Genomic DNA, 112,116 nt, shown 5'->3' with positions numbered 1-112,116 from the left:
GAAGAACAGCGACGGGTCACTGATGCGCCGCAGCACATAGTCGATCGGCGCCAGGGTCGTCAGGGCTTTGCGACGTTCAGCCGTGAACTGCTGCAAATGCCCGTCGGCGATCTTCAGGTGCGCTGCGGTGTACTTCTCCAACGGGGCGTCAGGCGAGTTGTAGTGAAAGTGCGCAAGCCACAACGGCTGATCCCCGTCAGTGATGTCGAGCACCTGGTACTCCTGAAAGTAGTCCTGGCGTTTTTTGGTCTTGATTCGGCCTTGTTCGTTGCGCACGATCCTTACCTGATTGTTGTCCAGCAACCACTGCAAATAGGCCTGTCGCGGCGGGCGCTCCTTAAGCAACTGGGTGCGGGTACTGATGCCTTGGGCGCGTAACCGGGCGGCGGCGCTCTTGAGTTCCGAGCTCAGGTTGCCCACAGGCAGCCGTATTCCACCTGACGCGCGCATGCGTGCCAGTACGTGGTCGACTTTGGTTGCTGTTTGTTCCAGTCGTTGGGCCTGGAGATCGAACAAGTCCTGCATGTCCGCCGGGATACGGTCGGGTTTGGCGGCGTCTTTTCAGGTCCGATCAATAAAGCCCTGGACGTCTTCATTCAGGGTCAGGGCATTGTCAATGATGTCGATATCGTCCAGTTCCGACACCGCAGAAGGACCTTGGCGGGTGGGGAGCATTTCCTCGAGGAGTGGCTCGCTGGATGTCGAGGGTTTAGCGGGCGCGGGATCGCGGGGGCGGCTCTTGGTGACTTTGCCAACAGGCCGTGAGGGGCCCGCCACCGCGGGCTTCGACGGGACCGGTACGGCGCTCGTCCCGCTCTCGGGCAACAGCGCACTCAGTTGTTCCTGGGCCAACTGCCGGAACTCGCCGATCAAGGTACTGACCCGCTCAAGCTCCGTCGGCTCAACCTTGCCGGGGTACTCTTCAGGAAGGTCCTTGAGACGTTGAACGGTGTCGACGTAGACATCGATGAGCCGGCTCAGGGTGTCGATGCGAAGGGCGCTCGCCTCATCGCGATCCGGCGTTCTGAGCAAGGCCGTATGCCGATGAGCGGCGGTCGCGGCCTCGATGATCAACGCACCCACCGCTTTACGGGCCGGTTCAGCGTTCTCGGTGGCACTGCCACGCATGCACATCTCATGTGACATGCCGATCTCATTGGATTTCAAGTCCCACTGGGTGAACACAGGCAGCAGTTCTCGCAAACTGTGTGCGGTGGTCATGCCTGCACCGCCAACCGCTTCGATTCTTTCCAGCGACGCTTGGGAAATGTGCAGGCGAGCGATGATCTCCTGACTCAATGCCAACGCTTGCCTGACACCCTGAACGTGAGCGTGCAACGCCGCGCTTGAGTCGATGGCAGTGTCTTGCGTCAGTCTGTGGGTGAGTGTTGCGTAGGCATTGCGCTTGAGTACGAACCAGAGGGCGAGGTTCTTTTGCAGCTCGATGGTCATGCGCTGTAAATCGTTGAAATAGCCTTCACTGCCACCGTTGATGCGCCATTGCTCCAGGTTTTTCAGGGCCTGATCGTAGTCATCAATCAGCTTTTGCACCTTTGCAAGGTAGCGCTCTGCCGCCTCTTCACGCGCTTGCTCGGTGGCACCTTCCATCTCTTCCTGGGCCTCTTTCAGCGCGGCATTGTTGGGCGCTTCCTGGCGTTTGAAGTTCTCCAGCTCGACAGACAGTTGTTTCTTCTGCTGTTCCTTGGCTTTGCGCTGTGCCTTGAGCTGGCTTCGCAGGCTGGTACCTCCCGCACCGGCGCGCAAGCGCAAACGGGTGTCGACGAACCACCGACCTTGGGGGGTATGGCCCAGCAGGGGTCCGGCTTTGGAGGGGGGGTGTGGATCAACGATCTGGATCTGCCCGTCTTCATTTTCTAGCACGCAGTACCAGCGTTCGCCGACCTGTGCATAGGTCTTTCGATCCAGGCGATACAGCTCGGCGGTGTCACGCACTAGGGTCTCCACGGCTGGGGCGGTGATATCGGGGGCCGGCACACTCAAGGCGCTCAGAAAAGCCAGCAGCGCCGAGGGCGAGCGATGGGGCACTGAGCCGCTGGCTGCCAGTGAGGAGTAATGGCTGGAGGCAAGTTCACCGGTCATGGGGGTGGCAATCAGTGTGACCGCGGGGGGGGGGCGGGTTTGACTGCCGGCGTGGCGGTGGTCCCGGGCAACCTGTCGTGCGCACTTAACACCGCCGATGCGGTGCGGGGGCCGGTTTTGCGCCGTGTGGCGGCGTGATGGGCCAGGATCATCCCCAGGTTCAGCAGCATATCGGCGACTGCGCTCCATTGAGCCTGCGCATCACCGCGCTGATGGGCGTCCAGTACTTGCTCGATTTCACTGATGCTTTGCCAGACCCAAACCGCCGCCCCCGCCGGGCCGCTGAGAAAATTCGCGGCAACATTGAACAATGCCCAGCCGCTGTCTCGCAGCAAGGCCCAGCGTCGTTGTGCATTGGACAACGACTGGCGGTCGGAGAGTTCGGCCATGGCCAGGGCATGGGTCTTGAACAGGACCGGGAAGATGTCGCCGGTCAACTCTGTTGACGCGAGTTCGACCGGCCCGGTCCAGTCCACGGATGTCCAGGGTTCGGCGAGCAACTGTGCCGCCAGCCATGGACTGGGCAGGCCGACGGGGAAGGTGTACTGGGCGTATTTGAAACTGATGTCCGAGTCCGGCAGCCATGCCAGCACCGAATCCCTCAATTCACCCGGCTGATGCAGGGCATACAGCAGGTTTTGCGTTGACGGGAACTGCAGTAACGGCTGTTCGAACAGCGGGCGATAGAGCAGGCAAGGCCCGCCTGCCGGTTCGCGCGGGGCGATGATGAACATATTGGCGACGGTGTCGCCGTGGGTTTGCCCGGGCTGGATAAACGTCAGGGGACGGGTGACCACCGGCTGCGGGTGACCGGGGGTCGGTTTGAGCCATTCGCGCACGTAGCGGCAACCCAGCTCATCGATGCCACCGATGCGACGGATCTTGCACTCCAGCGCAATCAGCGGCAGCAGGGCACGCAGTTGGTTGAGGTAAAAATGCTGCTGCAAGGTCGCCTGCTGTGGATCATCGATCAGTTTGTCTTTGATCAATCGGGGATACGCCTCGCCGACGTCAACCGCGCTCGCCATTTTCGTCAGGTACGCGACGTTCAGCCAATCAGGCAGCGGCTGCGTCGGCTTGAACCTGAGGGTTGCCTGATACGGTGCGCTGTTGTGCACGGCGTACTCGCCCAGTGTTTCAGTGTGGACGTCGAGCGGGTTGGGCAGCGTCAAGCCACCGGATTCGAAACTGTTGGTGACGGTGATCTCGAGGCTGTCCAGCGGCAGCCCGGCGGCGGGTTGATCGACAATGATCGCGTCACGCAGGCGGCCCTGGGCATAGGTCGTCAGGGGCAGAATCCGGAACAGCTTTTTGTCGTTCTGTTTGTACAGTTTGCCCAGCGCGTTGACGGATTGACTGTACAGATTCAGGTCGGCAACCGAAGCACCGAACAGCCAATCGGGTATGGCGTCATCAAGGCCAATGAGCGCCTTTTTCTCCGCAGCACTGGCGTGTTCAACCAGCGGGTTTGAATCGATGTGCTCGGGCGTTTCGCTCGCGAGGCTTTCCTCGGTGATTGCGCCAATGGCCGTGAGCTGGCTGGCGATCAACGCCCAGGCCATGTGATCGAAAAAATTGCCCTCGGGCTCGAACAACTGCCACTTCAGGTTGCGCCCGGCCGGTTGCGGCGCGATGCGACCCGGTAGCGAAGCCCCCAACTGTGCCAGGGAGTCGAACGTTTCATACCCGTGTTCAACGGTGTACATCATCACCAGCTCACGCTGTTTATAGCGCCCAGTGATCACGCAGGCGCCGACCAGTATCAAATGTTGGGTGGTGCCTTGGGCGTCGACCGAGTCAATGTCGATCAGGCTCACCTGGACAGTCGAAAGCGTTGCATCGTGGGCCTGACGCTTGTTTTTGTCCGGGTGGCGCGAGACGGCCCGCGCCACCAGGCACTGCTCGTGATCCCAACCGTTGGCGTGTTGCACGTCGAGGGTTTTGCGCAAGGCATCGGACAGTTCCAGCCAGTGCGGCGCCTGGTGCCCGGTGGTGTTCCAATAGGCCAGTTGGCGCTCGCCGAAGGCAACGAAGAGCAGTGGAGCGTAGTCATTGAGCACCCCGGCAATGGCCTCGATGCCGATGTCCAGGTGCACCACGGGCGAGGCGGGCGGGTTCAATGTCAGGAAGTGCTCGCCTTCGAGGTAGTTGGCAGTGGTCGAGTTGAAGAACTGGCGAACCAGTGCCTGGGTCAGTGATTCAAACTGGGTCGGCATGGCCACGAGCGTGTCGTCGATGACCTGCCATTGGGGGGTGCCAATCAGGGTCTGGCCGGGGTCGATATCCCGTTCGGGATACAGTACCTCCAGCGCCTGGCGCAGCAGTTGAGCGGCGACCTCATCGACGGTGGGTCCCCGGCTGGTCTGATGCACGACCTGGCTTTTTTTCAGCAAGGCGGGGGTGTCGGTGTTTGCAGAATGTTCAGTCATCGTCATTGTCCTTTTTGACGTTGGGGGGAGGACGAGAAGAACAGCGCGCGCGCCAGTTGCGGGCTGATCTCGCTGCGATAGATGGCGATCACCTGGGCGCTGCTGGCCGTGCGCACGTCAAATGCGCCGGCCAGCAGGCGCTGATCGCGGCGTTTCAAGTGGGCGGCGGTAAACGCGTCCGCCGGTGTGTCAGGGCCGGCGTAATGGAAATGGGCGTACCACAATGTATTCCCGGTGCTGCGCTCGCGAATCTCGTACTCCTGCAAGTAGTCCTTGCGCGGACCTTTGAGTCGGCGTCGAGCGCCCCCCGGCGCAATGTCGATTTCATTTTTGCTTGATAGCCATTCAACGCGGGCGGCGGTGGGGGGTTGTTGTTTGATCATCTCGACCCGTAGCCGATAACCCTCGGCGTTCAGTCGATCGCGTGCCTGGTTGAGTTCCGCGATCTCGGGCGCAGGCTCGCGGGTCGTGTTGGCGCTGATCCGGGCCTGCTCCAGATGCCTGGCACATTCGTCGAGTTGGTCGGCTTTGTGTTGGAACAGCTCCTCGATTTCCACCGGGATACGCCCTGGTTTTTTCGCGCTCGCTTCGGTTTGCCGAATGAAGGTATCCACGCCATCCAACAGTGTCCGGCCTTGGGCGATCTGCGCCTGGAGGTCGGGTACTGGTGTGGTGGGGCGACGACGCCTGGGTTGTACCCGCTCCACCCAGACCCCGGGTGTTTTTTCGTGAAAGGTGGCAATCACGTCGCCGGTCATGGGGGCTCTCACGTCCAGCAAGGTCGGTTGTCCCGGCGCCGAGGGACGGACCTCGCCAACCACCGTGCCCCTGAAGCGTGTCTTGATGACCCGTTTGCGCGATACCGGCGCGGGTCTTGAAGGGCCGGGCCGGGGCTCCAGCGGCAGTTGCTCGCGGAGCAACTGCGCCAGATAACCCTCGGTGGCCTGGTGGAACTCGCTGACCCGCGTCCTGAGATGGTTGAACGGTTGCTCCAGCACCGCCTCCTTGTGCTTGAGGGCGAAGTCTTCGAGGGCCTGGTCGACGGCGGCAAACTGCTCCAGCATCCCGCTGAGGCCCTCGGTACGTTCGCCCGCCACCCAGGCAGTTTCTTGCAGCATCAATTCCTGCGAGGTCTGGATCACCAGATTGGTGGTATCGAGCAGGCGTTCGAATGACTGTTGAGCCTCGATCAGCGCGGCGCTGGTGGCCTCTTTCAGGCAGACTTCGCGGGCCAGCGAGACCTGAAGCGCCTTGAGATCGTTAACGCTGAACCTGGGTAATTTTGCCTGATAGGTACTGGTGACTTCGGCAGCGCTTCGACCCAGTCGACTCAACTCCTGGAAGCGAGAGTGAGCAAACTCGATTTTGCCGATCATCTCCTCGCTCAGGTCGATCATTTTCCGGTAGGTTGCGCGCTCGGCAGCACCCCCTATCGTTTCTTCAGCCTCAAGCAACACCAGGGTTTCCCTCAAAGTCTGAGAGAAGGTGGGATTACGCTGATCAAGCCATGTCTGGTTAAAAAACAGCTGAGTGCCGAGCATCTCGACCATGGCAGTTCGGTAGTTGGGCACCGCGTCGAGCAGGTTCAGCGATTTCAGCTGTTCGATAGGGGGGGCGTACTCCTGGGTGCGACGCTCGAGCTTCTCGAGAAACTGCGTTTGCGCCGCCAGCAGGGCGTCACCGCTGAGCGATTTCATCGCTTTGTGCGCATCCGTCAGTTCGACACGTGCCAGTTCGCGTTCGTTATCAAATTCGCCCAGTTGTTTTTTGAGCTCGGTGACGCGCGCTCGGTTTTGCTGTTTCAGTGCCTTGCGCCGACTCGACAAACCACCGCCGCGCAGGCGCAAGCGGGTGTCGATGAACCACTCGCCACGCGCATTGCGGATCAACGCAGGACCGCTGCGCATCGGATTCTGCCGAGAGTCGATTATCGATACCTCACCCTGGCCCTCGACGGCCACTTCGAACCAGCGTTCACTCACAAGTGCGTAGTACGTGTTCTCGTGATGGTAGAGGCCGCGAAGCGCAGCGTTGTCACCGCTGGACAGGATGAGTTGCGCGGGGCGGGTGATTGCGAAGCGATCCAGGGTACTGGCCAGATTCAGGGCGGTGTCGGTCGCAACCGATGTGCGGTGTTGTGCAGGATGTTCGCCGATCACATCAGGCTGTTGAACAATGGTCTTCGGGGTGACTGCGGGGTTTTCCGGGCTCTCGGTTACTTCGGTTATCGGCGCCTTTTCCTCGACTCTGCGGGCCGTCGGTTTGCGTGTGCTGGCGTGGTGGGCGAGGACCATGGCCAGGGTCAGCAATAGGTCGGTCATGGCGGTTTTTTGTTGTGCGCGGTCGCCTGTATCTGCGGCGTCCAGGGTTTGTTGGACGTCATCCAGCACTTGCCAGATCCAGGCGGCCGTCCCGACAGTTCGGCCAAAAAAGGGCAGTGCCGCGTTGAGGATCAACCAGGCTGCATGTTTGAAGGTGCCCCAGCGATTTTGCGCGTTGGATACCGATTGTCGCTGCGCCAGCTCGACCAGCGCGTTGACGTTGGCCTTGTACAGCGTGGCCAGGGAATCGCTGGCGAGGACCTCAGAGCCCAGGGTAAGCGTACCGCCCATCTGCAAGGGGGTCAGAGGGTCGGCCAGCAGTTGTGACAGGGTCCAGACCGTCGGCCGGTCACCGGTGAATACGTAGTTGGTGTAATTGGCGCGTACGCCGTCCGGCAGCCAGGCGAGCACGTCTCGGCGCAGTGTCGGGGAATGCTTGATGGCATATATCAGGTTGGCCGGCGTCGGGTGTTGGCTCAGGGGCCGATCGAGCATGGGGCGGTACAGCAGGCATGGCCCCTTATCCATCTGCCGAGGGCCGATCACGAACATGTTGGTCACTTTGTCGGTCGAGTCTCCCGTGCGCCAACCGGGCTTGAAGGCCAGTGGGCGAATGACGATCTCCTGGCCCTCGACCCAGCGATTGGCCTCAAGTACCTGGACCACGGCGGCGACATAGCGGTAACCCAACTCGTCAATACCAGCCTGCGCGCGAATCTTTTGCTGCAAGGCCAGCAGTGGCAGTTCGACGCGAAGGTGACTGGTGAACAGGTTCTGTCGCCGCACGCTGTCCAGCGGATCGTCAAGTAATGTGTTTTTGATCAGTGCCGGGTAGGTCTTGCCGATGTCGACGCTGACGATCAGCGCCTCCAGGTAACTCACCGTCATCCAATCCGGTAGTGCAGTGGCGCTGGTACTGCGCACGGACTTATTGCCCAACGGCAGCGCAATCAGATTTTGCAGCGCCAGGTCGACCAGGCTCAGGGTGGTGCGCTCAGGTCCCACCAGCGGCGTAAAGCTGCCCCAGACCACCACGCTGTCGACCACGATTTCGATGTCTGCCAGGTTCAGCTTGGCGGCATCGGCATGCTGTTTGAGCATGGCCTCGCGCAGCTTTTCCAGGGCGAACTCGCGAATCGGCTTGATGCCGTCCTGAAAAGATTTCCCGGCGTTCTGTTCCTGAATCGTCGCCAGGTCCATCAGGTGGCGACTGTAAGCGCTGAGGTCGCTGGATGACGCGTTGGCCATCCACCCCGGCAAGGCCTGTTCGACTTGTTTGAAGCGCGAGGAAGATTGCTCGCCCGTGGGGTCGAGTTCGTTCGTCGTGCGGCTGATGTGGGGGGCCAGGTCGGGATTGTCCGCTTCAGTGTCGTTCGCCAAATCGCCAATCGCGTCGGCTTGCAGGGCAATCAGGTTGCAGGCCAGATGATCGAAGTAATTGCCTTCGGGCTCGACCAGGCGCCACCGCACGGCCTTGCCCGGTGTCGACTCATCGACGTAGGTCTTCAAGGACTCGCCCAGTTCCTGCAAGGAATTGTACGTCTGGAATCCACGGGTGAGGGTGTGACAGATGATCAAGGTACGCGTACCCACGGTGCCGATCAGCACTGCCATATCGAGGATGTGAAAGTGGGTCGACACCCCCTCGTTCAGCTCATCCAGGTCGATCAGGCAGGCACGTGACTGATAGCGGTCGTTCAGTGTGCGGGTGTTCTTCTGCGGGTCGGCGAACAGGTTGCGGGCCATGGCACAGAGGTCGGTGCTCCAGTTCGGGTGGGAATCGATGTTCCAGAGCTCGCGCAGGGATTTGGACAAGCCTTGCCAGCGCGGCGCCGAGGCGCGGGTGAACTGGTTCCAGTAATCGACCTGCTGTTCTTGAAACGCGACGAACAGCAACGGCGCCAGTTCGTTCAGCAGTTGCCCGATGGCCTCTATGTTGACGGGCAGTTGCGCCGGCGTTTGCTCCTGAGGGTGCAGGGTGAGGAAGTGCTCGCCATCGAGGTAGACCACCGGCGAACCGGCTACGCTGTGGCGCACCAGGGCATCGGTCAGTGATTCGAAACGCCGCGGCCCGGGGACGGCGACATGATCGTGCACGGTCCAGGTTGGCGTTACCACCATCGCCAGCCGTGGGTCGATAGACAGTTGCGGGTACAGGGTTTTCAAGGCGGGTTGCAGGGCGTGGGTGGCGACTTCCCGGATCGAGGGGCCGGCCACCAATTGGGTGAGCAGGGCATCTTGATGGGGTGGAAGGCCTGATACAGCAGGGGGGCTGGAAGCTTCAGTCATGGTCACGTCCTTGTGGGGCAGCAGGCACCCTGGAAGGTGGGGTGCGCGATCCATTGCAAGGTAGTGACGGGCAGGGTGGCATTGGCGGTAAAGAAATATCGCGGGCAAAAAAAGACCTGCGCAAGCGCAGGTCTGGCAGCGGCAGGAGCGAGGCGATTGTCAGGTGCCGGACTTGATCTTGGTCCAGGCCCTGGTCCGCGCTCGTTCGGCATCGCGCGGCAATGGTTGCAGGGTGTAGAGCGTGCCCATCGCCGTTTCGGTCGGGTACAGATTCGGGTTGTTGCGAATCGCCGGGTCGACCAGTCCCGTGGCGTCCTTGTTCGGGTTCGGGTAACCGACGAAGTCACTGACGGGTGCGATCACTTGAGGTTGCAGCAGGTAGTTGATGAAGGTGTAGGCGTCTTGCGGGTTCTTCGCGCCGTTGGGAATGGCGAGCATGTCGAACCAGATCGGCGCACCTTCCTTGGGCAGGCGCATGTCGACGACTACGCCGTTCCTGGCTTCCTTGGCGCGGTTGGCGGCCTGGGAGAAGCTGCCGGAGTAACCGACGGCGACGCAGATGTCGCCGTTGGCAATGTCGGCCATGTACTTGGACGAGTGGAAGTAGGTGACGTACGGACGAATCTTCATCAGCAGCGCTTCAGCCTTGGCGTAATCCGCAGGCTTTTTGCTGTTGGGGTCCAGGCCGAGATGTTGCAGGGCCAGCGGCAGGATCTCCGACGGCGAGTCGAGCAGGGCGACGCCACACTGCTTGAGCTTGCTGATGTTCTCTTCCTTGAAGATCAGGTCCCAGCTGTCGACCGGCGCGTTGTCGCCAAGCGCTGCCTTGATTTTGTCCGGGTTGAACCCGATCAGAATGGTGCCGTACATGTACGGCACGGCGAATCGGTTGCCCGGGTCGTTGGCTTCGATCAGCTTCATCAGCGTGGGATCGAGGTGGTGCCAGTTCGGCAGTTGGCTGCGGTCCAGCGGCTGGAATACGCCGGCCTCGATTTGTTTGGCGAGGAACACGTTGGACGGTACCACTACGTCGTAACCGGAGTTGCCCGTCAGCAGCTTGGCTTCCAGGGCTTCGTTGGTGTCGAAGATGTCGTAGATCAGTCGGGTCTGAGTGTTCTGCGCCTTGAAGTCTTCCAAGGCTTTTGGGGTGATGTAGTCGAACCAGTTGTAGACGCGCAACGTGCGCTCTTGCGCATGCACGGCACCGCTGAGCAACAGTGCACCCAGGGCGGGCACGATAAAACGCTTGAACCTTCTCATTGTCGTACTTCCTCTTCAAGCGCGTTCAAAACCTTCAAGCACGTTCACGGCATTGATGCCGATTTCTTCGACCGCGTAGCCGCCTTCCATGACGAACAGCGTCGGCACGCCGAGCTTCGCGATGCGTTTGCCCATGGCCAGGTAATCCGGGCTGTCGAGCTTGAACTCAGAGATAGGATCGTCCTTGAAGGTGTCGACACCCAGGGATACCACGACGATGTCGGCGCCGTAGTGTTCGATCTCTTTGCAGGCCTGTTCCAGCGCCGCGCTCCAGGTGTCCCAGCCGCTGCCGGCCGGCAATGGATAGTTGAAGTTGAAGCCTTCTCCGGCGCCTTCGCCCCGCTCATCTTCGTAGCCAAGGAAGAACGGAAACTCGGCTTGCGGATGACCGTGGATCGAGGTGAACAGCACGTCGCTGCGTGAGTAGAAAATCGATTGGGTGCCATTGCCGTGGTGGTAATCGACGTCGAGGATCGCGACCTTTTTGTGGCCTTGGTCGAGGAATGCCTGGGCGGCGATGGCGGCGTTGTTGAGGTAGCAGTAGCCGCCCATCAAGTCGCCAGCGGCGTGGTGCCCCGGTGGCCGGCACAGGGCAAAGGCGCTGTGGGCACCGGCCTGGATCGCCGCCTGCGCGGTCAAGGCCACTTGTGCCGCGCTGTAGGCTGCTTGCCAGGTGCCGGCGGTGATTGGTGCGCCGCCGTCAAAGCTGTAGTAGCCGAGCTGGCCGTGCAGGCTGGTGGGCTTGATGGCACGCAGGGTGCGGGCGGGCCAGGTGTAGGGCAGCAGATCGCCGTCGGTATTGAATTCGGTCCAGCGCGCCCAGGCGCCTTTGAAGAAGTCCAGGTAGTCGCGGCTGTGGATGCGGGCGATGGGGTCGAGACCGAAATCCTTCGGCGCTTCGACAGGGCCCAGATGCTGCTTTTGCACCCTTGTAAGCACGTGGTCGGCACGGGACGGCATTTCGAAGCAGGGCTTGAGTTGCCCGTCGATCAGTTCACAACGGCCGTGGTGCAGGTGGTGATCGTCCGAGTAGATGGTCAGCATGTTGTTGTTCTCCGCAGGGCTGATTCGGTTGAACTCAGTCTTGCGGTACGCGGGGTTTCAGCAAACGGCAGGAAAGGCCAAAAGGGGATAGATACGGCCAAAAAAAATGACCGTAATTCGCCCCTTGGCAGGGGGGCACTGCTGTGGCCGTCATCGCGAGCAGATCGGCCACTAACGCCCTCAGGGGCGGAACTGGCTCGGCGCCACCCCACTCCAGCGCACAAACGCATGGCGGAAACTGGCGGTTTCGCTGAAACCCAGTGCCTCGGCGATTTGATAGATCGGCAATTGATCCTCGCAAAGCATTAGCTTGGCCTGTTCAAAGCGCAATTCATCGAGCAGTTCTTGATAGCTGGATCCCAGGTCCTTGAGGTGTCGGCGCAAGGTGCGCGCCGAGCAGTTCATCTGTACGGCCAGGCCCTCGAGCCCCGGCGCGGCGTTCAATTGGGAGCTGAGCAAGTGCCGGATGCGCCCCAGCCATGCCTGGCGGCCGGTGAATTCGAGGTTCTGCTTGCGGCAGCGTTCGGCCATGGCCTGGTGGGTGATGACATCGGCCAGCGGCAGCGGTTGCTCTAGCCAGCGCCTGTCGAAGGCAAAGGCGGTGTCGCGTGCGCCAAAATGCAGAGGGCAGTTGAAGTGTTCGGCGTAGCTGGCTTCATAATCGGGCGCTGCATGCGCGAAGCGGGCCCCCCGCAACGGCAGCGAGTGGCCCAGCAGGTCATCGCAGATGACTTTCAGCGAGACCAGGCAGAACTCGGCATTGAATACCGCCATCGCCGGGCTTTCACGGTAATCGGCCGCGACGAACCAGATGTGCTCGCCGTCGTCTTCCAGGCTCAGCTCGAAAAGTGTTCCCAGCAGCGCCGGGTAGCGTATCGCCAGGCGTAATGCGTCACCGAAGGTGGCACTGGTGAGCAGCGCATAACCGAGCATGCCGTAGCAGGAGACGTGCATCCGCCGGCCCAGCTCCAGACCGATATCACGCTTGAGTGCGACGGCATTGGCACAGACCTGCATCTCTTGATGGGTGGTGATGCGCGTGTCGGCGCGGTTCAGATCCGCGGCACGGATACCGCTTCCGGCCAACAAGGCGTCTCTGGAAAGGCCCTCGGCCTGGAAGGTGTTGAGTACCAGCGAGACGGCGTTGAGCGTGGTGAGGTGTGAGTGGAGCATGGGCAATACCCGTCATGGTTTGATCGGGATGGAGCAAGTAGCGTGCCGTGATTCAGCACGTTCACCGTGTCGAGGGCGCTGAACGCTGGCAGGTGCCACTCCACACGGGTGTGTTGGTTCACCTTCGGCAAGTTCAGAGCCACTCCATAATAAAGCGGCTGTGTTAGAGGCCTGTGCGCATTCAGGGTATTACAGATATTTAAAGACTGGCTACTGTCAGAAGTTACAGGTGCTGGGGGAATAGATGGCCGCTCGTCGTATTACTTGAAATTAAAGTAACTTGCCGTCAGAGAGGGGCTATTTGTTTGACCGTCTATTTTCTCAAGTCTAGATTCAGCCTGTCATTAACTGGAATACTCGACAATAACAGGGGTGGCTCATGGTCAAGTCAAAAGTGCTGGATAAAAAACAACAGGAAGCGCGGCTGCACACTGCACAGAAAGCAGTGAAGGGCGAGATGAAGGTTAATAAGAACGGACACCCCGAAACTTATCCAGCGTTTCGTGTGAGTCGGGAGGGATTGTTTATCACCGCGTTCTTTGGCTCGGGTAACGGCGATCATTTTACCGATGGCGTGTCGTTCAACATTCTTCACGAATCCCTGGGAAAAACACTGGGTCCGTTAGATGCGTATGTGGCCTTCCATAAAAAGGGTGAGTTATTTTCGTGGGGGGAGGGTCAATTACTGGTGAATGAGGACAGTACAGGTAAGTTGTACTTTGGGACGTTCGAGGCGATTATCGAAAATGATCTGGTCGAATTTAACAATGGCATTTTCAGTATTACCTACCTGTGATCTCAATCCCCCTCCTCTTAATCACCGTAGGGAGGAGGGGATTCGTTTACAGGTCGCCGCGGATTTGAGTCAAGCCAGCTCCCCACAGAGGTCGCGTTCGACCAAGTGCCGCGCTTCAGCCGTCTCCAGGTTTGCACCGAGCAGGGCATGCAACTTGCCGAACGCGGCTTCGCGAGTCATGCCGCCCCCCGAGAGCACGCCGGCGTCGCGCAAGCGGCTACCCGCCTCGTACACATCGAGCTGCACCCCTCCTTCATGGCACTGCGTGACCGCAACCACCACCACACCCTTGTCGCGCGCCCGTTCCAGGCTGGCGAGAAACCCTGGATTATCGCTGGGCCCCGTGCCGCTGCCATAGCACTCCAGCACCAGGCCCTGGATGCCGCTGTCGAGCAAGCCCTCCAGGATCTGGGTGCCGATGCCGGGAAACAGTGGGAGCACCGCGACGTTGACCAGTTGCCTGGGTTGGTTGTAGTGAAGCGGCGTCGGTAGGCCGGTAGCCTTTTCGCCGCCACCCTGACGCTCCAGGCGTTTGAACGGATGCCGACCGAAGCTGCGCACTTTCGCGCACCGGGTCGGGTCCAGCAGTTCGCCGTGGAAGTACAGATGCACGCCCGGTGCCAGCCCCTGGCCGAGGGCGACCAAGGCACCGCTGAGGTTTTCCCAGGCATCGCTGTCGGTCACGCCGGCCGGCAGCATGGAGCCGGTGAACACCACGCGGGCGGGCAGGCCCAGCAGTTGGAAGCTCATGGCCGCTGCGCTGTAGGCCAGGGTATCGGTACCGTGCAGGATCAGCACGCTGTCACAGCCGTCGATCTCGACCGCCTCGACCACCGCTTCGCGCAGGCGTTGCCAGTAGGCCGGGGTCATGTTGGCGCTGTCGATCAGCGGCGCCATTTCGCGGAACCGCCACTGCGGCACTACCAGCTCGGGCTGGCTGTGCAGGTAGTCGCGCATCCGCGTGTCAAAGCCGGATGCCGGCGCCAGGCCATGGGCACTGGCCTGCATGCCGATGGTGCCTCCGGTGTAGAGCACCATGACGTGTTGGGCGGCGGGGTAGGTGTGGGCAATCATGTGCAGGTCTCCGCAAGAGGTGACAGGTGGGAGCACTTTAACTGACGGGCGCAGGGGATGCGCCCGTCGTTTACCGGTCAGCGTTGCGCTGCGGTCTGGCCTTGCAACTCAGCCTGAACCTTGGGCGCGGCGGGCGGGTTGGCGGGCCAGGCCTTGAGGTCCAGGTCCAGGTCGGGGAACTTGCTGGAGTCGAACACCGGGGTCTTGATGCCGGCGGCGCGCTGGTCATCGTAGTCGCGCAGGATGCGCATGCCGACTTTGAACAGCAGGAACAGCGCGATCAGGTTGACGAACGCGAGCAGGGTCATGGTGATGTCGGCGAATGCGAACACCGTGCTGAGGTTCTCGATGGCACCCCAGAAGATCAGGACCAGCACCAGGGCACGATAACCGATCAGGGCCTTGCGGTTGTCGCCGATCATGTAGCGCAGGTTGCTCTCGCCCAAGTAGTAGTTGTAGAGGATCGAGGTGAACACGAACAACGCCAGTGCCACGGAGATGAACATCCGGCCCCACTCGCCAACGACCGCGGCCAGGGAGTTCTGGGTCAGGGCGATGCCGTCACCTTCGAAGCCCGGGGTGTAGAAGCCCGACAGCAGGATCAGCAGCGCGGTGCAGGTGCAGATGATGAAGGTGTCGAGGAACACGCTGAATGCCTGGACCACACCTTGGGCGACCGGGTGCTCGACCGACGCCACGGCGGCGACGTTGGGCGCGCTGCCCAGACCGGCTTCGTTGGCAAACACCCCGCGCTTCACGCCCATGATGATGGCGCTGCCCACCAGGCCACCGAAGGCCTGATCCAGGCCGAAAGCGCTCTTGACGATGGTCATCAGCATGCTCGGTACATGGTCGAATTGCAGCACGATCACGTAGAGGGTCACCGCGATGTAGGCCAGGGTCTTGACCGGTACCAGCAGGTCGGCGATAGCCGCGATGCGCTTGATCCCGCCGACGAACACCAGGCCCAGCAGCACCACCAGGCCGAGGCCGGTGTAGGTGGTGTCGACGCCGAAGGCGTTGTTCAGCGAGTGGGTCACGGCGTGGGCTTGCAGGCCGTTGAAGGCGAAACCGAAGGTGATCAGCAGCAGGAACGCCATGATCATCCCCAGCCAGCGTTTCTGCAGGCCGTGCTGGATGTAATAGGAAGGACCGCCACGGTACTGGCCCTCAGAGTCGCAGCGCTTGTAGAGCTGGCCGAGGGAGCATTCGAAGAAGCTGCTGGACATGCCGACCAGCGCGGTCACCCACATCCAGAACACCGCGCCCGGACCGCCGAGGGTTACGGCAATGCCCACCCCAGCGATATTGCCCGCACCAACGCGGCCGGCGAGGCTGAGCATCAGGGCCTGGAATGAACTGAGCTGGCCAGCGCTGCTTTTGAGGCTGTCGCGGAACACCGCGAACATGTGGAAGAAGTGACGAAATTGAACGAAACGCGAGCGGATCGTGAAGTAACCACCGAGCCCGACAATGAGCACGATCAGTACTTTCCCTGAGAGGAAGTCGTTGATGACTTCGAGCATGGAGTGTTCCTCGCTGTTTTTTGTGTAGGCAAATGCTGGCCAGGCGGACACATCCCGTTACACCCGTATGTGCGTAGCACGACAGGCCAAGCGGTTTTCGTCCCGGCTTCATATTGCGGGTTTGTTATTAGTTCGGGTTTCGCATGGGGTTGGGTCTGGCTACCGACGACCGCTCCTGCGAAGAGGGGCGGCACTATACCTATCCATGAAGCACACGTCTGCAAAACGTGATTAAAGGATTCAGCCTGTGGCCTGGCTCGATGCTCTTGTGTAGGCGCAAGGCGTGCCCGCGATGGCGATCCCAAGGCCGCCGTCGTGGGCAAGCCGGATTCCAGGCCGCGGGTTGCGCAGTTAAAAAAAAGGGCCCGGAGAATGATCTCCAAGCCCTCAAAAGGTGAGAGGTGTCTAGTCCCTCGACCTGGTGAGCGGTGCTACAGCATCAGGCCTTGAGGGGTACCAGACGCGGGGCAATCATGTTTTCCGGGCGCAGGATGTCGGCGAGCATTTCTTCGTCGAGCAAGCCTTCTTCGCGCACCAGTTCCAGTACGCCGCGGCCGCTTTCCAGCGCGATACGGGCGATACGGGTGGCGTTTTCATAGCCGATGTACGGGTTCAGCGCAGTGACCAGGCCGATCGAGTGCTCGACCAGTTCGCGGCAGCGGGCTTCGTTGGCGGTGATGCCGACGACGCAGTGCTCGCGCAGCATGTCCATGGCGCGTTGCAGCAGGCGGATCGAGTCGAAGATCTTGAAGGCGATCAACGGCTCCATCACGTTCAGTTGCAACTGGCCGCCTTCGGCCGCGATGGTCAGGGCCAGGTCGTTGCCGATGATCTGGAATGCCACCTGGTTGACGGCTTCCGGAATAACCGGGTTGACCTTGCCTGGCATGATCGAGCTGCCTGGCTGACGCGCTGGCAGGTTGATTTCGTTGATGCCGGTGCGTGGGCCGCTGGACAGCAGGCGCAGGTCGTTGCAGATCTTCGACAGCTTGACCGCGGTGCGCTTGAGCATGCCGGAGAACAGCACGAAGGCGCCCATGTCGGAGGTGGCTTCGATCAGGTCGGCAGCCGGTACCAGCGGTTGACCGCTGATCAGGGCCAGGCGTTCTACGGCCAGGTGCTGGTAGCGTGGGTCGGCGTTGATGCCGGTGCCGATCGCAGTGCCGCCCAGGTTGACTTCGGTCAGCAGCTCCGGAGCCAGGGTCTTCAGGCGTGCCAGGTCTTCGCCCAGGGTGGTGGCGAAGGCGCGGAATTCTTGGCCAAGGGTCATCGGCACGGCGTCTTGCAGTTGGGTACGACCCATCTTCAGGACGTGGCCGAATTCTTCACCTTTGGCGGCGAACGACTGGATCAGGCTGTCGAGGCTGGCGAGCAGGGCGTCGTGGCCCAACAGCAGACCCAGGCGGATGGCCGTTGGGTAAGCGTCGTTGGTCGACTGCGCCATGTTCACGTCGTTGTTGGGGTGCAGGTACTGGTACTCGCCTTTCTGGTGGCCCATGGCCTCCAGCGCGATGTTGGCGATCACTTCGTTGGCATTCATGTTGGTCGAAGTGCCAGCGCCGCCTTGAATCATGTCCACCACGAACTCTTCGTGGAAATCGCCGCGGATCAGGCGAGCACAGGCTTCGCTGATGGCAGCGTGCTTGGCTTCGCTGAGGTGACCCAGTTCGCGGTTGGCGTCAGCAGCGGCCTGCTTGACCATTGCCAGACCCACCACCAGCTTTGGGTAATGCGAAATCGGAACGCCGGAGAGACGGAAGTTATTCACCGCTCGCAGGGTCTGGATGCCGTAATACGCTTGAGCCGGTACTTCGAGTACGCCAAGCAGGTCTTTTTCGGTGCGGAAAGATGCAGCGGAGGACATGATAGAAATCATCTCGATATGGACCCGGTCTGTGCCGGAACGCTGTGAATGCTAGGCTTGTGGAGAATTTTGGGCCAATGCTGTTAAACACTGGCCTATGCCTATTCGGCATAATACCGATGTGACGCCGTTTGGGCGGCGAGCGTATGACCTAAAATGGTGCGTGTCCGGGAGGACCTGATGAATCTGGAAAGCAAATGGCTGGAGGACTTTAGTGCCCTGGCTGCCACCCGCAGTTTCTCCCAGGCGGCTGAACGGCGTTTCGTCACCCAACCGGCGTTCAGCCGGCGCATCCGCAGCCTGGAGGCCGCGCTGGGCCTGCAACTGGTCAACCGCTCGCGCACGCCGATCGAATTGACGGCGGCTGGGCAGTTGTTTCTGGTGACCGCGCGCACCGTGGTCGAACAACTCGGCGAAGTGCTGCGGCATTTGCACCACCTCGAAGGCGGCCAGGGTGAGGTCATGCAAGTTGCGGCGGCGCATTCCCTGGCCCTGGGGTTCTTCCCGCGCTGGATCGCGCAATTGCGCAACGAAGGCCTGAACATCGCCACGCGCCTGGTGGCGACCAACGTCGGCGATGCGGTACATGCCCTGCGCGAAGGCGGTTGTGACCTGATGCTGGCGTTCTACGACCCGGATGCCGCCATGCAAATGGACCCGGAGATCTTTCCTTCACTGCACCTGGGCCACACCGAGATGCTCCCGGTGTGTGCGGCCGATGCCGACGGCAAGCCGTTGTTCGATCTCGAAGGCGAAGCCAGCGTGCCACTACTGGCCTACAGCGCCGGGGCGTTTCTCGGGCGGTCGGTGAACATGCTGCTGCGCCAGCGCGCGCTGCGCTTCACCACCATTTACGAAACCGCCATGGCCGACAGCTTGAAGAGCATGGCCCTGGAAGGGCTGGGCATTGCCTGGGTGCCGCAGCTCAGTGTGCGCGCGGAACTGGCGCGCGGCGAACTGGTGGTTTGCGGCGGTCCGCAATGGCATGTGCCGCTGGAAATTCGCCTGTACCGCTGTGCACTGGTGCGCAAGGCGAACGTGCGGTTGTTGTGGCGCAAGCTGGAAGGTGGTGCGGCGCAGACTTCGTGAGGGCATCGACCAACCCTGTGGGATGGGTGTGGTATTGGACTGACTCTTAAGTCAATAAAACCGGTGCTTTGCGCCGCATGACAGATGGTCGTATCGGGGGCTGTTTATCTGCCTTATTACGGTATACTGCGCGGCCTTCGGCCGGCGTGTCTGGCCATAATTCGTACAATCAAGCCACGCATCCTGCGTGGCTTGTTGTTTTTTGACGCGCCTGCGGGCGCCCAGAGAGAAGAGGCGCGACGATGAGTGCACTGGTTGGCGTGATCATGGGCTCCAAGTCCGATTGGTCCACCCTTAGCCACACCGCCGATATGCTGGAAAAGCTCGGCATCCCTTACGAGGTGAAAGTGGTCTCTGCCCACCGCACCCCGGACCTGCTGTTCCAGTACGCCGAGGAGGCTGAGTCGCGTGGCATCGAGGTGATTATCGCCGGTGCGGGCGGCGCGGCTCACTTGCCTGGCATGTGTGCGGCCAAGACCCACCTGCCGGTCCTGGGCGTGCCGGTGCAGTCGTCGATGCTCTCGGGCGTTGATTCACTGCTCTCTATCGTGCAGATGCCTGCGGGCATTCCGGTCGCCACCCTGGCCATCGGCAAGGCGGGCGCGATCAACGCCGCCCTGCTGTCGGCGAGTATCCTTGGCGCCAAGCACCCGCAGTTCCACGCGGTGCTCAAAACCTTCCGTGCTGAGCAGACAGACAGCGTCCTGGAAAATCCAGACCCACGCATCGCCTGAGGTTGTTGACGATGAAGATCGGTGTAATCGGTGGCGGCCAACTGGGCCGCATGCTGGCCCTGGCGGGGACTCCGCTGGGCATGAACTTCGCTTTCCTGGATCCGGCGCCGGATGCCTGCGCCGCCGCGCTGGGTGAGCACCTGCGGGCCGATTACGGCGATCAGGATCACTTGCGTCAACTGGCTGACGAAGTCGACCTGGTGACCTTCGAGTTCGAAAGCGTCCCGGCGGAAACCGTGGCCTTCCTGTCGCAGTTCGTCCCGGTCTACCCGAGCGCCGAAGCGCTGCGTATCGCGCGTGACCGCTGGTTCGAAAAGAGCATGTTCAAGGACCTGGGAATTCCGACCCCGGCGTTCGCTGACATCCAGTCCCAAGCTGACCTGGACGCCGCCGTGGCGACCATCGGCCTGCCTGCCGTGCTGAAAACCCGCACCCTGGGTTACGACGGCAAGGGCCAGAAAGTCCTGCGCACTGCGCAAGACGTGGTGGGTACCTTCGCCGAACTGGGCAGCGTGGCTTGCCTGCTGGAAGGCTTCGTGCCGTTCACCGGCGAAGTGTCGCTGATTGCCGTGCGGGCCCGTGATGGTGAGACGAAGTTCTACCCACTGGTGCACAACACCCACGACAGCGGCATTCTCAAGCTGTCCGTGGCCAGCACCGAGCACCCGTTGCAAGCCCTGGCCGAGGACTATTCGAGCCGTGTGCTCAAGCAGCTGGACTATGTCGGTGTGATGGCGTTCGAGTTCTTCGAAGTCGACGGTGGCCTCAAGGCCAACGAGATCGCCCCGCGGGTTCATAACTCCGGGCACTGGACCACCGAAGGCGCCGAATGCAGCCAGTTCGAAAACCACCTGCGCGCCGTTGCTGGCCTGCCGCTGGGCTCGACGGCAAAAGTTGGCGAGAGCGCCATGCTCAACTTCATTGGTGTGGTTCCGCCGGTGGAGAAGGTCATCGCCATCGACGATTGCCATTTGCATCACTACGGCAAGGCGTTCAAGGTCGGACGCAAGGTCGGCCACGCCAACCTGCGCTGCGCCGACAAGGCCACGCTCGAGCAGCAGATCCTCAAGGTCCAGGCGCTGATCGCCGAGCAATAAACCCATGGCACGCCGGGAACCTTCGGTGCCCCGCGTTCTCTGATGGCAGGATGCCAAAGTCTGTCTAGGCTTTGGCATAGCTATTTCACTCAGAGGGAAGCGCCATGGGAATTATCGGAACCATCTTCATCGGATTGATCGTGGGCCTGCTGGCTCGTTTCCTGAAACCGGGTGATGACAGCATGGGCTGGATCATGACCATCCTGCTCGGTATCGCCGGCTCCCTGGCCGCGACCTACGGCGGTCAGGCACTGGGCATCTACCAGGCCGGTCAAGGCGCGGGCTTCCTCGGTGCCCTGGTGGGCGCGGTGCTGCTGCTGGTGGTCTACGGTCTGGTCAGAAAGAACTGATTCAAGCGATCAAGCCCGCTGCGCGGTTCACGCGCAGCGGGCTAGAATGCCCGGCGACCTGTCTTCCCTTCTTTGCCGAGCCCCTTCATGCGCCGTCTTCTGTTGACTCTTGTATGGCTGGGCACTGGCCTGGCCCATGCTGGCGACCTGCCGGAAACCGATTGGCTCGAACTGATGCCCAAGTCGGACCAGAAGGCGCTGGAAGCCATGCCTGAAATCGACCACAACTCCCCGGAAGCCAACGGTACCTTCACCGACAAGGGTGGCTTGAAGCAGAGCAAGGGTTTGCCGGCGGTGATGTATTCGACCAAGACCGTGGCTGCGATGAACCACAAGCAGGTGCGCATCGGCGGTTACCCGGTGCCGTTGGAAACCGACGGCAAGGGCCGCAGCACGCTGTTCTTCTTGGTGCCGTACCCGGGCGCCTGCATCCACGTGCCGCCACCGCCCCCCAATCAACTGGTGCTGGTGCGCTATCCCAAGGGCCTGAAGCTGGACGACATCTACACACCCTTGTGGGTCAGCGGCACGTTGAAGATCGAGACGGTCAACAACGACCTGGCCGATGCGGCCTACGCCCTCGATGCCGCCCAGGTACGGGTGGTACAGGAGTCCGATCTGTAGGCGTTGCCACAGGCTGTGATCTTTTTAATCAGACCGCCAAACTGGCGATGCTCACACCCAGGGTATGGCTACCACCCGGCGCCAAAGTCACCACATCACCCAACACATTGGCCGTCTCGATGCACAGCATGCGCTGCCAGCCATCGTCGGCCATGTCGCTGAACGCTGCCGCGCGGTCGATCCAGGGATTCCAGATCACCGCCGTGCGTGAGCCCCGGGCGGTCAACTCGATACGGCGCTCCCAGGCCGGGTCGACAATGCTCAGCTTGGCCGGGGTATTGAGGTAAATCCGGTCGGTTTCCCCACTGAACCGCAGATCACCGTGCTGGGTGACGGTGTTCCAGTTGTCCAGGGTTTCGATGTACTCCAGCCCATCAACGCCTTCCACGCGCACGTTGCGCACATCGCTGACTGCGAAATAGCTGTGCAGCGCCTGGCTGATGGTGACGCTGTCGGTGCCCCGGTTGTGGCTGGTCAGATCGATCTGCAGCTGCTCATCCAGGCGAATGCTCAGCTTCAGGTCAACCTGATGCGGCCAGCCGGGCAGGCCGTTTTCCGGCACGGGCAGAGTGAACACCACGCTCAGGCTGTCGCCCTCGGTTTCGATGCCTTCCAGTTCCCAGTCCAGCGCCCGGACCAGGCCGTGGGCGGCGGCGGGTTGATCGCTGACGCGCATGGCCTGCACGCTCGGTGGGTTGCGCTCGAAATTGCCGAACCACGGCCAGCACACGGGCACCCCGGCGCGGATGCTTTTGCCGGTCTGGAACACCGCCTCGTCGTTGAGCCAGATCAGGGGCGGCTGCCCGGCCAGTTGATAGCTGAGGATATGTGCGCCTTGCTGGGCCACCAGCAATTCGGCCTGGCCCTGGCGAATCCGCCAGCAGTTCAGTTGATCCAGTTTTACCGCTTCAACAGTGGGCGTGCTCATGGGACAGCTCTCGATCGGCAACAGGGGGGATTCAACAGGCTCGCGGGGGTACCGAGCGGGTACGACCGCTGCCATCGATGGCAACAAACACGAACGCCGCTTCCGTGACCTTACGCCACTCGCTGGACAGCGGATCGTCGCTCCAGACCTCGACCAGCATCTTGATCGATGTACGACCGATTTCCTGGGCCTGGGTGTAGAACGAGAGCTGTGCGCCGACGGCGACCGGCACCAGGAACGCCATGCGATCGATGGCTACGGTGGCGACGCGTCCGCCAGCGATCTTGCTGGCCATCGCCGTGCCGGCCAAGTCCATCTGGGACACCAGCCAGCCGCCGAAAATATCGCCAAAGCCGTTGGTCTCGCGAGGAAGCGCGGTGATTTGCAGGGCCAGGTCGCCTTGCGGAATCGGATCGTCTTGTTCGAGTTCTATCATGCCGGGGGTGCCTCTAACCCGTGACTCTCATTGGTACTTCAGGTGAATAGCCGTCTTCAGAAAAACGATTCAGCCCGAACACACTACGTTCGTCGCGTTTTCCATAAGGCGTACTAAAGGGAAACTCTGCGAAATCGACTGGTCGCACCAGCAGCGTCTTCGCACAGCAACCCTTGCAGCGTGTTGCAGGCTGCGAGTATATCGAGCGGTAGACCGCGCGACGACCGTCCGGTTCTCATTTTGACCGTCAAATACGCGCATCCCTGTGCTTTTTCGAACAATTTGCTATCGTGCCGAACCTGCCCAAGCCTCAGCCAGCGTTGTTGGGGTTGCAGATCTGACTATAAGAGAAGCCCTTGCCATGACCACAGCGCCATCGAGCATAGCGTCACCCGCGCAATCCGCACGTCCTTTGACCCGCAGTGATTACAAGACCCTGTCGCTTTCTGCCCTGGGCGGTGCGCTGGAGTTCTACGACTTCATCATCTTCGTGTTTTTCGCCACGGTGGTCGGCAAGCTGTTCTTCCCGGCGGACATGCCCGAGTGGCTGCGCCTGATGCAGACCTTCGGGATTTTCGCCGCCGGTTACCTGGCACGGCCTCTGGGCGGCATCGTCATGGCCCACTTCGGTGACCTTTTGGGTCGCAAGAAGATGTTCACCCTGAGCATTTTCATGATGGCGGTGCCGACGTTGATCATGGGCCTGCTGCCGACCTACGCGCAGATCGGCATGTGGGCACCGATCCTGCTGTTGCTGATGCGGGTGATCCAGGGCGCCGCGATTGGCGGGGAAGTGCCGGGGGCGTGGGTGTTCGTCTCCGAGCATGTGCCTGCACGGCACATTGGCTACGCCTGCGGCACGCTGACGTCAGGCCTGACCGCTGGCATCCTCCTGGGCTCGCTGGTGGCCACGGCCATCAATAGCCTTTATACCCCGGAGCAGGTGTCCGACTACGCCTGGCGGATCCCGTTCCTGTTGGGGGGCGTGTTTGGCCTGTTCTCGGTCTACCTGCGCCGCTGGCTGCACGAAACCCCGGTGTTCGCCGAACTGCAATTGCGTAAGGCCCTGGCCGAAGAAGTGCCGCTGCGTGCGGTCCTGCGCGATCATCGCGGGGCCATCGTCCTCTCGATGCTGCTGACCTGGTTGCTGTCGGCCGGGATCATCGTGGTCATCCTGATGACCCCGACCGTGCTGCAAACCGTCTACCACTTCTCGGCGACCACCGCGTTGCAGGCCAACAGCCTGGCGATTGTGTTCCTGAGCCTGGGCTGCGTGGCGTCCGGCGCCCTGGCTGACCGCTTCGGTGCGGGCCGGGTGTTTGTGTTCGGCAGCGGCTTGCTGCTGCTGAGTTCGTGGACCTTCTATCACAGCCTGTTCAATCACCCGGACTGGCTGTTCCCGATGTACTCCCTGACCGGTCTGCTGGTCGGCACCATCGGCGCCGTGCCCTACGTCATGGTCAAGGCCTTCCCGGCCGTGGTGCGCTTCAGCGGCCTGTCGTTCTCCTACAACCTGGCCTACGCCATCTTCGGCGGCCTGACACCGATGGTCGTCACCCTGCTGCTCAAGGAAAGCCCGATGGGGCCGGCCTATTACGTGGCAATCATCTGCGGCGTGGGGATCGTCGTGGGCGGGTATCTGTGGAAGAAAGGTCGCTAGGCCCGAGCGGCTCGCACCCATAGGGTTCTGTGTACACCAGAGATCCTTTGTGGGCGCGAGCCGGGCGGCGCTCCGTATGCTCGCGATGGGGGCAACACGAATCATCGGATAACCGCTTCATGCTGGCCTTTCATCTAATTGTCATATTCAAGTCATAGAGTGTTCACACGGCCTGCCGATACTTGGCCCCGACTTAACACACCCTATTACCAGGAGTAAGGCATGAAACTGAAGCGTTTGATGGCGGCAATGACTTTTGTCGCTGCTGGCGTTGCGACTGCCAACGCAGTTGCCGCTGTTGACCCTGCTATCCCGAGCTACACCAAGACCACTGGTGTATCGGGCAACCTGTCCAGCGTCGGCTCCGATACCCTGGCCAACCTCATGACCCTGTGGGCCGAGAACTACAAAAAAGAATACCCGAACGTCAATATCCAGATTCAGGCTGCCGGTTCCTCGACCGCGCCACCTGCGCTGACTGAAGGCACCGCTAACCTGGGCCCGATGAGCCGCAAGATGAAGGACAACGAGCTGCAGGCCTTTGAAACCAAATACGGTTACAAGCCGACGGCCATCCCGGTCGCCGTGGATGCCCTGGCCGTGTTCGTGCACAAGGACAACCCGATCAAGCACCTGACCATGGAACAGGTCGATGCCGTGTTCTCCTCGACGCGCCTGTGTGGCGGCAAGTCCGACGTGAAAACCTGGGGTGACCTGGGTGTGACCGGCGACCTGGCCAACAAGCCGGTACAGCTGTTCGGTCGTAACTCGGTATCCGGCACTTACGGCTACTTCAAGGAAGAAGCCCTGTGCAAAGGCGACTTCAAGCCAAACGTCAACGAACAACCGGGCTCGGCCTCGGTGGTGCAATCGATCAGCTCCTCGCTGAACGGCATCGGCTACTCGGGTATCGGTTACAAGACCGCTAGCGTGAAGACCGTGGCCCTGGCCAAGAAAGGCAGCACCGACTTCATCGAAGACACCGAAGAAAACACCCTGAACGGCAAGTACCCGCTGTCGCGTTTCCTCTACGTGTACGTCAACAAGGCCCCGAACAAGCCTCTGGCCCCGCTGGAAGCCGAGTTCGTGAAACTGATCCTGTCGAAACAGGGCCAGGAAGTGGTCGTCAAGGACGGTTACATCCCTCTGCCAGCCAAAGTAGCCGCCAAGGCACTGGTTGACCTGGGCCTGCACGAAGGCGGCGCTGAAGTCGCAAAGAAGTGAAACCCTGATCCGGGGCTAGCCCCGGATCACCCAACATTTTTCGATCCACTGCCCGTTCCCACGGGCGGCGGATTTGTTTCGTCACCGCATTGTCATCTTTCTGTCATACAGGATCGCTAGGGTGTGCGCATGAATGATCTGGCCAATTCCCCAATGACTACGACTTCCCCTCCCAAGCGCATTGATTTCAATACGCCTGAGCTGCAACGCAAGCGGCGCATTCGTGCGCTCAAGGATCGCCTGACCCGCTGGTACGTGCTGATCGGCGGCCTCGCCGTGCTCGGCGCAATCACCCTGATTTTCTTCTTCCTGGCCTATGTCGTCGCCCCGCTGTTCCAGGGTGCCGAGCTGACCGCCAAAGACTCGATCACGCCTGCCTGGATGCAAGACGCCGGCAAGCCGTTGATGATTTCCCTCGAAGAGCAGAACCAGGTCGCCATGCGGGTTTCCGACAAGGGCCAGGCGCTGTTTTTTGACCTCGACAGTGGCGCCGAACTGCGTCGTGTCGACCTGCCGATCCCGGCCGGTACCCGCGTTGCCTCGATCGGTAAAGACCAGCCCGGCAGCCCGCTGGTGATCGTCGGCCTGTCCAACGGCCAGGCCCTGGTCTTCCGCCACACCTATAAGGTGAGCTACCCGGATGGCAAGAAGACCATCTCGCCGGCCATCGAGTACCCCTACGGTGAGGCGCCGATCGCGCTGAACGAACAGGGCGCCGCGCTGGAGCACGTCAGCCTCAACGCGACCGACTCGACCCTGGTGGTCGCCGGCTCCAGCGGTGCGCAGTTGCACGTCCTGGCGCTGAGCAAAGAAGAAAACATGATGACCGGTGAAATCACCAGTGATCAGCAGCGCATCGACCTGCCGCAAATGACCGAGCCGGTGAAGAACATCTTCATCGATCCGCGCCAGCAGTGGCTGTACGTGCTCAACGGTCGCGCCCAGGCCGACGTGTTCAGCCTGCGGGAAAAAAGCCTCAACGGTCGTTACAAGCTGCTCGAAGATGGCGAAACCCAAGTCACCGCCAGCACCCAGTTGGTGGGGGGTATCTCGCTGATCATCGGTGATTCCAAGGGGGGGCTGGCTCAGTGGTTCATGGCCCGCGATCCGGATGGCGAGCAACGCCTGAAGCAGATCCGCACCTTCCAGATGGGCACCGCGCCTATCGTTGAAATCACCGCCGAAGAGCGTCGCAAAGGCTTTGTTGCCCTGGACGCTTCCGGCAAGCTCGGCGTGTTCCACAGCACCGCCCACCGCACCCTGCTGGTGGACCAGGTGGTCGAAGGCCAGGGCATCTTCGGCCTGTCGCCTCGTGCCAACCGGGTGATCGTGGAGCAGGGCGGCAAACTGCAACCCTTGCTGCTCGACAACCCGCACCCGGAAGTGTCCTGGAGCGCGCTGTGGAGCAAGGTCTGGTACGAAAACTACGACGAGCCTAAATACGTCTGGCAATCGACCGCGGCCAACACCGACTTCGAGCCCAAGCTGAGCTTGTCGCCGCTGACCTTCGGTACCTTGAAGGCGGCGTTCTACGCCATGCTGCTGGCCGCGCCACTGGCCGTTGCCGCGGCGATCTACACCGCCTACTTCATGGCACCTGGCATGCGCCGCAAGGTCAAGCCGGTGATCGAGCTGATGGAAGCGATGCCGACGGTGATCCTCGGCTTCTTCGCCGGCCTGTTCCTCGCCCCTTATGTGGAAGGGCACTTGCCGGGCATCTTCAGCCTGCTGATGCTGCTGCCGATCGGCATTCTGCTGGCCGGCTTCATATTCAGCCGCCTGCCGGAATCGATCCGCCTGAAAGTGCCGGATGGCTGGGAAAGCGCGATGCTGATCCCGGTGATCATCTTCGTCGGCTGGCTCTCGCTGTACATGAGCCCGTACCTGGAGACCTGGTTCTTCGGCGGCGACATGCGCATGTGGATCTCCCACGACCTGGGCATTACCTACGACCAGCGCAACGCTCTGGTGGTTGGCCTGGCCATGGGTTTCGCGGTGATTCCGAACATCTATTCGATTGCCGAAGACGCCGTGTTCAGTGTGCCGCGCGGCCTGACCCTGGGCTCGCTGGCCCTGGGTGCCACGCCTTGGCAGACCATGACGCGGGTGGTGATCCTCACCGCCAGCCCGGGCATTTTCTCGGCCTTGATGATCGGCATGGGGCGCGCAGTCGGCGAAACCATGATCGTGCTGATGGCCACCGGCAACACCCCGGTGATGGAGATGAACCTGTTCGAAGGCCTGCGGACCCTGGCGGCCAACGTCGCGGTGGAAATGCCGGAGTCGGAAGTCGGCGGCAGCCACTACCGCGTGCTGTTCCTCTCGGCCTTGGTGCTGCTGTTGTTCACCTTCGTCATGAATACCCTCGCGGAGCTGATTCGTCAGCGTCTGCGCAAGAAATACTCGTCGCTTTAAGAAAGGTAGAAGTCTGTGAAACAGAACTCCCTGAAAGGATGGTTCAAGAGCGGCGCCCCCGGCGTCTGGATCAGCGGTGGCGCGGTGGCCATCGCCGTCATCATGACCATTGGTTTGCTGGCGGTAATTGCCGTGCGCGGCCTGGGCCACTTCTGGCCCGCCGACCTGGTGCATGCCCAGTACGATGTGCCGGGCCAGGCCAACCATGTGGTCATCGGCGAAGTGGTGCAGAAAGAACAAGTGCCACGTGAGCGCCTGAAAAGCGCGGGCCTGCCGGTCCCGGACCAGGGCCCGGAGTTCATGACCCGCGAGCTGATCAAGGTCGGTAACCGTGACCTCAACGGCAACGACTTCACCTGGATCGTCGGTGAGTGGCTGACCAACCAGACCACGCCGCCGGAGCTGATGGCGATCGAGCGTCGTGAGTGGGGCAACTTCTACGGCTACCTGGTCAACGTCAAGCAGGACGGCAAGGTCATCGCTGAAGGCGAGGCCGCCTGGCCTGAGCTGCAAGCGCGGATCGAGCGGGTCAGCAAACTGGCGGCCGAACTCAAGACCCTGGAAAAATCCGACATCGGCGCGATCAACGCCGGCCTGGAGCGTATCCGCCTGCACGGTCGCAAACTGGAGCTGGACGGCAAGCTGGACGCCGCGGCCCAGGCCGACATGGAGTCGGAACGCGCCGAGCTCGATGCCCGCTATCAGGACATTGAAAATCGCCTGGGCGAACTGCATGCGCAGTTCAACCGCGACAGCCTGACCGCCCGCGACGGCAACGGCAAGGAAGTCGAAATCGAACTGGGCAAGGTGGTCCGCGCCTTCCAGCCGAACGCGATGAGTTCCTTGGCCAAGGTCGGCTTCTACTTCAGCAAGGTCTGGGAATTCCTCAGCGACGACCCGCGTGAAGCCAACACCGAAGGCGGGATCTTCCCGGCCATCTTCGGCACCGTGATGATGACCCTGATCATGGCGATGATCGTCACCCCGTTTGGCGTGCTGGCGGCGGTTTACCTGCGTGAGTATGCACGCCAGGGCACCATGACCCGGTTGATCCGCATCGCGGTGAACAACCTGGCGGGTGTACCGGCGATTGTCTACGGGGTGTTCGGCCTGGGCTTCTTCGTCTACGTGCTGGGTGGCTCGGTTGACCGCCTGTTCTTCCCGGAAGCCTTGCCGGCGCCGACCTTCGGCACCCCGGGCCTGCTCTGGGCCTCGCTGACCCTGGCGCTGCTGGCGGTGCCGGTGGTGATCGTGGCCACCGAAGAAGGCCTGGCGCGGATTCCCCGCACCGTGCGTGAGGGCTCGTTGGCCCTCGGTGCGACCAAGGCGGAAACCTTGTGGAAAATCGTGCTGCCGATGGCCAGCCCGGCGATGATGACCGGCATGATTCTCGCGGTAGCCCGTGCGGCCGGTGAGGTCGCGCCGCTGATGCTGGTGGGCGTGGTGAAACTGGCGCCGTCGTTGCCGCTGGACGGCAACTACCCGTACCTGCACCTGGACCAGAAGATCATGCACCTGGGCTTCCACATTTATGACGTCGGCTTCCAGAGCCCGAACGTCGAGGCCGCACGCCCACTGGTGTACGCCACGGCGCTGTTGCTGGTACTGGTGATCGCCACGCTCAACCTGTCGGCCGTGTGGATCCGTAACCACCTGCGCGAAAAATACAAAGCGCTGGACAGCTGATTTGCAGCACTGATTTCTATGTGGGAGCGAGCTCGCTCGCGATGGCATCACCGCGGTTTCACAGATACACCGCGTTGCCCGAACCGCCAGCAGGCTGGCTCCCACAAAAACCGAACCGAATTTGTTAGCACAGGGAGCCTCCCATGCAGCACGAAACCCATACCCACGGCATCAACATGTCGGCCCTGGGTCGCGACAAGCAGAGCCTGAGCCTCGAGCAGGAAACCGTAGCCATCGAAGTGCCGGGCCTGAGCCTGTTCTACGGTGACAAACAAGCGCTGTACGACGTCAGCATGAACATTCCCAAGCAGCGCGTGACCGCCTTCATCGGCCCATCCGGCTGTGGCAAGTCGACCCTGCTGCGTACCTTCAACCGGATGAACGACCTGGTCGACGGTTGCCGTGTCGAGGGCGCGATCAACCTCTACGGCAACAACATCTACCGCAAGGGCGAAGACGTGGCCGAGCTGCGTCGCCGGGTCGGCATGGTGTTCCAGAAGCCCAACCCGTTCCCCAAGACCATCTATGAAAACGTGGTCTACGGCCTGCGGATCCAGGGCATCAACAAAAAACGCGTACTCGACGAAGCCGTTGAGTGGGCGTTGAAAGGCGCGGCGCTGTGGGATGAGGTCAAGGACCGCCTGCACGAGTCGGCACTGGGCCTGTCCGGTGGTCAGCAGCAGCGTCTGGTGATCGCACGGACCATCGCCGTGGAGCCGGAAGTGCTGTTGCTCGACGAACCCTGCTCGGCACTCGACCCGATCTCGACGCTGAAGGTTGAAGAGCTGATCTACGAGTTGAAATCCAAGTTCACCATCGTCATCGTGACCCACAACATGCAACAGGCCGCCCGGGTTTCCGACTACACCGCGTTCATGTACATGGGCAAACTGGTGGAATTCGGCGACACCGACACCCTGTTCACCAATCCGGCGAAAAAGCAGACCGAAGACTACATCACCGGTCGTTATGGCTAGTGGGGACAGCTGCGAGCCGCAAGCGTCAAGCGGCAAGCCAGAGCGGTTCGAGTACGACACACATCAGCTTGCAGCGTGAAGCTTGCAGCTCACAGCTTTTGCGGAGCAAAACCATGATTTCGAAGGAAGGCTTAACCCACCACATCTCCCAGCAGTTCAACGCCGAGCTCGAAGAGGTGCGCAGCCACCTCCTGGCCATGGGCGGGCTGGTCGAGAAGCAGGTCAACGACGCAGTCACGGCGCTGATCGAGGCCGACTCCGGCTTGGCCCAGCAAGTGCGCGAGATCGACGACCAGATCAACCAGATGGAACGCAACATCGACGAAGAATGCCTGCGCATCCTGGCCCGTCGTCAGCCGGCGGCGTCCGACCTGCGTTTGATCATCAGCATCTCCAAGTCGGTGATCGACCTCGAGCGCATCGGCGACGAAGCCACCAAGATTGCCCGCCGGGCCATCCAGTTGTGCGAAGAAGGCGAGGCCCCGCGCGGCTACGTCGAGGTGCGCCACATCGGTGACCAGGTGCGCAACATGGTCCGCGACGCGCTGGATGCCTTCGCCCGCTTCGACGCTGACCTGGCGCTGTCCGTGGCCCAGTACGACAAGATCATCGACCGCGAATACAAGACCGCGCTGCGCGAACTGGCCACCTACATGATGGAAGACCCGCGCTCGATCTCGCGCGTGCTGAGCATCATCTGGGTCCTGCGTTCGCTGGAGCGCATCGGCGACCACGCCCGCAACATCTCCGAGCTGGTGATCTACCTGGTGCGCGGCACAGACGTGCGTCACCTGGGTCTCAAGCGCATGAAGGAAGAAGTTGAAGGTACCAGTGGCGAAACCGCTAATGTTCCGGGTGAATCTGACGATAAGTAAGATTGCCCAAGTAAAAACGCCCGGCCTTTGGCCGGGCGTTTTTGTTGGTGCTGGCTGGATTTCATAGCACCCGCGAACGACAAAGGTCCCGGCGTGACTGAAGTATTTTGGCGAAGTGCCAAACCAGGTGTTTTGCTGGTCGGGATAATAACGAGGGGTGGTCGATGAGTAAGGTCAGTGTGTTGGTCGTGGACGATGCTGCGTTCATTCGTGATCTGATGAAGAAGTGCCTGCGCAACTACTTCCCAGGCATACGTATTGAAGACGCGGTCAACGGCCGCAAGGCGCAAAGTCTGCTGGCCCGCGAAACCTTCGACCTGGTGCTGTGCGACTGGGAGATGCCGGAAATGTCCGGCCTGGAGTTGCTGACGTGGTGCCGCGAGCAGAACGCCCTCAAGACCATGCCGTTCATCATGGTCACCAGCCGCGGTGACAAGGAAAACGTGGTCCAGGCGATCCAGGCCGGTGTTTCGGGTTATGTGAGCAAGCCGTTCACCAACGAGCAATTGCTGAGCAAGGTCAAACAGGCCCTGAACAAGATCGGCAAGCTCGATGCCTTGCTGAATCAGGCCCCGGCCAAGCTGGCGCCGGCGTTCGCCAATGACTCGCTGAATGCCCTGACCGCCGGCAAGGCGCCTGTGGTCGCGGCGTCAGCGCCCAACGCCCATCTGCACAACCGCACGGCGGAGCCCGCCAAGGGACTGCTCAGCAGCCCGCCCATCAAAGCTGCGTTGCCGTCGCCCGCCGGTGGCCGTGGCCAGGGCCAGTTGCGCCTGCCCAGCGGCATCCAGGCCTGTGTGATCAAGGCCCTGAGCATCAAGGAGGCGCTGTTGGTGGTCAAGCGCAGCGAGACGCTGCCCCAAGTGCTCGACAGTGCCGTGCTCGACCTGGAGCAGGGTGATAACGCCGAAGTCGCCCGCCTCAACGGGTACCTGCATGCCATCGTCGCCCACGAGCCCAAACCCGACAGCGAGTGGCTGCAACTGACCTTCCGCTTCGTCGACCAGGATGCGCAGAAGCTCGATTACATTTCCCGGCTGATCGCCCGGGGCACGGCGCAGAAGCATTTCGTACCGGGTGCGTAAAAATCAGCTTTTGAAACAGCTGTCGCCAGCCTGAGGCCCTTCTGACTGCTAGGCTCACCCCCAAGCCTGCCCCCGACAGAATGCTGCCCATGCTCGCGCGATTGCTGATTTGCTGTGGTCTGCTTATGGTCTCGAGCCTGGCCGTGGCCATGACCATCTACAAGACCCAGCACGCCAATGGCGTGGTGTCCTACAGCGATCGGCCGTCCCGTGGATCCCAGGTGTTTGTGTTCCGCGACCGGATGGACGAGCACCTCGAGCGCCAGGTGCACCTGCAGATCAAGAAGCAGCCGGGCACCCACAGCGTGTTTGTGCGCAACGACCTGTACGCACCGGTCGAGGTCGAGCTGAGCTTTCACCCGGTGAAAAACCTCAGTGGCGCGCCTGCCCAGCCCATTCGCCGGGTCCTGCCAGCGCGCAGCAACACCCGCCTGGCGCTGCTCAAGGCCTCCCGCGCCGACAAGCCGCTGGTCTATACCCCCAGGCTCAAATACGCCTTGGGCGACCCTTCAGGCACCACGCTGGCCTATCGTTATCCGCTGCCCTGGCGCGGAGGTCCGTTTCGCCTGAGCCAGGGGGCCAACGGCCCATACAGCCATTACGGGCCGAAGAATCGCTACGCCATGGACATCGCCATGCCCGAAGGCACGCCGATCATTGCTGCGCGTGCTGGGGTGGTGGTGAAAACCGAGAACCGGCAGAGCGGTCGCGGCACCGATCCGGCGGGCAACTTCGTGCGGGTGCTGCACAATGACGGGACCATGGGCGTGTACCTGCACCTCAAGCAGGGCTCGGTACGGGTCCGTGAAGGCCAGCGAGTGGCGGTGGGCAGCGCCCTGGCGTTGTCCGGCAATACCGGCAACAGCAGCGGTCCGCACCTGCACTTCGTGGTGCAGCGCAATACCGGGTTGGGGCTGGTGTCGATCCCGTATCAGTTCAGTCAGCCGGTGGGCAGCCTGCCGAACTTTGCGCTGGGCCAACAATGATGTGTTGTCCCAGCCGATGCTATCGCGAGCAGGCCGCAAGCGGGCGCTCGCGCCCTCGGGGGATTTGTGTTTGCCGGGAAGCCGGGGTAACACCCAACCCATGGGGGAGCGACGCCGATCAGGTGTCGGGTGCTAGCCGAGCATCACTACCTTGGCCAGGACGATTTTCGGGCCTTTCATCTTTTTGATGATGATCCGCAAACCTTCGACTTCCAGCACTTCTTCCTCTTCCGGTACCCGCTTGAGGCTGTCGTAGACCAGCCCGGCCAGGGTTTCGGCTTCGACGTGGTCCAGGTCCACACCCAGCAGGCGCTCGACCTTGAACAGCGGGGTGTCGCCGCGTACCAGCAGCTTGCCTGGCTGGTAGGCCAGGATGCCGCGCTCGGCCTTGCGGTGTTCGTCCTGAATGTCGCCGACCAGCACTTCCAGTACGTCTTCCATGGTCAGGTAGCCGATGATGTTGCCGTCGGCTTCCTCCACCACGGCGAAGTGCGAGCCGCCCTTGCGAAATTGTTCCAGCAACTGCGACAGCGGCATGTGCCGCGACACGCGCTCCAAAGGACGGGTCAGCTCGGCCAGGTTGAACGACTCGGGAATGTGGTCCAGGGCGGCCAGTTCCAGCAGCAGGTCCTTGATGTGCAACAAGCCGACGAATTCCTGGCGCTCGCTGTCGTACACCGGGTACCGGCTGAACTTGTGGCGGCGGAACATCGCCAGGATTTCCTTGAGCGGCGCGTTGAACTCCAGCGTCACCAGGTCTTCCCGGGAGTTGGCCCAGTCGACCACTTCCAGTTCGCCCATTTCCACGGCCGAGGCCAGCACGCGCATGCCCTGGTCGCTCGGGTCCTGGCCACGGCTGGAGTGCAGGATCAATTTCAGTTCTTCACGGCTGTAGTGGTGCTCGTGATGCGGGCCGGGCTCACCCTGGCCGGCAATACGCAGGATCGCATTGGCACTGGCGTTGAGCAGGTAGATGGCCGGGTACATGGCCCAGTAGAACAGGTACAGCGGCACCGCCGTCCACAGCGAAAGCAGCTCGGGCTTGCGGATCGCCCAGGATTTCGGGGCCAGTTCGCCGACCACGATGTGCAGGTAGGAAATGATGAAGAAGGCGGTAAAGAACGACACGCCCTTGACCACTTCCGGCGATTCGACGCCCACGGCGCCCAGCAGTGGCTCGAGAATGTGCGCAAACGCCGGCTCACCGACCCAGCCCAGGCCGAGGGAGGCGAGGGTGATACCCAGTTGGCAGGCCGACAGGTAGGCGTCGAGCTGACTGTGCACGGTGCGCAGGATGTGCCCGCGCCAGCCGTTCTTATCGGCAATCGCCTCGACCCGGGTCGAGCGCAGTTTGACCATGGCAAATTCCGCCGCAACGAAGAAGCCGTTGAGCAAAACCAGGATCAGCGCAAAAAAAATCATGCCGAAATCGGCGAAGAGTGTAGCGAGGGACAAGCCAGGGGAAGGGTCCATGATGGAGTTTTGCGGGTTCCGTATATTCGAATAAAGGGGTGCAGACGAGCCTGAAAGGCAGGCCCAAGTCAGCCAATGTAGCGGCTGACAGGGCAATTGCCTAGGGGGAAGTAGCGCGGGGGGCTAGTCGGTCAGGCTGCCGGTGCGTGATTTGGTCACCTGCACGGGCACAAAATGGCAGGTGAAGGTGCTGCCATGGCCTGGCACGCTGCTGATTTCCATGCGGGCACGGTGGCGCAGCAGGACGTGCTTGACGATCGCCAGGCCCAGGCCGGTGCCGCCCGTGTTGGAGTTGCGGCTCGAATCGACGCGGTAGAAGCGTTCGGTCAGGCGCGGCAGGTGTTTGTTGTCGATGCCGATCCCCGAGTCCTGCACGCTCAGGTGCGCGCCTTGCTCATCGCCCCACCAGCGGATGCGGATATGGCCTTCGGCCGGGGTGTATTTGACCGCATTGAACACCAGGTTGGAAAACGCGCTGCGCAACTCGGCCTCGCTGCCCTTGAGCTGGATCGACGGGTCGGCCTCCAGGGTAATGCGCTGGTTGCGTTGCCCGGACAGTGCCTGGGCGTCGCTCTTGATCGACTGCAACAGGCTGTCGATCGCCACGGGCTGGTTGTCCGAGGGGTAGTCGGTGGCCTCCAGTTTGGCCAGCAGCAGCAAGTCATTGAGCAGGGTCTGCATGCGGCTGCCCTGCTGCTGCATCTGTTGCAGCGCGCGGGTCCAGCGCGGGTTCACGTCTTCGACGTTGTCCAGCAGGGTTTCCAGGTAGCCGCTGATCACCGTCAGGGGCGTGCGCAGTTCGTGGGAGACGTTGGCGATGAAATCCTTGCGCATCTGTTCCAGCTGATGGATGCGGGTGACATCGCGCACCAGCATCAGGTGTTCGTTGTTGCCATAGCGGGTGATGTACAACTGGATGCGCATCCGGTCGTTGGTCGGCGAGGGGATTTCCAGCGGTTCGGCATAGCTGTCCTGCTCGAAATACTCCTTGAAGCGCGGGTGACGTACCAGGTTGGTCACCGGTTGGCCGCTGTCCTGGGGCGTCTTGAGCCCCAGCAGGGTTTCGGCGGCGCGGTTCCACCATTCCAGGTTGCCATCGCTGTCGAGCATTACCACCGCGTCCTTGAGTGCCGCCGTGGACTCCTGGACCCGGTCGATCACCGCTTGCAGGCGCCCGCGTACCCGTTGATCGCGGCGCTGCAGGTGGTAGATGCTATCGAATACTTCGCCCCACAGGCCGTAGCCATCGGGTGGCGCTTCATCAGGTTTGTGCAGGCGCAGCCATTCGTGCAGGCGCAGCAATTGTTTGAGGGTCCAGCTCAGGTAGATACCCAGGCCGGCGGCCAGGCTCCAACCGTAATAGCCGGTGATCAGGCCGATCACCAGGCAGCCGGTGACCAGCAGCAGCATGTGGCGGATCAGGGTGCCATGCCAGTTTTGGTTCACTTGAACATGCGTCCTTGTCAGCGTTTCGAGTGGGTCGGGGTGGACTCAGGCTTTGGTTGAAAAACGATAGCCGGTGCCGCGCACGGTTTGTACCAGATTCTCGTAGGCATCACCCAGGGCTTTGCGCAGGCGGCGGATGTGCACGTCCACGGTGCGCTCCTCGACATACACGTTGCCGCCCCAGACCTGGTCCAGCAACTGGCCACGGGTGTAGGCGCGCTCCTGGTGGGTCATGAAAAACTGCAGCAGGCGGTATTCGGTAGGGCCCATCTCGGCCGGTTTGCCGTCGATGGTTACACGGTGGCTGATCGGGTCCAGCAACAGGCCGCCGACTTCAATGGGGGCTTCACCTTCAGTGGGGCCGGTGCGGCGCAGCACGGCCTTGAGGCGAGCGACCAACTCGCGGGGGGAAAACGGTTTGGTGATGTAGTCATCCGCGCCCACTTCAAGGCCTTGGATCTTGTTGTCTTCTTCGCCCTTGGCCGTGAGCATGATGATCGGAATGTCACCGGTCAGTTCGTCGCGCTTGAGGCGTCGGGCCAGTTCGATTCCCGAGGTGCCGGGCAGCATCCAGTCGAGCAGGATCAGGTCCGGCTTGCGGTCGACGATAATGGCGTGCGCCTGCTGGGCGTTCTCCGCCTCCAGGCAGTCATAGCCGGCCATTTCCAACGCCACGGCGATCATTTCGCGAATGGGCGCTTCGTCGTCGACGATCAGAATGCTCCTGCCAACCATGGGTTAAATCCTCTTGTCATTTAACTGTCTTGCGCCGCATTAGATAACGGAATTATTGCAGTCGTGTTACAGCATTTCAGTGGTGCTGCAAGGCGCGTGATCCTGGACTAAGCTCTAACTCCGAATCCTGACTACCACAAAAGAAGGTTTCCATGACTGACTATGCTCACTCCTTTAAAGCCTTGGTCCTGGCCGTTGCCCTGGCCTTGCCGGGCATGGCCATGGCCGCCGAGCCGGCCATGATGAAAGGCGGCATGATGGTCGACCACCAGAGCATGACGTTGTACACGTTCGACAAGGACAGTGGTGGAAAGTCGATGTGTAACGATGATTGCGCAAAAAACTGGCCACCGCTGATGGCGCCGATGGACGCCAAGGCCAACGGCAAATGGACGACCATCAAGCGTGACGACGGCAAGATGCAATGGGCCTACGATGGCAAGCCGTTGTACACCTTCGTCAAGGACGAAAATCCCGGTGAAATGAAGGGCGACATGATGAAAGACGTCTGGCACGTGGTTCGTGAGTCGCAGAAATAATCCGTTGTTGTAGCCGCTGGCGCAGCCTGCGCCAGCGGCTACAAAATCCCTACAGCCCCCCTCAGCGCAACGCGTAATCCAGCACGATCCCGACAAAAATCGCCAACCCCGCCCAGTGATTGTGCAGGAACGCCTTGAAGCACTTCATGCGGTCCCGGTCGCGGGTGTACCAGAATTCCCAGGCGAAACACCCGGCAGCCGCCAGCAAGCCGAGGTGGAACCAGCCGCCCAGGGCGAATTTCGAGCCGGCCAGCCACAGGCAGCCCAGCGCCAGCCCCTGCAGCGTGAGAATGATTACCCGGTCGGCATCGCCAAACAGGATAGCCGTGGATTTCACGCCGATCTTCAGGTCGTCGTCGCGGTCGGTCATGGCGTAATAAGTGTCGTAGCCGACCGTCCACAGCAGGTTGGCGATCCATAGCAGCCAGGCGATGGCTGGCAGCTCTCCGGTCTCGGCGGTGAATGCCATCGGCATGCCCCAGGAGAACGCGGCGCCCAGCACCACTTGGGGGTAGTAGGTGTAGCGTTTCATGAAGGGGTAACTGGCCGCCAGTGCCAGGCCGCCAAACGACAGCCAGATCGTCGCCGCGTTGGTACACAGTACCAGCAGGAAGCTCAGGCCCATCAGCAGCGCGAAGAACACCAGCGCCTCCCCGGAGCTGATCCTGCCGGCGGCCAGCGGGCGTTGTGCGGTGCGTTTCACATGGCCGTCGACCTTGCGGTCGGCCCAGTCGTTGATCACGCAGCCACCGGCACGGGTCAGTACTACGCCGAGGACAAAAATCACGATGTTGGCCAGGGACGGCGAGCCTTCGCCGGCGATCCACAGTGCCCACAGGGTGGGCCACAGCAACAGGTAGATGCCGATGGGTTTGTCCATGCGGGTCAGTTGGACGAAGTCCCAGGCGCGCGGGTTCAAGCGATTCAACGATTTGAGCAGGTTCTGATACATCAGCCGTTCTCCGCGGGTGCGCCGGCCGCTCGCCACAGGGCCGGGAGGAAGATTTCTGCGACCAGCACGCTCAGGCCGCCTCGGTCGAAACGCGAGCGGCGGCCCCACAAGGCCGGTGCCTGAACGTCAGTGGGCAGCCATTCAACCGGGTAGTGGCAGACCTCGATGGCGCGGCGCTGGAACGCCTGGTCGCAGAACAGCAGCTCCCCCAGGGAGCGGCTGCCCAGCTCATCCATGTTCAACCCGCCATCGCGCAATGCACTGCGCGCCGCTACGCTGCGGGCGAACACCCAGGCCTGGCCGTGGCCGCGCAAATACACCTCGCGTACCCAGCCTTCGCTGCCCTCGGGCAGGTCGAGGGCGGCGCACTCATCGGCGCGCAATGGCTGCCAGCCTTCGTACAGCGGCGTCACGCTGAAACCGTCATCCGACAAGCGCGTCAGGCGCCGGGTGAGCGAGCCTTGATCGAACAGCCAGTCGAGGGTTTGCGCATCGGGAAGGGGTGTCAGCCGGCTTTGCGGCAGCCAGAGCGAAGTCGGGGCGAGGGCGTTTGAGTGCGGCACAGTGAGTCATTATTGGCAGCAAATGAGGCGGCGAGCTTAACATGTTGGTCGGCGATATTGAGCGATCGGGCCAGTCTGCGGCATCGAACACGCTTGCATCTGTCGAGTGCGATCAGTACAAAACGCCCTGAGCCGGATGGCAGACCCTTGGTGGGCGACCGTCCGCGCCAGATAAAGCCTGTGAATCCGAGGAAACAAGTAATGAAGAAGTGGCAATGCGTAGTCTGTGGGCTGATCTACAACGAAGCCGACGGCTGGCCGGATGACGGCATCGCACCGGGTACCCTGTGGCAGGACGTGCCGGAAGACTGGCTGTGCCCGGACTGCGGCGTGGGCAAGATGGATTTCGAAATGATTGAAATCAACTAACCGATTCGAGGAGTAAGGAATGAACGCACCTGTCGTGATCGTCGGCACTGGGCTGGCTGGCTACAACCTGGCCCGGGAGTTTCGCAAACTCGATGGCGAAACCCCGCTGTTGCTGATTACCGCAGATGACGGGCGCTCCTACTCCAAGCCGATGCTCTCCACCGGCTTCGGCAAGAACAAGGACGCCGATGGCCTGAGCATGGCCGAGCCTGGTGCCATGGCCGAGCAGCTCAAGGCCGAGGTGCGCACCCATACGCGTATCAGCGGCATCGACCCGGGCCACAAGCGCCTGTGGATCGGCGAAGAGGCGGTGGCCTATCGCGACCTGATCCTGGCCTGGGGCGCAGAAACCGTGCGGGTGCCGGTACAGGGGGACGCGCCAGAGGCGATCTTCCCGATCAATGACCTGGAAGACTACGCCCGTTTTCGCGCAGCTGCTGCTGGCAAGCGGCGGGTGCTGCTGTTGGGGGCTGGGCTGATTGGCTGTGAATTTGCCAATGACCTGATCCTGGGTGGCTATGAGGTGCAACTGGTGGCGCCGTGCGAGCAGGTGATGCCGACGCTGCTGCACCCGGCCGCTGCGGCTGCGGTCCAGGCCGGGCTGGAAAGCCTGGGGGCGACATTCCACCTGGGGCCGGTGCTCAACCGTTTGCAGCGCTCCGCCGAGGGCCTGGAAGGGCATTTGTCCGACGGTCAGGTGATCCCTTGTGATGTGGTGGTCTCGGCCATTGGCCTGCGCCCGCGGATCGATCTGGCGGCGGCCGCCGGTTTGCAGACCAATCGGGGGGTGATGGTGGACCGTCACCTGAACACTTCCCACGCCAATATCTATGCCCTGGGCGACTGTGCCGAGGTCGATGGGCTGAACTTGCTGTACGTGATGCCCTTGATGAGTTGTGCGCGGGCGCTGGCACAAACCCTGGCCGGCAACCCGACCGCCGTGAGCTACGGCGCGATGCCGATCACCGTGAAAACCCCGGTGTGTCCGCTGGTGGTTTCCCCGCCGCCACGGGGTTCTGAGGGCATCTGGACCGTGGAAGGCCAGGGCGCCGACATCAAGGCGCTGTGCCGCGACAACAGCGGCAGGCTGCTGGGCTACGCCCTTACCGGGGCGGCGGTGATGGACAAATTGGCGCTGAACAAGGAGCTTCCGGCGCTTCTGGCATAAATACAGGTCGTTCTGTCGGAATCACCCCGCTTTAACCCCTACAAAGGTCGCGCCGAGACTGGCGCAGCCCGTATCCGCGTGCCATCCTCACACCCGTCTGCCGCAGAGTAGAGCCTGCGGCGCCTTGGGCGCTGTTCCGGAAGAACAGCACGGACATAACAACAAAAAACCGTCAAAGAGGCTTCACTATGCGTAAACCAGAACTCGCCGCCGCAATCGCCGAAAAAGCTGATCTCACCAAAGAGCAGGCCAACCGCGTCCTCAATGCCGTTCTTGAAGAGATCACCGGCGCATTGCACCGCAAAGACAGCGTCACCCTGGTAGGGTTCGGCACTTTTCTGCAGCGCCACCGTGGTGCCCGCACCGGCAAAAACCCGCAGACCGGTGAGCCAGTGAAAATCAAGGCCAGCAACACCGTGGCGTTCAAGCCAGGCAAATCGTTGAAAGACAGCGTCAATCCGTAACCCCCGACCATCCTCCCGTGTAACGGGTGAGCTGGATCGAAAAATGGGCACGCCAACGAGGTTGGGTGCCCATTTTTTGTGGCCGCTTAACCGGGCTGGCTGCGGGCAGGCACGGGCGTGTGGCGGTCTCTGGTTTGAATTGATAACGGTGACTTGGTGGTCATCTTACGTAAAAAGCAGCTCATCTCCCGTTAACGATAGGTAACAGTGGCGTTCCGGTTTGAACTCGTTACACTGCCCCGGCGTTCACTTTTTTCTTCTGGGGCTTGAGCATGAAATTTCGTTTTCTCCTGTGGATGCTGGGCTTGCTGATGCGCAAGGCCAGCCGGACCAACCCGGCTTTTCAGCAGCAGTTGGCCGACAAGGACCTGGTATTCCAGTTGCAGACGCTGGATGGCAAGGTGGCACGCCACTTCGTGGTCAAAGACCAGCGGATTACCAGCAAATCCGGACTGTATGCCGAGCCGGCCTTCGCGATTGCCTTCAAGGACGCCGCCTATGGCTTCGCCACGATGCAGGCGAAGAACAAGCAACTGGCGTTCATGACCGGGATCCAGGACAAGTCGATCCAGATCAAGGGCAACCCGGTGCTGGTGATGTGGTTCCAGGGGCTGACCAAGTATCTGAAGCCGCGTAAGGCGGGGGGGCGCCGTTAAAGTCTCTAAGGTTTGGCCGGCAACGTCGTAAATGCGGCCCGCAAAGAATGGATAACTGTCAGGTCTGACAGGTTTTTTTCTTGTGTCACGGTGCTCCACTGTGGATGACCTCTCTATGGAGGCTCAATTTCCATGAAGGAGCACGGCTATGAATCAAACAAGCAATCGGGCGCTCAGCACGGGTGATCCCACGTTCGGTGAAGACGGTGTCGTTTCACTGCCATTCAACGGTGTCGTGGGCAGTATTCCACGCGCTTTGCTTCTGCGCCAAAATAACCAGTTACTCATTGCCTTGGCCACAGCGGTACCGGAGAACTCCCCTCTAAAATAGCCCTTCTGAATGATGATGGCTCACGTGACGTTTCTTTTTGGCATGAAGGCATTGTCGAAGCGCTGTTTCCGGAAAACATCTGGTTTTTCCCAGGGGGGTACGCTCGGCGGTAAATGGTGGATGGCGGATTATCGGGACTGCCAGGCACTCCGAGGGCGGAGAAGAGCTTGCTGTTGTGCGTCAGCTTGAGGACGGCCAGGCGGATGATTCCTTCGGCGAGAATGGCATAGTCTTCATCAATATCAGCAAGCTGATTGGCGCCAAGGAAGAAGTCCGTTACCAGCTCGTGACTTCTGGCAGCCGGAACGACGCTGATCTCACAACCCTCGAAGAAGGGGGGGCAAATCGATTTTTCCTGTTCCTGCCAAGCAGACGGCAAGATTGTTTTGGTCAGCACGATTGTGTATGCCTTTGACGATACGCAAGGTATTGCCATTCGGCTCAATCCCGACGGCTCACTGGATAAGTCTTTCAACGATTCAGGGTATGTGCTGATCGATCTGCCTGGCGTCGAGCGTAGGACAAATCACGCCCTCGGTGTCACCGTCCAGGAGAACGGTAAGGTGCTGGTCTGTGGCAGTTTCGCCCATGTCGGAGTTCCAGGGGTGGATGCCTATGTCATTCGTTATGACCGTAGCGGTCGTATCGACGCTCAGTTCGGCGATGACAGGAACGGGGTCGTAAAAACCCATACGTGCGATTCACGCGCCTGCGCGCAGATCGGTTGCGCGCGTAAAAACGCCCCTAGTGCATGGCTTCAAAGGTCAGCGATTTGTCTTGATCAGACAATAGAACTGTAATTTTTGACAGGTGACTACTCACTCCTTTGAGCGCTTTATTGGAAGCGCAAGTCCGAAGCGGACGTTCAAGCATCCCTTAAGGAGCAAGGCACATGAGCGAGATACGGGCATCATCAAATGCAGGGGCTCTCGACCCTGCCTTTGCCGATAAGGGGGTATTGTCACTGCCACTTCCCAGGATTCCTGGAGATGAGGCGCGGTGTGTCCTTGCCCTTCCCCAGAGTAAAACCCTGTTAGTCATACCCTGGCTTGCCTCCGGTCCGATTGTGGTGGCGCGGCTCAATGAGGATGGGACCCTTGATACCTCGTATGGCGACCGGCAGCTAGGCTTCGTTGAATTACTTTTCGAAGGAACTGAAATTGACCGGGTAGGGTTCAAGATCGGCGCGCTGGCTGACGGTGGATGTGTCGTTACCGGTCTATACGGTTCAAGGGGGATTCGAGGCTTGATAGCCATTCGGCTGCGCCAGGATGGAAGCCTCGAGCAGTCCTTCGGCAATGGGGGGGTGCGTCTTATCCCTGAGGAGGACTTCCGTCGGGGTACCACCAATGTGGCCGTGCGCGTTGCTCAAAAGATTGAGAATGACGGCAATGACCCGTCCACCGCGCAGGGCAATTCCGGCGGGGCAGTTGCTGAGGATCCGGATGGAAAAATCGTCCTGGTCAGCAATACGTTTGATTCCACTGGCCGGCAAAAAGCGGTTGCACTGCGGCTGAACCCCGATGGTTCAACCGACCAGAGTTTTAACGGAGGGTTCGCGATTGTCGAGCTTCAAGGGGTTGCACACCTGTGGAGCAGCGCCCGGGACGTTGCGGTTCAGTCGGACGGCAAAGTAGTGGTTTGTGGCCAATACGGTGATAACGATCGCCGTGCAGTCTTCGTGATGCGTTTTAACTCACAAGGCAAAGTGGACGCCGAATTTAACAGCAACCGCCCTGTCACGATTACCGCCTCGGAGTACATTGATTTTCGCTCTATCCGTGTCAGTAAAACTGCCATCCTGGTAGTCGGTGAAGCCAATCGCAGTGGCGTCAATCACGGGTTAATCGTCATGCTGAACAGCAGTGGATCCTACAATCTTGTGTTCAATAACGGAGCCCCTTTGTTCTCCAACTTGATGCCTGGATTCTTGTATTGGCGACAATGTGCACTGCAATCTGAAGGCACAGTCATCGTTACTGGCGTGGGGCGCGGAACAGATACCCGAGAACTATCCGTAGTCACCGCACGTTATCGCGCTGACGGCAAGCTGGATTCGACCTTTAACGATGGCAAGGGCTTTGCTGTTTTCGAGAATGAGATGGGAACTCATGTAACGGATGGCATGGACGTCATGGAGGATGGTCGGATTGTGATTTGTGCTTCTTGGCTGGACCTCAATATAAAATCCGGCGGATGGGTGCTCCGTTACTTGGGGTAGCGCGCAAGCCCCTGGAACCACATCACCAGCGCCGGGAGCGTGGCTTGCCTGTGATGTGCTCAGGCCTGGTTGAACTGCGACGCCAGTTCGCGCAACAGCACTTCGGCCTCCAGTACCTTGCTGACCGCTTCTTCGGCTTTGTCGCGGCTCAGGCCCAGACGCTCCAGCAGGGCGTCGGGGATGCTGGTGTCCGGGCCGGAGCCGACGCCACGGCTGCGCAGCAGGCGCACGGCCAGGCACACCAGGTTGGCGTACTCGGCAAATTCGCCGTCGTAGGCCGGGTCGTGCTGGAAGCGCAGAGCGGTGGCCAGTTCGTCAGGCATGTCCCAGTGGCGCATCAACCAGGCGCCGATCTGTTCCCGGCTGATCCCCAGCAAGTGCTGCTCGATAAAGGTGTGGCACAGGTGCGGGTTGACCTCCAGGTGGCGGCAGATCAATGAGAAGTGCGGCGGGAAGACATGGGCCAGCAGCAGGTAGCCGAAGTTGTGCAGCAGGCCCGCCAGGTAGGTCAGGCCGGCTTCCGGGCGCTGGGCGCGTGGCATGGCCCGGGTCAGGCCTTCGATGACGGCAGCGGTGTAGATCGACTGCTGCCAGTATGGCGTGGCCTGTTGTGGGTGGTCCTTGGGTAGGCTCAGGGTTTTACCCAGGGCCAGGCCCAGCGCCAGGTTGATCACCAGGTCAAAGCCCAGCACGCGGACAATCGCGTCTTCCACCGAACGGATCTTGCCGGGCGAAGCGTAGTACGGCGATGCCGCCCAACTCACCACCTGGGCGGCGAGCGCCGGGTCGGTTTCGACGACGCCGGTGATGTCGTCGATGGTGGCGTTGGGGTCGACTCGCAGCTTGATGATCTTCTGTGCGGAACCGGCCAGGGGTGGAATCTCGATGGTCGCTTCCAGGCGTTGCTGGATGCGGCGCGCGGTGAAGGCCTGGACGGCCTGGGTGATTTCTTCGCGGTCGTCCCCCGGGCGGTCGAGGTTCGGGCTGATGAGGCTCAGCGGCTCGCCAAAATTCGCGGCGCTGGCCTGGGTGAGCATGCTCTTGAAGTCTTCGCCGCGGATCTCCAGGAGCACGCCTGGCTCGCCGGAGTTGATCAGCAGCAGCGGTTGGTTGAGCAGGCTTTGTTCATATAGGCACGGAGAGCTGGTGAGTGCCGGCAGGCCGGGCAGCAGGCTCAGGTTGTGCTTGCCGAGCATGCGCTCCAGGCGTTCCAGCGGCACGGCGGTGAGCCGGCGACCGGTGAGTTCGGCCAGGCGATTGAGGTCCAGCAACTGACTCTGCGGGAACAGCACCATGAGCGCACCGATGGCGTCGTCGAGCAGCACCGCCTGGACCTTGCGCTCGGCGTTCAGGCCCGGGCGTTCTAGCACTTCCGTGTAGCCGATGCCCAGCTTGCCGAGCAACAGCCGGATAACCGACGGCGTGTGCGGGGTTTCGCCAGCGAGAGCAACTTCAGTCATGGTCTGGATCCGATCCGTACAATTTCGAGAGTATAACCAGCGGGCGGGTGCCGTGGTGGGTCAAGCCGGGTGATGCGTTACACCTGGCCGTACTGTTGGCCATGGCGCAGCCAGCGGTCCAGCAACGGACTGACATGGTGCGGCCAGCGTTCCAGCAGCGCCTGGGCCGCGTCGCGCACCGCCGGCAGCAAGTCCGCGTCGCGCATCAGGTCGGCGACCTTGAATTGCAGCAGGCCGGTCTGGCGAGTGCCGAGCATTTCGCCGGGGCCGCGCAGTTCGAGGTCCTTTTCAGCGATCACAAATCCGTCGTTGGTTTCGCGCATGATGCCCAGGCGTTGCCGGCCGATCTGCGACAACGGTGGATGGTAGAGCAGCACGCAGTGGCTGGCGGCGCTGCCCCGGCCTACCCGGCCACGCAGTTGGTGCAATTGTGCCAGGCCCAGGCGTTCCGGGTTTTCGATGATCATCAAGCTGGCATTGGGCACGTCGACCCCGACTTCGATCACCGTGGTGGCCACCAGCAGTTGCAGGGCGCCGGCCTTGAACTCGGCCATCACCGCCGCCTTTTCTGCTGGCTTCATGCGGCCGTGGATCAGCCCCACTTTCAATTCACCGAGAGCGGCGGTGAGGTCGGCAAAGGTGGTCTCGGCCGCCTGGCAGGTGAGTTCTTCCGATTCCTCGATCAGGGTGCACACCCAATACGCCTGGCGCCCTTCGGCGCAGGCCCCGCGCACCCGTTCGATGACTTCGACGCGGCGCGTGTCGGTGACCAGTACGGTATTGACCGGGGTGCGTCCAGGCGGCAGCTCATCGAGGATCGAGGTGTCGAGGTCGGCGTAGGCGCTCATGGCCAGGGTGCGGGGGATCGGCGTGGCGGTCATGATCAACTGGTGCGGACACATCCGCCCGCCCACGCCTTTCTGGCGCAGCGCCAGGCGTTGCTGGACGCCGAAGCGGTGTTGTTCGTCGATGATCACCAGGGCCAGGTTCTTGAACTGCACTTCGTCCTGGAACAGCGCGTGGGTGCCGACCACCATCGGCGTGCCACTGGCGATCTGCTCCAGGGCGGCGACGCGGTTTTTACCCTTGAGCTTGCCGGCCAGCCAGGCGACTTCCAGGCCCAGGGGTTCGAGCCAGCGCTTGAAGGTGATGAAGTGTTGTTCGGCGAGAATCTCGGTGGGCGCCATCAGCGCCACCTGGTAGCCGGCCTCCAGCGCTTGCAGGGCGGCGAGGGCGGCGACCACGGTCTTGCCGGCGCCGACATCGCCCTGGATCAGCCGCAGCATGGGTTCGTGCTGGCTCATGTCGTAGGCGATTTCATTGCCCACCCGTTGCTGCGCGCCGGTCGGCGGGAAACCCAGGTTGGCCAGGTATTGGGCCGGCAATCGGGTGGCCTTGGGCATGGCCGGTGCTCGCAGCGAGCGCATGCTTTCACGCAGGCGTTGTTGCGACAGTTGATGGGTCAGCAACTCTTCGAATGCCAGTCGATGCTGGGCCCAGTGGTGGCCCAGGGCGAGTTCGTCGACATCGGCATCGGCCGGTGGGTGATGCAGGTAGCGGATGGCGTCGTCCAGCGGCGCCAGTTGATAGTCGCGGGCCAGCTCGCTCGGCAGCCAGTCCGGCAGGCTGCTGGGGCCGAGCAGGGTCAGGGTTTGCTGGCACAGTTGGCGCAAACGCTGTTGGGTCAGGCCTTCGGTGAGCGGGTAGACCGGGGTCAGGGTCTCATCCACCGGCGGCGGTTCGTCACCGGTGATGGCGCGGTACTCCGGATGGTAGATCTCCAGCCCCGAGGCGCCAGGCCTGGCCTCGCCGTAGCAGCGCACGCGGGTGCCGCGTTTCAGGCCTTCCTTTTGCGCGTTGCTGAAATGGTAGAAACGCAGGCTCAAGCCGCCGGTGCCGTCCTGCAGGCGAACGACCAGGCTGCGGCGCCGGCCCATGACCACGTCGGCGCCGCTGACGGTGCCTTCGATGACCGCGTCCTGGCCCGGCCGCAAATGCCCGATGGGCACCACCCGGGTGCGGTCCTGATAGCGCAGCGGCAGGTGGAAGAGCACGTCCTGGAGGTTTTCCAGGCCGACCTTGGCGAGCTTTTCGGCCATGGCTTCGCCGACACCCTTGAGTGCCGTGACCGACACGTGCGACAGCTCCGTCATGGCGAACGCTTAACCTACAGCCGTGGCCGGCTTGGCCACCGAGCAGAGGCGGATCGAGTCGGCGAGGATTTCGATCGCTTTGGGGCGTGGGAAGCTGGCGCGCCAGGCGATGGCCACGGTACGGAACGGCACCGGCGGAGTCAGCGGGCGCACTTCGATCACGCCGGGGGCGTAATGGTGGCTGTCGACGGCCGAGAGCGGCAGGATCGAGATGCCCAGGCCAGAGGCCACCATGTGGCGGATGGTTTCCAGCGAGCTGGACTCGACCGTGGTGTGCTTGGCACCGTCACTGCCCTTGGCCAGGGTCGGACAGGCTTCGAGGACCTGGTCGCGGAAGCAGTGGCCCTCGCCGAGCAGCAGCAGGCTCTTGTCGTTGAGCAGGCTGGCGTCGATGGTGGCTTTCTGGGTCCAGGGGTGCTGGGCCGGCATCAGGACGTAGAAGGGCTCGTCGTAGAGCTGCAGGGTCAGTACGTCGGCTTCGTTGAACGGCAGGGCGATGATGATCGCGTCCAGCTCGCCATTGCGCAGTTTGTCGCGCAACACGTGGGTGAAGTTTTCTTCGATGTACAACGGCATCTGCGGGGCGACCCGGTGCAGTTGTGGAATCAGGTGTGGGAACAGGTACGGGCCGACGGTGTAGATCGCCCCGACCTTGAGCGGCGCGGTCAGTTGGTTCTTGCCGGCCTGGGCCAGTTCACGGATACCCTGGGCCTGCTCGAGGACCTTCTGCGCCTGGGCGACGATGCCCTCGCCGACCGGGGTCAAGCGCACCGCGCTTTTGCTGCGCTCGAAAATCAGCACACCGAGTTCGTCTTCAAGCTTTTTCACGCCCACCGACAGGGTCGGTTGACTGACGTGGCAGCGTTCAGCCGCGTGGCCGAAATGCTGTTCTTGGGCGAGGGTAACGATGTAGCGTAATTCTGTGAGGGTCATAGCGGGCGTCCATGAAGTTGCGAGCCAAGCATACCGGCTGCAATCGATAGGCGCACGTTATCAGACTGAGTGTGTCGAGTGACACAAGGCAATGCATCTTTGCCGTTGCCGGATATGCAGAAGGCACCTTTCGGTGCCTTCCAGGTAGGGCATTGTGTGGCTTACCGCCGCTTCTTCTCCAGCGAGTACACAAACGGTGCGACGATTTCGATCGAGCCGTTGTTGAGCATATCGGCTGGCGGCTTGGGCAGGGGCTGGGCACGGCGGATCATTTCCAGGGTGGCCCGGTCCAGATCGGCGTTGCCGGAGCGTCCTACCAGCTCGTAGGACAACACCTTGCCTTCGGCGTCGACCACAAACCGCAGACGGTTCAAGCCTTCCTTGCCGCGTGCCTGGGCGCCTGGCGGGTACTTCTTGTACTTCTGCAGGTGCGCCAGCAACGTGCCTTGCCAACTGGCCTTGGCGGCATTTTGTGCTGCCGTCGGGCCGGGGTTGGGCTGTGCCGATTTGGCGGGCGGTGCGGTGCTTGGCTGGGCCTCGGACGGTGGCGTGTCCGAAGGTTTTTCCTTCACCGGCTCAGGCTTTTTCTCTACCGGCTTGGGCGGCTGAGGCTTGGGCTTGGGTTTAGGCTTGGGCACCGAGATGGTCGGTTTTGGCGCTTCGGCCAATTTCGGCAACGGCAGTTCTTCTACCGGTGTCGGCGGTTGGGGTGGCGTTACGACCTTGGGCGGTGCCGGTTGTGGTGGCGCCGGAACAGGCGCCAACTCGACCAGCATCGCCATCGGCGGCAGCGTGACGGGGGGCGAGGACTTCCAGTTGAGCGCGAGGATTACCGCGACCGCGTGGACGCCAAGCACCACCGCCAGGCTAGCGCTGTAACGCGTCAGCTTTTGGCGCGTCGTGATCATTTTTTGGCTGCCGTCTCAAGTCCGACCAGGCCGACCTTCAGGTAACCGGCTGCCCGCAGGGCATCCATTACGTGCATCAGGTCGCCATAGTCCACGCCTTTGTCGGCCTGGAAGAAGATGGTGGTGTCTTTCTTGCCCTGGGTGCGAGCATCGAGGGTCGCGCCGAGGGTCTCGGCCTTGACCTCGTCTTCGCCCAGGTACAGCCGTTGATCGGCCTTGACGCTGAGGAACACCGGCTTCTCCGGCCGCGGCGCCGGCTTGGCGCTCGAGGCGGGCAGGTCAACTTTGATGTCCACGGTGGCCAGCGGGGCCGCCACCATGAAGATGATCAGCAGCACCAGCATCACGTCGATGAACGGCGTGACGTTGATTTCGTGGTTCTCGGCGAGGTCGTCGCTCGCGCCTTCCTTCAAATGCAAGCCCATGGCTGATTACCCTACTTTGACCATATGCGGCTGCGAGGAGCGCTCGCTTGGCAGGTGATCGAGGTCACGGCTGACCAGCAGCAGGACTTCAGCGGAGGCATCGGAGACCTGAGCCTTGTAGCCGGCGATGGAGCGGGCGAAGACGTTGTAGATGACCACGGCAGGAATTGCCGCGACCAGGCCCAGCGCGGTTGCCAGCAAGGCTTCGGCAATGCCCGGCGCGACCACGGCGAGGTTGGTGGTCTGGGTCTTGGCGATGCCGATGAAGCTGTTCATGATGCCCCACACGGTACCGAACAGGCCGACGAAGGGCGCGGTGGAACCGATGGTCGCCAGCACGCCGGTGCCGTTGCTCATGTTGCGACCGCAGGCTGCGACCAGGCGCTCCAGGCGGAAGCTGACACGTTCCTTGATGCCTTCCTTTTCACGGCTGTTGGCCGACAGGCGCATCTCTTCGAGGGCATCGTGGACCAGCAGGTTGGCGAGGGTCCCGGCCTTGGTGGCGGTCGCGCTGGCTTCCTTGAGGGTGGTGGCCTTCTTCAGGTGAGTGATTTCACTGCGCAGGCGACGCTTGGCAGCCATCAGCTCGAAGCCCTTGGCGATCCAGATGGTCCAGGTGATGATCGAGGCAATGGCCAGGCCGATCATCACGATTTTCACGATGATGTCGGCGTTCTGGTACATGCCCCACGGCGACAGGTCATGGGCCATGCCCAGGGTGTTGTCGGCTTCCAGGACTTCAGGTTCGTCAGCGGCGGCCAGTGCCGGGTCGGTGGCGATCGAGGTCACGGCTGGCGCTGCGGGGTCGGCGTCAGCGGCCGGTGCAGGTGCAGGTGCAGGTGCAGGTGCAGGTGCTACTGCTGCGGCGGGCGCGGTGGTGGAGGTCGGCTCATCGGCGAACGCTGCGGTGGGGGCCAGCAGGAGACTGAACACCAGTGCGGTTACGGCGCCGAGGGCGCGCAGCGGGCGGATGGGTGTGGTTGGCGAAGCGGAGAGTGGATTGCGTGTCATGCTGGCCGGACCTGAGAGAAAAAGAGGGTTAATGTCCTTCCAGGCCTCGTGGGGCCGAGAACAAAGTGGCGGGCATTATTGCAATTAATTCTTGTTAACAGAAGCAATAGCCTCTCTTTTTTTCTTCTATTGCTAGCCGCTCGTCCATTGCCGAGGCTAGTCTGTGCCTTTATCAGGGGAGAGAGTTGATGCCCGCGCCTAGTGTTTTGATCGCCGGTTGTGGTGATGTCGGCGGCCGTCTGGCCGTGCAATTGCTGGACAAAGGCTGGCAGGTCTACGGTCTGCGCCGCACCGTTGCCCACTTGCCGGCGGGGGTGATCGGGGTGGCTGGCGATCTGTTCAACGAAGACTGCCCGCAGACCTGGCCCGTCGGCGCAGTGGACTACCTGGTGTATTGCGCGGCGGCCACCGATCACGATGAGGCGGGGTATCGCGCGGCTTATGTGCAGGGCCTGCAGCATGTGCTGGGCTGGCTGAACGACTACGGCCAGGTGCCCGATCGCTTGTTGTTTGTCTCCAGCAGCAGCGTCTACGAGCAGCAGGATGGTGGCTGGGTAGATGAAACCTCCCAAGCCTTGGCCTCGGCCTATTCCGGGCGGGTGATGCTGGAGGCCGAGCAGGTCGCACTGGGCAGCGGCATTCCGGCCAGCGTGGTGCGCTTGACCGGCATCTATGGTCCTGGCCGTGAGTGGTTGCTGACCCAGGTGCGTCGTGGCTATCGCGTGGCCATTGACCCGCCGTTGTACGGCAACCGGATTCACGCCGACGACGCAGCCGGGTTGCTGGCGTTCCTGCTCAATGCCAACCACCAGGGTGTAGCGCTGGATGACTGCTACATTGGCGTCGACGATGCGCCGGCCCCGCTGGCAGAGGTGGTGACGTGGCTGCGCGAATACCTGGGGGTGACGGAATGGGCTGAGGACGCCAGCGTGCGGCGTACCGGCAGCAAACGCTGCAGCAATGCGCGCGCCAAGGCATTGGGCTGGGCGCCGCAGTACCCAAGCTATCGTGAAGGTTACGGGGCGATTCTGGCAGGCAAAGCCTGATAGGGGGCTCCGGCTGCTCGCGATGCACGTCAACGATTACGCGTACTGCCGGAATCTATGCGTTGACCTTGAGTTCATCGCGAGCGGTCTCGCGCCCACAGTTACCTGGCGGATTACTGCTTTTCCAGGGTCCATTGGCGGGTGCCCGGGGAGAATGACGGCACTTCGTCGGCCTGTGCGCCGTTGACTGCCTGGAAAATCTCCATGTCTTCGCCCTTGCGGGTGAAGATCCACGGGTTGCCTTGGCCGTTGAGTTGCAGCCACATGGTGTCATTGCCACCGCTCATGGACGCACAATCGCCGGCCAGGCACAGGGCATAGCGATCGGCACCCGGCAGGCCCGACACCGAACCGTCGGCCTGGAACTGCACAGTGTTGCCTTCGCCTGGGCCGTTGACGATCTTCCAACCACCGCCCAGGTAGGCCGAATAGAGTGCGCGCTCGAAGCTGGCACCCAGCGGGGCTCCCGCGGGAACGGCTTCCTTGGGCTGGTCAAACACCTGCTCTGGCTCGTTGTCGTTGGCCACTTGCTGCAGTTGCTTGCCGTCGCGTTTCAGTTCGCTGCCGGAGCTGCCGTACACCTCGATTTTCCAGGTGCCGGATTGCTCGCCGAGGATCTTGCCTTCGATGTTTTCGAAGCCGTTGGTGTAGCGCGCCTGGCTGGCCTTGGTGTTGACGTCCCATTCCAGGTTCGGGCCATTGGCTTGCAGGGCTTCACGCAACGGAACACCCTTGGCTGCGGCGTCGATCGCCGCCTGGTTGATCCAGGTGCCGCTGATGTCGCGGTCGGCAGGGTCACTGGCACAGCCGCCGAGCAGCACCGCAAGCAACGAGAGAGCTAGCGCTTTGCGCATGAGGAAATCCTTAGGGAGCGGGGCCGGCGTTACCTGTCAGGTAACGCCGCGCGTGTTACTCGATGACCAGAATGGCGTCCATTTCAACCTGGGAGCCCTTTGGCAGGGCAGCGACACCGATGGCCGCGCGAGCAGGGTAAGGCTGGTCGAAGTACTTGCCCATGATTTCGTTGACCTTGGCGAAGTGGCTCAGGTCGGTGAGGAAGATGTTCAGCTTGACGATGTCCTTGAACGAACCGCCAGCTGCTTCTGCAACGGCCTTGAGGTTCTCGAACACCTGGACGGTCTGGGCTTCAAAGCCTTCCACCAGTTCCATGGTTTTTGGATCGAGGGGGATCTGGCCGGACATGTAGACGGTGTTGCCGGCCTTGATCGCCTGGGAGTAAGTGCCGATTGCGGCTGGGGCCTTGTCGCTGGTGATAACTGTCTTGGTCATTGATGACTCCTTGTAATGGCTTGGCTACGTTGGCGAGCTATGCACGCATGCGGGTGATGCGGATCACTCCGGTCAGTGCGCGCAGTTTCTTGATCACGCGGGCCAGGTGCACGCGGTCGTGCACGCTGACCACCAGTTGAACCACGCTGATGCGACCATCGCGTTCGTCCATGCTGATTTTCTCGATGTTGCCGTCGGCGGCATTGACGCTGCTGGCCAACAGGGCGATCAGGCCGCGCTGGTGTTCCAGTTCGACGCGCAACTCGACGTTGAATTCGCCGGTGACATCCTTGGCCCATGACAGCTGGATGCATTTTTCCGGGTTGTGGCGGATTTCGCTGATGTTGCGGCAGTTGTCCAGGTGCACAACCATGCCTTTGCCCGCGGACAGGTGGCCGACAATCGGGTCGCCAGGAATCGGCGTGCAGCACTTGGCGTAGCTGAGCACCAGGCCTTCGGTACCGCGGATCGCCAGCGGACCTTCCGGGCTTGGCAGTTGTTCGCCTTCGCCCAGCAGGCGGCGGGCCACGACATAGGCCATGCGGTTGCCCAGGCCGATGTCTTCGAGCAGGTCTTCGATCAGTTCGAGGCGGTACTCGGCGAGCATTGCCTTGACCCGCTCGGCCGGGATTTTTTCCAGCGAGCTGTCAAACCCATTGAGCACCTTGTTCAGCAGGCGTTCGCCGAGGCTGATGGACTCGGAACGGCGTTGCAGCTTCAGGGCATGGCGGATGTGGGTGCGCGCCTTGCCGGTGACCACAAAGTTGAGCCAGGCGGGGTTTGGTCGGGCGCCCGGGGCGCTGACGATCTCGACCGTGGAGCCGCTCTGCAGGGGCTCGGACAGCGGCGCCAGGCGACGGTTGATCCTGCAGGCGATGCAGCTGTTGCCGACGTCGGTGTGCACTGCGTAGGCGAAGTCGACTGCCGTGGAGCCTTTGGGCAGCTCCATGATCCGGCCTTTGGGCGTGAACACGTAGACCTCGTCCGGGAACAGGTCGATCTTCACGCTTTCAATGAACTCCAGTGAGTTGCCGGCGCGTTGCTGCATTTCCAGCACGCCCTTGACCCACTGGCGGGCGCGGGCATGGGTGCCTTTGGGCTGCTCGTCACCGCTGGATTTGTACAGCCAATGGGCCGCGATGCCGTTGTTGGCCATCTCTTCCATTTCGCGGGTACGGATCTGGATCTCGATCGGTACACCGTGCATGCCGAACAGGGTGGTGTGCAGCGACTGGTAGCCGTTGGCCTTGGGGATTGCGATGTAGTCCTTGAAGCGTCCCGGCAGCGGTTTGTACAAATTATGTACAGCGCCTAGCACGCGGTAGCAAGTGTCGACCTTGTCGACGATGATCCGGAACGCATAGACGTCCATGATCTCGTTGAAGGCCCGACGTTTGCCGCGCATTTTTTTGTAGATGCCGTAGAGGTGTTTCTGCCGGCCGCTGACTTCGCCCTGGATTTCATCGATGGCCAGGCAGTGGCTCAAGGACTCTTCGATCTTGTTGACGATTTCCTTGCGGTTGCCCCGGGCGCGCTTGACGGCCTGGTTGATCCGCGCGGAGCGCATCGGGTGCATGGCCTTGAAGCCAAGGTCTTCGAATTCTATGCGGATGGCGTGCATGCCCAGTCGGTTGGCGATGGGCGCATAGATTTCCAGGGTTTCCTTGGCGATACGCCGGCGCTTTTCACCGGACAGCACTTCCAGCGTGCGCATGTTGTGCAGGCGGTCGGCCAGCTTGACCAGGATCACGCGGATGTCGCGGGCCATGGCCATGGCCATTTTCTGGAAGTTTTCGGCTTGGGCTTCGGCCTTGGTCTCGAAGTTCATCTGGGTCAGTTTGCTGACCCCGTCGACCAGTTCGGCCACGGTTTCGCCGAACTGCGCTTGCAACGCTTCCTTGGCGATCCCGGTGTCTTCGATCACGTCATGCAGCATCGCCGCCATCAGGCTCTGATGGTCCATGTGCATGTCGGCAAGAATATTCGCCACTGCAAGAGGGTGCGTGACGTACGCCTCGCCGCTGCGGCGGCGTTGGCCGTCGTGGGCTTGTTCGGCGTAGAAATACGCTCGGCGGACCAGGTTGACCTGGTCATTGCCGAGGTAGGTCGATAAGCGATCGGCGAGGGCGTCTATGCTCGGCATGATGACTCCTGCCGATGGCTGTGATCCCGCGCCGTGCTACGTCGACCAGGCATAGGCTTAGACGGCCTCGTTGGACTCGTCCTCGAACGCTGCGAACAGCGGTTCGTCTTCGACGATTTCAGCATTGGCGATGAACTCGTAGCTCATCAGGCCTTCGGCGATTTCACGCAGGGCGACAACGGTAGGCTTGTCGTTTTCCCACTGGACCAGTGGCTCTTTGCCGCCGGTGGCCAGTTGACGGGCACGCTTGGTAGAGAGCATGACCAGCTCAAAGCGGTTTTCCACGTGTTCTAGGCAGTCTTCAACGGTTACGCGGGCCATGGTATTCCTCGGAGCGAATGCAATATGCGCGCTGCCCGGTTGGGCGAGCGGACTGAACAGTTTAAAAAATCACCAGCGATTAGGGAAGCGCTGATTTTTTAACCAAGCTCTTCAACGCGCTGCAAGTGCCAATGTAAAGCCCTTGCAGCGGTTTTGGGAAGTGCTGTTTAACCGAGCAATTCGGCCAGAAGTTTTCCGTGAAGCTGCTGCTGGCGCTTCTGATGTAGCTGATTGGCGCGAAAAATCGCCTGCAAATCGTGCAAGGCGTGGGCGAAATCGTCGTTGATGATCAGGTAGTCATAGTCGACGTAGTGGCTCATTTCACTGACGGCTTCGCGCATCCGGCCGTCGATGATCTCGTCGCTGTCCTGGCCGCGATTGGTCAAGCGCTGGTGCAAGGCCTGCAGGGACGGCGGCAGGATGAAGATCGAGCGGGCCTGCGGCATCAATTTGCGCACTTGCTCGGCGCCTTGCCAGTCGATTTCCAGGATCAGGTCATGGCCTTCATCCAGGGTCTGCTGCAGGTGGCTTTGCGAGGTGCCGTAGAGGTTGCCGAACACCTCGGCGCGCTCGAGGAAGTCGCCGTGCTCGATCATCTTCACGAACTCGCTGCGCTCGACGAAGTGATAGTTCACCCCGTTCACTTCCCCGGGCCGCATGGTGCGGGTGGTGTGGGAGACCGAGACGCGGATCCGCTGGTCGGCGTCCGTCAGGGCCTTGACCAGGCTGCTCTTGCCTGCGCCCGAGGGGGCGGAAATGATGTACAGGGTGCCGGTGCTGTGGGTCATGTCAGGGTTGCCTTACTCAATGTTCTGCACTTGTTCGCGCATTTGCTCGATCAACACTTTGAGGTTGACCGCAGCCTGGGTGCTGCGCGGGTCGAAGGCTTTGGAGCCCAGGGTGTTGGCTTCGCGGTTGAGCTCCTGCATCAGGAAGTCCAGGCGCCGGCCGGCGGCGCCGCCGGACTTGAGGACGCGGCGGACTTCAATGATGTGGGTGCTCAGGCGGTCCAGTTCTTCGGCGACGTCACTCTTTTGCGCGAGCATGACCATTTCCTGCTCCAGGCGCTGCGGATCGAGTTCGGCCTGCATGTCGGCAAAGCGGTCGAGGACTTTCTGGCGCTGGGTGGCGAGCATCTGCGGGACCAGCTCACGCAAGGTCACGACGTCTTCTTCAATGGCGCTCAGGCGCTCGTTGATCAGCCGCGCCAGCTCCGCGCCTTCGCGTTCGCGGCCGGCCTTGAGCTCCTTGAGGCCCTGGTTGAATAGTGCCAGCGCCTCGGCATTGAGCGCTTGCGGGTCGCTGGCGTCAGCCACCAGGACCCCAGGCCAGGCCAGCACTTCCAGCGGGTTGAGTGCCGCAGGATTGCTGATCAGGCTGGCAATGGTTTCGGCGGCGGCGATCAGTTGCGCGGCGCGCTCGCGGTCAACCTGCAGCGCCTTGCCGGCGGTTTCTTCGGTAAAGCGCAGGGTGCACTCGAGCTTGCCGCGCGACAGGCCCTGGCGCAGTGCCTCGCGCACATTGCCTTCGAGGTCGCGAAAGGACTCCGGCAGGCGCAGATGCGGTTCCAGGTAGCGGCTGTTGACTGAGCGCAGCTCCCAGCTCAGGGTGCCCTGGCTGCCGGCTTTTTCGACGCGGGCAAAGGCGGTCATGCTGTGCACCATGGCGGTACCTCGCGATTCAGGTCGCCAGCGAACCTCGGGGTTCGGCGGACCTGCTTGAATGAATTAAAGCCCGCAGGCAACAAAGGCGCAGGATTGTAGCGCAGTGCAGGGGGTGCTCCCAAACGAGGCGTGCGACAAAGCGCTGCAGCTCGTCGCGGCGTGCGCTGCAGAGCCTTCGCTCGTCGCCAGTTTTTTTTAGAAGTGCCCAGGCGTGCCCGGCCGCCCTATAATGCTCGGCAGATTTCCGTCCTCCGTACAGGTATCCCCTATGAAACGTCCAAGTGGTCGCGCTGCCGATCAGCTTCGCTCGATCCGCATCACCCGCAACTACACCAAACACGCCGAGGGATCTGTACTGGTCGAGTTCGGTGATACCAAGGTGATCTGCACCGTCAGCGTCGAGAACGGCGTACCGCGCTTCCTCAAGGGCCAGGGCCAGGGCTGGCTGACCGCCGAATACGGCATGCTGCCGCGCGCCACCGGCGAGCGTAACCAACGCGAAGCGAGCCGTGGCAAGCAAGGCGGCCGCACCCTGGAAATCCAGCGCCTGATCGGCCGCTCCCTGCGCGCTGCGCTGGATATGTCCAAGCTGGGCGATGTGACCCTGTACGTCGATTGCGACGTGATCCAGGCCGACGGCGGAACCCGTACTGCCTCGATCACCGGCGCCATGGTGGCCTTGGTCGATGCCTTGAAAGTGATCAAGAAGCGTGGCGGCCTGAAAGGCGGCGACCCGCTCAAGCAAATGATCGCCGCTGTGTCGGTGGGCATGTACCAGGGCGAGCCAGTGCTGGACCTGGACTACCTGGAAGATTCGGCGGCCGAGACTGACCTGAACGTGGTCATGACCAGCACCGGTGGTTTCATCGAAGTGCAGGGCACCGCCGAAGGCGCACCGTTCCAGCCTGAAGAGCTGACGGCGATGCTGGAGTTGGCGAAAAAAGGCATGGCCGAGATTTTCGACCTGCAACAGGCTGCGCTGGCTGACTGAGTGTTCCGGTCGCCAGAAAGGAGAGTGTCATGAGTGATGAGCAACTGCCGCTGCCCGTGCCGAGCCGTGAGGTTCGCCAGTGGGCGATGTTCTGTCATCTCTCGGCCTTGCTGGGGATCTGGTTGCCTTTCGGCTCGCTGATCGGCCCGCTGATCTTGTGGCAGATGAAGCGTGAGGTGGACCCGTTCATCGACGATCAGGGCAAGGAGGCGCTGAATTTCCAGATCAGCGTGGCCATTGCCTCGGTCATCTGCCTGCTGTTGATGGTGGTGGTGATCGGGTTCTTCCTGTTTGCCCTGCTGGCCATTGGTGCGTTGGTGCTGACCATCATTGCCGGGGTCAAGGCCAATGAAGGGCAGGTGTATCGATACCCATTCACCTGGCGGTTGATTAAGTAATAACCAGATGAATTTCCTGTAGGAGCGGGCTTGCCCGCGATAGCGATCTGGCAGGCAGCGCATGGGCTGAATGTCATGGCCTCATCGCGGGCAAGCCCGCTCCCACAAAAAAACCGACATCGCTGTCGGTTTTTTTGTGTCTGCGAAACGACGCCTAGATGGTCAGCGTCCAATCGTAGTCCACGATCAGCGGTGCATGCTGCGAGAACCGCGGTTGACGTGGCAAGCGCGCACTGCGAACAAAGCGGCGCAGGCCCGGGGTCAACAGCTGGTAGTCGAAGCGCCAGCCCAGGTTGAGCATCTCAGCCTGTTCGTTATCCGGCCACCAGCTGTACTGGTCGCCTTCACGGCTGACTTCGCGCAGGGCGTCGACATAACCCATGTTGCCGACAATCTCGTCCATCCAGGCACGTTCAGGTGCGAGGAATCCCGGGGATTGCTGGCTGTCGCGCCAGTTCTTGATATCCAGCTTCTGTTGCGCCACGTACAGCGAGCCACAATAAATGTACTCGCGCCGCTTGCGTCGCTGTTTATCCAGGTAACGGGCGAAATCGTCCATTAGCTTGAACTTCTGGTTCAAGTCTTCATCGCCGTTCTGCCCCGAAGGGAGCAGCAAGGTCGCGATGCTGACCTTGTCGAAATCGGCTTGCAGGTAGCGCCCGTAGCGGTCGGCCGTCTCGAAACCGAGACCGCTGATGACAGCCTTCGGTTGCAGCCGCGAATACAAAGCCACGCCACCTTGGGCGGGGACTTCGGCATCGCAGGCATAAAGGAAGTAGCCATCCAGTTGGAAGGCTGGATCGTCCAGTTCAAAGGCGGAGGCGCGGGTGTCCTGCAGGCAGATGACGTCGGCATTCTGGGCTTGCAGCCAACTGAGCAAACCGCGCTCGACTGCCGCCTGAATACCATTGACGTTCACACTGATGATCCGCATAAATGGCCCCAAAAATCGCGTGCGTGTATGATACACGGCGTCAAGCTAATTAGCTAAATCCGTGGTATTTGGGGTTTTTTACATGCAAGCGTATCAGCGCGATTTCATTCGTTTTGCCATCGATCGCGGCGTTTTGCGCTTCGGTGAGTTCACCCTGAAGTCCGGGCGCACCAGTCCTTACTTCTTTAATGCCGGCCTGTTCAACTCCGGCAGCGCCCTGGCGCAGTTGGGGCGCTTCTATGCGGCGGCCATCGCCGAGAGCGGTATTGCTTTCGACGTGCTGTTCGGCCCGGCGTACAAGGGCATCCCGTTGGCGGCGACCACTGCCGTGGCCCTGGCCGAGCACCACGACCGTGACCTGCCATGGTGCTTCAACCGCAAGGAGGCCAAGGCCCACGGCGAGGGCGGTAGCCTGGTGGGTGCGCCGCTGACCGGCGACGTGCTGATCATCGACGACGTGATCACCGCGGGCACCGCAATCCGTGAAGTGATGCAGATCATCGCTTCCCAGGACGGCGCCAAGGCCGCTGGCGTGTTGATCGCCCTCAACCGTCAGGAGCGTGGCAATGGCGAGTTGTCGGCGATCCAGGAAGTGGAACGTGACTTCGGGATTCCGGTGATCAGCATTGTTTCGCTGAATCAGGTCCTGGAGTTCCTGGCCGACGATCCACAGCTCAAGCAGCATCTGCCAGCGGTAGAAGCCTACCGCGCGCAGTTCGGCGTGTAACCGCAGCCGGACAAAAAAAGACCCCGCTCAGCCTGGCTGAGCGGGGTCTTTTTGCAGGTGCCCGCGCTTATGGGCGCTTGCGATTGCTGATCAGGGTGCCCACACCGGTATCGGTGAAGATTTCCAGCAGGATCGCATTGGGTACCCGGCCATCAATGATCAGCGAGCTACCCACACCGCCCTGTACCGCTTCCAGTGCGCAACGGATCTTCGGCAGCATGCCACCGTAGATGGTGCCGTCGGCGATCAGTTCGTCGACCTGTTGGGTCGTCAGGCCCGTCAGCACGGTGCCTGACTTGTCCATCAGGCCGGCAATGTTGGTCAGCAGCATCAGCTTCTCAGCCTTCAGCGCTTCGGCCACTTTACCGGCTACCAGGTCGGCGTTGATGTTGTACGACTCACCGTTGGCCCCCACGCCGATCGGCGCGATCACCGGAATGAAATCACCCTTGACCAGCAGGTTGAGCAGGTCGGTGTTGATCCCGACCACTTCGCCCACTTGCCCGATGTCGATGATTTCCGGCTGGGTCATCTCCGGTGTCTGGCGGGTCACGGTGAGCTTCTTCGCGCGAATCAGCTCGGCGTCCTTGCCGGTCAGGCCGATGGCGCTGCCGCCATGGCGGTTGATCAGGTTGACGATGTCCTTGTTGACCTGGCCGCCGAGGACCATCTCCACCACGTCCATGGTCTGGGCATCCGTCACGCGCATGCCGTCGATGAAATGACTCTCGATCGACAGGCGCTTGAGCAGGTCGCCGATTTGCGGGCCTCCACCGTGTACCACCACCGGGTTGATGCCCACGGCTTTCATCATCACGATGTCGCGGGCAAAGCCGGTCTTCAGCTCCTCGCTTTCCATCGCGTTGCCGCCGTATTTGATCACCAGCGTCTTGCCGACATAGCGGCGAATGTAAGGCAGCGCTTCGGACAGGACCTTGGCGGTGTTGGCGGCGGCTTCGCGTTCGAGGGTCATTCAGGGCTCCGGCACTTGTGATAAAGGCGCTTCAAATAATCAAAACGGGAGTTGGAGGTCAGGTGCAACACGTTTCAGTTGGGTGTGGAACACGTCCTTGATGCGCTGCAGCTCAGGCTCATCGTCGGCCTCGAATCGCAGCACCAGCACCGGTGTCGTGTTGGAGGCGCGAACCAGGCCCCAGCCTTTTGCGTAGTCGACCCGCACGCCGTCGATGGTGGTCAGGTCGGCGCCGTCGCCCCACTGTGCGTCGTGCAGTGCATCAATGATGCTGAATTTGCTCTCTTCGGTCACATGGATATTGATTTCTGGCGTAGAAATATCGTTCGGGAAGGTCTCGAACAGCTCCTGAGCCGTGGATTGCTCCTGGCTGAGGATCTCCAGCAGGCGAGCGGCGCTGTAAATGCCGTCGTCGAAACCGAACCAGCGCTCCTTGAAGAAGATATGTCCGCTCATTTCGCCAGCGAGCAGGGCGCCGGTCTGCTTCATTTTTTTCTTGATCAGCGAGTGACCGGTTTTCCACATCAGTGGCCGACCGCCATATTCCTTGATCAGCGGGGTCAGGCGGCGGGTGCATTTGACGTCGAAGATGATCTCGGCGTCCGGGTTGCGTGCTACCACGTCCTTGGCAAACAGCATCAGCAGGCGGTCCGGGAACACGATATCGCCGGTGTTGGTCACCACGCCGACACGGTCGCCGTCACCGTCGAAGGCCAGGCCCAGGTCGGCGTTGGTTTGCTTGACCTTGGCGATCAGGTCCACCAGGTTTTCCGGTTTGCCCGGGTCCGGGTGGTGGTTGGGGAAGTTGCCGTCGACTTCGCAGAACAGCGGGATCACTTCGCAATTCAGGGCTTCGATCAGCTGTGGGGCAATGACGCCGGCAGCGCCGTTACCGCAGTCGACCACCACTTTCAGGCGGCGTGCGAGCTTGATGTCCTGGACAATCTGGGTGCTGTAGCGATCGAGAATCTCGACCTTGGTGATGCTGCCTTCGCCGCTGGTCAGATTGTTGCTTTTCAGCCGCTCATGCAGAGCCTGAATCTGTTCGTTGGCCAGGGTGTCGCCAGCAATCACGATCTTGAAGCCGTTGTAGTCCGATGGGTTGTGGCTGCCAGTGAGCATCACCCCTGACTTGCCCGCGAGGACGTTGGCGGCGTAGTACAACGCCGGGGTTGGCACCAGGCCAACGTCGCTGACATGGCACCCGGCGTCGGCCAGGCCCTGGATCAGTTGCTCGACCAGTTCCGGACCGGACAGGCGGCCGTCACGACCGACACTGATGTTCGGCTCATCCTGGGCCAGGGTCTGGGCGCCGATGGCGCGGCCGATCCAGTAAGCGGTTTCGGCGGTCAGGGTCTGTGGGACCACCCCCCGAATGTCGTACGCGCGAAAGATGCTGTCGGGAAATGTGGGGGCGACGCGGGTTGTGTTGCTCATCACTGGGGTTGCTCCAACTCAAAGGTTGCTGGACGGGCCGACGAGAGGTTCGTCGACGGGTTCAAACTGAAGGGTTTGACGGCGTTTTCGGTACAGAGTTCGTGGTGCACAAGTGCCATGCCCTAGGGCTGGCGCCTGTGCGGTCGTCTGTGGCCTTGAATTCGCTCGCCAGTTCCCGCAATTGGCGTCTGCGCAAGGTTCATCCTGAAATGCAAAGCATAGTGCCAGGACCGGGTAGGGCACCCGGTCCTGGCACCGGTGTTATCAATGGCTACCGGAATGGCCGAAGCCACCTGTGCCACGTTGGGTTTCGTCAAACTCTTCGACCAGTTCGAAGTGGGCTTGTACCACCGGCACCAGCACCAGTTGGGCCAGGCGCTCGCCGACCTCAATCTTGAATTCGCTCTGGCCGCGGTTCCAGCAGGACACCATCAGCGGGCCCTGGTAGTCGGAGTCGATCAGGCCGACCAGGTTGCCCAGCACGATCCCGTGCTTATGGCCCAGGCCCGAGCGCGGCAGAATCAGTGCGGCCAGGCCAGGATCGCCGATGTACACCGACAGGCCGGTAGGAATCAGCAGGGTTTCGCCGGGCTGGATAACGGTGTCCTGTTCCAGCATGGCCCGCAGGTCGAGGCCGGCGGAACCGGGTGTGGCGTACTGGGGCAGCGGAAACTCACTGCCGATGCGTGGGTCGAGGATCTTGGCTTGCAAAGCGTGCATACGAATTAAACCTGGTTCAGACGTTCGGCGATAAAAGTGATCAGTTGGCGGGCAATCTTGCCCTTGCTGGTCTGGGCGAAAAGGGTAGCGTGCAACTCGCGGTCGATCACGCTGCAGGCGTTTTCCTCGCTGTTGAAGCCAATGCTGGGGTTGGCCACGTCGTTGGCGACGATCAGGTCGAGGTTCTTGTCCTTGAGCTTGCGTGCGGCGTAATCGAGCAGGTGTTCGGTTTCGGCGGCGAACCCGACGCTGAATGGACGGTCCGGTCGGGTGGCAATGGTGGCCAGAATGTCTGGATTGCGCACCATTTGCAGGACGAAGCCGTCGCCAGTCGTAGGGTCTTTCTTGAGTTTTTGCGGGGCGACGACTTCCGGGCGGTAGTCCGCAACCGCAGCGGACGCGATGAACAGGTCGCAAGGGATCGCGGCTTCGCAGGCGGCCAGCATGTCGCGGGCGCTGACCACGTCGATGCGCGTCACCCGGTCCGGGGTCGGCAGGTGCACCGGGCCGGTGATCAGGGTCACGCGGGCGCCTGCTTCCACCGCGGCTTCGGCCAGGGCAAAGCCCATTTTTCCGGAGCTGTGGTTGGTGATATAGCGCACCGGGTCGATGTTTTCCTGGGTCGGACCGGCAGTGATCAGCACGTGCCGACCAGTCAGCGCCTGGCGCTGGAAACAATCGGCGGCGCACTGGGCCAGGTCATCGGCCTCCATCATGCGGCCCATGCCGACGTCGCCGCAGGCCTGGCTGCCCGACGCCGGGCCGAAGACCTTGAAGCCGCGGCTCTCGAGCAGTTGGGTATTGGCCTGGGTAGCCGGGTCGCGCCACATGGCCTGGTTCATGGCCGGGGCCAGGGCCACGGTGGCGTCGGTGGCCAGCACCAGGGTGGTCAGCAGGTCGTTGGCAATGCCTTGGGCCAGGCGGGCGATCAGGTCCGCGGTGGCAGGGGCGATCAGCACCAGGTCAGCCCACTTGGCGAGCTCGATGTGGCCCATCGCGGCTTCGGCCGCAGGGTCCAGCAGGTCCAGGTGCACCGGGTGCCCGGAGAGGGCCTGCATGGTCAGCGGGGTGATGAACTCGCTGCCGCCGCGGGTCATGACCACGCGCACTTCGGCGCCCTGGTCGATCAGGCGGCGAACCAGTTCGGCGCTCTTGTAGGCAGCAATGCCGCCGCCGACGCCCAGAACGATGCGTTTCCGATACAGCCGCTGCATAGGTCTGCCTTTCAATTCGTTGGTGACATACGTGGCGAAACCCGCTCCCCAGGGAACAATCGCCCGCAAAAAAGATGGGCTACGATATCACAGCGACCGCTACGGAACAGCGGCGCCCATCGACAGGGAGGTGCTATGAGCATTCGAGATTGGCCGACGACGGAGCGGCCGCGGGAGAAACTTCTGGAGCAGGGTTCGGCGAGCCTGTCGGACGCCGAATTGCAGGCGATCTTTCTGCGCACCGGCGTCGCCGGGAAAAGCGCGGTCGACCTGGCCCGGCACCTGCTGCTGCGATTCGGCAGCTTGCGTAACCTGCTGGAGGCGGACCAGCAAGCATTCGGTAGCCAGTTAGGGCTGGGGCCGGCGAAATTCGCCCAGTTGCAGGCGGTGCTGGAGATGGCGCGCCGGCATCTGGCCGAGCACCTGCGCCAGGCATCCGTACTCAAGAGCCCGATCGAGGTGCGCAACTACCTCAAGGCCATGCTGCGGCATGAACCCCACGAGGTGTTTGCCTGTCTGTTCCTCGATTCCCGGCATCGGGTCCTGGCGTTCGAGATCCTGTTTCGAGGCTCGATCGACACCACCAGCGTCCACCCGCGCCAGGTGGTCAAGCGCGCCCTGGCGCACAACGCGGCGGCGCTGATCCTGTGCCACAACCACCCCTCGGGAAACGCCGAGCCGAGCCCGGCCGACCGGGTGCTGACCAAGCGCCTGCAGGAGGCGATGGAGTTGGTCGATGTGCGAGTGCTCGACCATTTCATCGTCGGTGACGGTGACCCATTGTCGATGGCCGAGTATGGGTGGATATGAGAGGAGCAGCGGCAAGTTGCAAGCGGCAAGCCTTGAGCAGGACGCGGACTGCTTTGACGTGCCGCTGGCCGTTTATGGCTTGAAGCTGATCCTGGAATAATCCTGGCGGCCGAACGGGCTGACCGAGTAACCCTGGACATCCTTGCGGGTCAGGGCATAGGCGGTCGGGTGGGCCAGGGGCAGCCACAGCGCCTGCTGCTGGATTTGTCCCTGGGCCTGTTCATAGAGCTTGGTGCGCACGCCCTGCTCAGTGGTGGTCTTGCCAGCGTTGATCAGTTTGTCCAGGCCTTGATCGCAGTACCGTGCGAAGTTGGTCCCGGACTTCACGCCCGCGCAGGAGAATTGCGGGGTGAGGAAGTTGTCTGGGTCGCCGTTGTCACCGGCCCAACCCATGAAGAGCAGGTCGTGTTCGCCGGCCTTGGCGCGACGAATCAGTTCGCCCCATTCGATCACGCGAATTTCCGCCTGAATCCCGATTTCTGCCAGGTCCGCCTGCAACAGCTGAGCACCCAGGCTCGGGTTGGGGTTGAGCAGGCTGCCGGAAGGGCGGGTCCAGATCGTGGTCTGGAAACCGTCCTTGAGCCCAGCCTGGGTCATCAGTGCGCGGGCCTTGGTGAGGTCTTTGGGGTAGCCCGGCAGGTCCTTGGCATAGCTCCAGGTGTTGGGCGGGTAAGGGCCATTGGCGGCTTGGGCGGTGTCTTCGAACACGGCCTTGAGGTAGCTGGCCTTGTCGAAGGCCAGATTGATCGCCTGGCGCACCTCCGGTTTGTCCAGCGGCGGATGCTGGCTGTTGATGGCGACGAAGGCGGTCATGAAGGCCGGCGTGCTCTCGACCTTGAGGTTCGGCTCCTGGGCGGCAGCCTGGACGTCCAGCGGTTTGGGCGACAGGGCGATCTGGCATTCGTTGCGCCGCAGTTTCTGCAGGCGCACGTTGGCGTCCGGGGTAATGGCGAACACCAGGGTGTCGATCGCGGGCTTACCGGCGAAGTAGTCGCGGTTTGCCTTGTAGCGGATCGATGCGTCTTTCTGGAAACGTCCGAAAATGAACGGCCCAGTGCCGATCGGCTGGCTGTTGAGTTTCTCGGGTGTGCCCGCCTTGAGCAATTGATCGGCGTATTGCGCGGAGTAGATCGAGGCGAAACCCATGCTCAGCGTGGCGAGGAAGGTCGAGTCGGGGTGGTCGAGGGTGAAGCGAATGGTCAGTGGGTCGAGGGCGTCGATTTTCTTGATCAGCGCAGGCAGCTGCATCGATTGGGAGTGCGGGAAGCCACTCTGGGCGATCTTGTGCCAGGGCTGCGCTGGGTCCAGCATGCGGTCAAAGCTGAACTTCACGTCTTCGGCGGTCAGGGTGCGGCTCGGGTGGAAGTATTCGGTGCGATGGAACTTCACTTCCGGGTGCAGCCTGAAGACATAGGTCAGGCCGTCGGCCGAGACTTCCCAGCTGTCAGCCAGGCTCGGCACGACCTTGCCACTGACGGTGTCAAAATCCACCAGGCGATTCATCAGCACGTCCGCCGAGGCGTTGGTGGTGGTCAGCGAGTTGTATTGAACGACGTCGAACCCTTCCGGACTGGCCTCGGTGCAGACGCTCAGGGCGGCAGCCTGGGCCAAAGGGCTCAGTAGGAGAGGGGCAAGCAACAGCGGTAGGGCAGCGAGGCGCATGTGTGGATTCCTTTGCAGATCGAAGGCCCATCTGCGAGTGCAGTCTGGAAAAGGCTTACCCTAGTGGCCTGCCAGGCAAATGACTATCCCCTTTTTTGTTTTGTGTCCTGCTCGACGGTGCATGTTTTCGCCGTTTATTACCCGTCGGGCGGGGCGTATTAGCGTAAAGTGGCGTGCCGACACCCTCTGTACGAGGGGGGAGGGTGTTGCTCTGCGACGAGCGGTCACTGCCATCGATAGCCTTTATCCAAGGCGTCTGGCGACGTAAATCCAGGGTTTTTGAAAACTCTCTTCACACCAATAGTTGTTGCTATGGGGTCTTTCTGGTATAAAGCAGCGCTCTTTTCTAGGGGCCCGGTTCCTTCACTGTAGGTGTAGCCGGTAAGACCTCTAAAGAAACGCGGCGCCTGGCGCCAAATGACTGAGAGATTAAGCGGCCAACCCATGCCGGGTTGGGCATGTGGTTTTAGAGGGCTGAGGCATGTCGAGAGTATGTCAAGTTACCGGTAAGGGTCCGGTGACTGGGAATAACATTTCCCACGCAAACAACAAAACCCGTCGTCGTTTCCTGCCGAACCTGCAGCATCACCGCTTCTGGGTTGAAGAAGAGAAACGTTTCGTGCGTCTGCGCGTATCTGCCAAAGGCATGCGTATCATCGACAAGCGTGGCATCACTGTCGTGCTGGCCGAAATCCGCAAAGCTGGCAAGATCTAAGGGAGCTAATCATGCGTGAATTGATTCGTTTGATTTCGAGCGCCGGTACTGGTCACTTCTACACTACCGACAAGAACAAGCGCACTACTCCGGACAAAATCGAGATCAAGAAATTTGATCCGGTTGTTCGCAAGCACGTGATCTACAAAGAAGGCAAAATCAAGTAATTGATTTTTCCCTCTTAAGAAAAAGGCCCGTATCGCAAGATACGGGCCTTTTTTATGGCCTTGGGAAAACCCTCAGGTGCTCAGCCGCACTGAATGCTGACAATGACATTGTCGGCGTTGGTCAGTAGGCTGATCCTGCGAGGGACATACTTGCGGTCTGATGCGTAGCGAGGGCCTGTGACCCGTACCGGTGCGCCATTGGCCTGGGCTCGTACTTCCTCGAGCAACTGAGGGGTGTAGGTCTGGCCAATGGTGTACTCAGCGACCGTAATGTCGCATGAGTCTTGAGCGTCGGACATGTTGCCTCCTTGCATTGTGTGTCTGGATTGGCGCACATCCTGTGCGCCCTCGTTAAAAAGGCCGGTATCGCGAGATGCCGGCCTTTTTAGGTTGGTGCCGGTCTGGCGAGCACTCAACCGAAGCGGAACGCCTCGATGGTGCCGGAGGCATTGGTGACGATGTGAATTCGCGTGCTATCCAGTTCCTTGGTCGCGACTTCACTGGCGCCGACTACGCGCCGCGCGGTCAGTTCGCCGATGTAGGCCTTCACGGCCGTCACATAGGGCTGGCCGATCAGGTGTTGGAGTTGTAGGAGTACTTCTTCATTGGTCATGTTCATTAATCCTTTAAGTGAACGATTTGTCCTTCGGGACAGTTCGATCCTCCTCTCGGCCATGACCTGCTGTGCGGTATATATTTATGGCTTTTGTTCAAACGCCACGTAGATCTTGCGGCAGGTTTCCAGGACTTCCCAGGTGCCCCGGAATCCGGCGGGGATGACAAACCGATCACCGGTGCGCAGGGTCTTGGCATGACCGTCGGTGTCGCGCAACACCGAAACCCCCTGGACGATTTCGCAATACTCATGCTCGGTGAAATTCACCGTCCACTGCCCGACGGCACCTTCCCAGACCCCGGCATTCAGCTGGCCACACGGGCTGTTGTAGTGGTTGTAGACAGTTTGCTCAGGGTCGCCCTTGAGGATTTTGGCCGCGTCCGGGCGGTAGCGTTCGGCGGCGGTGCCGGCTTGGCTGAAGTCGACGATGTCCTGGATGCTCATTCTGGTAATCCCCCCGTATTTGCTCGGAAAGCCCCGAGTCTATGTTTATTAAAATGAACATCGCAAGGTGGTTTACCGGCCTTATGTCAAATATATTGAAACTTGATGGGCGGCTGGTTTAGGGTGGCGGGTGCCTAGGGCCGATTTCAAGGCTGGCCGGGCAGAATTCCTGACAGCACCCGCGAAGAGCGTGGGTGTCGTATTCAATAAGAGGAGGACACTCGTATGACCACCCTGACTCGTGCCGACTGGGAACAACGTGCCCGCGACCTGAAAATCGAAGGCCGCGCCTACATCAATGGCGAATACACCGATGCGGTCTCCGGCGAGACCTTCGAGTGCATCAGCCCGGTCGACGGCCGTCTGCTGGGCAAGATTGCCAGCTGTGACGCCGCCGACGCCCAGCGCGCCGTGGACAGCGCCCGCGCCACGTTCAATTCCGGTGTCTGGTCCCGCCTGGCTCCGGCCAAGCGCAAGGCCGCCATGATCCGCTTCGCCGGCCTGCTCAAGGACAATGCCCAGGAACTGGCCCTGCTGGAAACCCTGGACATGGGCAAGCCCATCAGCGACTCCCTGGGCATCGACGTTCCCGGTGCCGCCCAGGCGCTGAGCTGGAGCGGTGAAGCCATCGACAAGATCTACGATGAAGTGGCGGCGACCCCTCACGATCAACTGGGTCTGGTGACCCGTGAGCCAGTGGGCGTGGTTGGCGCTATCGTGCCGTGGAACTTCCCGCTGATGATGGCGTGCTGGAAACTCGGCCCGGCGCTGTCCACCGGTAACTCGGTGATCCTCAAGCCCTCCGAAAAATCCCCATTGACCGCCATCCGCATCGCGGCCCTGGCCGTTGAGGCCGGTATCCCCAAAGGCGTGCTCAACGTGCTGCCAGGCTACGGCCACACGGTGGGCAAGGCCCTGGCCCTGCACATGGACATCGACACCCTGGTGTTCACCGGTTCGACCAAGATCGCCAAGCAACTGATGATCTACTCCGGCGAGTCGAACATGAAGCGCGTCTGGCTGGAAGCCGGCGGCAAGAGCCCGAATATCGTGTTTGCCGATGCACCGGACCTGCAAGCCGCCGCCGAATCCGCTGCGGGTGCGATTGCGTTCAACCAGGGCGAAGTCTGCACCGCAGGCTCACGTTTGTTGGTCGAGCGCTCGATCAAGGACAAATTCCTGCCACTGGTGATCGAGGCCCTGAAAACCTGGAAGCCGGGCAACCCGCTGGATCCGTCCACTACCGTCGGTGCGCTGGTCGATACCCAGCAAATGAACACCGTGCTGTCGTACATCGAGTCTGGCCATACCGACGGCGCCAAACTGGTGGCAGGCGGCAAGCGCATCCTTGAGGAAACCGGTGGCACCTACGTGGAACCGACGATTTTCGACGGCGTGAGCAATGCCATGAAGATCGCCCAGGAAGAAATCTTTGGCCCGGTCCTGTCGGTCATCACTTTTGATACCGCCGAAGAGGCCATCCAGATCGCCAACGACACGCCGTATGGCCTGGCCGCAGCGGTATGGACCAAGGACATCTCCAAGGCGCACCTGACCGCCAAGGCACTGCGCGCCGGTAGTGTGTGGGTCAACCAATACGATGGCGGCGACATGACCGCACCGTTCGGGGGCTTCAAGCAATCGGGCAACGGCCGTGACAAGTCGCTGCACGCGTTCGACAAGTACACCGAACTGAAGGCGACCTGGATCAAGCTGTAAGGCTTTCAGGGAGCCTGGCTCCCTGAACGACACAGATCCCTTGTGGGAGCGAGCCTGCTCGCGAAAGTGGTATGACAGTCGACGTCGTGTTGAATGTTGCGCCGCCATCGCGAGCAGGTTCGCTCCCACATTGCTTTGTGCCTCACATAAAAATATCCACAGGAGCGTGGAACATGCGTTGGGCGACTTACTTCGCCGTGTTGGCCTCGGTCCTGAGTGTGGGCCTGGCTTTGGGCGTGAGCATGCCGCTGGTGTCGTTTCGCCTGGAAAGCTGGGGCTACGGCTCGTTTGCTATCGGGGTGATGGCGGCCATGCCGGCGATAGGTGTCCTGCTGGGGGCGAAGATCTCCAGCCACCTGGCGGCCCGCCTGGGCACGGCCAATCTGATGCGCCTGTGTTTGTGGGCTGGAGCCGTCTCCATTGGCCTGCTGGCCCTGTTGCCCAGCTATCCCGTCTGGTTGGTATTGCGGCTGATGATCGGGGTGATCCTGACCATCGTGTTCATTCTGGGCGAGAGCTGGATCAACCAGTTGGTGGTTGAGCAATGGCGCGGCCGGCTGGTGGCGCTGTATGGCTGCAGCTATGCCTTGAGCCAGTTGGCCGGCCCGTTGTTGCTGGGGGTGCTGGGTACCGACAACGACATCGGTTTCTGGGTGGGGGTTGCCCTGCTGGTGACGTCGCCCCTGGTCTTGTTGGGTCGCAGTGGGGCGCCGAGCAGCGAAGCCCTGAGCGTGACCTTCGGTGACTTGCTGGGTTTCTGCCGCGGCCTGCCAGCGATTGCCTGGGCGGTGTCGTTGTTTGCCGCGTTCGAAGCGATGATCCTGACCTTGCTGCCGGTGTACTGCCTGCAACAGGGGTTTACCGCAGAAATTGCCCTGGCCATGGTCAGCACCGTGGTGGTCGGCGATGCCCTGCTGCAATTGCCCATTGGCGCCCTGGCGGACTACCTGTCGCGTCGGACCTTGTTTGCCGGCTGCGCGGTGATCCTGATGCTGTCGAGCCTGGCCATCCCGCTGTTGCTCGACACCTTGCTGATCTGGCCGCTGTGGGTGCTGTTCGGTGCCAGTGCCGGTGGCTTGTTCACCCTGTCGCTGATTCTGGTGGGCGAGCGTTATCGCGATGATGCGCTGGTGCGGGCCAACGCCCACATCGCCCAGCTGTGGGGCATCGGTTGCCTGATCGGCCCGCTTGCAGCCGGTGCTGGCAGTCAGTGGGTCAGCGGGCATGCCTTGCCGTTGCTGATGGCGGCGGGGGCCTTTGGCCTGGTGATTCTGTTGCTGCGCCAAGGGGCGTTTGGCGAGGTGGCGGCGCCGGTCTGACCCGTGGCGACTGCGGGCCTGGGTTCAAAGCATTCGCTCCAGGCCCAGAGTGTCGCTGATCCAGGCATTGAAGCGGCGCCACCAGTTGCCTGGCTCACGGGTCAGGGTGTGCAACTGGCCATCGTCTTCAGTGACCCAGACCAACTGACCTTCCTGCAGCCGCACCGCATAACTGAGCGGCGGCGCCATGCCTTCCAGGGCGAGTTCGCGTACACGCTCGGCAAGCACCGGGCTGTCCACCAGCACTCCGACTTCGGTGTTCCACAACACCGAGCGCGGGTCGAAGTTGAATGAGCCGATGAACGCCTTTTGCCGGTCGAAGATGATCGCTTTGCTGTGCAGGCTGGATTCGGAGCCACGGTAGGCGGAACTGCGAAACAGGCTTGGCCCACTACCGCCACCTTCGCCCGGCTGCCGGCGCAGCTCGAACAATTGCACGCCGTGTTCCAGCAGCGCCCTGCGGTAGGGGGCGTAGCCGCCGTGAACGGCGGGCACATCGGTGGCCTCCAGCGAGTTGGTCAGGAAGCTGACGGACACCCCCGCGTCGGCTCGTCCCGTGAGGTACACCAGCCCGGACGGGCCGGGTACAAAGTAGGCCGAGATCATCATCAACTCTTTGCTCACCCCCTGCAGTTCGGGGTCCAGTTGGGTGGTCAGCAGCAATTGCGGATCCGGTTCGCCTTTGGACAGCACCTTGCTCGGCGCGTCCCACAACGCCTGGTTCCAGGCCCAGATCAACTCGCTGCGCCACAGGTCCAGGCGCGGGTCGGTCTGGTAGGCCTTCAACTGCTGGTACAGGGCCTGGTTCTGCCGGTGAGCTTCGTCCAGGGACGTTTGCAACTGGGCGCGGGTCTGGGCCAGGTCCTTGGCCGTGGGCGGGCTGGAGACAAATTCATCGATGGGTTTGCTCAGGGCGCTGTTCCAGTACTGATCGAAGCTGTGGCCGAGTTGTTCGGCGACCGGTCCGACGCCCAGCAAGTCGATGTCGGTGAAATTGAGCTTGGGCTGCGCATCGAAGTACTCGTCACCCAGGTTGCGCCCGCCGACGATGGCGGCGCTGTTGTCCGCCAGCCACAGCTTGTTGTGCATGCGCCGGTGCTGCAGCGACAGATTGAACAGCCGGCCCATGGTGCGGGTGACGCCAGTGCTGCGGCCCAGCTCCAGCGGATTGAACAGGCGAATCTGAATCTGCGGGTGAGCGGCCAGTGTGGCAATGGTCTGGACCTGGCCATCGCTGGTGAAGTCGTCGAGCAGGATGCGCACGCGCACGCCACGGTCAGCGGCCTTGAGCAGCTCGCTGACCAGCAGTCGGGTGCTGATACCGTCGTGGACGATGTAGTACTGCAGGTCGAGGCTGCGCTGCGCGTTGCGGATCAACTCGGCACGGGCGGCAAAGGCCTCGCTGCTGTCCGACAGCAGGCGAAACCCGGATCGCCCTTCATAGGGCGCTGCCTGGGCCTGGATCGAGCGCCCGAAGGCAGACTCCACCGCCGGCAATGCCTGGCTGGGCTCACGGGGCACGTTGAGCGAGGCGCAGCCACTTAGCAGGGCGGCCAGCAACACACAGCGCAGAGCGTTTTTTGGGCGCAAGTCGAATTTTCCTGCAGGTGGGCAGGTGTGGAGTATGGCACGCCTGGGGACGTCGTCACGGTGTGGCGGCGTCGCCTGGAAAGTTTCGGGGGTAATGTGTGTTAAGGGGCAATCAGGACGATAAAAGTTGCGCAATTAGTTGCACGGAATTTAAGGGGGTTGGAAGTTGTGGGTGAGAAATGGCAAGAGGCAAGTTATAGCAAATGTGTATGGGTCCTTAAATGAGTTGCGAGGTGCTGTTTAAATTAAAAATGGTGCGATGGATAAGAGTTTTTACATTATGGCCAAGTTCGCTGAAAGCCATGGTCTGCGTAGGCTCGGCGACTTCTCTTTAGCGGGAAAGGCTGGTAGTTGAAGTGTCCTAGTTAATTTGACGCTACTTCCTACAGATAAACCCTACAGGAAACGGAATGATCCGCTCGCTTTGCTGTTGTGCGAAAAGAACTCGTCGTGACAAAAAGTTATCGGCGGTGAACTGTTTGTTTATATGTATAGAGGTGACAAATTGTGAAAAAAAGCTATTTGATTCCTGTCTTGCTAACCGCCGCTTTTCCATTCGTAGCATGGGCCGAAAGTGCCGATCTGTCGGTGATCGGCACGATTATTCCAACGTCCTGCTCGCCGGTATTTGCCGGTGGCAGCACCGTTGATTTGCGCAAGATATCGGCGTCAAGCCTGAGCAAAACCACGCAAACGATACTGCCTTCCCACGATGTTTCCCTGAATATCACATGCGATGCCCCGGCGTCAGTCGAAGTGACGGTGCGCGATAATCGGGCGGCCACTAAGTTGCCTGGCATTCACGATGGCCAAGGTCGCAACGATCCTGCTTTGTTTTATGGCATTGGCGAAGTCCAGGGGGTCCAGATCGGTGGTTTTGGCCTGCGCTATGGCATTCCGAGCGCAGATGGCGCCAATCAATCCTTGCTGACCCGTACCCCCCTGGCGCCGACGTGGAGGCCTGCAATCAGTGGGCTGGTGGGGAACTCTCCGGACCTTTATTCGTGGGGTCTCAATGCGGCAGCTGGGCCTACCGCTGCACAGAATCACAGCTTTCCCATGACGCTGTTGCCGATCATCGGCGCGAGCGACAGATTGCCGCTGACCAATGAGATCCCGCTCGAGGGGTCTGTGACATTCGACATGTTCTACCTCTGACCGCACTGCGCGTCCCGCGCTCCGGCTGAAGGGGTTCGGCCTGGAGCTTTCGCCTGGCGATGCACTCAGGGTCTGCCATGACCCGTCACCGCCAGGCTCCTTATCTATCGCATGTGCTCGCGCGGCAAGCAGCCGTGGCGCGATGCATTGCCTTGGGAGCCGCCATGGCCATTACAACCTTCAGACTGTTCAACAAGGGGCTGTCCACAATCCTGTTATCGCTGCTCCTGCTGCCCGGTGCCCAGGCCGCTGGCATGGTGCCTCAGACCCCCGTGCTGATCGTGGATCAAGGCGTGGGTGAAGCGACCATGAACGTCAGGAACACCGATGCCCATCCGGCGCTGCTGTACACCCAGATCGAAAACCTTTCGGACAACGACCGTCTGCTACTGATCCCCACGCCAACCGTGACCCGGGTCGAGGGGGGAGATGTGCAGCAGGTGCGATTCCTCCTGCAGAGTGCTGAGCCCCTGCGCGAAGAACGACTGAAGCGGGTCATCTTCGAAGGGATCAACCCGGTGGCCGATGAGCAAGGCGCGCGGGTCAGCCTCGGCGTTCGCCAGAACTTGCCAGTGATCCTGCGACCCGCCAACCTGCCGGTTGAGCGTGAGCCCTGGAAACGCCTGCGCTGGTCTATCGCGAGCGACGGGTTACACGTCAGCAATCCCAGCCCGTATGTAGTACGTCTGGCTAAAACCCTCGTGATGCTGCCAGGGCAGTTGCAGGTGGACCTGCCGCGAACCTACCTGCTGCCCGGTGATGAACTGACCTTGTCTTTGAGACCGGCAGATGCTCCGGCGATCAGCGGAGTGCGCCTGTTTCCGGCAACCACCTACGGGTTTGCGGTCGAGCATTTCGATGCGGCGCTGGTTGCGCCCTGATGTTCTGGGAGGCCCATCGAACGCTGATAGGGTGCGTGGTGCTGATGGTGGGTGTGACCGAGGCGCTCATGGCTGCCGAGGTGGTGCAGTTTGATCGACAGGTGCTGATCGAGCATGGCATCGACCCGGCGCTGGCGGACTATTTTCGCCAGGCACCACGCTTTGCCATGGGACCTCGCTCGGTGGCATTGCAAGTCAATGGCGTGCCCAAGGGGCGAGTCCAGGCGACGTTCGATGCACAAGGCGAATTATGCCTGGACCCCTTGCTGGTGGAGGCGGCCGGGGTGGATTGGCATTCCGCCTTGCCCTCACTGAAGCCGGGCCACTGTGTAGGGGGTGCCGAAGCCCTGCCAGGGGCTGTGGTGCAATTGTTCCCGGCAACCTTGCAAGTCGATTTGCTGATTCCTACGGGGGCGTTGTTACCCTTCGGGGCGCCTGCGCGAAACTTCGCCAAGGGAGGCGTGGCAGGGCTGCTCAACTATGACGCGTTCATCCTGCAGAATCAGTTTGCGGGACAGCGCAGTGATTTCCGTCATCTGGACACGGAAATCGGTGCCAATGCCGGGAATTGGCTGTTGCGCAGTCGACAACGCTACACCTCGTTGCCCAACGATACCCGCACTGAGCACTTGTATGCCTATGCCTCGCGCACCCTGGAGGCGTACCCGGTCAATCTGCAACTTGGCCAGTTGAACATGGCCTCGCCGCTGTTCGCTGGAGAGTCGTTCACCGGCCTGCAGGTGCAACCGGAAAACGCCCCCGGCCTGCGCTGGGACGCAGGGATCAGTGCCCGAAGCCAGGTCGAAGGCATTGCCTATTCACCGTCGCGCATCGAGGTCCGGCAGAACGGCGTGGTGATTTACACCGGCCGGGTCCCGGCGGGCCCCTTCACCCTGCAGGAACTGCCCTTGCTCAGCAGTCGTCTCGATCTGGAGGTGACCGTGCATGAACAGGGTGGGCAGCAGCGCCGCTACACCGTGCCCGCGGCGACTTTGTACGATGCCGACTTTGCCAGCGCGCCGGGGTTTTCCTTTGCTCTCGGACAAGTGCGCCGACTGGCCGCCGATGATCGGCAGACCCCAGCCTTCACCACCTTCAGCCAGGCCTGGGATTGGGGGCGTGACCGGCGATTGACTGCCGGACTGATGGGCAGCGCGCACTACAGGGCCATGGGCTGGGGGCTTGATCAGCAATGGGGCAACACCCTGACCCTGGGCGTGAGACAGGTGCTGTCCAGTGAACGTGCGCAAGGGGTCCAGGGTGATCAATGGCAGGCGACCTTCGGGGCGGTGCTGGCGCCGGGGCTCTCGGCCAGCGTCACGGCGGTGCGCCAGAGCAACGGCTTTCGCACCTTGTCAGACACCGGCTGGAACGCCGAGCTAGGGCGGCCGGATTCGCGCAGCCAGGAACAGTGGGTGTTGGCCCTGAATGGCGCGACGGCTCGCTGGGGGGCATGGGGTACAACCTACTCCAGGTTCGTCAATGCGGATGAGCCGCCACGATCGCGGCTGGGACTCTCCTGGTCGCGGATGTTGAGCGATCGCAGCAGCCTGTCGCTGTCCCTGGAAAAAGGCCTGGGGAGCACCGCGGGGGAGCGGAACAGCACTTCCGCCTACCTGACGCTCAGCCTGCCTCTGGGCGGGCAACGCCGGGTACGCAGCTATCTGCGTCATGACTCATCCTCCGGGGTGCGCAGCGGCGTGTCCCTCAACGAATCCTTGAGCGAGACCCTGGCCTACAGCGCCGGTATAGAGCGTCAGGACAATGGGCTGACGACGGTCAGCGGTCGGCTCAATGCGCTGGCGCACTACACCAGCCTCGACCTCGGTTACTCCCAGCGCGGAACGGACACCAGGAGCCTCGATGCGGGGGTGCGCGGCGGCCTGGTGGCGCACCGGGATGGGCTGACGCTGTCGCCTTATACGCTGCGCGATACCTTCGGGGTGCTCAAGGCGGGCGAGCAGGCGGGAGTGAAACTGCACACGCCCCAAGGGCCGGTGTGGACGGATGGCTTTGGTCGGGCGATTGCCGCGAACCTGCCGGCGTACAGCAAGGCGCGAGTGGAAGTCGACTCCGCCAGCTTGCCGCGCAACGCCCAGGCGCTGCACGGATATCAGGAGGTGGAGGCGGGGCGCGGGGCAGTGCCGCACCTGGACTTTTCGGTGGTGAGTGTTCGTCGCGTATTGCTGCGCACCCGGACCCTCGATACCCAGTGGCTGCCCAGGGGGGTGACCGTGCATGACGAGCAGGACCAGTACCTGGCGACGGTCATGGACACGGGAGCGATCTACGTGAGCGATCTAAGGCCCGAGTCCGTGCTGTTCGCGCGCCTGGCGGACGGCACGCGTTGCCAGTTGGAATTTACCCTGCCTGAGACGGCTGACCCTACGCAGCTAATTGAGAATGTCGAGGCGACCTGTCGCGACCTGAGTGTGTCTTGAGCGAGAACTGCCGATGAAACCTTACCTGATCGGGCCTGCACTGCTGGTCCTGCTGAACCTGATGTCTGCGCCGGCCCAGGCCGGCGAACATTGCTCGCTCAACCTCACTCCCGGCGTGCTCGACTTCGGCGTGAGCAACCGGGCTGCGCTGTTGGCACAAGCGCACGGTGCTGCAGCCGCGGGCAGTTTTGGCGTGCGCCCTGTGTTCCTACGGATTTACTGCACCCAGTCAACGCCTATGAGCTGGCGCTTTGTCGCCCCCGCGGCGGATGCACAACGATTTCGTTTTGGTTCGGGCACCTTGCTGCTGCGGGTGAAAAACGTTCGGCTGGATGGGGCGGCCGTGCGCTGGCGCAGCGAGGCCGGCGAGGGGGTGGGTGAGGCGAACATCTTGCGCCCAGGGGAGCGTGCTCTGGCCGGGGCTGACGGTGCTGCGGCCCAAGGGCATCAATTGGAGGTCGAGCTGGAAGTCGAGGCGAGCGTCCCCGACTCGGTGAGCCGGGCCAGGGACCTGACCCGGCTCGAAGGCGGCGGGCGTTTCCAGATGAACTAGTTGGCCTCGGCCAACAAGGCGATCGCCGCTGCGCCCACCTTGCGCACCGCTTCCTCGACCTGAGCCGTGGGCTTGGCCGCGTAGTTCATGCGCAGGCAATTACGGTACTTGCCCGAGGCAGAAAAGATGCTGCCCACGGCGATCTGTACGCCCTGGTCGAGCAGCACACGATTGAGCTTGAGCGTGTCGAACCCTTCCGGCAATTCGACCCACAGCATGAAGCTGCCCTGGGGGCGGCTGGCGCGGGTGCCGAGGGGAAAGTAGCGGCTGACCCAATCGAGCATGAGGTCGCGATTGCGCTGGTATTGGTTGCGCATTCGCCGTAAATGCGGCTCGAAGTACCCACCCTTGAGGAACTCGGCGATGGCAATTTGTGGTTGTGGTGCGGTCGAGCCGGTGCTGATGTATTTCATGTGCAGTACTCGCTCCAGGTACCGTCCCGGAGCGACCCAGCCGATGCGCAGGCCGGGCGCCAGCGTCTTGGAAAACGAACTGCAGAGCAGCACGCGACCGTCTTCATCGAAGGACTTGATGGTGCGCGGGCGTGGGTAGGTGTAGGCCAGTTCGCCATACACATCGTCTTCGATAATGGCCACGTCAAACCGCTGGGCCAGGGTCAACAATGCGCGTTTGCGCGACTCCGGCATGATATAGCCCAGGGGGTTGTTGCAGTTGGGGGTCAACTGTATGGCTTTGATTGGCCACTGTTCGAGGGCCAGTTCCAGGGCGTCGAGGCTGATCCCGGTGAGGGGGTCGGTAGGGATTTCCAGGGCCTTCATACCCAGTCCCTTGAGGGTCTGCATGGCGCCGTGAAAACTCGGCGAATCCACCGCGACGATGTCGCCCGGCTCGCAGATAGCGCGAATGCTGGTGGACAATGCTTCGTGACAACCGGTGGTGATCACCAGGTCGTTGGCGCTCAATTGGCTGCCGGAATCGAGCAGCAGGCGGGCGATCTGCTCACGCAGTTCCCGCACGCCGTAGATGTTGTCGTAATACAGCCCTGGCATGTCCTGGCGCCGGCTGATGCGCGCCAGGCTGCGCAACAGGGGTTTCATGGTCGGCGTGGTGATATCCGGCATGCCCCGGCCCAGCTGCACCACGTCCTTGCGTGGCACGGCGCGGATCAGTTCCAGCACCTGGTCCCACTGGGAAATGTCGACCGGGCGTTGCGCCGGGCGACCCACCACCGGCAACTCCGGCAATTCCCTCCCCACCGGGACAAAGTAGCCGGACTTGGGCTTGGGCCACGCCAGTCCGCTGTCCTCCAACACCCGATAGGCCTGTTGCACGGTGCTCAGGCTGACCCCGTGCTCGACACTCAGGGCCCGCACCGACGGCAGGCGGTCACCGGGCCGGTAGAAGCCCTGTTCGATACGCGTGCCGAGCAATTCGGCGAGGTTGACGTACAGAGTCATGGTGCAGCCTCGGTGAAAGGGGTGGAAACCAGTACAGATCAGGTCGAAAACCGGCATTCAGCGGGTAAATCAGTCAATCTGTATGGGTGTAATACAGACTCATTGAATCTGTCATGGTTTTGCCTGCCCGCGCATCATGGAATCTCTGGCTACCCAAGTAAACAGGAGCGTGAAAAATGAACGGCTTGAGCGATGTGCGGCTGACGTTACACAGTCAGGAACTGGAGGCAGGGCACGAGCAGGGCATGCCGGTGGCGATCCGCAATGCCCCGTCCTGCCTGGGTCGCTGGGGCCTGCTCTGGCATCGCCTGCACACGCGCAAGACCCTGCTTGAACTCACGCCGGAACAACTGCGCGACGTCGGCTTGAGTCGTGAGCAAGCGAAGGAGGAGGGGCTGAAGCCGTTTTGGCGACTCTGAGGGATGCTTCGGATCAGGCCAGCTCTTTGAGCCGGTGCCACAACATCCCCAGCGCCAGCAATGGCGAGCGCAGGTAGCGGCCGCCCGGGAAGGTCACGTGCGGCACCTTGGCGAACAGGTCGAAACCGCCGCTGTGCTGGCCGCTGATGGCTTCTGCGAGCAGTTTGCCGGCCAGGTGAGTGGCGTTCACCCCGTGTCCGGAATACGCCTGGGCGTAGTACACGTTTGGCTGGTCCTTGAGTCGGCCAATCTGGGGCAGGCGGTTGGCGCCGATGCCGATCATGCCGCCCCACTGATAGTCGATCTTCACCGCGCTCAGTTGCGGGAAAACCTCCAGCATCTTCGGTCGCATGTAGGCGCCGATGTCTGCCGGATCGCGACCCGAATAGTGGCAGGCGCCGCCAAACAGCAGGCGTCGGTCCGCCGAGAGCCGGTAGTAGTCCAGCGCCACCCGTTGGTCGCACACGGCCATGTTCTGCGGCAGCAGGGCGTGGGCCTGCTCTTCACTCAAAGGTTCGGTGGCGATGATGTAGCTGCCGGCAGGCAGCACTTTGCCGCTCAGGTGCGGGTTGAGGTGATTGAGGTAGGCGTTGCAGCCCAGCACCAGGGTCTTGGCGCGGACCGAACCTCGCGCGGTGTGGACCTTGACCTCAGGCCCGTAGTCGATGCGGGTCACTGCCGACTGCTCGAACAGTCGGACCCCCAGCTGCTGGGCGGCGGCGGCTTCACCCAGGGCGAGGTTCAGCGGGTGCAGGTGCCCCGAGCCCATGTCGATCAGCCCGCCGACGTAGCGGTCAGAGCCCACCACGCTGTGCATTTCGTGGGCCTGCAGCAGGCGGGTGGCGTGGCGATAGCCGAGGCTGCGCAATTCGTCCGCGTCCGCGGCGAAACCTTCCAGGTCGCGGGGTTTGTTGGCCAGGTCGCAGTAGCCCCAGGTCAGGTCGCAGGGGATCTGGAACTGCTCGACCCGCCGGCGAACGATGTCCACCGCCTCCAGGCCCATCAGCTTCATCTGGCGCACACCCTCGGCCCCCAGCACATTGCTGAACTGGTCCAGGCCATGGCCGACCCCACGAATCAACTGCCCGCCATTGCGCCCACTGGCGCCCCAGCCGATCTTGTGTGCCTCCAGCAGCACCACGCTGAGACCGCGCTGGGCCAGCTCGATGGCCGTGTTCAGCCCGGAAAAACCGCCGCCCACCACGCACACGTCGGCCAGTTGTTCACCTGCAAGCATCGGATGATCCGGCTGCGGCAGGCTGCTGGCGGCGTAATAGGAGGCGATGTGGGTGCTCGGGACCGGCGGCTGAACACGGGCAGTCATGGGTTGATCCTGATTATCGGGTGTTGAGTAAATTTTACGGAGCATAAGCCGGACCTTTCAGCCTGGGCAACACTGGTCGGTTGTTGCTGTCTGGCGCAGGGCTTTTAGGGCAAAATCCGACCTTGTTCACCTTTGGGGTATTTGTTTCGATGAGCTGCAACCGCGAGACCATTCGTACCCTGCGCCAGCAGATTCCCACATTTGAGTGCGTGCCCGGCTGTCATGACTGCTGTGGTCCGGTCACCACCTCGCCGGAAGAAATGTCCCGCCTGCCGCGCAAGACCCGCGCCGAGCAAGATGCCGCCCTGGACGAACTGAACTGCGTGCACCTGGGCCCCAACGGCTGCACCGTGTATGACGAGCGGCCGCTGATCTGTCGCTTGTTCGGCACCACCAAGACCCTGCCATGCCCCAATGGCCGCGGCCCCGTGGAACTGATCCACCCGCGGGTCGAGACGCAAGTGTTCGAGTACATGGCGTCTAACCGGCAGGTTTTGGTATAGGGCACAGCGACCAAACACGCACCACGGGCCTCAATCCGGAATCGGCAGGCTCAAACTCTCCTTCACCTCTTCCATCACGATGTAGCTCTTGGACTCACGCACGTGGGGCAGTTTGAGCAAGATGTCGCCGAGCAACTTGCGGTACGAGGCCATCTCGGAAATCCGTGCCTTCACCAGGTAGTCGAAGTCCCCGGACACCAGGTGGCATTCCAGTACGTGAGGCAATTTCAGCACCGCGCGGCGAAACTCTTCGAAGGTGTCACCGGACTTGTAGTCCAGGCTGATCTCGACGAACACCAGCAGGCTGCCCTTGAGGTGTTGCGGGTTGAGCCGGGCGTTGTAGCCCATGATGATCCCTTCGCGCTCCAGGCGCCGTACCCGTTCGGTACAGGGCGTGGTCGACAGGCCGACCTTCTCCCCCAGCTCGGTAAACGAAATGCGCCCATCTGCCTGAAGGATGCGCAGGATGTTGCGGTCGATCTTGTCCAGCTCACGTTTGGTTTGTGTATTGGTCCGCATAGGGGATGCGCCTCCGTGAAAAGCCAAATTGCCGAGAATTGTCGCCAAATATAGGCACTTATATAGTGAAAAGCACTGGCAAATGTTTTTTACACTGCGCCCATCATTGCTTGTACACAACAACGTCAGCGGTTTGCCGCGATGAGGGATAAAAAAATGCGCGTTCTGGTCTTGGGTAGCGGCGTCATCGGTACCGCCAGTGCCTACTATCTGGCTCGGGCCGGCTTTGAAGTGACGGTCGTGGATCGTCAACCGGCCGCTGCCATGGAAACCAGTTTCGCCAACGCCGGCCAGGTATCGCCGGGCTATGCGTCGCCGTGGGCTGCCCCGGGTGTGCCGCTCAAGGCCATCAAGTGGCTGCTGCAGCGCCACGCGCCGCTGGCCATCAAGGCCACCGCCGATATCGACCAGTACCTGTGGATGGCGCAGATGCTGCGCAACTGCACCGCCAGCCGGTATGCGGTGAACAAGGAGCGCATGGTCCGCCTGTCCGAGTACAGCCGTGACTGCCTCGACGAATTGCGTGCCGAAACCGGCATCGCCTACGAAGGCCGCAGCCTGGGGACCACCCAGCTGTTCCGCACCCAGGCGCAACTCGATGGCGCGGCCAAGGACATCGCGGTACTCAAGGAGTCCGGCGTCCCGTTCGAGCTGCTCGACCGCGCCGGCATTGCCCGCGTCGAACCGGCCCTGGCCAGCGTCACTGACATCCTGGCCGGTGCCCTGCGCCTGCCGAACGACCAGACCGGCGACTGCCAGATCTTCACCACCCGCCTGGCGGAAATGGCGATCAAGCTGGGCGTTGAATTCCGTTTCGGCCAGGACATCCAGCGCCTGGACTTCGCCGGTGACCGGATCAACGGCGTGTGGATCGACGGCAAGCTGGAAACCGCCGACCGCTACGTGTTGGCACTCGGCAGCTATTCGCCGCAGTTGCTCAAGCCGCTGGGCATCAAGGCCCCGGTGTATCCGCTCAAGGGTTACTCGCTGACTGTGCCGATCACCAACCCGGCCATGGCCCCGACCTCGACCATTCTCGACGAGACCTACAAGGTCGCGATCACCCGTTTCGACAACCGCATCCGCGTCGGCGGCATGGCGGAGATTGCCGGTTTTGACCTGTCGCTGAACCCGCGTCGGCGTGAAACGCTGGAGATGATCGTCAACGACCTCTATCCTCAGGGCGGCGACCTGCAGCAAGCCAGTTTCTGGACCGGTCTGCGTCCGACCACGCCGGATGGCACGCCGATTGTCGGTGCCACCCCGTTCAAGAACCTGTTCCTGAACACCGGCCACGGCACGCTCGGTTGGACCATGGCCTGTGGCTCCGGTCGCCTGCTGGCTGATCTGATGGCCAAGAAAACACCGCAGATCAGCGCCGAAGGCCTCGATATTTCCCGTTATGGCAACACCCACCAGGAGTCTGCAAAACATGTCAATCCAGCGCCAGCTCACCAATGAGCGTTTGAGCCAGATCGTTGTCCATGGCGGTACGGTGTACCTGGCGGGGCAGGTCGGCGACGACATGAACGCCGGGATTGAACAGCAGACCCGCGAGACCCTGGCCAACATCGAGCGCTTGCTGGATCTGGCCGGTACCGACAAGACCCGGTTGCTGTCGGTGACGATCTACCTGAAAGACATCGATGCCGATTTCCAGGGCATGAACAGTGTCTGGGACAGCTGGCTGCCCAAGAACGTTGCGCCAGCGCGGGCGACGGTGGAAGCCAAGCTGTGCGAACCGGAAATTCTGGTGGAAGTGTCGGTCGTCGCCGCTCTGCCGTAAACGCTCCCTCTGCCGGTGCTGTTGGCGGTTCATACTGTCTTCAGCGCCGGTTTTTTCTTCCCCCCGCCCACCGCCTGGAAGCCTGCCGCCATGCGTCCTGCTCGTGCCCTGATTGATCTGCAAGCCCTGCGTCACAACTACCAACTGGCTCGTGAAGTCTCCGGGGCGCGTGCCCTCGCGGTGATCAAGGCCGATGCCTATGGCCATGGCGCAGTGCGCTGTGCCCAGGCGTTGGAAGCGGATGCCGATGGGTTTGCCGTGGCCTGTATCGAAGAAGCCCTGGAGCTGCGCGCTGCAGGCATTCGTGCGCCGGTGCTGCTGCTCGAAGGCTTTTTCGAAGCCGATGAGCTGTCGCTGATCGTCGAGCAGGACTTGTGGTGTGTGGTGCATTCGCTGTGGCAGCTTGAAGCGATCGAGCAGGCGACGCTGCGCAAGCCGATCACGATCTGGCTCAAGCTGGACTCGGGCATGCACCGGGTCGGCCTGCACCCGGCGGATTATCAGGCGGCGTATCAACGGCTGCTGGCCAGCGGCAAGGTCGCGAAGATCGTGCTGATGAGCCACTTCGCCCGCGCCGATGAGCTCAATAGCAGCAGCGCAAGCGAGCAAGTCGCGGTATTTGAAGCGGCGCGCCAGGGCTTGTCGGCGCAGGTCAGCCTGCGTAATTCCCCGGCCGTACTGGGTTGGCCGCAGGTGCCCAGTGACTGGGTGCGCCCTGGCATCATGCTGTACGGCGCCACTCCGTTCGAGGAAGCCAATGCTGTGGCCGCGCGATTGCAGCCGGTGATGACCCTGGAGTCGAAAGTCATCAGCGTGCGCGAATTGCCGGCCGGCGAACCCGTGGGTTATGGCGCTCGTTTCATCACGCCCAAACCCATGCGCCTTGGCGTGGTCGCCATGGGCTATGCCGACGGCTATCCGCGGCAGGCGCCGACCGGAACGCCGGTGTGGGTAGCGGGGCAGCGCAGTCAGTTGGTGGGGCGAGTGTCGATGGACATGCTGTGCATCGATTTGACCGATGTGCCCCAGGCTGGCCTGGGCTCGACGGTCGAGTTGTGGGGCAAGAACATCCTCGCCAGCGATATCGCGATGGCTGCCGGCACCATTCCTTACCAGATCTTCTGCAATCTGCGTCGAGTGCCACGGCTCTATTGCGAGGCCTGACGGGCCGCGGGGTGCAGCCACCGGCGTTCTGCCGAACAGGACCTGGGCTCAAGTGTTGTAAATACTGAACGCTGTCGCCATGATAACGCTCAATATCGACATAACCTGAATCCTGGGAGGCAAATGCATTGGACGTCGGTGAACGACTGCAATCGATCCGTAAACTCAAAGGTCTTTCCCAGCGTGAGCTCGCCAAACGCGCGGGTGTGACCAACAGCACCATTTCCATGATCGAGAAAAACAGTGTCAGCCCTTCCATCAGTTCGCTGAGGAAGGTGCTTGGCGGCATCCCCATGTCCATGGTCGAGTTCTTTTCCGAAGAGATCCTTCAGGAAAAACCGACGCAGATCGTCTATAAAGCCAACGAGCTGATCGATATCTCCGATGGTGCGGTGACCATGAAACTGGTGGGCAAGGCCCATCCGAGCCGCGCTATCGCCTTCCTCAACGAGATCTATCCTCCGGGTGCCGATACCGGTGAAGAGATGCTCACCCACGAGGGGGAGGAAACCGGAATTCTGCTCGAAGGGCGCCTGGAATTGGTGGTCGGGCTTGAGACGTTCGTGCTCGAAGCCGGGGACAGCTACTATTTTGAAAGCACCAAGCCCCATCGTTTCCGCAATCCATTTGATGCACCAGCGCGACTAATCAGCGCAGCCACACCGGCCAATTTCTAAGAAAAGAGGCGTCCACCAAGGTTTTGCGAGGCGCCCGAGCAGTATTTCGCCATGACTCAATACCCCTAGGACTTTAGGGTTGTTTCAGTGTGGCGGGCTAACCGTTATACTTGCGCCCGCCTGCGAAACCGTGGCCGTGGGCGTGACTAGCCACCATTGAGGGTGTACGCGTGAACCTAATTATGAAAATGCTGGCCGCACCAGCAACCGTATTGGCCCTTTGGGCAGTCAGCGCTCAAGCTGCGACCAACGACGATATTGCAAAACGCCTTGAACCAGTCGGCCAGGTCTGTGTGCAAGGGCAGGAGTGCAAGGGGATGGAAGTCGCTGCTTCGGCAGGCGGCGGCGGGGCGAAAACCCCTGACGAGATTATTGCCAAACATTGCAACGCTTGCCACGGCAGTGGCCTGCTGGGTGCACCGAAAATCGGTGATACCGCAGCCTGGAAAGAGCGTGCCGATCACCAGGGCGGCCTTGACGGCATCCTGGCCAAGGCCATTACCGGGGTCAACGCAATGCCACCTAAAGGCACCTGCGCAGATTGCTCGGATGATGACCTCAAAGGCGCCATCCAGAAGATGTCCGGCCTGAAATAAGCCCTCGTCTTCAGCAAAAAAAGCCGCTTGCGAGCGGCTTTTTTGTGCCTGGGGTTTGACCTCAAGACTGGTCATGGCACGCAAGACCCGGCAAGCTCGGGTCAGCGTCATTCATGGATAGGTCGGGAGGGGTCTGATGGTGCAGTCCGTTTCAATCGAGCAGGCGGTCGATGAAGTACTGGCGCGGTTACCCGCACACATCCACCTGGGCATGCCGTTGGGATTAGGCAAACCCAACCGCTTCGTCAACGCGCTCTATCAACGCATCGCCCAACTGCCCGAGCGCCAGCTGACGGTCTACACCGCCTTGAGCCTGGGCCGTCCCCCCCTGGGCGACGGCCTGCAGCGGCGGTTCCTGGAGCCTTTCATCGAGCGCGTGTTTGGCGACTACCCGGAGCTGGACTACCTCGCCGACCTGCGTAAAGACCAACTGCCGGCGAACATCCACATCCAGCAGTTCTTCCTACAGCCTGGCAGCTTGCTGCACAGCACCTCGGCACAGCAGGACTACGTCAGCAGCAATTACAGCCACGCTGCCCGGGACATCAACGCCGCCGGCTTGAACCTGGTGGCGCAGTTGGTGGCCCAGGATCCAGGGCACCCTGACTGCCTGAGCCTGAGTTGCAACCCCGATATCACCCTCGACCTGCTGCCCATGATCGCCAAGCGCAGGGCAGCAGGTGAAACCATCCTGATGCTCGGCCAGGTGCACAGCGACCTGCCGTACATGCCTGGCGATTCAGAAGTCGCCCGCGAGACGTTCGACTGGCTGATCGACGAGGAGGAGCGCAGTACCCTGTTTTCCACCCCCAACATGCCGGTGGGTTTCCAGGATCATTTCATCGGCCTGCACGCCAGCACCCTGGTGCGCGACGGCGGCACCCTGCAGATCGGCATCGGCTCCATGGGTGATGCGCTGACCGCCGCCTTGCTCGCGCGGCAAGCGGACAACGAGCAATACCGCACGCTGCTCACCGATGTCGACGCGCACTACTGGGCGCCCCTGATCAGTCGCGAAGGTGGCGTCGAGCCTTTTGCCACAGGGTTGTACGGTTGCAGCGAGATGTTCGTCAACGGCCTGTTGGCGTTGTCCGACGCCGGCATCGTGCGACGCAAGGTTTACCCCAGCATTGCCCTGCAACAGCAGGCCAATGCCGGCACCCTGGATGAGACGGTGGCGCAGGGCGGCGTGTCGATCCACGGCGGATTTTTCCTCGGCCCGCGCAGTTTCTATGAGCGCCTGCGCGACCTGCCCCAGGACCTGCTCGGCGAATTCAACATGACCGCCATCAGCTACATCAACGAGCTGTATGGCCAGGAGGAACTCAAGCGCCTGCAACGCCGGGATGCGCGCTTCATCAACAGTGCCTTCACCGTGACCTTGATGGGGGCGGGGGTGGCAGACCAACTGGAAGACGGGCGGGTGCTGAGTGGGGTCGGCGGGCAATACAACTTTGTCGTCCAGGGCCATGCCCTGCAGGGCGCGCGCTCGATCCTGATGCTGCGCAGTTGCCGTGAGTCGGGCGGCGACATCAGTTCCAACATCGTCTGGCAGTACGGCCATTGCACGATCCCGCGCCACCTGCGCGACATCGTGATCACCGAGTACGGGATTGCCGACCTGCGCGGTCAGACCGATGCCAAGGTCATTGAATTGCTGCTGAACATCAGCGACTCACGCTTCCAGCCGGGTTTGATCGAGCAGGCGCAGAAAGCCGGCAAGCTGGCGAAGGATTTCCGCCTTGAGGCGCGCTTTACCGACAACACCCCACAACGCTTGCAGGCCATCGCCGCGCGGCACTCACAGTTGTTTCCGGAGTATCCGTTGGGCAGTGACTTTTCCAGCGAGGAGCGGGACCTGTTGCGGGCGCTGAACTGGCTCAAGAGCAAATTCAAGCTGACCGAGATCCTGCAGTTGGGCAAGGCCGCGCTGGATGCGCCGCAGCCGTCAGAGTACCCGCAGCACTTGGCGCGCATGCAGCTGACGAAGCCTGAGGGCTTGAAGGAGGACTTGTATCAGCGGTTGCTGCTGGCCGGCTTGAAGGCCACGGCGCAGTAGCAGCCCCCACCAGACACCGGTGGGAGCGAGCCGGGGGCATTACTCGATAAAGGTCACTACGCCGCCTGCCAGGGACTTGACCCGGGCCAGGGATTCTACGCGGTAGCCCTGGGAATCCAGCTCGGCGCGGCCGCCCTGGAACGACTTCTCGATCACAATGCCCAGGCCGGCCACAGTGGCGCCCGCCTGCTTGATGATCGAAATCAGGGCCTGGGACGCCTTGCCGTTGGCCAGGAAGTCGTCGATGACCAGCACGCGGTCGCTGCTGGTCAGGTGGCGCGGGGAGATGGCCACGGTGCTTTCGGTCTGCTTGGTAAACGAGTACACGGTCGCCGACAGCAGGTTTTCAGTCAGGGTCAGGGACTGGTGCTTGCGGGCGAAGATCACCGGAACGCCCAGGTTCAGGCCGGTCATGATGGCCGGGGCAATGCCCGAGGCTTCGATGGTGACGATCTTGGTGATCCCCGAGTCCTTGAACAGCGCGGCGAATTCGTCGCCGATCAGCTTCATCAGTGCCGGGTCGATCTGATGGTTCAGAAAGGCGTCGACTTTCAGGACCTGGTCGGAAAGCACTATGCCTTCTTCGCGAATTTTCTTGTGCAGTGCTTCCACAACAGCTTCCTCTGTTGGCGCGACGGCGCCGAAAGTAGATTAAAAAGTAGTCGATTCTAGCGCTTTAACATCGCGCGTATATCGGCCAATGCGGTATTACCGCGCACGGCTTTGACTTCGGTCGGGGTGTCGTCGTTACCTTCCCAGGCCAGGTCGTCCGGCGGCAGCTCATCGAGGAACCGGCTCGGGGAGCAGTCGATGATCTCGCCGTACTGCTTGCGCTTGGCAGCAAAGGTGAAGGCCAGGGTCTGGCGTGCGCGGGTAATCCCGACATAGGCCAGGCGCCGTTCTTCTTCGATGGTATCGGCTTCGATGCTGGAGCGGTGGGGGAGGATTTCCTCCTCCATGCCCATGATGAACACGTAGGGGAACTCGAGGCCCTTGGAGGCGTGCAAGGTCATCATCTGCACGCCTTCGGCGCCGTCTTCCTCTTCCTGCTGGCGTTCGAGCATGTCGCGCAGGACCAGCTTGCCGATGGCATCCTCCACGGTCATGTCGCCTTCTTCGTCCTTCTCCAAGGTGTTTTTCAACGCCTCGATCAGGAACCAGACGTTGCCCATGCGGTAGTCGGCGGCCTTGTCGCTGGAGCTGTTGGTGCGCAGCCAGTTCTCGTAGTCGATGTCCATGACCATGCTGCGCAGGGCCGAGATCGGATCTTCGCCGGCGCACTGCTCGCGGACCTTGTCCATGAAGCGCTTGAAGCGCGCCAGGCGGTCGGTGAAACGGTTGTCCAGGTGCTCGCCCAGGCCGATCTCGTCGGTGGCGGCGTACATCGAGATCTTGCGTTCGGTGGCGTAGTTGCCGAGTTTTTCCAGGGTGGTCGAGCCGATTTCCCGGCGCGGGACGTTGATCACGCGCAGGAAGGCGTTGTCGTCGTCCGGGTTCACGATCAGGCGGAAGTAGGCCATCAGGTCTTTCACTTCCTGGCGTCCGAAAAAGCTGTTGCCGCCGGACAGGCGATACGGCACCTGGTGGTGCTGCAACTTCAGCTCGATCAGCTTGGCCTGGTAGTTACCGCGGTAGAGGATCGCGAAATCGCTGTACGGGCGGTCGGTGCGCAGGTGCAGGCTGAGGATTTCCACGGCCACGCGCTCGGCTTCGGCGTCTTCGTTGCGGCAGCGGATCACGCGGATCTCGTCACCGTGGCCCATCTCGCTCCACAGTTGTTTTTCAAACTCGTGGGGGTTGTTGGAGATCAGCACGTTGGCGCAGCGCAGGATGCGGCTGGTGGAGCGGTAGTTCTGCTCCAGCATCACCACTTTCAAGGACGGATAGTCGTCCTTGAGCAGCATCAGGTTTTCCGGGCGGGCGCCGCGCCAGGCGTAGATCGACTGGTCATCGTCGCCCACCACGGTGAACTGGTTGCGTTTGCCGATCAGCAACTTCACCAGCAGATATTGGCTGGCGTTGGTGTCCTGGTACTCGTCCACCAGCAGGTAGCGGACTTTGTTCTGCCACTTTTCGAGGATGTCGGCGTGTTCCTGGAACAGCTTGACCGGCAACAGGATCAGGTCGTCGAAGTCCACCGCGTTGAACGCCTTGAGCGTGCGCTGGTAGTGGGTGTAGACGATGGCTGCGGTCTGCTCTTTCGGATTGCGCGCATTCTCCAGCGCCTCGGGCGGCAGGATCAGGTCGTTCTTCCAGGCGCCGATCATGTTCTTGATCTCGTCGACGCCGTCGTCGCCCGAGTACTCTTTCTGCATGATGTCGGTCATCAGGGACTTGACGTCGGTTTCGTCGAAGATCGAGAAACCGGGCTTGTAGCCCAGGCGCACATGCTCCTTGCGGATAATGTTCAGCCCCAGGTTGTGGAAGGTGCACACCGTCAGGCCGCGCCCTTCACCGCCCTTGAGTAGGGTGCCGACGCGCTCCTTCATCTCGCGCGCCGCCTTGTTGGTAAAGGTCATGGCGACGATGTACTGGGCGCGAATGCCGCAGTTCTGGATCAGATGCGCAATCTTGCGGGTGATCACGCTGGTCTTGCCGGAGCCAGCGCCGGCGAGCACCAAAAGAGGGCCGCCGACGTAGCTCACGGCTTCTTGCTGCCGGGGATTGAGTCGGGACATGACGGAAAAAGGAGTCGTTTGCGAAAAGGGCGGGCATTTTAACAGGATGCACGGATTCTGCCGCCTCTCTCCGACTTGTGACGTAGCACTCGATCTGTATTTGCCGGTTTTGTTACTTTCAAGCAGGATGCATGCAGAATTTGCGTCTAATGTTCGACCTCAGGAATGGCACAACGCTATGATTGATAATCAATGGCATTTGGCATTGGTCATCTGCGCGTCATAATGCCGCCGCCAACATCCTTGCAGAGTCTAGGGAGCTAGCTTGTCTACGCCTGTCGAACCCTTGCGCTTGCTGTTGCTGGCCGAAGAGCCAGTGTGGGCAGCGTTGTTGCGCGAGTGTCTGGCTCCGATGGGGAGCTCGGCTGTGCTGATCAGCGCACCGACCTGGGAGTCGGTGAGCAGTCTATTTACCGACAACCGCACTGCGGTCCTGCTGACCATTCCTGCCCTGCAACCGGAACCGGGGCGGTGCAGCCTGCCGACGGTGTTGCTGCTCGAACATGAGCCCCTCAACCCACCGGACGGTGTCAGCGACTGGCTGGTGCGCGATGCGCTGGATGCCGGCATCCTGCGGCGCTGCCTGCGGCATGTGCGCGAACGAGGGGTGCTGGAAAACACCTTGCAACGTCTTGCCGAACAGGACCCCTTGACCGGCATCGCCAATCGCCAGGGCTTCCAGACCCTGCTGGCCACGCGCCTGGCGGAAAATGACGGCCGAGGCCTGGCGCTGGGGCACCTGGACCTCGATAACTTTCGCTATGCCAACGACGCCCTTGGCCACCAGGCCGGCGACCGGTTGATCCTGCAGGTGGTCGCACGGCTCAAAAGCCAGCTTGAGGCCGGTGATCAACTGGCGCGGCTGGGCAGTGACGAATTTGCCTTGCTCATCGACACCCGTCGCGCACCGCAACGCGCCGAGTGGATGGCCGAGCGCATCACCGAAGCCTTGTCCGAACCTTATTGGATCGACAGCGAAAGCCTGTTGATCGGTGCCAGTCTGGGGATTGCCCACGCGCGTGCCCAGGCCGGGGCGGACCCGCTGATGTGGCATGCCCATATCGCCATGCAGCAGGCCAAGAGCACCCAGGGCTGCACCTTCCATATCTTCAACGAACGGATCAACCGCAACGCCCGCAGCATGGCAGACCTGGAAAGCGAGTTGCGCCGTGCCTTGCGCCGCGACGAGCTGGAGCTGCATTACCAGCCACGGCTGAACCTGGAGGACGGGCAAATTGTTGGCCTCGAAGCCCTGGTGCGCTGGCGGCATGCCGAGCGTGGCTTGTTGCCGCCCAGTGAGTTCGTGCCGCTGGCCGAACAGAGCGGGCTGATCGTGCCGCTTGGCTACTGGGTGATTTCCCGCGCCCTGCGGGACATGCAGGCGTTGCGTGAGCGTGGCCTGCCGCCATTGCACATGGCGGTCAACCTGTCGTTCCGCCAGTTCCAGGACAGCCAGTTGCTCTCGACCTTGAGCCGCCTGATAGCCGAGCGGGGAGTCGATGCGCAGTGGCTGGAGTTCGAACTCACCGAGACGGCGGTGATGCGGCGCAGTGATCTGGTCCAGCAGACCATGGATGCCCTGGGTCGACTCGGCGTGCGGTTTTCCCTGGACGACTTTGGCACTGGGTTTTCCTCGTTCGTGCACCTCAACAGCCTGCCGATCGCCTTGTTGAAAATCGACAAGAGTTTTGTCGGTGGCATGGAAGGTCGTGAGGAGAATCGCAAGCTGGTCCACGCGATGATCAACCTGGCCCACAACCTCCATCTGGAAGTCGTCGCCGAGGGCGTCGAAACCCCGGAGCAGCTAGAGCTGTTGCGCGGTTTCGGGTGCGACCAGGTGCAGGGCTACCTGATCAGCAAGCCGTTGCCGTTGGCCGAACTGGTGGAGTACCTGACCTTCGGTTCCAGCCAGCAGCCGGCACTGGAAATCGTCAACTGAGCACGCTCCCACGGGCTGATCAGTCCGGCTGAGGCACCTGGAAATCAGCTTGCGGCGCCGACTCTTGGCGGATCATCCGCTTGATCTTCCACTCGAACCCCAGCGTCAGGCTCACTGCTGCGCAGGCCAGCCCCAGGGCCAGGCCCCACCAGACGCCGGTCGGCCCCCAGTGCAGGTGGAACGCCATCCACCAGGCGGCCGGCGCGCCGATCAGCCAATAGCAACCCAGGCCCACCAGGAAGGTGGTCTTGGCGTCCTTCAGGCCACGTATGCAGCCCATGGCGATGGTCTGCACGCCGTCGAACAGCTCGAACCACGCGGCCACGGCCAGCAGGCTGACGGCCAGTTGAATGACGTCGGCAAACTGCGGGTCGTTGTGGTCCAGGAACAAGCCAACCAGTTGATTGGGCAGCAGCCAGAACACCATGGCGAAACCCAGCATTGCCACCGCGCCAAAGCCGATCCCGACCCGTCCGGCCAGGCGCGCGTCGAGCAGTTGCCCGGCACCGTAGTGCTGACCGATGCGCATGGTGATGGCATAGGACAGCCCCGCCGGCACCATGAACGCCACCGAGACAATCTGCAGGGCAATCTGATGGGCTCCCAGTTGCGTGCTGCCCATGGTGCCCATGCACAGGGCCGCAAAGGCGAACAGTCCGACCTCTACCGCATACGTACCGCCAATCGGCAGGCCCAGGCGCCACAGCTCCCGCAGGTACTGGCGATTGGGCCGGGACAGGCCTGCGCGTAACGGGTACGCCTCGTATGCGGGATGCCGGCGAATGTGCCAGGCCAGGCCCAGCGCCATGCAGTTGGCTACGATTGCGGTGACCAGGCCGATACCCACCAGGCCCATTTTCGGCAGGCCGAACATGCCGGTGATCAGCGCGTAGTTGAGCAGGAAGTTGGCCAGGGTGCCGATGACGCTGATAACCATCACCGGCGTGGCCCGGCCGATGGCGCTGGTGAAGCCGCGCAACGCCATGAAGCTCAGGTAGCCAGGCAGGGCAAACGGCAGGATCAGCAGGAACTGGCCGGCCATCTCGACGTTGCTGGCGGTCTGGCCGAATAGCAGCAAGACCGGTTTGAGATTCCACAGCAGCAGCCCCGCTGCTAATGCCATCAGCCACGCCAACCACAACCCGGCCTGGGTCAGGCGTGCCGCTCCGGGAATGTCCCCCGCGCCCTGGCGGATCGACACCAGGGTGCCGACCGCGGCGATCACGCCGATGCAGAAAATCGACACGAACGAGTAGGTCGCCGCCCCCAGGCCCCCACCGGCCAGCGCCTCGGGGCTGATTTTGGCCATCATCAAGGTGTCGGTGAGCACCATCAGCATGTGCGCCAACTGCGAGGCGATCAGCGGCCCGGCCAGCCGTAGGATGGCCCGCAGTTCGGTACGTGCTGGATGCTGCATGGTCATCACGCGGGTGTCCTCGGAAAATGGGGGAGTCGCTGATTCTCGGCGCTCTCAGGCGAATGCACAAAGGGATAAAAACGATCGCGTACATGATTAAAACTCATGCTGAAGAGTTTCTGCTAGGGTTTGCCCATTGCGCCATAGGAGCTTTCCCAATGTCCCGTCGTCTTCCTCCGCTGTATGCCCTGCGTGCTTTCGAGGCCGCGGCGCGACACAGTTCGTTCACCCGCGCCGCGGAAGAACTGTCAATTACCCAGAGCGCCGTCAGCCGGCATATTCGTACGTTGGAAGAGCATTTTGCCTGCCGACTGTTTCAGCGCAGTGGCCGCAACCTGCAATTGACTGAGGCCGCCCGTCTGTTACTGCCTGGCGTGCGTGAAGGTTTTGGCGCACTGGAGCGTGCCTGCAACACCTTGCGCAGCGAAGATGACATCTTGCGCATGAAGGCCCCTTCGACCCTGACCATGCGCTGGCTGCTGGCGCGGCTCAGCCGCTTTCGGCATCTGCAGCCGGGCAATGAAGTGCAACTGACCAGCGCCTGGATGGACGTCGACTCGGTGGACTTCAATCACGAACCCTTCGACTGCGCGGTATTACTGAGCAACGGGCATTTTCCACCGGACTGGGAAGCCAGTTACCTGTTCCCGGAGTTGTTGATACCGGTCGGCGCCCCGAACCTGCTCAACGATCAGCCTTGGGATGTCGAGCGGCTGGCCAGTACCGAACTGCTCCACCCCACCCCTGACCGTCGCGACTGGCGCAGTTGGCTGGAACGCATGGGGCTCTCCGAGCAGGTGTCGCTCAAGGGCGGGCAGGTGTTCGATACCCTGGAATTGGGGATGATCGCCGCGGCGCGTGGTTACGGTGTGTCCATGGGCGACCTGCTGATGGTGGCCGAGGATGTGGCGCAAGGGCGTCTGAGCCTGCCCTGGCCGACCGCCGTTGCCAGTGGCCTGAATTACTACCTGGTCTGGCCGAAAACCCGTCCGGGTGGTGAGCGTTTGCGCCGGCTCAGCGACTTCCTGCAGGGCGAAGCACAGGCCATGGAGTTGCCGGACGTCGAGCGTCTGGATTGAGGCCGTGCCGCGGTTATGGATTGGCCGGCCGATAGTGCAGCGCTTCGGCCAGGTGTTCGCGGTGGATGTCGTGTACTTGTTCGAGATCGGCCAGGGTACGGGCGACTTTGAGCAGTCGATGGGCCGCCCTGAGCGACAGGGTCAGGCGTTCGCAAGCGCTTTCCAGCCAATGCTCGTCCACGGTGGATAACCGGCAATGCTGGCGCAGGCCCGGCAGGTCGAGGAAGGCGTTGGCGCATTCCTGGCGCTGCTGCTGAATCTCGCGGGCCACGGCCACGCGCTCGGCAGCATGGGCGGAGTTGTCGCCCGGTTGGACGGCGGGATTGAGTGCCGTGGCCTCGCGAGCGACGGTCAGGTGCAGGTCGATACGGTCGAGCAGCGGGCCGGAGAGCTTGTGGCGGTAGCGCTGGACCATCTCCGGGGTGCAGGAGCAGCGGCCGCTGGGCTCGCCCAGATAACCGCAGGGGCAGGGGTTCATGGCTGCGACCAACTGGAAACGGGCCGGGAAGCGCACACGATCCCGGGCTCGGGCGATCACGATATGACCAGACTCCAGCGGCTCTCTTAATACCTCCAGTACCTTGCGATCGAATTCCGGCAACTCGTCGAGGAATAGCACGCCGTGGTGGGCCAGGGTGATTTCGCCGGGCTGGGGTTTCGAGCTGCCACCCACCAGCGCCGGGCCGGACGCTGAGTGATGGGGCTGGCGAAAAGGACGTTGCGGCCAGTGACTCAACGGCACACCACTGGCAACCGACTGGATCGCCGCCACTTCCAGTGCCTCGCTCTCGGTCAGCGGTGGCAACAACCCCGGCAAGCGACTGGCCAGCAAGGTTTTTCCGGTCCCCGGTGGCCCACTGAACAGCAGGTTATGGGCGCCTGCCGCGGCAATCAGCAGCGCCCGCTTGGCGGCGGTCTGGCCTTGTACTTCGCTCAAGTCGGGATAGGGTTTGCTGGCGTGGAGCAAACCGTTGGAGCGGTAAGGTTCGATGGGGGTATGGCCATTAAAGTGAGCGACCGCCTCCAGCAAGTGATGCACCGCGATCACCTTGAGCCCGGAGGCCAGGCAAGCTTCCTCGGCATTCGCCCAGGGCACCACCAGCGCCCGCCCGGCCTGGCGCGCCGCCAGGGCGGCCGGCAACACGCCGCGAACGGCCCGCACTTCACCGGAAAGCGCCAGCTCCCCCAGGCACTCCACCTCATCCAGGGTCAGGGTTGGCACCTGTACGCTGGCGGAAAGAATTCCCAGGGCAATCGCCAGGTCGAAGCGCCCACCGTCCTTGGGCAAATCGGCGGGGGCGAGATTCAAGGTGATGCGCCGCGCTGGAAACTGCAGGCCCGAATTGATGATCGCGCTGCGCACCCGGTCCTTGCTTTCTTTCACGGCCGCTTCGGGCAGGCCGACCATCGTCAGCGAGGGCAAGCCATTGGCCAGGTGGACTTCAACGGTGACAGCCGGCGCCTCCACGCCAATCTGGGCGCGGCTGTGGACGATGGACAGGGACATGAGCATTCCTTGAACGAAAAAGAACCGCTTCCTGCGGTTGTTCAAGGGTAGTTGCGAGGGGGTGTTTTAGCGCTGCGCGCGGGGTGGCAAAGGTTCGCAGGATGTTGCCGGCGGCCTGTGCGGGGTTTTGTGTAGGAGCGAGCTTGCTCGCGAAGAACTCAAGGACGACATGTTGAGTCAGGCTTGACGCATTATCGTTGACGTCCATCGCGAGCAGGGTCGCTCCCACCCTGGAGCAGGGTATTACTCGGCAGGTGGATTGAGCCTGGCTTCCAGCTCCGCAACTTTCGCTTCAAGGCTTTCCAGGCGTGCCCGGGTGCGGGCCAGGACCACCATCTGGCTGTCGAATTCTTCCCGGCTGACCAGGTCCAGCTTGCTGAAGCCGCTTTGCAGCAGGGCCTTGAACTGGCTTTCGATTTCGCTTTTGGGCAGCGGGGTGTCACCGCTGAACAGGCGGGAGGCGTGCCCGCTCAGGGCGTCGAGGAGGTCTTTGGGCGCGAGCATGGGAGAAGTCCTTAAATCTGATGGCGGGCAGTGTATCACGCAGCGTCCAGGGGCATTTGTGCCGGTTCGACGCACGCTTTTCGCGCATCCGTCCGTCGGCCGACGCACCGTTATTGTGCGTATCTCTGCGCGCAGCTTCGCGCAATCGCTTGGTCCCAAGGGCAAGGGATTGAAATCAGTGGTTTTTCTGGAGATGGCAAGCTTTCTGCTAAGACCTCTGTGACCCATGCACTGATGCAGTCGCTGTGACGAATGCAGTGCGGCAGGCGAAGCGGGGAGTTTCGTCGGCAGCGGTTAACTGGCGTCAGTTGGGCAGGTACGGCCGACGATGCGTTACAAAGCCAGGCACTGCGCTTAGACTTGAGTCGGGTTTGTTTTCCTGGGGCAAGTCCACTAATTCGGGAGAGAGTTTTCATGAAGCTAGTCACTGCCATCATCAAGCCGTTCAAACTGGATGACGTCCGCGAGGCATTGTCCGAGATCGGCGTGCAGGGCATTACGGTCACTGAGGTCAAAGGCTTCGGTCGGCAGAAGGGTCACACCGAGCTGTATCGCGGCGCGGAGTACGTGGTCGATTTCCTGCCCAAGGTGAAGATCGATGTCGCCATTGACGACAAGGATCTGGACCGGGTTATCGAGGCGATAACCAAGGCGGCCAACACCGGCAAGATTGGTGACGGCAAGATCTTCGTGGTCAATCTGGAACAGGCTATTCGCATCCGTACCGGCGAAACCGATACCGACGCAATCTAAGCCGCCACAACCCCAACGCCCCAGGAGAAAACAATATGACTCTGCGTAAATTCGCAGGGCTAGGAGCCCTGTTGTCCCTCGTAATGCCCAGCCTGGCCATGGCGGCAGACGAAGTGGCGGCTCCAGTCCTCAACTCCGGCGATACTGCCTGGATGCTGACCTCGACAGCCTTGGTGCTGTTCATGACCATTCCCGGCCTTGCGCTGTTCTACGGCGGCATGGTGCGCTCCAAAAACATTCTTTCCGTGATGATGCAGTGCTTCGCCATTACCGGTCTGATCAGCATCCTGTGGGTCATTTATGGCTACAGTATTGCGTTCGACACCACCGGCATGGAGCAGGGCGTCGTCAACTTCAACTCGTTCTTCGGCGGCATGGGCAAGGCGTTCCTCGCCGGTGTCACCCCGGCGAGCGTGACAGGGCCTGCGGCACTGTTCCCTGAAGCGGTGTTCATCACCTTCCAGATGACCTTCGCCATCATCACCCCGGCGCTGATCGTCGGTGCCTTCGCCGAGCGGATGAAGTTCTCCGCGATGCTGATCTTCATGGCGGTGTGGTTCACCCTGGTGTACGCACCGATCGCGCACATGGTCTGGGCCGGTAACGGCGGCCTGATGTGGGACTGGGGCGTCCTGGACTTCGCTGGCGGCACCGTGGTGCACATCAACGCCGGTATTGCCGGTCTGGTGGCCTGCCTGGTGTTGGGCAAGCGCAAGGGCTTCCCGACCACCCCGATGGCTCCGCACAATCTGGGTTACACCCTGATGGGCGCGGCCATGCTGTGGGTTGGCTGGTTTGGCTTCAACGCCGGCTCCGCCGCGGCGGCCAACGGAACTGCCGGCATGGCGATGCTGGTGACCCAGATCGCAACTGCTGCCGCTGCCCTGGGCTGGATGCTGGCCGAGTGGCTGACCCATGGCAAACCTAGTGCCCTGGGCATCGCCTCGGGTGTGGTTGCCGGCCTGGTGGCCATTACTCCAGCTGCGGGCACCGTGGGCCCGATGGGCGCCCTGGTGATCGGCCTGTCGGCCGGTGTGGTGTGCTTCTTCTGTGCCACGACCCTGAAACGCAAAATGGGCTACGACGACTCCCTCGACGCCTTCGGCGTGCACGGCATTGGCGGCATCCTCGGCGCGATCCTCACCGGCGTGTTTGCAGCACCATCGCTGGGTGGCTTCGGCACCGTGACCGACATCGCTGCACAAGTCTGGATTCAGTGCAAAGGCGTAGGCTTCACGGTGATCTACACCGCGATCATCACCTACATCATCCTCAAGGTGCTGGATGCCGTCATGGGTCTGCGTGTGACCGAAGAGGAAGAGGCGGTGGGCCTGGACCTGGCACAACACAACGAGCGCGGCTACAACCTGTAAGCAGGCGCAGAAAAAAACTTGCCCGGCTTGCCGGGCATTTTTTTATCCTGGATTTGTCACTCAGGCCCACGCTGAAAGGATTTTTCAGGCAGCTTTGCCGAGGTTTGCCATGGCGGTTTTTCCAGGGGCGATGGCTTACAGCATGGCGCGAATATTAGGGTCTTTGTTTTTTCCCAGAGCGCGCTAGAATGCGCCCCGAACGTGCGGAGAACTGTATGTGGCAACAGACTCTGATAACCCTGCGGGCCAAGCCCCGGGGCTTTCATCTGGTGACGGACGAGTTACTCGCCGGCCTGCCTGAAATCAAGGCATGCCGGGTCGGTCTGTTGCATTTGTGCCTACAGCATACCTCGGCGTCGTTGAGCCTCAACGAGAACGCCGATCCGGCGGTACGTCGCGACTTCGAACGGTTTTTCAATCGGCTGATCCCACAAGGTGCAGCCGGCTATGAGCATAACGACGAAGGCCTGGACGACCTCCCGGCGCACTTCAAGGCCAGTTTGCTAGGCTGTCAATTGAGTTTGCCGATCACGGCGGGCCGATTGGCGTTAGGTAGCTGGCAAGGTGTTTATCTGGGCGAGCACCGGGATCATGGCGGTGCTCGTAAAGTCCTCGCCACCGTGCACGGTGAAGGGGCATAACCCGCTGGTTACCAGTGGATGTTGAATTTTTTCTGGCGGTCGTCGACAGACGACGAAGCTGGGCTATAACTAATCTGCTTTTCGCAAGTCATGAGGTAGAACATGAGCGACGATGATCTGGAAAACGACGACCTCGAAGTAGGCGACGAAGACGAGGCTGAAGAAGGCCTTGAAGCAGCAGCGGAAGACGTTGCTGACGACGATGGTGGCGACGATACGCCGGCCCCTACCGCCAAAGGCAAGGCCAAGGCTGCGGTGTCGGTAGACGAGCTGCCGAGCGTCGAAGCCAAGAACAAGGAGCGTGATGCTCTGGCCCGCGCGATGGAAGAGTTCCTGGCCAAAGGCGGCAAGGTTCAGGAAGTCGAGGCCAACGTGGTGGCCGATCCACCAAAGAAGCCTGATAACAAGTACGGCAGCCGGCCTATCTAAGGGCCTGCACTGTGTTTGCTGAAAAAGCCCGCCGTCGCTGCGGGCTTTTTCATGGCTTCGCAAGTATCCCCCCGTGGCAGTTGCCGAGCCCGCGAGCCCGCCTTCAATGCCACACGCTCGGGTTTAGCGCAGGTCCGACCAACATGCCAGCAACTCCGGCAATTCTGTCAGGCAACGAATCTCGGCATCCGGTGCCTTGTCTGCTTCCCACGCCTTGCCCGTCGGGTTGAACCAGATCGCGCGCAATCCCGCCTGCTGGGCCCCGGCAATGTCATCGCCGGGATGATCGCCAACATGCACCGCGCGGGCGGCAGTGGTTGCGCCGCGTTGCAGGGCTTCGTGGAACAGGCGGGTATCGGGCTTGGCGATGCCGATGTCTTCGGCGCACAGGGCAAACTTGAAGTAGTCGGCCAGCCCCAGGCGGCGCACGTCGGCATTGCCGTTGGTGACCACGCCCAGGGCATAGCGGTTGCGCAGGATCTCCAGCGTCGGTTGCACCTCGGGGAATATCTCGAGCTGGTGCCGTGCGTGCAGGAAGACTTCGAAGGCCTGCTCGGCCAGTTCGCTTGCCTGTGGGTGGGCGTAGCCGGCTTCTTCCAGGGCGTGCAGCAACACCCGGCGGCGCAAGGCGCTGATGCGATGTTTGAGCTGGGGCTCCAGGCTCAGTACCCGCTCACGAATGGCCCACAAATGCTCGACCGGCAAAGCGCCCAGGACCGGTGTGTGTTCGACCAGCCACTGGCGCAGTACGGCTTCCGCGCTGACGATCACCGGGGCGGTGTCCCACAGGGTGTCGTCGAGGTCGAAGGTGATCAGTTGGATTGTCATTGCTCATCGCCCTTGATGCGTTTGGCCCGAGGGTGGGCGCTGTCGTAGACCGTGGCCAGGTGCTGGAAGTCCAGGTGGGTGTAGATCTGCGTGGTCTTGATGTCCGAGTGGCCAAGCAATTCCTGCACGGCGCGCAAGTCCTGGGAAGACTCCAGCACGTGGCTGGCGAAGGAGTGCCTGAGCATGTGCGGGTGCAGGTTCTGCCCCAGCTCCCGCTCGCCTGCGGCCTTGACCCGAAGTTGCACGGCGCGTGAACCGAGGCGCCGGCCTTTTTGGCTGACGAATAGCGCATCGTCCGGCGGATTGGCCAGGGCGCGCAAGGGTAGCCAGCATTCCAGGGCCTCGCGGGCTTTCCTGCCGATGGGCAGTACCCGGGTCTTGCTGCCCTTGCCGAGCACTTGCACCAGGCCGTCCGCGAGGTCGAGCTGGTCGAGGTTCAGGCCCGTGAGCTCTGACAGGCGCAGGCCGCTGGAGTAGAACAGCTCGAGAATCGCCTGGTCGCGACGGGCCAGGAAGTCATCCTCGACGGCCCCTTCGAGCAGTTGCAGTGTGCGGTCGGTGTCGAGGGTCTTGGGCAGGCGCCGCTCGCCTTTGGGCGGGGCCAGGCCGTTGGCCGGGTCGTGGTCGCACAGACCCTCGCGGTTCAGGTAGTGATAGAGCCCGCGCACGGCCGACAGCAGGCGCGCCAGGCTGCGCGAGGACTGGCCCTGGGCATGCAGGCGCGCGACCAGGCCGCGCAGGCGCTGGATGTCCAGCGCACTCCAGCTGCCGATGTGCAGTTTCTCGCAGTGCGCCAGGACCTTGTTCAGGTCCCGGCGGTAGGCTTCAAGCGTGTGGGGCGACACCTGCCGCTCACTGCGCAAGTGCTCGCAGTAGGCGTCCAGTTGCCGTTCCATGGTCAGCGCACCGAGCGCAGGGTGGTGTTGACCCGTGGCAACACACGGCCCATGACTTCGGCGATGTAGCTGAGGAACAGGGTACCTACCGAGCTTTTGTAGTGCTGCGGATCGCGGCTGGCGATGGCCAGCACGCCATGCAGGCCCTGGTGACTGATGGCGACCACCGCCGTGGAGCCGATCTGCAGGCGTTGTTCTTCACCAAACAGGAAGTCCAACTCATGCTCGCGCAGGGTGCCGCTGACACTCTTGCCTTCGGACAGCAGCCCGCCAATGGCCTTGTGCGCTTCGGCGTCGCTGACCCAGCGGCCGACCGGCAAGGGCTCGTCGCTGAACAGGATCAGGCTGACAAAGGGCACCTGGAAATCCTGGCGCAGGCTGTCTTCGACACTGATGACCAGGTCATCCAGGCTGTTGGCGTCCATCAGGGCGAGGATCAGGCGGCGGGTCTTGTCGAACAGCCGATCGTTGTCGCGGGCGACATCCATCAACTGCGAAAGACGGTGGCGCATCTCGATATTGCGTTCGCGCAGGATTTTCATCTGCCGCTCGACCAGCGAGATGGTATCGCCGCGTTGGTGCGGTATGCGCAGGGCCGGGAGCAGGTCTTCGTGCTCGACGAAAAAATCCGGATGAGCCTCAAGGTACGCGGCAATCGCCGCCGCCTCCAGGCTCTCGGAAGGGCATTCGTCGGGCTGCGGGGCTGGAACCTTGGGCTGATCAGTCATGGATTTGGCTCACTCAAAGACGCACTTGTCCTTCGTATACGCGCACTGCCGGGCCGGTCATCATCACCGGTTGGCCAGGGCCTGCCCATTCAATGGACAAGCGCCCGCCCGGCAGGTCGATCAATAGCGGCGAATCCATCCACCCCTGGCTGATCGCGGCCACTGCAGCGGCGCAGGCGCCGGTACCGCAGGCCTGGGTTTCCCCGGCGCCTCGTTCCCAGACGCGCAACTGTGCACGATTGCGGTCGATGACCTGGAGGAAACCGACGTTGACCCGTGCCGGAAAGCGCGGGTGATGTTCGATCTTCGGCCCCAGTGCATGCACCGGTGCGTTGTTGATGTCGTTCACCCGCAGCACGGCATGGGGGTTACCCATGGACACGGCGGCCAGCTCGACGGTCTGGCCGTCGACCTCCACCGGGTAGCTGTTGGCTTGCGCATCGGCCTGGAACGGGATATCCGCGGGCACCAGGCGCGGTGCACCCATGTTGACGCTGATCTGACCGTCATTGCGAATATCGAGTTCGATAATGCCGCTCTTGGTCTCGACGCGAATCTGGCGTTTGGCCGTCAGGCGCTTGTCCAGCACAAAACGGGCGAAGCAACGCGCGCCATTGCCGCATTGCTCCACTTCGGAACCGTCGGAGTTGAAGATCCGGTAACGGAAATCCACCTCCGGGTTGCTCGGCGCTTCGACGATCAACAACTGGTCGAAGCCGACACCGGTGTGCCGGTCGCCCCATTGTTTGGCGTGCTTGGGCAGAATGTGCGCGTGCTGGCTGACCAGGTCGAGGACCATGAAGTCGTTGCCCAGGCCGTGCATCTTGGTAAAACGCAGCAGCATGGGGTTACTCCGGCAGCAGGCTTTCGCCAGCAAACAACTCGGCTACCGTCTCGCGGCGACGCACTTCGAATGCCTGATCACCGTCCACCAGCACTTCGGCACAACGGCCGCGAGTGTTGTAGTTGGAACTCATGACAAACCCGTAGGCACCGGCCGAATGCACGGCCAGCAAGTCGCCTTCTTCCAGCGCCAGTTGACGATCCTTGGCCAGAAAGTCACCGGTTTCGCAGATCGGGCCGACGATGTCGTAGGCACGGGTCGCGTTGTCGCGTGGGCGCACGGCCGTGACGTCCATCCAGGCCTGGTACAGCGCCGGGCGGATCAGGTCGTTCATGGCCGCGTCGACGATGGCGAAATCCTTGTGTTCGGTGTGTTTGAGGTACTCGACCTGGGTCAGCAGCACGCCGGCGTTGGCGACGATGAAACGGCCCGGCTCGAACACCAGCGCCAGGTCGCGACCGTCGATGCGCTCGCGCACGGCCTTGATGTAGTCGGCCGCCAGCGGTGGCTCTTCATCGCGATAACGCACACCCAGGCCGCCGCCCAAGTCGATGTGGCGCAGGTAGATCCCGCAATCGCTGAGGCGGTCGATCAGCGCCAGCAGGCGGTCGAGGGCATCAATGAATGGGGGCAGGGTGGTCAGTTGCGAACCGATGTGGCAATCGACGCCGACCACTTCCAGGTTCGGCAGTTGGGCGGCGCGCACATAGACGTCTTCGGCGTCAGCGATGGCGATGCCGAACTTGTTTTCTTTGAGGCCGGTGGAAATGTACGGGTGGGTGCCGGCATCGACGTCCGGGTTCACGCGCAGCGAGATCGGTGCACGCACACCCAGCTCCGCGGCCACCACTTGCAGGCGCTCCAGCTCGTCGGTGGACTCGACGTTGAAGCAGTGCACGCCGACTTCCAGGGCGCGGCGCATGTCGTCACGGGTCTTGCCGACACCGGAGAACACGATCTTGTCGGGTGCGCCGCCAGCGGCCAGGACTCGCTCCAGCTCGCCACGGGAGACGATGTCAAAACCGGCGCCCAGGCGCGCCAGGACATTCAGTACGCCCAGGTTGGAGTTGGCCTTGACCGCGAAGCAGACCAGGTGCGGAGTACCCGCCAGGGCATCGGCATACGCCAGGTACTGGGCTTCGATGTGCGCACGGGAGTAGACATAGGTGGGGGTGCCAAAGCGCTCGGCGATGGCGGACAAGGCAACACCTTCCGCGAACAGCTCACCGTCACGGTAGTTAAAAGCGTCCATGATGTTCCCTTAGTAGGTGCTGTTGCTGTGTTCGTGCGCTTTGGACTGCGACGATTTCGCCTGTTCATCTGCAGGCTTGCTGTCATCGGGCAGGTACAGCGGGCCTTTTTGACCGCAGGCCGATAATAGGCAGGTAAAAGCGACGAGCGAAGTGAGCGCAGCAAGGGAAGAGATCAGGCGCTTCATGGCGAAATCCTTGAGAATGCGTTAATTGCGCCGGAGTATACCGGCCACCCGGCAGCTTGCCTATGCGACGGGCCACCCGTCCGGCGGGCCTTTGCCCGCCGCCTGCGATCGGGCGGTCAGTGGCGGGTGGTAATTGGTCCGCCATGCCCGGTGCTTGGTCGGTATCCTTTGCAATCGCCGGAGCGCGTCCGTATCTTGCGGCGCTTGAGCGTAAGTAGACACTTTTTGAGGTTGCCGCAATGAGTTTGACTGAAGCCCGTTTCCACGACCTGGTCGATGCCACCCAGCAGACACTGGAAGATATTTTCGATGACAGCGGCCTGGATGTTGATCTGGAAAGTTCGGCCGGGGTGCTGACCGTCAAGTTCGAAGGCGGCAGCCAGTTGATCTTCAGCCGCCAGGAGCCACTGCGTCAGCTGTGGTTGGCAGCGGTGTCCGGCGGTTTCCACTTCGACTACGACGAAGAAAGCGAGCGTTGGATGTGTGACAAGAGCGAAGAGCAGCTCGGTGAAATGCTTGAGCGCATCGTCAAGCAGCAAGCCGATGCCGAGCTCGACTTCGAAGGTCTCTGACAGCGTGGCCGAACCTGCCCCCGTTCGTGCGCCCAAGCCGCTGTACAGCAATGTCAGCCCGGCCGTGCCATCGCCCTGCACCAATGTCTGCCGGCTGGACGAGGAGAAAGTCTGCAAGGGTTGTTTTCGTCATGTCGAAGACATTCGCGAATGGCGTTCGGCGGACGATGCGCGACGCCGGGTGATTTGCGCCCAGGCGCAGAGTCGCCGCACCGGCGTTGCTCCGTAAGTGCCACCTGCCGCGACCGGCTTGTATATTTTTTGAGCTGTGATAGTGTCCGGTTACGCCTCAACCCATCGAGGCGCGTGAAAACCCCGCCTGTTTTATGGCGGGGTTTTGCTTTTTTCGTGCAGAAGAAAGGAGTCTGCCTGAATCATGACCGTACCTTCCATCACTCTTACCCGTCTGGACGTACAACGTCTGGAGCGCCTGATCGACAGCCTGGATGACACGCTGCCAGGCGTGATCGCGCTGCAAACCGAACTGGATCGCGCCGATACTCTGGTCGGTCACGATGAGGTGCCTGCCGATGTCGTAACCATGAACTCGCGTGTTCATTGCCGTGAAGAAAGCAGCGGCAAGGACTATCACCTGACCCTGGTCTATCCCAAGGACGCGAATGCCGACGAAGGCAAGATCTCCATTCTTGCACCGGTCGGCAGCGCCTTGCTGGGCCTGAAGGTTGGCCAGCACATCGACTGGCCGGCACCGGGTGGCAAGACCCTGAAGCTGACCCTGCTCGAAGTCGAGAACCAGCCAGCCAATGGCGGCGAATTCTCCCTCTGAGAAGGCTTCAAACCTGTTCGAGCGCCTTGTTCAAAGCGCGCTCCAGGTCTGCCTTGTAGCGCAGGTACAGATTGCTCGAGCCGGTGCTCTCACCCGGCAGCCCTGACAGATCCAGGTCGGTGATGTAGCAGCGATAGGGCTGCAACTCCCGGCGCTGCCCGACGATCTCCCGCGCCACCACGGCAAACAGCTGATCGCCGTATTCCAGTTCGCTGTACTCCCGTTGATTGCAATACAGGGTGACCTGCACCTTCCCCGGCGCAGTTTTGCCGATAATCGCCTGCACGTCGTAGAACGGCCTGTCAGCGGGGATCTGCGGTGCTGGCTGCGGCTCGACCCGGCGGGCTCGCCCGGTGCCCGAGGGCAGCAACTGGTAGTAGTGGGTGTCCAGTTGCGGCAGCGGCTGCGTGGCGTCCATGGGCAGCATGGCATCGCGGCGAAACAGGATCGACTGCACGAAACGCTGCAGGGGCACCAGCAGGCTGTTGTCATCGTGATAGGGCTGGCGCTGGTGCCACAGGGCGTTGAACTCATCCAGCACATACAGCTCGGCCCCGCTGTCGCCGACGCGGTAGAACACTTGAAGGCAGCCGGGTTGCCCCATGGGCAGGATCAGCGCCAGGTCGAGCTCTTCCAGGGCCATCGGGTCCAGGTGCAGCGGGCTGTAGGCGGTCTGTTCCTGGCCGAGGTAATCGAGCAGCGCGGGCAGGCTGCCCAGGGCCACATGCCGGACCCGGCCGGGCACCAGCTCCAGTACGTGGTAGTGCTGCTGGACCTGAATCAGGTAGCGCTGGTTGAGGTCGCTCAGCAACAGGTGCTGCGCGGTGTCGAAGATCTCCTCGACCCGCCGGGCAATGAATTGCGCGCGGTTGTGGCAGAAGCACTGGACCCGCAGGTGCGGTTGTCGGGGGCCTTGGGGCAGGTGGTTAAGGTAGTCGCGCAGGCAGTCGAGCAAGGCATGAGCCCCGTCATGACGATTGACCAGCACTTCATTCCAACTGTTGAGCGTGACCTGGTCGAGGGTCAGTACCAGGTTTTCGCGGACCCCGGCATAACTCAGCGAGTCGGTGCGCTCGGTGGTCATCAGGATGTTCAGGTCGCGGTGATGCTTGAGCGGGTCGATGCCCACGTTCACCAGGATCAGCACCTCGGCCGGCTCGCTGGCACGCAGCAGTTGCTCTTCCTCGACGCTGGCCAGCGGCAGGGCGATGGTCTGCTGCAGGCTGCCCAGCAGATTGAACAGCTCGAACTCACTCAGGTCGCTGCTGCCTGGGTGCAGTGCCAGGCGTGTGCTGCTGTCGATCACGCCGTTGCGGTGGCACCAGGTCAGCAATTCCAGGAGCTGGCCGCTGCGTTTGAGCGGCGCGAAGTGTTCCCACTCGAGGTTGCCCAGGCTGCCGTTGTACAGGCCCCAATGGGTCTGGCCGGGGGCTTTTTTGTTGGCGGACTGCACCAGCGTCAGGGTGTCTTCGGCCAGGTCCGGGGCAATGCCGGGGTTGATGAACTCGACCTTGTCGGCCTTGCGCTCAAAGGCCGCATAGAGCCGGCGGCCGAGTACATTGAGGTCGCGTTTGTTGATCAGGCTGACGCTGCGTTCGGTGCGGGCAAACTGGCTGAGGAAGCGATAGCTGTAGTTGAGCTCGTTGACCAGGGCCCGGCGCTCGGCGCTGACCTGACGGACCTTCCACTGGCTGCGGCTGTCGAGCAGCGCCAGCTGTCGATGGTCCCAGTGCCACTCCTGGGCCAGTCGCAGCAGGAGCTGACTCTGCCAGCGGGTGTTGCGTTGAGGGGTGGCACCGCTGAGCTTGCGGTTGACCTTGAGGTACAAGGCGCGGCGCACCAACTCCAGGCGCTCCGTCTCGCCCCGGGCGCTCAGGTACTGCTCGATGCGGCGGTACACCATGATGTAGGGGTCGAGCTCGTCCAACTCCAGGCGGTTGGCGAACACCGCCTGCTTGAAGCGCAGGCTCAGGCATTCGACCTGCGGATGCTCACTGGCATAGACCTCGATCAGCAGCAGTTTGAGCACCGACTTGTAGGGTGACTCGATGCCTTTGAACAATTGCCAGAGCCCGGCACCGATGAATTCGCCGGGCGGAATGTGGGCCAGGTGGCCGAGGTCGAGGGTCTCGTCGGCGCGCACAAAACGCTTGGACAGCAGGGTGTGGGTATACAGCTCGTAGCCGGCTTCTTCATACACCGGCACCAGCCACCAGATCGGCGTGCGCCCGGCGAGCCAGATCGCGGTGCGATAGAACTCGTCCAGCAGCAAGTAGTGTTGGGTGGTGCCGCAGTCCTCGGAACTGAGCTGGCTATCGCGTTCGCCGCGGACAAACCGCTGCGGCTCGATCAGGAAACAGTGGACCTCGGCGCCCTGACTGGCGGCCCAGGCTTCGAGCAACTGACATTTTTTTCCCAGTTCGAGGAGTTCGTCCGCACTCAGTTCCGGGGCGTGGCAGACCCACAGGTCCATGTCGCTCTGATCGGCCTGGGCCAGGGTGCCCAGGCTGCCCATCAGGAACAGGCCCTGAATCGGCTGTGGCGGGTTGCCGCGACGGGCCTTGTAGGAAAACGAACGGGCCAGGCGTTGCGCTTCTGCGAGGGTGCCGGTGTCAGGTTCGAAGTTCGCCACGCCGGCAGGGGTGCTGCCCGAGACGTAGCCCGGCAAGAGGGGGTGATTGACATGGAAAAACAGCGGCAACAGCTTGAGAACCACTTGCTGGCGCGGTGACAACCCTTCCATGGCCCGGGCCAGGCGGCCGTCATTGAGTCTGAGGAAGCGCGCGCGCAACTGACTGAGAACCTTGCGATCGATTCCCTCGTCCAGGTCGGGGCGGATTTCATGGGTGCGGGTCATGTCAGCTCAAACCGGCTCGCAGTCAACGAACGTGGGAAAGTCTCAGGGGCGGGGCCAGTCTACAGCCTCGTGCGCCAGACTTTTAAGCTGATTATTGATTTCTGGCGCCAAATTTCTATCGGCTGGCGACAGTCTGCCCGCGGAAATCCCGATGCAGGGGTTCCCGTGGGCGATACCGGTGTCGTTATGCGGTTTCTTTGACGGACAGGATGGTCAGTACAGTCTGCACATTCTGCGCGGCGTCACGCCCCAGGCTGGTCAGATACCCGCCATCGGGTTGATCGATCAGTTCTTTTTCGAACAGGCGTTGTGCGGCGGCGATAGCTTTCGGGGCAGCGGTCTGATGAATTTTCAAACCTTCCTGGGAACTGTCCAGGTTGAAGAGTGCAAGGATTTCCAGTTCGGCAACCAGCTCAGGGGTAAGCGACATAAGGACTCCAGACTTTCTAGGAATATGACTGTAGCGCCCCTAAGGTGAACGCACTCGGGCGAGCTGTCCAGTGTTGGCTGCGGGCTTTTCGCCCGCCCAGGTGATTCTTATTTCTTTTCCGGCGGCAGCTCGGGCAGGGCGCGCAGGGCGGCTTCGTACCACTGGGTGT

Annotated in this window: 107 protein-coding genes and 1 pseudogene (2 of these 108 running past the window's edge); 51 read left to right on the top strand and 57 right to left on the bottom strand. The window is 61.8% G+C overall.

The features are described from left to right. The 7 genes from AACY45_RS10385 to AACY45_RS10355 all read right to left on the bottom strand — a co-directional run. Positions 1-516, bottom strand: partial view of a hypothetical protein gene (locus AACY45_RS10385; protein ID WP_339545365.1) — the 5' portion only. Its footprint begins 21 nt before the window's first position; 516 of the gene's 537 nt are visible here — the first part of the coding sequence; its start codon is at positions 514-516; its stop codon lies beyond the left edge, outside the window. A gap of 45 nt (positions 517-561) precedes the next feature. Continuing rightward, a complete protein-coding gene (locus AACY45_RS10380; protein ID WP_339545364.1) occupies positions 562-2,100 on the bottom strand; it encodes a hypothetical protein in 1,539 nt (512 codons plus the stop codon). Positions 2,101-2,111: 11 nt separating this feature from the next. Then, positions 2,112-4,529: a dermonecrotic toxin domain-containing protein gene (locus AACY45_RS10375; RefSeq protein WP_339545363.1), complete on the bottom strand. Its 2,418-nt coding sequence runs from the start codon at positions 4,527-4,529 to the stop codon at positions 2,112-2,114. Positions 4,530-4,531: 2 nt separating this feature from the next. After that, positions 4,532-9,139 carry a hypothetical protein gene (locus tag AACY45_RS10370; protein WP_339545362.1) on the bottom strand — a complete coding sequence of 1,536 codons (4,608 nt, stop codon included), beginning with the start codon at positions 9,137-9,139 and terminating at the stop codon, positions 4,532-4,534. Between the two features lie 159 nt (positions 9,140-9,298). After that, positions 9,299-10,399, bottom strand: coding sequence for a polyamine ABC transporter substrate-binding protein (locus tag AACY45_RS10365; protein WP_339545361.1), 1,101 nt, complete (start codon positions 10,397-10,399; stop codon positions 9,299-9,301). A 15-nt stretch (positions 10,400-10,414) separates the two neighbouring features. Then, a complete protein-coding gene (locus AACY45_RS10360) occupies positions 10,415-11,443 on the bottom strand; it encodes a histone deacetylase family protein (RefSeq protein ID WP_339545360.1) in 1,029 nt (342 codons plus the stop codon). Positions 11,444-11,623: 180 nt separating this feature from the next. After that, entirely contained in the window at positions 11,624-12,616 is a 993-nt protein-coding gene (locus tag AACY45_RS10355; protein WP_339545359.1) for an AraC family transcriptional regulator, read from the bottom strand. 379 nt (positions 12,617-12,995) lie between these two features. Between AACY45_RS10355 and AACY45_RS10350 the strand changes: the two genes are divergently transcribed. After that, a complete protein-coding gene (locus AACY45_RS10350) occupies positions 12,996-13,412 on the top strand; it encodes a hypothetical protein (protein ID WP_339545358.1) in 417 nt (138 codons plus the stop codon). 69 nt (positions 13,413-13,481) lie between these two features. On the opposite strand, the gene AACY45_RS10345 is transcribed toward AACY45_RS10350, so the two are convergent. The 3 genes from AACY45_RS10345 to aspA form a co-directional block, all read right to left on the bottom strand. Beyond that, on the bottom strand, positions 13,482-14,486 hold the full coding sequence (locus tag AACY45_RS10345; RefSeq protein WP_339545357.1) for an asparaginase: 1,005 nt from the start codon (positions 14,484-14,486) through the stop codon (positions 13,482-13,484). A 77-nt stretch (positions 14,487-14,563) separates the two neighbouring features. After that, positions 14,564-16,012: an alanine/glycine:cation symporter family protein gene (locus tag AACY45_RS10340; protein ID WP_339545356.1), complete on the bottom strand. Its 1,449-nt coding sequence runs from the start codon at positions 16,010-16,012 to the stop codon at positions 14,564-14,566. Between the two features lie 439 nt (positions 16,013-16,451). After that, complete coding sequence (gene aspA / locus AACY45_RS10335) at positions 16,452-17,876, bottom strand: aspartate ammonia-lyase (RefSeq protein WP_339545355.1); 1,425 nt, start codon at positions 17,874-17,876, stop codon at positions 16,452-16,454. 180 nt (positions 17,877-18,056) lie between these two features. Here aspA and AACY45_RS10330 point away from each other — a divergent pair, with 180 nt between their 5' ends. The 5 genes from AACY45_RS10330 (at position 18,057) to AACY45_RS10310 (ending at position 21,770) form a co-directional block, all read left to right on the top strand. Then, positions 18,057-18,965 carry a LysR substrate-binding domain-containing protein gene (locus AACY45_RS10330; RefSeq protein WP_339545354.1) on the top strand — a complete coding sequence of 303 codons (909 nt, stop codon included), beginning with the start codon at positions 18,057-18,059 and terminating at the stop codon, positions 18,963-18,965. 242 nt (positions 18,966-19,207) lie between these two features. Further along, positions 19,208-19,699 (top strand): 5-(carboxyamino)imidazole ribonucleotide mutase, encoded by a 492-nt coding sequence (gene purE, locus AACY45_RS10325; RefSeq protein ID WP_095164944.1) that lies wholly within the window; start codon positions 19,208-19,210, stop codon positions 19,697-19,699. 11 nt (positions 19,700-19,710) lie between these two features. Continuing rightward, on the top strand, positions 19,711-20,796 hold the full coding sequence (locus AACY45_RS10320) for a 5-(carboxyamino)imidazole ribonucleotide synthase (RefSeq protein WP_339545353.1): 1,086 nt from the start codon (positions 19,711-19,713) through the stop codon (positions 20,794-20,796). 104 nt (positions 20,797-20,900) lie between these two features. Beyond that, positions 20,901-21,146, top strand: coding sequence for a GlsB/YeaQ/YmgE family stress response membrane protein (locus tag AACY45_RS10315; protein ID WP_339545352.1), 246 nt, complete (start codon positions 20,901-20,903; stop codon positions 21,144-21,146). 87 nt (positions 21,147-21,233) lie between these two features. Further along, entirely contained in the window at positions 21,234-21,770 is a 537-nt protein-coding gene (locus AACY45_RS10310; RefSeq protein WP_339545351.1) for a DUF3299 domain-containing protein, read from the top strand. A 28-nt stretch (positions 21,771-21,798) separates the two neighbouring features. Here AACY45_RS10310 and AACY45_RS10305 read toward each other — a convergent pair whose 3' ends face one another. Together AACY45_RS10305 and AACY45_RS10300 are read right to left on the bottom strand one after the other, a co-directional pair. Next, positions 21,799-22,698 carry a D-hexose-6-phosphate mutarotase gene (locus tag AACY45_RS10305; protein WP_339545350.1) on the bottom strand — a complete coding sequence of 300 codons (900 nt, stop codon included), beginning with the start codon at positions 22,696-22,698 and terminating at the stop codon, positions 21,799-21,801. Positions 22,699-22,729: 31 nt separating this feature from the next. Next, entirely contained in the window at positions 22,730-23,134 is a 405-nt protein-coding gene (locus AACY45_RS10300) for an acyl-CoA thioesterase (RefSeq protein WP_095164936.1), read from the bottom strand. Positions 23,135-23,495: 361 nt separating this feature from the next. On the opposite strand from AACY45_RS10300, the gene AACY45_RS10295 reads away from it, so the two are divergent. The 8 genes from AACY45_RS10295 (at position 23,496) to AACY45_RS10260 (ending at position 34,042) form a co-directional block, all read left to right on the top strand. After that, on the top strand, positions 23,496-24,794 hold the full coding sequence (locus AACY45_RS10295; protein WP_339545349.1) for an MFS transporter: 1,299 nt from the start codon (positions 23,496-23,498) through the stop codon (positions 24,792-24,794). A 222-nt stretch (positions 24,795-25,016) separates the two neighbouring features. Beyond that, the gene (locus tag AACY45_RS10290) at positions 25,017-26,018 is read left to right on the top strand and encodes a phosphate ABC transporter substrate-binding protein PstS (RefSeq protein ID WP_339545348.1); all 1,002 of its coding nucleotides are present in this window, start codon (positions 25,017-25,019) and stop codon (positions 26,016-26,018) included. A gap of 381 nt (positions 26,019-26,399) precedes the next feature. After that, the gene (locus AACY45_RS10285; RefSeq protein WP_339545422.1) at positions 26,400-28,433 is read left to right on the top strand and encodes an ABC transporter permease subunit; all 2,034 of its coding nucleotides are present in this window, start codon (positions 26,400-26,402) and stop codon (positions 28,431-28,433) included. Between the two features lie 15 nt (positions 28,434-28,448). Further along, complete coding sequence (gene pstA, locus AACY45_RS10280) at positions 28,449-30,119, top strand: phosphate ABC transporter permease PstA (RefSeq protein WP_339545347.1); 1,671 nt, start codon at positions 28,449-28,451, stop codon at positions 30,117-30,119. 143 nt (positions 30,120-30,262) lie between these two features. After that, positions 30,263-31,096, top strand: a complete 834-nt coding sequence (gene pstB, locus AACY45_RS10275; protein ID WP_034149334.1) for a phosphate ABC transporter ATP-binding protein PstB — start codon at positions 30,263-30,265, stop codon at positions 31,094-31,096. 113 nt (positions 31,097-31,209) lie between these two features. Continuing rightward, entirely contained in the window at positions 31,210-31,971 is a 762-nt protein-coding gene (gene phoU / locus AACY45_RS10270; protein WP_272604055.1) for a phosphate signaling complex protein PhoU, read from the top strand. Positions 31,972-32,135: 164 nt separating this feature from the next. Next, complete coding sequence (locus tag AACY45_RS10265; RefSeq protein WP_339545346.1) at positions 32,136-33,056, top strand: response regulator; 921 nt, start codon at positions 32,136-32,138, stop codon at positions 33,054-33,056. A gap of 89 nt (positions 33,057-33,145) precedes the next feature. Beyond that, positions 33,146-34,042: a peptidoglycan DD-metalloendopeptidase family protein gene (locus AACY45_RS10260; protein WP_339545345.1), complete on the top strand. Its 897-nt coding sequence runs from the start codon at positions 33,146-33,148 to the stop codon at positions 34,040-34,042. A gap of 132 nt (positions 34,043-34,174) precedes the next feature. Here AACY45_RS10260 and AACY45_RS10255 read toward each other — a convergent pair whose 3' ends face one another. The 3 genes from AACY45_RS10255 to phoB form a co-directional block, all read right to left on the bottom strand. Continuing rightward, positions 34,175-35,515 (bottom strand): hemolysin family protein, encoded by a 1,341-nt coding sequence (locus tag AACY45_RS10255; RefSeq protein WP_339545344.1) that lies wholly within the window; start codon positions 35,513-35,515, stop codon positions 34,175-34,177. Positions 35,516-35,638: 123 nt separating this feature from the next. Further along, positions 35,639-36,925, bottom strand: a complete 1,287-nt coding sequence (phoR, locus tag AACY45_RS10250) for a phosphate regulon sensor histidine kinase PhoR (RefSeq protein WP_339545421.1) — start codon at positions 36,923-36,925, stop codon at positions 35,639-35,641. A gap of 81 nt (positions 36,926-37,006) precedes the next feature. Next, on the bottom strand, positions 37,007-37,696 hold the full coding sequence (phoB, locus tag AACY45_RS10245; protein WP_339545343.1) for a phosphate regulon transcriptional regulator PhoB: 690 nt from the start codon (positions 37,694-37,696) through the stop codon (positions 37,007-37,009). A gap of 152 nt (positions 37,697-37,848) precedes the next feature. Between phoB and AACY45_RS10240 the strand changes: the two genes are divergently transcribed. Then, positions 37,849-38,235: a COG4315 family predicted lipoprotein gene (locus AACY45_RS10240; protein ID WP_339545342.1), complete on the top strand. Its 387-nt coding sequence runs from the start codon at positions 37,849-37,851 to the stop codon at positions 38,233-38,235. Between the two features lie 61 nt (positions 38,236-38,296). Here the strand turns inward: AACY45_RS10240 and ubiA are convergent, their stop codons facing one another. Then, a complete protein-coding gene (gene ubiA, locus AACY45_RS10235; RefSeq protein WP_339545341.1) occupies positions 38,297-39,187 on the bottom strand; it encodes a 4-hydroxybenzoate octaprenyltransferase in 891 nt (296 codons plus the stop codon). Continuing rightward, on the bottom strand, positions 39,187-39,750 hold the full coding sequence (locus tag AACY45_RS10230; RefSeq protein WP_339545340.1) for a chorismate--pyruvate lyase family protein: 564 nt from the start codon (positions 39,748-39,750) through the stop codon (positions 39,187-39,189). Before AACY45_RS10230 ends, ubiA begins: the two co-directional genes overlap by 1 nt. Before the next feature lie 201 nt (positions 39,751-39,951). On the opposite strand from AACY45_RS10230, the gene AACY45_RS10225 reads away from it, so the two are divergent. The 4 genes from AACY45_RS10225 (at position 39,952) to AACY45_RS10210 (ending at position 42,407) form a co-directional block, all read left to right on the top strand. Then, positions 39,952-40,119 carry a rubredoxin gene (locus AACY45_RS10225; protein WP_007954349.1) on the top strand — a complete coding sequence of 56 codons (168 nt, stop codon included), beginning with the start codon at positions 39,952-39,954 and terminating at the stop codon, positions 40,117-40,119. A 19-nt stretch (positions 40,120-40,138) separates the two neighbouring features. Continuing rightward, positions 40,139-41,287, top strand: coding sequence for an NAD(P)/FAD-dependent oxidoreductase (locus AACY45_RS10220; RefSeq protein ID WP_339545339.1), 1,149 nt, complete (start codon positions 40,139-40,141; stop codon positions 41,285-41,287). Positions 41,288-41,475: 188 nt separating this feature from the next. Beyond that, entirely contained in the window at positions 41,476-41,751 is a 276-nt protein-coding gene (locus AACY45_RS10215) for an HU family DNA-binding protein (protein WP_003213368.1), read from the top strand. Positions 41,752-42,023: 272 nt separating this feature from the next. Then, entirely contained in the window at positions 42,024-42,407 is a 384-nt protein-coding gene (locus AACY45_RS10210; protein ID WP_339545338.1) for a helicase, read from the top strand. 284 nt (positions 42,408-42,691) lie between these two features. Here the strand turns inward: AACY45_RS10210 and AACY45_RS10205 are convergent, their stop codons facing one another. Continuing rightward, positions 42,692-43,135, bottom strand: a complete 444-nt coding sequence (locus AACY45_RS10205) for a hypothetical protein (protein ID WP_339545337.1) — start codon at positions 43,133-43,135, stop codon at positions 42,692-42,694. Between AACY45_RS10205 and AACY45_RS10200 the strand changes: the two genes are divergently transcribed. Beyond that, complete coding sequence (locus tag AACY45_RS10200; protein WP_339545336.1) at positions 43,125-43,538, top strand: hypothetical protein; 414 nt, start codon at positions 43,125-43,127, stop codon at positions 43,536-43,538. The genes AACY45_RS10205 and AACY45_RS10200 overlap by 11 nt on opposite strands. A 92-nt stretch (positions 43,539-43,630) precedes the next feature. Then, on the top strand, positions 43,631-44,959 hold the full coding sequence (locus AACY45_RS10195; protein WP_339545335.1) for a hypothetical protein: 1,329 nt from the start codon (positions 43,631-43,633) through the stop codon (positions 44,957-44,959). A 59-nt stretch (positions 44,960-45,018) separates the two neighbouring features. On the opposite strand, the gene AACY45_RS10190 is transcribed toward AACY45_RS10195, so the two are convergent. From AACY45_RS10190 to exbB, 6 genes are all read right to left on the bottom strand, one after another. Continuing rightward, the gene (locus AACY45_RS10190) at positions 45,019-46,419 is read right to left on the bottom strand and encodes an aminoacyl-tRNA deacylase and HDOD domain-containing protein (RefSeq protein ID WP_339545334.1); all 1,401 of its coding nucleotides are present in this window, start codon (positions 46,417-46,419) and stop codon (positions 45,019-45,021) included. A 77-nt stretch (positions 46,420-46,496) separates the two neighbouring features. After that, positions 46,497-48,572 carry an ATP-dependent DNA helicase RecG gene (gene recG, locus AACY45_RS10185; RefSeq protein ID WP_339545333.1) on the bottom strand — a complete coding sequence of 692 codons (2,076 nt, stop codon included), beginning with the start codon at positions 48,570-48,572 and terminating at the stop codon, positions 46,497-46,499. Positions 48,573-48,581: 9 nt separating this feature from the next. After that, positions 48,582-49,505, bottom strand: a complete 924-nt coding sequence (locus tag AACY45_RS10180; protein WP_339545332.1) for a hydrogen peroxide-inducible genes activator — start codon at positions 49,503-49,505, stop codon at positions 48,582-48,584. Positions 49,506-49,666: 161 nt separating this feature from the next. Next, complete coding sequence (locus tag AACY45_RS10175) at positions 49,667-50,413, bottom strand: energy transducer TonB family protein (RefSeq protein WP_339545331.1); 747 nt, start codon at positions 50,411-50,413, stop codon at positions 49,667-49,669. After that, the gene (exbD, locus tag AACY45_RS10170) at positions 50,410-50,838 is read right to left on the bottom strand and encodes a TonB system transport protein ExbD (protein ID WP_166589297.1); all 429 of its coding nucleotides are present in this window, start codon (positions 50,836-50,838) and stop codon (positions 50,410-50,412) included. Before exbD ends, AACY45_RS10175 begins: the two co-directional genes overlap by 4 nt. A gap of 6 nt (positions 50,839-50,844) precedes the next feature. Next, complete coding sequence (gene exbB, locus AACY45_RS10165) at positions 50,845-51,849, bottom strand: tonB-system energizer ExbB (protein WP_339545330.1); 1,005 nt, start codon at positions 51,847-51,849, stop codon at positions 50,845-50,847. A gap of 188 nt (positions 51,850-52,037) precedes the next feature. Between exbB and AACY45_RS10160 the strand changes: the two genes are divergently transcribed. Continuing rightward, positions 52,038-52,895 (top strand): SDR family oxidoreductase, encoded by an 858-nt coding sequence (locus tag AACY45_RS10160; RefSeq protein ID WP_339545329.1) that lies wholly within the window; start codon positions 52,038-52,040, stop codon positions 52,893-52,895. A 113-nt stretch (positions 52,896-53,008) separates the two neighbouring features. Here AACY45_RS10160 and AACY45_RS10155 read toward each other — a convergent pair whose 3' ends face one another. The 6 genes from AACY45_RS10155 to AACY45_RS10130 form a co-directional block, all read right to left on the bottom strand. Further along, on the bottom strand, positions 53,009-53,749 hold the full coding sequence (locus tag AACY45_RS10155) for a hypothetical protein (protein ID WP_339545328.1): 741 nt from the start codon (positions 53,747-53,749) through the stop codon (positions 53,009-53,011). A 55-nt stretch (positions 53,750-53,804) separates the two neighbouring features. After that, complete coding sequence (locus AACY45_RS10150) at positions 53,805-54,185, bottom strand: RidA family protein (RefSeq protein WP_003229509.1); 381 nt, start codon at positions 54,183-54,185, stop codon at positions 53,805-53,807. A 37-nt stretch (positions 54,186-54,222) separates the two neighbouring features. Then, positions 54,223-56,328 carry a bifunctional GTP diphosphokinase/guanosine-3',5'-bis pyrophosphate 3'-pyrophosphohydrolase gene (gene spoT / locus AACY45_RS10145; RefSeq protein ID WP_095164892.1) on the bottom strand — a complete coding sequence of 702 codons (2,106 nt, stop codon included), beginning with the start codon at positions 56,326-56,328 and terminating at the stop codon, positions 54,223-54,225. Positions 56,329-56,385: 57 nt separating this feature from the next. Then, positions 56,386-56,649, bottom strand: a complete 264-nt coding sequence (gene rpoZ / locus AACY45_RS10140) for a DNA-directed RNA polymerase subunit omega (RefSeq protein WP_003177259.1) — start codon at positions 56,647-56,649, stop codon at positions 56,386-56,388. 167 nt (positions 56,650-56,816) lie between these two features. Next, positions 56,817-57,437: a guanylate kinase gene (gene gmk, locus AACY45_RS10135; protein ID WP_339545327.1), complete on the bottom strand. Its 621-nt coding sequence runs from the start codon at positions 57,435-57,437 to the stop codon at positions 56,817-56,819. Positions 57,438-57,449: 12 nt separating this feature from the next. Beyond that, a complete protein-coding gene (locus AACY45_RS10130; protein ID WP_339545326.1) occupies positions 57,450-58,313 on the bottom strand; it encodes a YicC/YloC family endoribonuclease in 864 nt (287 codons plus the stop codon). Between the two features lie 268 nt (positions 58,314-58,581). Between AACY45_RS10130 and rph the strand changes: the two genes are divergently transcribed. Both rph and AACY45_RS10120 read left to right on the top strand, forming a co-directional pair. Next, positions 58,582-59,304 (top strand): ribonuclease PH, encoded by a 723-nt coding sequence (rph, locus tag AACY45_RS10125; protein ID WP_095164885.1) that lies wholly within the window; start codon positions 58,582-58,584, stop codon positions 59,302-59,304. Between the two features lie 29 nt (positions 59,305-59,333). Next, positions 59,334-59,702, top strand: coding sequence for a DUF4870 domain-containing protein (locus AACY45_RS10120; RefSeq protein ID WP_339545325.1), 369 nt, complete (start codon positions 59,334-59,336; stop codon positions 59,700-59,702). A 154-nt stretch (positions 59,703-59,856) separates the two neighbouring features. On the opposite strand, the gene AACY45_RS10115 is transcribed toward AACY45_RS10120, so the two are convergent. After that, positions 59,857-60,636 carry an exodeoxyribonuclease III gene (locus AACY45_RS10115; protein WP_003176915.1) on the bottom strand — a complete coding sequence of 260 codons (780 nt, stop codon included), beginning with the start codon at positions 60,634-60,636 and terminating at the stop codon, positions 59,857-59,859. 82 nt (positions 60,637-60,718) lie between these two features. On the opposite strand from AACY45_RS10115, the gene pyrE reads away from it, so the two are divergent. Beyond that, on the top strand, positions 60,719-61,363 hold the full coding sequence (gene pyrE / locus AACY45_RS10110) for an orotate phosphoribosyltransferase (RefSeq protein WP_095081295.1): 645 nt from the start codon (positions 60,719-60,721) through the stop codon (positions 61,361-61,363). Between the two features lie 67 nt (positions 61,364-61,430). Here pyrE and argB read toward each other — a convergent pair whose 3' ends face one another. The 4 genes and pseudogenes from argB to coaBC all read right to left on the bottom strand — a co-directional run bounded on the left by argB (position 61,431) and on the right by coaBC (position 65,707). Next, a complete protein-coding gene (argB, locus tag AACY45_RS10105; protein ID WP_095164880.1) occupies positions 61,431-62,336 on the bottom strand; it encodes an acetylglutamate kinase in 906 nt (301 codons plus the stop codon). Positions 62,337-62,375: 39 nt separating this feature from the next. Continuing rightward, positions 62,376-63,782: pseudogene (locus tag AACY45_RS10100) on the bottom strand (phosphomannomutase/phosphoglucomutase); the annotation flags it as partial. 255 nt (positions 63,783-64,037) lie between these two features. Beyond that, on the bottom strand, positions 64,038-64,493 hold the full coding sequence (gene dut / locus AACY45_RS10095; protein ID WP_339545324.1) for a dUTP diphosphatase: 456 nt from the start codon (positions 64,491-64,493) through the stop codon (positions 64,038-64,040). A gap of 5 nt (positions 64,494-64,498) precedes the next feature. Then, on the bottom strand, positions 64,499-65,707 hold the full coding sequence (gene coaBC / locus AACY45_RS10090; protein WP_159998582.1) for a bifunctional phosphopantothenoylcysteine decarboxylase/phosphopantothenate--cysteine ligase CoaBC: 1,209 nt from the start codon (positions 65,705-65,707) through the stop codon (positions 64,499-64,501). 135 nt (positions 65,708-65,842) lie between these two features. Between coaBC and radC the strand changes: the two genes are divergently transcribed. Beyond that, complete coding sequence (radC, locus tag AACY45_RS10085) at positions 65,843-66,517, top strand: RadC family protein (protein ID WP_339545322.1); 675 nt, start codon at positions 65,843-65,845, stop codon at positions 66,515-66,517. Positions 66,518-66,589: 72 nt separating this feature from the next. Here radC and AACY45_RS10080 read toward each other — a convergent pair whose 3' ends face one another. Next, on the bottom strand, positions 66,590-68,179 hold the full coding sequence (locus tag AACY45_RS10080; RefSeq protein ID WP_339545321.1) for an ABC transporter substrate-binding protein: 1,590 nt from the start codon (positions 68,177-68,179) through the stop codon (positions 66,590-66,592). Positions 68,180-68,660: 481 nt separating this feature from the next. Between AACY45_RS10080 and rpmB the strand changes: the two genes are divergently transcribed. Together rpmB and rpmG are read left to right on the top strand one after the other, a co-directional pair. Continuing rightward, positions 68,661-68,894 (top strand): 50S ribosomal protein L28, encoded by a 234-nt coding sequence (rpmB, locus tag AACY45_RS10075; RefSeq protein WP_007894701.1) that lies wholly within the window; start codon positions 68,661-68,663, stop codon positions 68,892-68,894. Between the two features lie 11 nt (positions 68,895-68,905). Next, positions 68,906-69,061, top strand: coding sequence for a 50S ribosomal protein L33 (gene rpmG / locus AACY45_RS10070; protein WP_007894709.1), 156 nt, complete (start codon positions 68,906-68,908; stop codon positions 69,059-69,061). Between the two features lie 80 nt (positions 69,062-69,141). On the opposite strand, the gene AACY45_RS10065 is transcribed toward rpmG, so the two are convergent. From AACY45_RS10065 to AACY45_RS10055, 3 genes are all read right to left on the bottom strand, one after another. Beyond that, positions 69,142-69,360 (bottom strand): I78 family peptidase inhibitor, encoded by a 219-nt coding sequence (locus AACY45_RS10065; protein WP_339545320.1) that lies wholly within the window; start codon positions 69,358-69,360, stop codon positions 69,142-69,144. Between the two features lie 113 nt (positions 69,361-69,473). Further along, positions 69,474-69,674 (bottom strand): I78 family peptidase inhibitor, encoded by a 201-nt coding sequence (locus tag AACY45_RS10060; protein WP_339545319.1) that lies wholly within the window; start codon positions 69,672-69,674, stop codon positions 69,474-69,476. A gap of 84 nt (positions 69,675-69,758) precedes the next feature. Beyond that, positions 69,759-70,121 (bottom strand): cupin domain-containing protein, encoded by a 363-nt coding sequence (locus tag AACY45_RS10055; protein WP_339545318.1) that lies wholly within the window; start codon positions 70,119-70,121, stop codon positions 69,759-69,761. 225 nt (positions 70,122-70,346) lie between these two features. On the opposite strand from AACY45_RS10055, the gene AACY45_RS10050 reads away from it, so the two are divergent. After that, positions 70,347-71,840 (top strand): aldehyde dehydrogenase, encoded by a 1,494-nt coding sequence (locus AACY45_RS10050; RefSeq protein ID WP_339545317.1) that lies wholly within the window; start codon positions 70,347-70,349, stop codon positions 71,838-71,840. Positions 71,841-72,013: 173 nt separating this feature from the next. Then, positions 72,014-73,159 (top strand): MFS transporter, encoded by a 1,146-nt coding sequence (locus AACY45_RS10045; RefSeq protein ID WP_339545316.1) that lies wholly within the window; start codon positions 72,014-72,016, stop codon positions 73,157-73,159. 24 nt (positions 73,160-73,183) lie between these two features. Here the strand turns inward: AACY45_RS10045 and AACY45_RS10040 are convergent, their stop codons facing one another. After that, entirely contained in the window at positions 73,184-74,749 is a 1,566-nt protein-coding gene (locus AACY45_RS10040) for a phospholipase D family protein (protein WP_339545315.1), read from the bottom strand. A 507-nt stretch (positions 74,750-75,256) separates the two neighbouring features. On the opposite strand from AACY45_RS10040, the gene AACY45_RS10035 reads away from it, so the two are divergent. From AACY45_RS10035 to AACY45_RS10020, 4 genes are all read left to right on the top strand, one after another. Then, on the top strand, positions 75,257-75,907 hold the full coding sequence (locus AACY45_RS10035; protein ID WP_339545314.1) for a DUF1120 domain-containing protein: 651 nt from the start codon (positions 75,257-75,259) through the stop codon (positions 75,905-75,907). Between the two features lie 164 nt (positions 75,908-76,071). Next, positions 76,072-76,788, top strand: coding sequence for a fimbria/pilus chaperone family protein (locus tag AACY45_RS10030; RefSeq protein WP_339545312.1), 717 nt, complete (start codon positions 76,072-76,074; stop codon positions 76,786-76,788). Between the two features lie 68 nt (positions 76,789-76,856). Then, positions 76,857-79,229, top strand: a complete 2,373-nt coding sequence (locus AACY45_RS10025) for a fimbria/pilus outer membrane usher protein (RefSeq protein WP_339545310.1) — start codon at positions 76,857-76,859, stop codon at positions 79,227-79,229. Between the two features lie 13 nt (positions 79,230-79,242). Beyond that, positions 79,243-79,782: a hypothetical protein gene (locus AACY45_RS10020; protein WP_339545309.1), complete on the top strand. Its 540-nt coding sequence runs from the start codon at positions 79,243-79,245 to the stop codon at positions 79,780-79,782. On the opposite strand, the gene AACY45_RS10015 is transcribed toward AACY45_RS10020, so the two are convergent. Beyond that, a complete protein-coding gene (locus AACY45_RS10015) occupies positions 79,779-81,200 on the bottom strand; it encodes an aminotransferase-like domain-containing protein (RefSeq protein ID WP_339545308.1) in 1,422 nt (473 codons plus the stop codon). The genes AACY45_RS10020 and AACY45_RS10015 overlap by 4 nt on opposite strands. A gap of 176 nt (positions 81,201-81,376) precedes the next feature. Here AACY45_RS10015 and AACY45_RS10010 point away from each other — a divergent pair, with 176 nt between their 5' ends. Beyond that, on the top strand, positions 81,377-81,619 hold the full coding sequence (locus AACY45_RS10010; protein ID WP_339545307.1) for a DUF1127 domain-containing protein: 243 nt from the start codon (positions 81,377-81,379) through the stop codon (positions 81,617-81,619). A 13-nt stretch (positions 81,620-81,632) separates the two neighbouring features. On the opposite strand, the gene AACY45_RS10005 is transcribed toward AACY45_RS10010, so the two are convergent. Beyond that, positions 81,633-82,943, bottom strand: coding sequence for an NAD(P)/FAD-dependent oxidoreductase (locus tag AACY45_RS10005; RefSeq protein WP_339545306.1), 1,311 nt, complete (start codon positions 82,941-82,943; stop codon positions 81,633-81,635). 149 nt (positions 82,944-83,092) lie between these two features. Here AACY45_RS10005 and AACY45_RS10000 point away from each other — a divergent pair, with 149 nt between their 5' ends. Further along, positions 83,093-83,446 carry a YkgJ family cysteine cluster protein gene (locus tag AACY45_RS10000; RefSeq protein ID WP_339545305.1) on the top strand — a complete coding sequence of 118 codons (354 nt, stop codon included), beginning with the start codon at positions 83,093-83,095 and terminating at the stop codon, positions 83,444-83,446. A gap of 30 nt (positions 83,447-83,476) precedes the next feature. Here the strand turns inward: AACY45_RS10000 and AACY45_RS09995 are convergent, their stop codons facing one another. Continuing rightward, positions 83,477-83,965 carry an Lrp/AsnC ligand binding domain-containing protein gene (locus AACY45_RS09995; protein ID WP_003177284.1) on the bottom strand — a complete coding sequence of 163 codons (489 nt, stop codon included), beginning with the start codon at positions 83,963-83,965 and terminating at the stop codon, positions 83,477-83,479. A gap of 156 nt (positions 83,966-84,121) precedes the next feature. On the opposite strand from AACY45_RS09995, the gene dadA reads away from it, so the two are divergent. From dadA to AACY45_RS09965, 6 genes are all read left to right on the top strand, one after another. Next, positions 84,122-85,426: a D-amino acid dehydrogenase gene (dadA, locus tag AACY45_RS09990; protein ID WP_095164851.1), complete on the top strand. Its 1,305-nt coding sequence runs from the start codon at positions 84,122-84,124 to the stop codon at positions 85,424-85,426. Next, complete coding sequence (locus tag AACY45_RS09985; protein ID WP_339545304.1) at positions 85,398-85,751, top strand: RidA family protein; 354 nt, start codon at positions 85,398-85,400, stop codon at positions 85,749-85,751. The genes dadA and AACY45_RS09985 overlap by 29 nt, the downstream gene beginning before the upstream one ends. 90 nt (positions 85,752-85,841) lie before the next feature. Then, positions 85,842-86,915, top strand: a complete 1,074-nt coding sequence (gene alr, locus AACY45_RS09980) for an alanine racemase (protein WP_339545303.1) — start codon at positions 85,842-85,844, stop codon at positions 86,913-86,915. Positions 86,916-87,043: 128 nt separating this feature from the next. Next, positions 87,044-87,592: a cupin domain-containing protein gene (locus AACY45_RS09975; protein WP_019694258.1), complete on the top strand. Its 549-nt coding sequence runs from the start codon at positions 87,044-87,046 to the stop codon at positions 87,590-87,592. A gap of 182 nt (positions 87,593-87,774) precedes the next feature. After that, the gene (locus AACY45_RS09970) at positions 87,775-88,188 is read left to right on the top strand and encodes a c-type cytochrome (RefSeq protein WP_339545420.1); all 414 of its coding nucleotides are present in this window, start codon (positions 87,775-87,777) and stop codon (positions 88,186-88,188) included. 136 nt (positions 88,189-88,324) lie between these two features. Continuing rightward, entirely contained in the window at positions 88,325-90,247 is a 1,923-nt protein-coding gene (locus AACY45_RS09965) for an acetyl-CoA hydrolase/transferase C-terminal domain-containing protein (protein ID WP_339545302.1), read from the top strand. 39 nt (positions 90,248-90,286) lie between these two features. Here the strand turns inward: AACY45_RS09965 and AACY45_RS09960 are convergent, their stop codons facing one another. Continuing rightward, positions 90,287-90,859, bottom strand: coding sequence for a xanthine phosphoribosyltransferase (locus AACY45_RS09960; RefSeq protein WP_339545301.1), 573 nt, complete (start codon positions 90,857-90,859; stop codon positions 90,287-90,289). A 56-nt stretch (positions 90,860-90,915) separates the two neighbouring features. Continuing rightward, positions 90,916-92,925 carry a DNA helicase Rep gene (rep, locus tag AACY45_RS09955; RefSeq protein ID WP_166589270.1) on the bottom strand — a complete coding sequence of 670 codons (2,010 nt, stop codon included), beginning with the start codon at positions 92,923-92,925 and terminating at the stop codon, positions 90,916-90,918. A gap of 265 nt (positions 92,926-93,190) precedes the next feature. On the opposite strand from rep, the gene AACY45_RS09950 reads away from it, so the two are divergent. Then, positions 93,191-94,864 (top strand): putative bifunctional diguanylate cyclase/phosphodiesterase, encoded by a 1,674-nt coding sequence (locus AACY45_RS09950; protein ID WP_339545300.1) that lies wholly within the window; start codon positions 93,191-93,193, stop codon positions 94,862-94,864. A 19-nt stretch (positions 94,865-94,883) separates the two neighbouring features. Here the strand turns inward: AACY45_RS09950 and AACY45_RS09945 are convergent, their stop codons facing one another. After that, positions 94,884-96,281 carry a NorM family multidrug efflux MATE transporter gene (locus AACY45_RS09945; protein ID WP_339545419.1) on the bottom strand — a complete coding sequence of 466 codons (1,398 nt, stop codon included), beginning with the start codon at positions 96,279-96,281 and terminating at the stop codon, positions 94,884-94,886. A 158-nt stretch (positions 96,282-96,439) separates the two neighbouring features. Here AACY45_RS09945 and AACY45_RS09940 point away from each other — a divergent pair, with 158 nt between their 5' ends. Beyond that, positions 96,440-97,360: a LysR substrate-binding domain-containing protein gene (locus AACY45_RS09940; RefSeq protein WP_339545299.1), complete on the top strand. Its 921-nt coding sequence runs from the start codon at positions 96,440-96,442 to the stop codon at positions 97,358-97,360. Positions 97,361-97,373: 13 nt separating this feature from the next. Here AACY45_RS09940 and AACY45_RS09935 read toward each other — a convergent pair whose 3' ends face one another. Beyond that, complete coding sequence (locus AACY45_RS09935; protein WP_339545298.1) at positions 97,374-98,867, bottom strand: YifB family Mg chelatase-like AAA ATPase; 1,494 nt, start codon at positions 98,865-98,867, stop codon at positions 97,374-97,376. Positions 98,868-99,110: 243 nt separating this feature from the next. After that, on the bottom strand, positions 99,111-99,371 hold the full coding sequence (locus AACY45_RS09930) for an accessory factor UbiK family protein (protein WP_095164833.1): 261 nt from the start codon (positions 99,369-99,371) through the stop codon (positions 99,111-99,113). Positions 99,372-99,785: 414 nt separating this feature from the next. Between AACY45_RS09930 and glnK the strand changes: the two genes are divergently transcribed. From glnK to sutA, 4 genes are all read left to right on the top strand, one after another. Continuing rightward, complete coding sequence (gene glnK / locus AACY45_RS09925; RefSeq protein ID WP_095164831.1) at positions 99,786-100,124, top strand: P-II family nitrogen regulator; 339 nt, start codon at positions 99,786-99,788, stop codon at positions 100,122-100,124. Positions 100,125-100,159: 35 nt separating this feature from the next. Next, positions 100,160-101,497, top strand: a complete 1,338-nt coding sequence (locus AACY45_RS09920; protein WP_339545297.1) for an ammonium transporter — start codon at positions 100,160-100,162, stop codon at positions 101,495-101,497. Between the two features lie 215 nt (positions 101,498-101,712). Next, the gene (locus AACY45_RS09915; RefSeq protein WP_339545296.1) at positions 101,713-102,138 is read left to right on the top strand and encodes a secondary thiamine-phosphate synthase enzyme YjbQ; all 426 of its coding nucleotides are present in this window, start codon (positions 101,713-101,715) and stop codon (positions 102,136-102,138) included. Positions 102,139-102,240: 102 nt separating this feature from the next. Then, positions 102,241-102,567 (top strand): transcriptional regulator SutA, encoded by a 327-nt coding sequence (sutA, locus tag AACY45_RS09910; RefSeq protein ID WP_095164825.1) that lies wholly within the window; start codon positions 102,241-102,243, stop codon positions 102,565-102,567. Positions 102,568-102,690: 123 nt separating this feature from the next. On the opposite strand, the gene AACY45_RS09905 is transcribed toward sutA, so the two are convergent. The 6 genes from AACY45_RS09905 to lptM are packed head-to-tail and all read right to left on the bottom strand — an operon-like array spanning position 102,691 to position 107,301. Then, complete coding sequence (locus tag AACY45_RS09905; protein WP_339545295.1) at positions 102,691-103,395, bottom strand: HAD family hydrolase; 705 nt, start codon at positions 103,393-103,395, stop codon at positions 102,691-102,693. After that, positions 103,392-104,291, bottom strand: coding sequence for a tyrosine recombinase XerC (gene xerC, locus AACY45_RS09900; RefSeq protein ID WP_095164821.1), 900 nt, complete (start codon positions 104,289-104,291; stop codon positions 103,392-103,394). Before xerC ends, AACY45_RS09905 begins: the two co-directional genes overlap by 4 nt. 2 nt (positions 104,292-104,293) lie before the next feature. Further along, positions 104,294-105,019, bottom strand: coding sequence for a DUF484 family protein (locus AACY45_RS09895; RefSeq protein ID WP_166589257.1), 726 nt, complete (start codon positions 105,017-105,019; stop codon positions 104,294-104,296). Between the two features lie 13 nt (positions 105,020-105,032). Continuing rightward, positions 105,033-105,863, bottom strand: coding sequence for a diaminopimelate epimerase (gene dapF, locus AACY45_RS09890; protein WP_095164817.1), 831 nt, complete (start codon positions 105,861-105,863; stop codon positions 105,033-105,035). A gap of 4 nt (positions 105,864-105,867) precedes the next feature. Then, entirely contained in the window at positions 105,868-107,115 is a 1,248-nt protein-coding gene (gene lysA / locus AACY45_RS09885; protein WP_339545294.1) for a diaminopimelate decarboxylase, read from the bottom strand. Positions 107,116-107,124: 9 nt separating this feature from the next. Further along, positions 107,125-107,301: an LPS translocon maturation chaperone LptM gene (lptM, locus tag AACY45_RS09880; protein WP_339545293.1), complete on the bottom strand. Its 177-nt coding sequence runs from the start codon at positions 107,299-107,301 to the stop codon at positions 107,125-107,127. Between the two features lie 239 nt (positions 107,302-107,540). On the opposite strand from lptM, the gene cyaY reads away from it, so the two are divergent. The 3 genes from cyaY (at position 107,541) to rnk (ending at position 108,660) form a co-directional block, all read left to right on the top strand. Beyond that, positions 107,541-107,873, top strand: coding sequence for an iron donor protein CyaY (cyaY, locus tag AACY45_RS09875; protein ID WP_166589254.1), 333 nt, complete (start codon positions 107,541-107,543; stop codon positions 107,871-107,873). 4 nt (positions 107,874-107,877) lie between these two features. Next, a complete protein-coding gene (locus AACY45_RS09870; protein WP_339545292.1) occupies positions 107,878-108,102 on the top strand; it encodes a DUF1289 domain-containing protein in 225 nt (74 codons plus the stop codon). A 147-nt stretch (positions 108,103-108,249) separates the two neighbouring features. After that, on the top strand, positions 108,250-108,660 hold the full coding sequence (rnk, locus tag AACY45_RS09865; protein WP_339545291.1) for a nucleoside diphosphate kinase regulator: 411 nt from the start codon (positions 108,250-108,252) through the stop codon (positions 108,658-108,660). Between the two features lie 7 nt (positions 108,661-108,667). Here the strand turns inward: rnk and AACY45_RS09860 are convergent, their stop codons facing one another. The 3 genes from AACY45_RS09860 to AACY45_RS09850 form a co-directional block, all read right to left on the bottom strand. Then, a complete protein-coding gene (locus tag AACY45_RS09860) occupies positions 108,668-111,517 on the bottom strand; it encodes a class I adenylate cyclase (RefSeq protein ID WP_339545290.1) in 2,850 nt (949 codons plus the stop codon). A 184-nt stretch (positions 111,518-111,701) separates the two neighbouring features. After that, on the bottom strand, positions 111,702-111,947 hold the full coding sequence (locus AACY45_RS09855) for a TIGR02647 family protein (RefSeq protein ID WP_339545289.1): 246 nt from the start codon (positions 111,945-111,947) through the stop codon (positions 111,702-111,704). Between the two features lie 107 nt (positions 111,948-112,054). Further along, positions 112,055-112,116: the 3' portion of a hypothetical protein gene (locus tag AACY45_RS09850; protein ID WP_339545288.1), read on the bottom strand. 238 nt of this gene lie beyond the right edge of the window; only the last 62 of its 300 coding nucleotides appear in the window; its start codon lies off the right edge, out of view; its stop codon occupies positions 112,055-112,057.

The sequence above is a fragment of the Pseudomonas sp. RA_35y_Pfl2_P32 genome, from assembly GCF_963970735.1.
In the GTDB taxonomy this organism is placed as follows: domain Bacteria; phylum Pseudomonadota; class Gammaproteobacteria; order Pseudomonadales; family Pseudomonadaceae; genus Aquipseudomonas.
This window is presented reverse-complemented; position numbering and strand designations above follow the sequence as displayed.

Excerpts from the sequence above, each read along its gene's own strand:
- aspA (WP_339545355.1), bottom strand. The coding sequence starts at position 17,876 with ATGTCCTCCGCTGCATCTTTCCGCACCGAAAAAGACCTGCTTGGCGTA.
- glnK (WP_095164831.1), top strand. The coding sequence starts at position 99,786 with ATGAAGCTAGTCACTGCCATCATCAAGCCGTTCAAACTGGATGACGTC.
- lysA (WP_339545294.1), bottom strand. The coding sequence starts at position 107,115 with ATGGACGCTTTTAACTACCGTGACGGTGAGCTGTTCGCGGAAGGTGTT.
- AACY45_RS09855 (WP_339545289.1), bottom strand. The coding sequence starts at position 111,947 with ATGTCGCTTACCCCTGAGCTGGTTGCCGAACTGGAAATCCTTGCACTC.
- AACY45_RS10315 (WP_339545352.1), top strand. The coding sequence starts at position 20,901 with ATGGGAATTATCGGAACCATCTTCATCGGATTGATCGTGGGCCTGCTG.
- dadA (WP_095164851.1), top strand. The coding sequence starts at position 84,122 with ATGCGCGTTCTGGTCTTGGGTAGCGGCGTCATCGGTACCGCCAGTGCC.
- exbD (WP_166589297.1), bottom strand. The coding sequence starts at position 50,838 with ATGGGCTTGCATTTGAAGGAAGGCGCGAGCGACGACCTCGCCGAGAAC.
- AACY45_RS10065 (WP_339545320.1), bottom strand. The coding sequence starts at position 69,360 with ATGTCCGACGCTCAAGACTCATGCGACATTACGGTCGCTGAGTACACC.
- ubiA (WP_339545341.1), bottom strand. The coding sequence starts at position 39,187 with ATGTATCAGAACCTGCTCAAATCGTTGAATCGCTTGAACCCGCGCGCC.
- AACY45_RS10330 (WP_339545354.1), top strand. The coding sequence starts at position 18,057 with ATGAATCTGGAAAGCAAATGGCTGGAGGACTTTAGTGCCCTGGCTGCC.
- AACY45_RS10360 (WP_339545360.1), bottom strand. The coding sequence starts at position 11,443 with ATGCTGACCATCTACTCGGACGATCACCACCTGCACCACGGCCGTTGT.
- AACY45_RS10305 (WP_339545350.1), bottom strand. The coding sequence starts at position 22,698 with ATGAGCACGCCCACTGTTGAAGCGGTAAAACTGGATCAACTGAACTGC.
- AACY45_RS10320 (WP_339545353.1), top strand. The coding sequence starts at position 19,711 with ATGAAGATCGGTGTAATCGGTGGCGGCCAACTGGGCCGCATGCTGGCC.
- AACY45_RS10210 (WP_339545338.1), top strand. The coding sequence starts at position 42,024 with ATGAAATTTCGTTTTCTCCTGTGGATGCTGGGCTTGCTGATGCGCAAG.
- AACY45_RS10380 (WP_339545364.1), bottom strand. The coding sequence starts at position 2,100 with ATGACCGGTGAACTTGCCTCCAGCCATTACTCCTCACTGGCAGCCAGC.
- radC (WP_339545322.1), top strand. The coding sequence starts at position 65,843 with ATGAGCATTCGAGATTGGCCGACGACGGAGCGGCCGCGGGAGAAACTT.
- AACY45_RS10150 (WP_003229509.1), bottom strand. The coding sequence starts at position 54,185 with ATGACCAAGACAGTTATCACCAGCGACAAGGCCCCAGCCGCAATCGGC.
- rpoZ (WP_003177259.1), bottom strand. The coding sequence starts at position 56,649 with ATGGCCCGCGTAACCGTTGAAGACTGCCTAGAACACGTGGAAAACCGC.
- AACY45_RS09995 (WP_003177284.1), bottom strand. The coding sequence starts at position 83,965 with ATGCGGACCAATACACAAACCAAACGTGAGCTGGACAAGATCGACCGC.
- AACY45_RS10010 (WP_339545307.1), top strand. The coding sequence starts at position 81,377 with ATGAACGGCTTGAGCGATGTGCGGCTGACGTTACACAGTCAGGAACTG.
- pyrE (WP_095081295.1), top strand. The coding sequence starts at position 60,719 with ATGCAAGCGTATCAGCGCGATTTCATTCGTTTTGCCATCGATCGCGGC.
- phoB (WP_339545343.1), bottom strand. The coding sequence starts at position 37,696 with ATGGTTGGCAGGAGCATTCTGATCGTCGACGACGAAGCGCCCATTCGC.
- AACY45_RS10160 (WP_339545329.1), top strand. The coding sequence starts at position 52,038 with ATGCCCGCGCCTAGTGTTTTGATCGCCGGTTGTGGTGATGTCGGCGGC.
- AACY45_RS10225 (WP_007954349.1), top strand. The coding sequence starts at position 39,952 with ATGAAGAAGTGGCAATGCGTAGTCTGTGGGCTGATCTACAACGAAGCC.
- AACY45_RS10265 (WP_339545346.1), top strand. The coding sequence starts at position 32,136 with ATGAGTAAGGTCAGTGTGTTGGTCGTGGACGATGCTGCGTTCATTCGT.
- rnk (WP_339545291.1), top strand. The coding sequence starts at position 108,250 with ATGACCGTACCTTCCATCACTCTTACCCGTCTGGACGTACAACGTCTG.
- AACY45_RS10020 (WP_339545309.1), top strand. The coding sequence starts at position 79,243 with ATGAAACCTTACCTGATCGGGCCTGCACTGCTGGTCCTGCTGAACCTG.
- AACY45_RS10130 (WP_339545326.1), bottom strand. The coding sequence starts at position 58,313 with ATGGTGCACAGCATGACCGCCTTTGCCCGCGTCGAAAAAGCCGGCAGC.
- AACY45_RS10285 (WP_339545422.1), top strand. The coding sequence starts at position 26,400 with ATGCAAGACGCCGGCAAGCCGTTGATGATTTCCCTCGAAGAGCAGAAC.
- AACY45_RS10005 (WP_339545306.1), bottom strand. The coding sequence starts at position 82,943 with ATGACTGCCCGTGTTCAGCCGCCGGTCCCGAGCACCCACATCGCCTCC.
- AACY45_RS09965 (WP_339545302.1), top strand. The coding sequence starts at position 88,325 with ATGGTGCAGTCCGTTTCAATCGAGCAGGCGGTCGATGAAGTACTGGCG.
- AACY45_RS10195 (WP_339545335.1), top strand. The coding sequence starts at position 43,631 with ATGAGCGAGATACGGGCATCATCAAATGCAGGGGCTCTCGACCCTGCC.
- xerC (WP_095164821.1), bottom strand. The coding sequence starts at position 104,291 with ATGGAACGGCAACTGGACGCCTACTGCGAGCACTTGCGCAGTGAGCGG.
- AACY45_RS10175 (WP_339545331.1), bottom strand. The coding sequence starts at position 50,413 with ATGATCACGACGCGCCAAAAGCTGACGCGTTACAGCGCTAGCCTGGCG.
- AACY45_RS10080 (WP_339545321.1), bottom strand. The coding sequence starts at position 68,179 with ATGCGCCTCGCTGCCCTACCGCTGTTGCTTGCCCCTCTCCTACTGAGC.
- phoR (WP_339545421.1), bottom strand. The coding sequence starts at position 36,925 with ATGCTGCTGCTGGTCACCGGCTGCCTGGTGATCGGCCTGATCACCGGC.
- alr (WP_339545303.1), top strand. The coding sequence starts at position 85,842 with ATGCGTCCTGCTCGTGCCCTGATTGATCTGCAAGCCCTGCGTCACAAC.
- AACY45_RS09970 (WP_339545420.1), top strand. The coding sequence starts at position 87,775 with ATGAAAATGCTGGCCGCACCAGCAACCGTATTGGCCCTTTGGGCAGTC.
- AACY45_RS10180 (WP_339545332.1), bottom strand. The coding sequence starts at position 49,505 with ATGACCCTCACAGAATTACGCTACATCGTTACCCTCGCCCAAGAACAG.
- recG (WP_339545333.1), bottom strand. The coding sequence starts at position 48,572 with ATGACGGAGCTGTCGCACGTGTCGGTCACGGCACTCAAGGGTGTCGGC.
- AACY45_RS10340 (WP_339545356.1), bottom strand. The coding sequence starts at position 16,012 with ATGCTCGAAGTCATCAACGACTTCCTCTCAGGGAAAGTACTGATCGTG.
- AACY45_RS09945 (WP_339545419.1), bottom strand. The coding sequence starts at position 96,281 with ATGCAGCATCCAGCACGTACCGAACTGCGGGCCATCCTACGGCTGGCC.
- AACY45_RS09935 (WP_339545298.1), bottom strand. The coding sequence starts at position 98,867 with ATGTCCCTGTCCATCGTCCACAGCCGCGCCCAGATTGGCGTGGAGGCG.
- dapF (WP_095164817.1), bottom strand. The coding sequence starts at position 105,863 with ATGCTGCTGCGTTTTACCAAGATGCACGGCCTGGGCAACGACTTCATG.
- AACY45_RS10240 (WP_339545342.1), top strand. The coding sequence starts at position 37,849 with ATGACTGACTATGCTCACTCCTTTAAAGCCTTGGTCCTGGCCGTTGCC.
- AACY45_RS10260 (WP_339545345.1), top strand. The coding sequence starts at position 33,146 with ATGCTCGCGCGATTGCTGATTTGCTGTGGTCTGCTTATGGTCTCGAGC.
- AACY45_RS10295 (WP_339545349.1), top strand. The coding sequence starts at position 23,496 with ATGACCACAGCGCCATCGAGCATAGCGTCACCCGCGCAATCCGCACGT.
- AACY45_RS10255 (WP_339545344.1), bottom strand. The coding sequence starts at position 35,515 with ATGGACCCTTCCCCTGGCTTGTCCCTCGCTACACTCTTCGCCGATTTC.
- AACY45_RS10300 (WP_095164936.1), bottom strand. The coding sequence starts at position 23,134 with ATGATAGAACTCGAACAAGACGATCCGATTCCGCAAGGCGACCTGGCC.
- AACY45_RS09860 (WP_339545290.1), bottom strand. The coding sequence starts at position 111,517 with ATGACCCGCACCCATGAAATCCGCCCCGACCTGGACGAGGGAATCGAT.
- pstB (WP_034149334.1), top strand. The coding sequence starts at position 30,263 with ATGCAGCACGAAACCCATACCCACGGCATCAACATGTCGGCCCTGGGT.
- cyaY (WP_166589254.1), top strand. The coding sequence starts at position 107,541 with ATGAGTTTGACTGAAGCCCGTTTCCACGACCTGGTCGATGCCACCCAG.
- AACY45_RS10190 (WP_339545334.1), bottom strand. The coding sequence starts at position 46,419 with ATGACTGAAGTTGCTCTCGCTGGCGAAACCCCGCACACGCCGTCGGTT.
- AACY45_RS10365 (WP_339545361.1), bottom strand. The coding sequence starts at position 10,399 with ATGAGAAGGTTCAAGCGTTTTATCGTGCCCGCCCTGGGTGCACTGTTG.
- AACY45_RS09920 (WP_339545297.1), top strand. The coding sequence starts at position 100,160 with ATGACTCTGCGTAAATTCGCAGGGCTAGGAGCCCTGTTGTCCCTCGTA.
- AACY45_RS10030 (WP_339545312.1), top strand. The coding sequence starts at position 76,072 with ATGGCCATTACAACCTTCAGACTGTTCAACAAGGGGCTGTCCACAATC.
- AACY45_RS10050 (WP_339545317.1), top strand. The coding sequence starts at position 70,347 with ATGACCACCCTGACTCGTGCCGACTGGGAACAACGTGCCCGCGACCTG.
- AACY45_RS10025 (WP_339545310.1), top strand. The coding sequence starts at position 76,857 with ATGGCTGCCGAGGTGGTGCAGTTTGATCGACAGGTGCTGATCGAGCAT.
- AACY45_RS10155 (WP_339545328.1), bottom strand. The coding sequence starts at position 53,749 with ATGCGCAAAGCGCTAGCTCTCTCGTTGCTTGCGGTGCTGCTCGGCGGC.
- AACY45_RS09915 (WP_339545296.1), top strand. The coding sequence starts at position 101,713 with ATGTGGCAACAGACTCTGATAACCCTGCGGGCCAAGCCCCGGGGCTTT.
- purE (WP_095164944.1), top strand. The coding sequence starts at position 19,208 with ATGAGTGCACTGGTTGGCGTGATCATGGGCTCCAAGTCCGATTGGTCC.
- AACY45_RS10310 (WP_339545351.1), top strand. The coding sequence starts at position 21,234 with ATGCGCCGTCTTCTGTTGACTCTTGTATGGCTGGGCACTGGCCTGGCC.
- AACY45_RS10215 (WP_003213368.1), top strand. The coding sequence starts at position 41,476 with ATGCGTAAACCAGAACTCGCCGCCGCAATCGCCGAAAAAGCTGATCTC.
- AACY45_RS10060 (WP_339545319.1), bottom strand. The coding sequence starts at position 69,674 with ATGACCAATGAAGAAGTACTCCTACAACTCCAACACCTGATCGGCCAG.
- AACY45_RS10055 (WP_339545318.1), bottom strand. The coding sequence starts at position 70,121 with ATGAGCATCCAGGACATCGTCGACTTCAGCCAAGCCGGCACCGCCGCC.
- AACY45_RS09930 (WP_095164833.1), bottom strand. The coding sequence starts at position 99,371 with ATGCTCGCGCCCAAAGACCTCCTCGACGCCCTGAGCGGGCACGCCTCC.
- AACY45_RS10220 (WP_339545339.1), top strand. The coding sequence starts at position 40,139 with ATGAACGCACCTGTCGTGATCGTCGGCACTGGGCTGGCTGGCTACAAC.
- AACY45_RS10115 (WP_003176915.1), bottom strand. The coding sequence starts at position 60,636 with ATGCGGATCATCAGTGTGAACGTCAATGGTATTCAGGCGGCAGTCGAG.
- gmk (WP_339545327.1), bottom strand. The coding sequence starts at position 57,437 with ATGACCCACAGCACCGGCACCCTGTACATCATTTCCGCCCCCTCGGGC.
- AACY45_RS10290 (WP_339545348.1), top strand. The coding sequence starts at position 25,017 with ATGAAACTGAAGCGTTTGATGGCGGCAATGACTTTTGTCGCTGCTGGC.
- exbB (WP_339545330.1), bottom strand. The coding sequence starts at position 51,849 with ATGACACGCAATCCACTCTCCGCTTCGCCAACCACACCCATCCGCCCG.
- AACY45_RS09905 (WP_339545295.1), bottom strand. The coding sequence starts at position 103,395 with ATGACAATCCAACTGATCACCTTCGACCTCGACGACACCCTGTGGGAC.
- AACY45_RS09940 (WP_339545299.1), top strand. The coding sequence starts at position 96,440 with ATGTCCCGTCGTCTTCCTCCGCTGTATGCCCTGCGTGCTTTCGAGGCC.
- dut (WP_339545324.1), bottom strand. The coding sequence starts at position 64,493 with ATGCACGCTTTGCAAGCCAAGATCCTCGACCCACGCATCGGCAGTGAG.
- rpmB (WP_007894701.1), top strand. The coding sequence starts at position 68,661 with ATGTCGAGAGTATGTCAAGTTACCGGTAAGGGTCCGGTGACTGGGAAT.
- rph (WP_095164885.1), top strand. The coding sequence starts at position 58,582 with ATGAAACGTCCAAGTGGTCGCGCTGCCGATCAGCTTCGCTCGATCCGC.
- AACY45_RS10015 (WP_339545308.1), bottom strand. The coding sequence starts at position 81,200 with ATGACTCTGTACGTCAACCTCGCCGAATTGCTCGGCACGCGTATCGAA.
- AACY45_RS10375 (WP_339545363.1), bottom strand. The coding sequence starts at position 4,529 with ATGACTGAACATTCTGCAAACACCGACACCCCCGCCTTGCTGAAAAAA.
- AACY45_RS10000 (WP_339545305.1), top strand. The coding sequence starts at position 83,093 with ATGAGCTGCAACCGCGAGACCATTCGTACCCTGCGCCAGCAGATTCCC.
- rpmG (WP_007894709.1), top strand. The coding sequence starts at position 68,906 with ATGCGTGAATTGATTCGTTTGATTTCGAGCGCCGGTACTGGTCACTTC.
- AACY45_RS10045 (WP_339545316.1), top strand. The coding sequence starts at position 72,014 with ATGCGTTGGGCGACTTACTTCGCCGTGTTGGCCTCGGTCCTGAGTGTG.
- AACY45_RS09985 (WP_339545304.1), top strand. The coding sequence starts at position 85,398 with ATGTCAATCCAGCGCCAGCTCACCAATGAGCGTTTGAGCCAGATCGTT.
- AACY45_RS09895 (WP_166589257.1), bottom strand. The coding sequence starts at position 105,019 with ATGACTGATCAGCCCAAGGTTCCAGCCCCGCAGCCCGACGAATGCCCT.
- AACY45_RS10345 (WP_339545357.1), bottom strand. The coding sequence starts at position 14,486 with ATGATTGCCCACACCTACCCCGCCGCCCAACACGTCATGGTGCTCTAC.
- AACY45_RS10120 (WP_339545325.1), top strand. The coding sequence starts at position 59,334 with ATGAGTGATGAGCAACTGCCGCTGCCCGTGCCGAGCCGTGAGGTTCGC.
- sutA (WP_095164825.1), top strand. The coding sequence starts at position 102,241 with ATGAGCGACGATGATCTGGAAAACGACGACCTCGAAGTAGGCGACGAA.
- argB (WP_095164880.1), bottom strand. The coding sequence starts at position 62,336 with ATGACCCTCGAACGCGAAGCCGCCGCCAACACCGCCAAGGTCCTGTCC.
- AACY45_RS10350 (WP_339545358.1), top strand. The coding sequence starts at position 12,996 with ATGGTCAAGTCAAAAGTGCTGGATAAAAAACAACAGGAAGCGCGGCTG.
- lptM (WP_339545293.1), bottom strand. The coding sequence starts at position 107,301 with ATGAAGCGCCTGATCTCTTCCCTTGCTGCGCTCACTTCGCTCGTCGCT.
- rep (WP_166589270.1), bottom strand. The coding sequence starts at position 92,925 with ATGTCCCGACTCAATCCCCGGCAGCAAGAAGCCGTGAGCTACGTCGGC.
- phoU (WP_272604055.1), top strand. The coding sequence starts at position 31,210 with ATGATTTCGAAGGAAGGCTTAACCCACCACATCTCCCAGCAGTTCAAC.
- AACY45_RS10355 (WP_339545359.1), bottom strand. The coding sequence starts at position 12,616 with ATGCTCCACTCACACCTCACCACGCTCAACGCCGTCTCGCTGGTACTC.
- AACY45_RS10370 (WP_339545362.1), bottom strand. The coding sequence starts at position 9,139 with ATGACTGAAGCTTCCAGCCCCCCTGCTGTATCAGGCCTTCCACCCCAT.
- spoT (WP_095164892.1), bottom strand. The coding sequence starts at position 56,328 with ATGCCGAGCATAGACGCCCTCGCCGATCGCTTATCGACCTACCTCGGC.
- coaBC (WP_159998582.1), bottom strand. The coding sequence starts at position 65,707 with ATGCAGCGGCTGTATCGGAAACGCATCGTTCTGGGCGTCGGCGGCGGC.